Genomic DNA, 115,343 nt, shown 5'->3' on the forward strand with positions numbered 1-115,343 from the left:
AACAGGATGGACAGTCAGAACCGGTTCAACGGGAAGTGCCTTGGGGGCTACTGCCACTTTGGTTACTACCGCTACATCTTGGAGCACCTCTGCAGGCAATTTTAGAAATGGAGCGGCCGCGAGTGGGTTAACGTCAGCGTCTATTGCTGCTGATCAAAACAATTCGACAAATAGGGCACTTGCCGTTCGCCAGACGGGAGCATTTGGCGACCCAGGAGCTGCGTTCGTGCTGCAACTTGCAAACACCTCAGGCCTTACCAACTTTCAATTAAGTTTCAAGCTGCAATCCTTGGATGGAAGTGCAGACGGAAGAACTTCCACGTGGCGTGTGGACTATGGTTTTGGGGCAACACCCTCATCCTTTACTTCGGTAACTACCTCCCCAGCATCATTGACAACCGTACTGGCAGCTGGGGGTGCTAGTTGGGGAAGCACAGACGTGAGTGTCAATTTTGGGACTGCCTTGGACAACACTGCGAACGATGTTTGGATTCGTGTAACAACCATCACACCTTCTACCGGTAGTGGATCTAGACCCACTACCGCTATTGATGATGTTCAACTATCTTTCACAGCAGGCGATTTAATGCCCCCTTCCTTTAGCTCTACTTACCCAAAAATATCAACCTTATCTTCCTCAAGCTTTGATCTTGTCACGAGCCTAAGCGAACCTGGCAAAACCTTTTTTGTCGTGTTGCCAAATAATGCTTCAGCGCCTTCTTCCACACAAGTAAAAAATGGACAAGATGGAGCCGGGACACCCCTGGGTGCTGGATTATTTGGAACAATTAACATAACGAACGCTACCACCGACTATAGCGCTAGCGTTATTGGCTTAGCATCTGCCACAGACTATGATGTGTATGTAGTGGCCAAAGATCTGATACCTAATTTGCAAGCGACACCAGTAAAATTAGATGTGCTAACCAATACGGCTGGTGATATAACTCCTCCAACCTTTACCGCCACCTATCCAAACGTCAACACTGTTTCTGCTACTTCATTCACTGTTCGTACAAATTTGGATGAAGCGGGAAAAACTTATTTTGTAGTGTTGCCTGCTGGCGCCACGGCACCTTCATCTGTGCGTGTAAAAGCGGGGCAAAATGGAAATGGTGTAGCCGTTGCATTGAACTTGGCAGGAACTATCAACGTGATGTCAGCCGCTACTGAGTTTACTTCCGCGGTAAGCGGACTAAGCCCTTCCACTGGCTATGATGTTTACATTGTAGCGGAAGACAATGTGCCTAATCTTCAAATCATTCCAACCAAAATAAGCGTAGTTACCTCTGCACAATATTTGGAGGACTTTAATGCGTGTGACGGCACCGCATCTTTCTCACAATTCAGCAAAACAGGCGCGCAGGTTTGGGGTTGTACGGATTTCGGAAGAAATGCAACCAAAGGCATCCGCATGAACGGATTTTCAGGGACTGCACAATTAAATGAAGACTGGTTGATTTCGCCCGTTACGAGCCTAGGAGCCAACTCAACCCTTTCGTTCTATTCGCAATTCTCCTTTGCAGGCCCATCTCTTCAGCTAAAAATCTCCAATAATTTTTCTGGCACTGGGGATCCATCATCAGCTACATGGACTGATTTGAATGGAAACTTCCCAACCGCAGCCGTGCCATCAACTAGTACCTCGTTGGCTGATTGGACTTTGAGTACCGTTGATTTATCCGCTTATTCATCGCAAAATGTTTATGTAGCATTCGTTTATACTTCGTCCACAGGCACGAACACCGCTGCCCGCTGGACACTGGACGATATTAGCTTCAGCAATGCGGCAGCCAGCTATTTAGAGGCTTCACCCTCCTCATTATCATTTAATGCCGGAGCAACGGTGAAAAGTTATTCGCTACGAGGATTCAACCTATCGAACAACGTTACCGTCAACGCGCCCAGTAATTTTACTGTATCGAAAGACAACACTACTTTTTCAGGTTCCATTTCGTATACACCCGCAGAAATTGCTTCAGCCCAAAATGTTTTTGTCAAGTTTGATGCTCCCGCTGGCGCAAACACATTCACAGGAACAATTACAAACACTTCCACTGGAGTTTCTACCAAGAATATTTCTTGTCGAGGGACGGACAAGTCACAGACACTAGATATCACCACGTACAATTTAGAATTCTTTGGTACAGACGTGAAGGATACGGGTGGAGCGGAATTCGGGCCGATTGATGATGCCTTGCAGGTTTCCAATGTTATTACTGTGCTCCAGAATATCGGTGCAGATATTTTTGCTGTGCAAGAAGTAGCCGATGATGCAGCTTTCAATCAACTTGTGAGCAACATTTCTGGCTTTAGTGGAATGCTGGCTAACAGGTGGTCCTACTCTTTTGATCCGCCTGATGCCAATTTTCCTCCCCAAAAAATTGGGTTTATCTACAATAGTTCGACCGTTCAACTGGTGAGTTCCAGAGTCATGTTTACCCAACTTTACGATGCGGTTAGAGCAGGGAACACAGGTTTATTGCCTGGCTACCCAACTACCGCCTCCAGCTTTTGGTCGTCAGGAAGATTACCTTTTATGGCCACATTTGATGTTACTGTTGCAGGCGTCACAAAGAGAGTGAGGGTGGTTAATATTCATGCAAAATCTGGGTCGGCTACGGGAGATTATAACCGAAGAAAATACGATGTAAAAGTGTTGCACGATTCGCTGATCGCAAACTATGCGAATGACAACATTATTTTGTTAGGTGATTACAACGATGATGTAGATGTTTCTATTGGCGCGCCCACCAATCCTGAATCGACCTATAAAGTCTTTGTTGATAACACGACTAATTTCAATTCGCTTACGTTGCCCATTAGCCAGACAGGAGCTTCTAGCTTCCCCAGTTCGAGTAGCTTTTTGGATCATCTTACTACTTCCAATGAACTGACGAATTCATATGTAAGTAATTCCATCATTGTAGAAGATCCAAGGACCTACATTTCCAATTACGTGAATACTACATCTGATCACTTACCGGTGTCAGCAAGATTCGTGATCACGAAAGAAGATCAAACGATCACTTTCCCATTAATAGCGGACAAGAATGTGGGCGATGCTCCGTTTACCTTTGCTCTTCCTACGGCTACGTCTGGGCTAGCTGTGACAGTAACACCAAATTCAAAAATTACTATTAGCGGAAATCAAATCACTCTTGTTAGTGCTGGTAAAGCAAGCATTGTGGCCAGCCAGGTGGGCAATGGAAACTACAACGCGGCCACATCCGTGACCAGAGAATTTTGCATCAAACCCACTAAGCCAAGTGTGACGGTCGCATTTGCATCGGGTGCAGCCACGCTTACTTCCAACGCTGCAAATGGAAATCAGTGGTATTTTAATGGTGCCGCCATCACGGGCGCCACCAATAATTCCTATACAGCTACCAACGCAGGCACTTACAAAGTGCAAGTAACCATCGATAACTGCTTGAGCGATTTTTCAAATGATACTCCTGTTGTGATTACTGGCGATTTGACAAAGGGCAATGCCTCTATTTCACTTTACCCTAACCCAACTGCAGGCATTTTATTCATTGCAGGGTTAGAGCCCGAAACAAATGAATGTTCGATCGTTGATTTACTTGGACGACCGATAATGATGAACTTGGAAAAATCAGGTGACCTACATCGATTAACCACAGAAAGCCTGGCTGACGGAGTTTACATGCTGAATGTGAAACAAAGCAGCTCAGTACTTCAACTGAAATTTGTAAAAAAGAATTAGTGGAATTGGTTTCTCTGGAAAGGCACCGCTTTGAAAAGGCGGTGCTTTTTTATTTTTTAAGATTTGTCAAAGCCTTGTGTTAGGCGTCTGACCGCTTGAAGCGGTCTGACGCCTGCAATCACTTTGTCTCCAACATTTTTACCACGGTGACAGCTGCCTCTTCGCCTTTGTTGCCCAACTTTCCTCCGGCACGTTCCATGGCTTGCTTTTTGGTGAGCGTAGTCAGAACCCCAAAGGCAACCGGCTTATTGGTTTTCAAATTCACCTTCATTATTCCATAGGATACGCCTTGGCACACATAGTCGAAGTGTGGGGTGTCGCCTTGAATCACACAGCCGAGGCAGATCACCGCGACAATGTCTTTTTTCTCGGCCTCCCATTGCGCAGCCAAGGGCAACTCAAAACTGCCAGGCACATTTTTGCGGATGATGTTTGACTTCTTTGCGCCCATTTTGATAAGGGCATGATAGGCACCTTCGAATAAAGGTTCAGTAACGTCTTCATTCCAATCTGCCACAACAATGGCGAACTTTTTATTGGAAAGATTGAGTTTGCTTTTTCCTGAAACCGATTTTAGGATACCTGCCATAGAAAGTTAATGAGAGCCAAAATTAGCAAAAAATGGCATGTTATCGGAAGCCAAATAGCAAGCTGAGCGAATCGATTGCGCACAAAAAAAGCAAGCTCTGATCGAGCTTGCTTTTAGATGATTCTCTTTCCTTCAAATCTGGCTACTTCGTAAAGCTAAATACGTGCTGTCCACCTATTGATTCGACTCTTCCGGATCCCAGTGTGGTTTTGGTCCAAGACAATCCCAGTTTAAGGGATGCCGTGGTAGCTTCCTGAATTTGCACCTCTAAATTATCATTGCGCTTTATCGAGGTGGCGTTTGCATCGGTAAACGTAAATGTGCCACTGGAAGGCCAAATGACTCCACCATTGGTAGAAGTGAACGAAGCACTCGTAAATGTCAAACTCAGATCTTTGTAGGTGCTGGTTTTGTCAACGCCATCTACTGTTACTGTGTTTACTTTCCACGTGCCAGAGGTCAAGGCCGCAGTTACTTCTTCCTGACGGGAGATTTTCTTGTCGTCTGAGCATCCCGAAAAATTAATTGCTAGGCTGATGAGCGCAATCGGCAAACCGATCACTAGTATCAACCTTCTAAATTTTGATTTCATGATAGTATTTTTTTGGTTGGAATATTATTTTTTAACAAACTTCAACTGATACACCCCTGTTGCCCCATTCAAACGAAGCACATACATTCCGCTTGACAGATCTTGCACATTTGCTCTGTAACCGTCTAAATTCTTTTCAAGAATGATTTTTCTTTCCTTACCAGAGATGTCCATCAGGCGAGATTCTTGGATTTCAGAAATCCCTTGAATTTGCAGATAGTCTTCTACCGGGTTTGGATAGGCGGATATTGAGGATGAGCTCGTTGGTAGGTCTCCCGTCACAATAAGGGTAACTTCAGCTGAAAAATCACTGGTACAATCATCCACTTTTACATTTACTTTGTAAACCCCGGCTGCCGTAGCACTTAGCGTTGCATTAGTTGCACCTGAGATTGCATTTCCATTCAGGAACCATTGATTACCGGCCGTAGCACTGGAAGTTAAGGTGGGTGTTTCAGTATTGACATTAGTTACTTTAACAGTTGGCTTAACAGGCTTGATGCAGAAGCTACGTTCAACGGGTGTTGCCGCTGTAAAGGAGGCATTACCTGCCTGATTGGCGGTAACGATGGCGCGGCCCGCCTTTACCAAGGTTACCTGGCTTCCCGCGATGGTGATCTTATCTGAAGTGGTTGTAAATGAAGTTACTGCCAATCCTGACGAAGAAGTTGCAGATAGCGCAAAAGCAGGATCTCCTAACGTTTTGTCAGCGGGTGTGGTGAAAGTGATCGTTTGGGTTTGCTTGGTCGTGAGAGAGACTGCGCTAAATCCGGACACCCCAAAGTCGTTAAATGCAACGACTCTATAAAAATAGGTAGCATTTGCAACGACCGTATTGTCTGTGAATGTTAACACGTTTGCTGAAACCGTGCCTATCGCTGCAAAGCCACTCGTTTCATTTAATGACCTCAGAATTTGAAATCCTGTTTCATTGGTTGAATTGTCCGTCCAGTTAAGTGTAACCGGAAGCACACTTACAGGAGAAGAAGCCGTTAAAGCGGTAGGTGCTGCTGAAGGAACCATTCCTCCTCCGACCGAATAAACAGAGATCGTGCTACTCACTTCGTTGGATACAATTACTAGGGGAAGTCCCGTTGGACTCTCTTCTGCCTTGATAAAGAAAATACCTTCAGATCCAAGATCGCCAACTCCAGCGGTGGTAGTGCTGCGAGTATTCGCCCACTGCACAAAAACGGGATTAACAGGGTCCGTTATATTATAGACCATCACTCCACCAATCCGCTCTAACGCAATGAATGCATATATTTTTCCATTCAACGTTGAAATAGAAACGCCTTCAGGCTCTGGACCTTTGTTATCGCTACGGTTTTTTGGAGTGTTATTATCGTGGCTGGCATTGAAGATACTTCCAAAGGTTGCGTTGGCGAGTGTTATCCTTTCAAACTGGTCGCCACTATCAAAGACTTGCTCTAAACCCGTAGCGGTTGGCCGCCAAATAGAAAAAGAGCGCGCTCCCAAGGCATGAATCTCATCGAAGTCTCCATCGCCATCCGTGTCACCTGTTTTATTCGTTAGCTGAAGCCGACCGAGCACTGAATTATTTTTAAGAAGTGTAGCATCTGGAAACTTAGCCGGATCCAGAACATAAGCAGCGGCTCCAACCCGAACTTCTTCATTATAGATGCTTCCCTCTGCTCCTACAGTTGATCCAGCTCTTGGATAAACTCTTGAATCGCCTTCATTTGCCGTCACCAGGTAATTGATTCCCCCAACGCTAAATCCTGCAATTGCATCGGGTTGGTACATTCCTTTAACAGGCAAATTAGCAATATTGATATTCGCCAAGCCTCCAGGATTATCAGAAGCATCCAATCCATTTTTCAAAAGATTGTGATCCTTTAAACCCAATGGCCTAATAGCAGTAAATGCTTTCGTGGCTATATCCAGCACTGCAATCGCATTATTTTCCTGAAGCGTCACGTAAGCCGTATTTCCGTCTAAAGAAAACGTGATAAACTCCGGCTCTAAGTCTTTAGATACGGTAGCATTAGGCCCATAAATTCGCACACCTTGCGTTCGTAGCGCGGCCAACTGGGCATCATATGAGTTGAAGTTAACTTTGCTGACGTTTGATTGCGTAAGATTGGCAATGCCACCTGAAATATCAATGATGCTGACGGTTCCTTCCGGATCGATGGTGTATGCATCGTTAGGCTCGCCTTCATCGGCAGTAAGCACCAAGTTACCGTTAGGGCTAAACGTAAGCATGTCGGGCATAGAACCAACTGTAACTTGCTTCAACAAAGCACCATCTTTGTCGAAAAACAAGACACTCCCCGCGTCTATAAGATTGGTTGCTTCGATGGCAACTGCCACAATTCCGTTTCGAACAGCAACACTATTAATCCCTCCGAATGGCGCGATATCGATAGTCGCGATGTTCGACATCGCGGCAGGATTACTAAAGTCAACAATATTCATTTTTCTGCCCAAGGAATTGACAATGAACAGTCTTTTTGAAGTTGGATCATATGCAGAGATTTCAGCGGAATTTCCAGGGTTGGGGCCGACATTCAAATAACTAGATACCAAACTCAATTGAATCTCATTATTGGGAGCCGGAGCGGTTGGGAAGTCATTGTCGAAGACAAAGATATCTCTCTTCGGAGTCGCTCCGAGACCTATCGCAGCAGAATTGGCGCCCAGCGAAACCGAGAATGTTTCAGAACCTTCTAGGTTAGCGTCATTTTGTATCGTAAGCGTAGCGGTACCGGTTGTGGCACCGTTAAGGATCGTTATTGTAGGGCTGCTTAATGTATAATCCGAAGCTGTAACGCCAGCTCCAAATACATTCAATGCTAGAGTTTGGTCTCCAACCACAGGAGCTGATGCCGTGGCTGTCAATGTAATAGCTGTCGAGGCGGTTTCGCTTCCTATTGCTATTGCGGGAGTGGTAGTGAGGACAGCTGTGGGATTAACGACAATAGAGTAAACAGAAACTGTAGCACTTACCTCATTAGAAAGTACGACCAATGCATTACCAGTTGGACTATCGGCAGCTGAAATATAAATGATACCTTCCGAGCCTAAGTCATCAGTAGCGGGTACAGGAGGGTTGGATCGCTTGTTGTTGTAGGAAACAAAAATAGGGTTCGATGGATTTGTTACATCATAGGTAACTAAGCCACCGATACGCTCCAATGCTACAAAGGTATACTGTTTACCATTAATCTCTGCAATGGCTACACCCTCGGGCTCTGGGCCTTTATTATCGCTGCGGTTTTTCCTAGTCGGTGTGCCCGTGCTATTGTTGGCATTGAAAAAAGGACCCCATGTTGGGTCTTCAGCGGTAATACGTTCCAGTTGGTTTCCGCTATCGAATACAAGCGCACCGGTGTTGCCATTCCAAATGGTAAACGAGCGCGCACCAAATGCATATACTTCATCGAAATCGCCATCGCCATCGGTGTCACCAGTTTTATTGGTTACTGCAAGTCGTCCGAGTGCAGAATTATTTTTCAAAACTGATGCATCCGGAAAAGCTGTTGGATCTAAATTAAGTGAGCCAAAGGTCACCTCATCTGTAATGCCTGTGTACTCGCGGGCATCGCCTTCGTTCGCAGTAATCACATATGGCACTCCGGCTACTTCATAAGAAGCAATGGCATCCGGCATATACATGCCTTTTACTTTCCACGAACCAAAAAATATGTCACCCGACACATCTGACGCATCAAAAGAGTTTTCAGGTAAAGAGTGATCCTTGAAGCCCAGCGGCTTGATGTCCGTGACCGTTTTAGATACCAAGTCAATAATAGCAATGGCATTATTTTCTTGAAGCGTTACCCATGCTTTTTTGGAATCCGCAGAAACGGTAATGTACTCCGGCTCCAAATCTTGAGATACAGAAGATCCTGGGCCAAAGATGCGTACTCCCTGACTCTTGAGTGCTGCCATCTGACCGTCAAACGCATTGAAGTTGATCTGAGTAACATTTGCCTGCGTAATGTTGGCTACATCTGCCGGAACAGTTACACTAGATAAGTCCACTAATGTAATCGAACCTTCAGGGTCGCTCAGTGTGGGAGTATAAAAAATAGGTTGAGCTTCATTGGCTGTCAGTACAAATTTTCCATCTGGCGTAAAGGTCACCATATCAGGAAGATTCCCTGCATCTACAGATTTTAAATGAACACCATTGGTATCAAAGAAAGCTACTTTTCCATTAGTAGTAGCTGCATTTTCTATCGCCACCGCAACAATTCCATTCTTTACCGCGATGCTGTTAAGGCCCGCGCCATAAGGAGCCATGTCGATGGTGGAGATACGAGTAATTGCTGCAGGATTGGAGAAATTGAGAATCTCCATTTTGTTCAATAGCGAGTTCACCACAAAAAGCCGATCGCTTCCTGGATCGAAAGCAGATATTTCAGCTGAACTACCTGATTCAGGCACTTTAAAATTACCCGTGTAAGTTAGATTCAACGCATTGCTAGGTATGATTGGAGTTCTGTCATTGTCTTTGATGAAAACGATATGTTGCTTAATCGACCCTAAACTTCCATTGGTAACAGAACCTAATTGAAGTACCAAATACTTATCCTGGCTCGCAGTTGTATTGTCTAAGATTTGAAGAGAGATGTTTTGCGGAGTTGTTGAATTTGCAGGAAAAGTAACGGTCTGGTTCGTGAACGTGTAGTCCGTTCCTGCCACAGCGGTACCACCAACCACTGTCACTTGACTTGAAACCGCACTCGTGCTGCTGAAAGCAATATTAACTGGGATTGACAATGTTCCTCCGGTTTCTGTGGTGTTTGTCTTATCGGACGCAAATGCGATAGGAGTTGGCGTTGCCGTAAATGTTCCTGGTGTAGCAAAAATATCTACCCCGTTAAGCTTTTTGACAAGAGTAGATGGAACGCCCCAGTTTTGCCCAGCGTTGTTATCCAACATTAAGTTGAACAATTCAAGTGAGTATCCTCGCTCATCGGCATCCAAGGGCCAAGGTGCTATGTCATCGTAGTTTACTTCATCTACTACGGCATTTGCACTATTCAATAACTGAATCAACTCGCCACCATTACCCAACACATTTCCTATGACGGGTATATCAAGAAAAGTCTTGCCTATATAAAACGCTTCTGCGCCTACCTTATCGGTGGCCAAAAGAAGGAAGCCATTCGAAGGTATCGCAGTCTCGGGAAGAGTGAAGTTAAAATTGTTGGCATCTTTTATTCGCAAACCACCCGCCTGAACAACGTTTGCGCTATTGTTATAGATTTCTATAAACTCGAGGGCATCTGCTTCTGGTATGTTCAAGGCATTGTACATGATCTCGGTAATGATCAATGGAGGTGTGGTGTTGTTGAGGATCAATACCGAACTAGTAAAGGCTGCGCTCATCAAATTGGCAGCAAGGTCAGAAACGTTGCTCACGGTAATGATGTAGCCCACACCGTCTTTTAAGGTTGACGTAATCAATGTTACTTTTTTTGAAGCATCATTGTAAGAAATTGAATTGATGGTTGCGCTTCCACTAATGGTATAGTTCGCAGCGTTCTCGGCACTTGCTAAAGTAACCGACTCGCTAAAAGTTACTTCAATTGAGGTATTGCTGACTAAGGTGACGTTCGTCACGGTTGGCGGTGTCGTGTCGGCACCAGTCAACGAAAATGGAGTTGCACTAAATGGAACATCTGGCGCAGCGGCATCAATCGATTGATCGCCTCCTGCGTCTTGAGTAATCCAATTGCTGGGCGTATTTATAGGACTCAAATAAGCTGCAAAAGATGTTTGGTCATTGCGCGCTCCATTGTACGCAGCGATGTCAGTATCATCATCAGTTGATAGGAAGCTAATTGCATTAACACCCTCCGTAAGCCCGGTATTTGTAAGAAGTCCATTTGGAGCACTGAATCCTCCCGATGCAATCGCTGCAAGAAAAGTTGGGCTTGCAGATGAGCCCTGATAAGCATATATCGTTTCATCACCTCCGCCAATTCCTCGATTTGTTCCGCGCGATGGAGACAAAGTAGTTGCACTAATGGCAGTACCTGTGCTAGCGGTAATCGTACCCGTCCCAATATTGTCAATCAATACAATGGTACCAGGCGAAACGGCTGTTGTTGATGTCCAACTGAAGGCTCCCTCATTGGTGTCAATCCAAGCTGTGCCATTCCATTCGTTGTCTTCAAAAATTATAGTCTCCCCAGCATTAATAGTGGTCAATGCTACAAAGGCAATATTATCATTGCCATCAGCGTTAAAGCCGACAAAAGCGATACTCCCCTGTGTGAGTTGTCCATAACTCAGCGCCCAAGAAGTAAGGAAGAATAGAACTAGTAAAGTTTTTCTCATAAGTTTATTTTTAATTCAGCTGCAAAAGACGCCAAACAAAATTGTAGTAGTACTACTTTTATGTTAAGGCTTCATTACCGGATTATTTCCAGTTTCTTCCACGTAACCTAAAATTTCAAAAGAGTAGAAGCAAATACCCTATTCAGCAAGCCTTAGTAACAGTTTAATCGACACGAATAGATCATTTTATGCCACTCTGTCATTCTTTGGCAGAAAATCTCTAAATAAAGGCAATGGCATAATCATTGACATTTGCCCACGTACAAATAGAAAAGCATAAAATTTAACGATATGGGCAAAATAATTGGAATAGACTTAGGAACCACCAACAGTTGCGTGGCCGTAATGGAAGGCAACGAACCTGTGGTGATTGCCAATAGCGAAGGCAGAAGGACAACCCCTTCCATCGTGGGCTTTTTGGACAATGGTAAAGGCGAACGCAAAGTGGGCGACCCTGCCAAGCGTCAGGCTATTACCAATCCCAAAAATACCGTTTCGTCTATCAAACGCTTCATGGGTAAAAAATTCGGTGAAGTGACTGGCGAAAAGAAAATGGTTTCATACGAAGTGGAAAGCGGAAACAACGACACCGTGCGCGTGCGCATTGGTGACAGAATGTACACTCCGCAAGAAATCTCAGCAATGATTTTGCAGAAAATGAAAAGCACTGCAGAAGATTATCTTGGAACTACGGTAACGGAAGCAATTATTACAGTGCCTGCTTATTTCAACGATGCAGAACGCCAGGCGACAAAAGAAGCCGGGCAAATTGCTGGTTTGGACGTAAAGCGTATCATTAACGAGCCAACTGCTGCGGCATTGGCTTACGGATTAGATAAGAAGAACAAAGACATGAAAATTGCGGTGTACGACCTTGGCGGTGGTACATTCGATGTGTCGATATTGGAATTGGGCGATGGCGTGTTTGAAGTGAAATCGACCAATGGAGATGTACACTTGGGTGGTGATGACTTTGACATGCGCATTATGAATTGGTTGGCCGATGAGTTTAAGTCGGATAAAAACATTGACCTACGCAAAGACCCGATGGCGCTTCAACGCTTGAAAGAAGCTTCTGAAAAAGCGAAGATAGAATTGTCTAGCGGCAACGAAACAGAAATCAACTTACCTTATATCACTTCAGTGGATGGTGTGCCCGAACACTTGGTGAAAAAATTGAGCCGTGCCAAGTTTGAGCAACTGTGCGATGACTTGATCAAGCGCACGTTGGATCCTTGCAAAAAGGCAGTGGCCGATTCGGGTTATTCCGTTTCTCAAATCGATGAAGTGATTTTAGTAGGTGGTTCGACACGTATCCCTCGCATACAAGAAGAAGTAGAAAAGTTCTTCGGCAAGAAACCATCGAAGGGTGTAAACCCTGATGAAGTAGTAGCGGTGGGTGCTGCCATTCAAGGCGGTGTGTTGACTGGTGAGGTAAAAGATGTACTGTTGTTGGACGTTACACCACTTTCTTTGGGGATTGAAACCATGGGTGGTGTAATGACTAAATTGATTGAGTCAAATACTACGATTCCATCTAAGAAATCAGAAGTTTTCTCAACCGCTTCCGACAGTCAGCCTTCAGTAGAAATTCACGTGTTGCAAGGCGAGCGTCCGATGGCCCGTGACAACCGCACGATTGGACGTTTCCACTTAGATGGAATTCCACCTGCCCCGCGTGGCGTACCTCAAATCGAAGTAACTTTTGATATTGATGCCAACGGGATTTTGCATGTATCAGCCAAAGACAAAGGCACTGGTAAAGAACAAAAAATCCGTATCGAAGCTAGCAGCGGTTTAACGGATGCCGAAATCCAAAAGATGAAGCAAGAGGCTCAAGCCAATGCGGACAGCGATAAGAAAGAGAAAGAGAAGATTGAGAAAATCAACCAGGCAGATTCACTGATTTTCCAAACGGAAAAACAACTGAAAGAATTTGGAGACAAACTTTCAGAAGGAAACAAATCAGCGATCAACGGTGCACTGATAAAATTGAAAGAAGCGCATGCCAGCCAAGACTTAGCAGCGATTGATACTGCCATGAATGCACTCAACACAGCCTGGACGGCTGCTTCGCAAGAGATGTATGCCCAAGGTGGTGCACAACCCAATGCAGGTGCAAACCCAACCGATAACGGTAGCAATAATTCTGGTGCAGGCGCGAATGCCGGAAATGGCAATGCTACTGATGTGGAGTATGAAGAAGTGAAATAGTTTTCACTCTGTGAATTATTTTAAAATCCCCTTGGCGGAAGCTTAGGGGATTTTTGTTTTCGTGGATTAAGCTCAATCAAAAATAAAACACGACTCATTAGCACGTCAGTTTGAGCTACAATCGCTACCGTAATGAGCTTCAAAAAAGAAATACTACTGCAGAGTCTCCAAAAACTCCTCCGACTTCACAATTTTACCCAACTCGGCCATCCCTTTTCCATTGATTAAAACGCGCTGGTGTGTCTGCCTGATTTTTTCGAATTCTGTCTTCACCCCTTCATACCCTTTCTCATCTTTGTATTGAACCACTACCGCAAAATCCCAGCCAAGAGAAGCATCATTGTTTTCAAGCAAGTGATATTGTTTGAAAAGCCCTTGTTCGATTGCAAGTTTGTCCATCGCCAACCAGTTCTTTTTTAAAAAAAGTTTTAAGTCCGCTTTCTGGCCATCGCTGGACTTCAAATAAGTAAACGCCCAGAGTGATTTTTCTTGTAAGTCATTTTGGCCACGGCTTTTAAAACAAAATAAACAAAAGGCTATTGTCAACAAAATTACCTTCATAAGTTTTGTTTGGTGGCACTGAGTTTCACTTTCAAAATAATCTCATCGTTGATCAATTCATCTTTGATGGTTCCAATCACCCCTGAGTGATATACAATGCCCCATTTAGTGCGGTCTATTTTGAATGCAGAGCTCTCTGCCACTAAACTACCTTCAATTACTTCTGCTTTAGCCCTGAACGTAACAGGCAGTGTTACGTTTTTTAAGGTAAGATTACCTTCCACTTGTAATGAATAGCCGGCACTGTCGCTAACGCTGCTGGTGCGCAAAAACTGAAAAGAACCTTTTGGGAATTTCTCCACTTCAAAAAAGTCTTCGTTCATCAAATGGCCTTCTAAATTTGATTTGTCCTTACCCGTTTGGTCCAAAGCGGAAATCGATTTCATGTTGACGTTCAATTCACCGCTGGTGATGGATTTTTCAATAACGCCTAGCGTACCATTCGAAAATTTCAAAATGCCGTTGTGTTGGTAGTTGCCGGGGGCCGATCCAATCCATTCGATCACACTGTTGATGGTATCTAATTGGAATTTAACTCCTGTAAGAGCTGTCGCTTGTTCAACATCGGCTGTTGATTCGGCTGGCTTCTTGCCCACGCAATAGACGCATAGTACTGATACGATGATGCCGAGAATGATTGACCTTAGTTTCATAGGGAATTTAAATTTTTATCAAAGTAAATGGATCATTCTTACCTGATTTGTTAAAGAGGTGTTAATTCTTGCTATTAAATTGTTAAAATGGTTCAAGTTCCAAGATGGCCTTACAACTGTTACCACAAACCATTGCGGTCTTTAAAAGACCGTGACATTTACGGTTGGAGGTGTTTATTTATTGAAACTGCGTTTTATCTTTACGCCCCCTTAAAGATTTTGAACATGTTAATTGTAAAATTTGGAGGCACCTCAGTAGGCAAGCCCGAACGGATGAAAAAAATTGCTGAGTTGGTATTGGGCATGCCGGGGAAAAAGATTGTCGTGCTTTCTGCCCTAAGTGGCACTACCAATACCCTTGTCAGGATTGGTGACGCGTTGTTGGCGCATCAGCCCGCTACAGCACAAAAAGAAATTGCCGATTTAGAAAAGCATTATCTACAATTCATTCAAGAGCTGTTTGCCGCTGAAAGCCACAAAGCTGTAGGTGAAGAAATCGTGAGCCGCTATTTCAGTTTGTTTCGTTTGTTGGCGGCAGGGAAGTTTGACGACCGCAGCTATCGTGAATTACTCGCACAAGGCGAATTGATTTCTACCGAACTTTTCTATCATCATTTGCAAGAACGGAAAATCAACTCGCGGTTGTTGCCTGCGTTGCATTTTATGTCGATAGACGAAAACAACGAGCCTGAACTAGAGAAAATATCCGAGCGATTGGTTCCGATTCTGGAAACCATTCAAGCAGACATTATTGTTACGCAAGGGTACATCTGCCGAAACCATAAAAATGAAATCGATAACCTAAAACGTGGCGGTAGTGATTACACGGCTTCGCTGATGGGGGCTGCCATCCGAGCAGAAGAAATCCAAATCTGGACCGACATTGACGGCATGCACAACAATGACCCGCGCATCGTAAAAAAGACCAAGCCCATTGCTGAACTTACGTTTGACGAAGCAAGTGAACTGGCTTACTTTGGGGCGAAAATTTTACATCCATCCACGATCGTGCCGGCTCAGAAATATGGTGTACCCGTGCGATTGAAAAACACGATGGAAGAAAAAGCACCTGGCACCATCATCAGCACGAAGGGTTCGCGCGCGCAAGTAAAAGCCATTGCTGCCAAAGACGGCATAATCGCCATCAACATCAAATCATCTCGCATGTTGTTGGCGTATGGATTTTTGAGAAAGGTGTTTGAGGTATTTGAGAAACATAAAACACCTATTGATATGATTTCCACTTCGGAGGTGGCCGTATCGGTTACCATCGATGATGCCAGTCACTTAAATGAATTATTGGAAGAACTCAACAACTTCGGCACGATTGAAGTGGACAAAAACCAAACCATTATTTGCATGGTAGGCAACGCACTGGCCGAAAAAGAGGGCGTGTTGAAAGAAGTATTTACCGCTCTTGGCACTGTGCCTGTGCGCATGGTCTCTTTTGGCGGAAGCCATAACAACATTTCCATTTTGGTCGACACCGGTCATAAAGAGAAGGCACTGAATTTATTGAATGAGGGGTTGTTTAGTTTTTAGCTTATGAAATATAGATTTGTTTCTTTTTTGCTTTTGGTGTCACTTTTTTCCCAAGCCCAATCGCTTATTGTTGGAATACCATCGGCCGATGTAGCCGAAAAGCATCACTTAGAAATCACCCACGAGAGCCAATGGAATTTTTGGGAGGATGGCATGAAATGGAACAGCTTTAATTTTGCTTGCTACGGTATCGGCCACCACACCGAATTGACCGCTGCCCTCAATAATCTTAACAATGATGGAAGCACCAATTTGGCACTCGGCTTGGGCGCAAAAAAGGTTTTCCCCATCCTAAAAAATTTCACATCCCTACAAGAGATTAAACTTACCGCAGGAAGTAATTTTCTTTATTCAGTCAATAAAAAAGATCCGGGTATTTGGCTCTATTCACATGCAAGCTTCCGATTGCCAAACGTGCATACCCGGTTTACGGTTGGCGGTAGTTATGGGACCTATCAGGCATTTGGCTTTAGAAGGTTTTTGGTAAATGGTGAACAGCAATCTGAACCGCGTGACCCATTTGCGCTCATGTTGGGTTTTGAACAGCCCCTGACTAAACACATCAGCTTAATTGGCGATTGGTTTAGTGGCACACATGATTTGGCAGCGTTCATCCCTGCCATGCAAATCGATATAAAAAAGCATGTGCTCATATTTGGCTACAAGTTTCCCAATCCCAATACAGGAAGCCATGCTTTCATTTTAGAATTTATGGTTAGCATCCCGACTAAAAAGGTGCAATGATCTCATTTGTGCTGAGAGGCAACGCTTTCTAAATTCCCTAAAAAATTTAAACTAATAACCCTACCTTTGTGTTCACATTGGGACTTAGGTGTTGGGGCTTAGTCAAAAGACCAAACGCCTAAGTCCCAAGCCCCAAGTCCTAACTATATGAGCGATACCATCCTTCACGAGTGCGGAATTGCCCTCATCCGTTTGCGAAAGCCCCTTTCTTACTACATCGAAAAGTATGGCACCACCTACGCCATGAACAAGATGTACATTCTAATGGAAAAGCAGCACAACCGCGGCCAAGATGGTGCCGGCATAGCCAACATAAAGCTCGACCAAAAACCGGGCTTTCGTTTTTTTAGCCGGTATCGATCCATCAAACCACAACCCGTGGCTCACTTATTTAAAAAAATTGGAAAAAAATATAAGAAGGCACAAAAAGAAGGGAAGGAAAAATTTAGGAACGAAGATTGGCTGAAAGAAAATGTAGCGTTTTCGGGCGAGCTGTGGCTCGGCCACTTGCGCTATGGCACACACGGACTGAACAGCATCGAAAACGTGCATCCCTTTCTTCGTCAAAATAACTGGCGAAGCCGCAATTTGGTAATGGCTGGCAACTTCAACATGACCAATGTGGAGGAGCTATTCAACGTGCTCGTAGACTTAGGTCAGCACCCCAAAGACAAAGTGGACACGGTGACGGTGATGGAAAAGATCGGTCACTTTTTAGATGAAGAAGTGCAAAGTCTGTTTCAGAAATACAAAGATCAGTTTACCAACAAAGAAGTTTCGGATATCATCGAGAACGAACTCAATCTGCAAAATGTGTTGAGGCGTGCGTGCAAAGATTTCGATGGCGGCTATACCATGGCGGGTATGACGGGCTCCGGCTCAGCCTTTGTGGTGCGCGACCCTTCGGGCATTCGGCCAGCATTTTATTATACGGATGAAGAGATTGTGGTGGTGGCTTCTGAAAAGCAAGCCATCAAAACTGCATTCAACATCGACTACGATCAAATTCAGGAAGTAAAACCGGGGCATGCGTTGGTCATCAACAAAGACGGATCGTTCGCACAGCATCAGGTGATCACTCCATTAGAAAAAACATCGTGCAGCTTTGAGCGGATTTATTTTTCGCGCGGAACCGATCCAGAAATTTACCAAGAGCGCAAACGCTTGGGTAAGTTGCTGGTGCCGCAAATTTTAAAGTCCATCAACTTCGATCTAAAGAATACCATCTTCTCGTATATCCCCAACACAGCCGAGACAGCCTTCTTGGGCATGATGGCTGGCATTGAAGAATACCTCATCAGCAAACAGAAAGAAATTTTTATTGACGGCAAACCAACGGTCGATTCGTTGGAAGATATTTTATCGTTCCGCCCGCGGATGGAAAAAATCGTAATCAAAGACGTGAAGCTACGCACCTTCATTACCGATGACGACCATCGCGATGAAATGGTGGCCCATGTGTACGACACCACCTATGAAGTGGTGAACAAAGGCAAAGACACCTTGGTAGTAATCGATGACTCGATTGTGCGAGGCACTACGCTCGAAAAAAGTATTTTAAAAATGCTCGATCGGCTGGGCCCAAAAAAAATTGTGGTGGTTTCATCCGCTCCTCAAATCCGCTTCCCAGACTGCTACGGTATTGACATGAGCAAGATGGGGGACTTTGTTGCCTTCCGCGCGGTGATCAAATTATTGAAAGAACAGGGCAAAGATTATTTGTTAGGTGAGGTGTACGAGCAGTGCCAGCAAGCGAAGTTGGAAGAAAATCCGACAAACTATGTCAAGCGACTGTACAAAGAATTTTCACCTGAAGAAATCTCCAACAAAATTGCAGACATCGTTCGCCCCGAAGGCATGAAAGCAGAACTTGAAGTGGTGTATCAAACCATCGAAAATCTGCATAAAGCCATCCCCAATCATTCGGGCGATTGGTATTTTACAGGTAACTACCCAACCCTAGGCGGCATGAAAGTGGCCAATAAATCTTACTTGAACTATATGGATGGGAAGTTGGTGAGGGCGTATTAGAAATTTTTAAGATGTAGGATTTTAGATTTACGATTTAGGATGCTCTTATTCAAAGCGCTTAGAATCTAACATCACAAATCTAAAATCAAGAATTATTACTTCCATACGCTTCAATAATATCCCTCACCAATTTATGCCGCACCACATCGCGGCCACTCAACTCAACAAACCCAATTCCTTTTACTTGATTTAAAATCCGCACGGCTTCTTTCAGGCCTGAGCTTTGCTTCGAAGGCAAATCAATTTGTGAGGTATCGCCCGTTACAATCATTTTCGATTCTGGCCCCATGCGGGTGAGGAACATTTTCATCTGCATGGGCGTGGTGTTCTGCGCTTCGTCCAACAAAATAAATGCGTTGTTGAGTGTGCGTCCACGCATATAAGCAAGTGGGGCAATCTCAATGATCTCACGCTCCATATAAAATTTCAATTTCTCGTGCGGCACCATGTCGTTGAGCGCATCATAAATCGGCCGCAAATAAGGATCGATTTTTTCTTTTAAGTCGCCCGGCAAAAAGCCGAGGTTCTCTCCCGCTTCCACAGCCGGTCGGGTAATGATAATCCGCTTGACGGCTTTATTTTTTAAGGCACGCACTGCCAAGGCTACGCTGATAAATGTTTTGCCCGTTCCCGCTGGCCCCAACGCAAATACGAGATCATTGTCCTTCACCGACTGCACCAGCTTTTGCTGGTTTACTGTTTTCGGTTTGATGGGCGAGCCTTTCGTTCCATACAAAATCACGCCATCGGTAGAATCTTCAGGCAAATCTTCTGGCCGCTCTTGGGCAATGTAGCCACGTACATTTTCTTCCGTTACGCGGCCATACTGGTGAAAATGATCCTGCAGCGATTGAAGGATACTACTGATGAGGATGATTTCTGGCTCCTCGCCTTTCAGCAAGATTTCATTGCCGCGCGAAATGATGCGGCTCTTCGGAAATGCCTGCGACAAAGAAGCGATGTTCTTATTCTCAGCCCCTAAAAAATCCAGCAGCGGAATGTCTTCGATGGTAATAATTTTCTCGATCAATGAATATAAGTTGAAATGAAGTAATTTTACTGTGTACTACGGAGGTTAGCCGACATTAAAATCATTAAACACCTTTCATGTTTAGAGAAATCAATAGCCGTGCAAGCAATTACCGAAGTAGTAACCCTACAAATTTAATGAAAATCCAATGCGAGTTGCCGGACATTCGTGAAGTGTCCAGCAACCTTTGAATCATCTATACATGGCCATTGTTACCTTATTAACGGACAGCGGAGAGAGTGACCATTATGTGGCCGCCATCAAATCCAAAGTGCTTACGGTAAACCCCGGCCTTACCGTGGTGGACATCAGCCATAAAATTGCTGCGTGCGATATAGGCCATGGGGCATTCGTTTTAAAGTCGGTGTTCCGCGATTTTCCAGCCGGCACCGTTCATTTGGTTGGGGTAGATTCCATCGGCAATCGAGATGATTTTTTTATTGCCATTCAATTAGAAGATCATTTTTTTGTGGGTGTTGATAATGGCCTATTGGGATTGATCAGCGATAAAACTCCGCAACAGGTAGTTCAATTAAATTCCGTCAATCCCATTCGCACCACCTTTCCTGAAAAAGATATTTTTGCGCCAGCGGCTGCCAAGTTGGCGAGCAAGGTGGCCATCACCACACTGGGTAAACCACTTGGTACGTTCAAAAAGATGACCGATCGGCATGTAAAAGCTACTAAGCGGTTGATTGCCGGTCATGTCATTCGTGTAGATCATTTTGGAAATTTGATTACCAATATCCCCAAAGATGCCTTTGATGTATTGAGTGCGAATAAAACATTTACCATTCAGTTTGGTGGTGAAAAATTCAGGCGCATTCATAAAAATTACTTCGATGCCGAGCCGGGCGATTGTGTGTTGATTTTTAATTCGATGGGATTGTTGGAGATTGGTATGTACAAAGGCAACGCGAGTGAATTACTAGGATTGAAATACGATAGCCCGGTGAATATTTTGTTTGATGAATAGAATCCGAAACTGGATGCTAGATGCTGGCAGCTAGTATCCAGCATCCAGTACCAAGAACTAATGGATATGCTGATAAGAATTGTACTAATGCACTTTACCGAACAAGGGGGAAAAGAATTTTTAGAGATATTCAATGCCCACAAAAAAGCAATACGCCACTTTCCGGGGTGCTCTCATTTGCAATTGCTAAAAGACATTCGCGACCCCAACTGCTACACTACCTTAAGCTATTGGGAAAAACCAGAAAGCTTAGAAAATTACCGTAATTCTGAACTGTTCGAAAACGTGTGGAGCCGCGTGAAACCACTATTTGCAAGACGAACAGAGGCTTTTTCGCTCGAGAAATTTATTGAACTCTGATTTGGTTGAGTTTCAAACTTTGGGCATATTTGCACCCTCTTTTGCTAATCGGCTAGTTTTTGTCGCAATTTAGCAACTCAAGCCTGAGTGGCGGAACTGGTAGACGCGCACGACTCAAAATCGTGTGCCTTCGGGCGTGCCGGTTCGATTCCGGCCTTAGGTACAAAGCCACGCACATTGCGTGGCTTTTTTTATTGCGCCAAATGCTTACTTTGAAGCGCAATAAAAAAACCTTGATCCCTATACTTTCAAACCTCAGCACCGAAAACTTCTCAATTGTAATATCGGTCGCCTTGCTATTGGGCATGGCCAAAACAGGCGTCCATGGAGCGGGCATGTTGTCGGTCCCTCTGCTTGCCATCGCCTTTGGCGGCAAGGTCTCGAGCGGACTGATGCTGCCCATGCTGTTGATCGCTGACATTTTTGGCGTGTGGTACTATCATCGTCACGCCTCGTTCAACTATTTAAAAGTCTTATTTCCATGGGCAGCTGTAGGCGTGATAGCGGGAAGTTTAGCGGGGAACTTTATCGATGACGGAGTTTTTAAAATCATCATGGCCACCACTATTTTCATCAGCTTAATTGTGATGGTTTGGATGGAGCTGGGTGGTAAAGAAAAAGTACCCGACAATATTTATTTGGGAAGAGGCTCTGGATTTTTGGGTGGTTTTACTTCCATGATCGGCAATTTGGCTGGCACGGTAATGGCCGTTTATTTTTTAAGCATGCGGCTACCTAAAAATATTTTCATTGGCACTACCGCTTGGTTTTTTCTGGTGGTGAATTGGTTTAAGGTACCTTTTCACGTGTGGGTGTGGCATACTATCCAGTTGGACTCTTGTTTGTTTGCTTTGGCGCTCACTCCTGCTATTATTTTTGGTGCTTTCATAGGTATTTATTTAGTCAAGAAAATGAGTGACCTTTTTTATCGTTGGTTCATCATTGGCATGACAGCTGTTGCCGCGTTGATTATGATTTTAAAATAGCTTTTAAGCCAAAAAGAGAAAGAAAAAGATTTTCAAAACCTAAATTATTTTCAAAAAAAGGACAATTTGCAAAGTCATTTGAACATAAAATTCTTTACTTAAAATCAATTTTTCCAAAATCATATTTAAACAAAAAAGATTATGCAAATCACCAAGCACAAGGTGGCCTCTATCCACTATACATTAACCGATAACGATGGCAATGTGCTTGACAGCAGTGCAGGCCGCGAACCATTAACCTATATTCAAGGCATCGGCAACTTAATTGCAGGTATGGAAGAAGGACTGGAAGGAAAAACAAAGGGCGAAAAATTCAATCTGAAAGTTAGCCCCGAAAAAGGATATGGTGTAAAGGACGATGCTCTCACGCAAAAAGTACCGCGCAGCGCTTTTGGCACGCAAGAAGTAAAAGTGGGTATGCAATTTCAAACCAACCAAGGCGGTGTGGTCACCGTCACTCACGTAGGTTTAGCTGAAATTACCGTTGATGCCAATCACCCATTGGCGGGAGTAGAACTTAATTTTGCAGTAGAGGTTTTGGAAATACGCAATGCTACCGATGAAGAAATTTCTCATGGTCACGTGCACGGTCCAGGTGGGCATCATCATTGATCGGTAAACTATCAACGAGAAGATTATCCTTTAGAGGAAACAAGGATTGTAAGTAAAATAGATGTTTAGCTCTTGCTGAAAATATTATTTACGCTGCCAAAATAGCTCTTGCTTTTTCCAAATCCTCGGGCGTATCGATGCACATCGTTTCCACATCGGTGATGGCCACTTTTACCGTGAAACCATTTTCCATCCATCGTAATTGTTCAAGCGATTCTGCTTTTTCCAAGGCTGATAAGTTGAGTTTTGTGATTTCTTTCAACACATCGGAACGGTATCCGTACATGCCCACGTGTTTATAAAAGTCATACTGTTCAAGCCACTCCTTTTGCTCCACTTTGTGTAAAAACGGAATGACCGCACGGCTAAAGTAAAGTGCTTCTAAGTTTTTGTTGAACGTAACTTTTACTTCACCCATACTATAGAGTTGCTCTTCGGAATCAATCCTTTTTATAAGCGTAGCCAATTGTGTTTTACCATCCAATTGGGCGGCCAACAAATCAATTTGCGAAGCTTCAATAAAAGGTTCATCGCCTTGAATATTGATTACGTAGTCGTACCCTTCTGCTTCCTTTTCCAATGCCTCATAGCATCGATCGGTGCCACTGGGGTGCTGCTCATCCGTCATGCAGGCATTCCCACCAAAGGAAAGCACATGATCATAAATTGCAATATGGTCTGTTGCTACCACTACTTTTTTCAATGCTTTGGATTGTACTGCTTGTTTGAAAACACGTTCAATCATGGATTGCCCACCTAAGTCAACCAACGGTTTGCCGGGCAGTCGGCTAGAGGCAAAGCGTGCAGGAATGATTCCTATAATTCTTTTTGTGACACTCATTCTGAGTTTCAATTTTTGCTTAAACCCTTTTTACTCGCAGTGTAACTCCTTCCGTGCCAATAATCTCTACTTGCTCTCCCTTCTCAATGTACTCGCCACGCGTAAAGGCATCGTACACTTCCCCTTCTATTAAAATTTTTCCGCTAGGGCGAAGAACGGTATTGGCAACCCCCTTTTTGTTTAATAGCAATTGAGCGTTTGAGTTTACAGTAAACCCATCTGCACTTTTTTGAGATTCATTCAAAGATATTTTTTTGAATGCCTTGGTCTCTACAATTTTTGCCCCTCCAAAAATGAGCAGTAACATGCCGCCTGTTACCCCACCAACTGCCGCCACAGAAGCTTTCACGATATCCCCGAGTGGAACAAATTCAAAATTGAAAAAATCATTGTTGAGCATGATGAGCACCAATGATACCAAGGTCAAAATAATTCCGGCAATGCCAGCGATTCCAAAACCGGGGATCACAAACACTTCGGCCGCTAGTAACAATATGCCGATAAACAAGGCGATGATCTCCCAATACTCGGCCAATCCGTTGAGGTAATAAGGAACCAAATACAACACCAGTGAAGTGATAGCGGCAAACAAAGGAAAACCCACTCCCGGTGTTTGTAGTTCAAAATAGATTCCGCCCAAAATAACCAATATCAAAATGCCACTGATAAACGGATTGAGAAAGAAAGCAATGATTTTTTCGCTTGTACCTAGTTTAAAGCGATGCAATTCGTAGTTTTCAACTTTGTTGCGTTTCAGTATTTCTTCGATGGATTCTACCTTTGCTTCGCAATAACCGTTGGCAATGGCCTCTGCAGCGGTAAAAGTAATCACTTTGCCCGCTTGCTTGATGCTGTCAATCACCACACGCTCGTCTACCATCCCTTCGGCAATGCGTGGATCGCGATGATTTTCTTCGGCCGTAGAGCGCATGATCGAGCGCATGTACGATTGGTATTTATCAGGTGCAGCCGTGCCATCGCCTTCTACCACGGTGGCTGCGCCAATGCTTGCACCGGGCGACATGTAGATGCTATCGCATGCAATGGAAATCAATGCACCTGCAGAGGCCGCATCCGAGTTGATGTAGACCCACACCGGCTTTTTTGAATCCATCACCACATCTACAATCTCTTTGGCATCCGTCAACACGCCTCCGTAGGTATCCATATCAATGATGATATAGTCGGCTTTGATTTTTTCAGCATGTTCAAATGCTAGCTTTACATAGCGAAGCATTCGCGGATCAATCTCATCTTTGATTTCCATCACCATTACCTGAGGTACTGATTTTTGTGCCCAGCTACTCACCGCTATCAAAAGCAAAAAAAGAATTAACACCAACTTTTTCATATCACTTATTTCTACAAAAATACTATACTTCAATCAATATCAGCGTTGCAAACCTTCTATCTCCCAAACCGAAATACTTCGGTCATCACTAGCGCTAATGAGTTGATTGTTAAAAGAAGACCACCAAAGCTTGTTTACAGAGGTGCCGTGCCCGGCATGGCGCGCCTTATCGATCACTTTGAGCAATTGCATTTTTTCAGTATCCCAAATTTTAATCGACTTGTCCATGCTGGCGGTGGCAAAGTATTTTCCGTTTGGACTCAGAGCAATATCGTTGATGGCAAACAAATGGGCCGCTACCTCTAGTTCAAAGTCATACGTTTGGTCATTCCATTTTTTGAGCCTTGCATCGCGCGAGGCGCTTAGTAATCCACACGTGGGCAAATACTGCAAGGCAAATACCGAATTGAGGTGAGCCGCTACAGTATGTTTGAGTTGATAGGTGTTTGCCTCAAAAACCCGAATGATATGATCACTATAGCCAACGGCTATTTCATGGCTGTGCGGATGGATGGCCATGACACGAGCGCTTTTTTCAGATACTTTAATTTTTGTTTTGATCGTTAAGGATAGAAGATCTACCACGATCAGTGTACCATCACCGGTGGCCACCCACAAATCATTACCAAATGATTTGATATCAAAAATAGCAGCCGTGGTAAGTTGCAAAGAAGAAACTTCTTTCTTGGTTTGCCAATCGAGCAGATGAATGCCCTCGTAATTATGGCCTGCTACCAATAAATTACTTTTCAATAAATGAAGCGCGTAGATGGAATTGTTTAACCGCGCGATGAGTTCGCCCTCTTCGGGCTTATTCAAATCCCACAACACAATCAAGCCATCACCAGCCCCACTAAAAAACCGAGAGGCGTTTGGGGTGGGCTCCAAAGTATACACTGCATCGCGATGCCCCGAAAGAGTATGTATTTTTTTTACTTGAATGGGTGACATCAATAATTGCGTAATTTTGGTGATCGTTTGGGCATCCGCGCAAGCAGCAAAAATGTATGTTTAAACCCACCCAATCAAATGCCACTGCGAAAAACTGAATTGGACAAAGAGAAGGGCGGATGGGCTGTATGGGAGATTGATGAAATGGAGGCTAATTTGGCCTTTCAAGCCCAGGAGCAGTGCCCCGATGAGATAGTGCACGAATCAAAACGATTGGAATGGTTGGCCGGTCGAATAACAATCAAATGGCTGGTAGAAAAAATGGGGATGGATTATTCGGGCATTCGCAAAGATGAATTTGGGAAGCCTTACTTGAAAGATTTGCCTCTTTCGATTTCGCTCAGTCATTCCTACCCGTTTGTGGCGGCTCAAATTTCTTCTGCGGAAGAAGTGGGTATTGATTTGGAGCAGCCCAAAGAGAAATTGTTGCGGATAGCCAAGAGGATATTGGCAGAAAGTGAATTAGTGGATGCCGCGGAAAGCATCATCAAACATTGCGTGTATTGGTGTGCCAAAGAAGCGCTCTATAAAATTGATGGAAAAAAAGGCTTGCATTTTGCTAATCAGCTTAATGTGGAAGCATTTACACTTCTGCCGCGAGGAGATTTAACGGGAATCATTACCCGAAATGAAAAACGAATGATACCTTTAAGCTATCAACTCGAAAAAGAATTTGTGGTTGTTTACCGAAAACTATAGAACAATGAAAATTATCACGATTATTCTCTTCTGCTTTGTTTCCGTTTTTTTGAATGCTCAAACGATTGGTGATTTTTCGCTCACCAATGCCTACACGGGAGAAACAGTTTCACTTAGTCAATACAATTCCTCTTCTGCCATTGTGTTGGTTTTCACTAGCAACGAGTGCCCGTTCGATAACTACTACAAATCAAGACTGAAGGAAATGGTAACAGCCTACCAAGGCAAAGTACAGTTTCTGTTAATCAATTCGAATACAGATGCCCAAGAGTCATCCGAAAAAATGGCCATTCATAATACAGATTTAGGAATTCCGTATTTGGCTGATAAAGAACAAAAAGCAATGGAGTCGGTAGGCGCACGCAAATCGCCAGAAGTTTTTTTGCTTAAACCAGAAAGCGGAAAATATTCCGTTCAATACAGTGGCGCGATCGATGACAACCCACAAGTGGCCACGGATGTAAAACAATTTTACCTCAAGGAAGCTATTGAAAAATTATTGAACGGAGCCAAAATTGAAGTGATGAACAACCGTGCGGTAGGGTGTACGATTCGGAAAAAATAATGTTTCCTCTTCCTCTATACACCCAAATCTCCCCCTTCCGAAATTTCAATCAATAACAACTTCACTTCCTCCGCTTTGGCATGCTCGCCCATTTTTTCGAACGACATCACTAAATTCCGTAGCGCTCTTCTGACAATCTCCACCGAATCGCACGCCTCAAAAAAAGATTTTTGTGGAACGAGGTGTAGTTCGTTGATATAATTTTCAATGTCTTGCTTACTGAAGATCAAGCCACGATTAAAAGCATTGATATAAAATTGATGGTTGTCATCTTTGTAGGTAAGGATAAACAAGTTGGGTAAGTTGACACCTCTTACAGGCAATTTTAATTTCTGCGCCACCAACAGATAAATCACGCAAAGCGTAATCGGGTTTCCTTTTCGGGATTCCAACACCACATTGATCATCGAATTTCCCGGAGAGTGAAAATTTTTTGTGTTCGCCCCAAATTTTAGTTTATTGAACAACACACTGTTGATCACTTTTATTTGATCGAACGCATACAAATCGGGTCGAAATTCAAGCCAAGTATCGTAGTAGATTTGTTCCAACTCTTGGCGCAATTTTTCCAGTTCCAAATCTGGATATTGAAAAGTGGCAATAATCCACATACCTGTGAGCAAATCGTGATCTTTACTGACATACCAATCTCGCAACCGCTCTTTGAGCAATTCATATTGCAGGGTGTGAATCAATTCTTCAATTCTGCCTTGCACAGCGGGGTTGAGGTTGCTCTCCCATTCTTGCTCTAAAAAAGGAATGGCTTGCTTGCCCAACGACAATATCTTTTCTTCTACATGACTACTGATCTGTTTATCCTCGTCATCCAGCAATGAAACCAACGCTTTTAATTCACTCTCTTGCATCTACCTAATTTGAAGATTTGAAAATTCGGCAATTTGAAAATGACCGTCATCATAAAAATATGGTATTTACTAAATCATTCACTATCACAAATTAAAAAAAGGCCATCACACAAAAACATTTTCAAATTTTCAAATCGGCTCATTTTCAAATTGATTTAGGTTTGAATCACCCCTACATTAAATTTTTCTACCATCGCATGATTGGCCGCTTCAATGCCCATTGAAATAACAGTGCGTGTTTCTAAGGGATTGATTACACCATCTACCCACAAACGTGCAGCTGCATAATAGGGACTCAATTGTTCATTGTATCGGTCAGTGATTTCTTTCAGCAGTGCGTCTTCCTCTTCTTTGGTAATCGTCTTTCCTTGCGCCTTTAATGTGCTCACCCGAATCTGCAACAACGTTTTAGCAGCCGAACCTCCGCTCATGACAGCAATCTGTGCCGTTGGCCAAGCATAAATCAAACGAGGGTCATAGGCTTTGCCGCACATGGCATAGTTGCCCGCACCATACGAGTTGCCAATGATAAAAGTAAATTTAGGAACCGTAGAGTTGGCCATGGCGTTCACCATTTTCGCTCCGTCTTTGATGATGCCCCCATGCTCAGCCTTGCTGCCCACCATAAATCCGCTCACATCTTGCAAAAAAATCAAGGGCACTTTGCGTTGATTGCAGTTCATGATAAACCGAGCGGCTTTGTCAGCAGCATCCGAATAAATCACACCGCCCATCTGCATCTCACCTTTTTTGTTCTTCACCACTTTGCGCTGGTTGGCTACAATACCAACCGCCCATCCGTCCACTCGTGCAAAGCCACACACAATGGTTTTTCCATACAGTGCTTTGTATTCATCAAATTCCGAATTGTCTACCAATCGTTTAATAATCTCTACCATATCATACGGCTTGGTGCGATCGGCTGGCAAAATTCCGTAAATCTCTTCGGGCTTTTCTTTTGGCAATGCTGATTTCTCACGACTGAAACCGGCCTTTTCATAATCACCAATCTTATCGAATAAATCGCGTATGTGATCAAGACAGGCTTGATCATTTGGAAACTTGTTATCGGTTACTCCTGAAATCTCGCAATGCGTAGTTGCACCACCCAATGTTTCATTATCAATGTCTTCGCCTATGGCGGCTTTCACCAGGTAAGATCCTGCTAAAAAGATAGAACCCGTTTTATCCACGATCATCGCCTCATCACTCATGATGGGCAAATATGCACCGCCTGCCACGCAACTGCCCATAATAGCCGCCACTTGCACAATGCCCATGCTCGACATTTTGGCGTTGTTTCGGAATTGCCTTCCGAAATGTTCTTTGTCGGGAAAAATTTCGTCTTGCATGGGCAAAAAAACCCCTGCGCTGTCTACCAAATAGATGATCGGTAAATGATTTTCCATGGCAATCTCTTGTGCGCGTAAATTTTTCTTTGCGGTGATAGGGAACCACGCGCCTGCCTTTACGGTGGCATCGTTGGCCACTATCACGCACTGCCTTCCTTTTACGTATCCAACACCAGTGACTACTCCGCCAGAGGGGCATCCCCCCTGCTCTTTGTACATGCCATCACCGGTGAAAAGACCAACTTCTAAAAAAGAAGAATCTTTATCAATGAGGTAATGGATTCGCTCACGGGCTGTGAGTTTGCCCTTTTGATGTTGTTCATCAATTTTCTTTTCACCTCCACCCAACATCGTTTTCTTTGCCTTTTCCTTTAAGCGAAAGCAAAGTTGCTTGAGCTGATCTTCGTTTTTATTGAATTCTAAATCCATGAGGAGATTTAAGATGTGAGATTTTAGACTTATGTCTAATGTTATTCGTTTTTTAGAACTTCATTACTAAAAATTAAAAGTAGGTTGTGCAAAACTTGCCTTCTGCTGCCAATGCTGACGATCAATGTCAGCATCCTGACCCAAGGCGTCAGGACTACCTCCTTTTAACCACCTACTTCTTAAGGGCCTTCTTCAATTCTTCTTCTTTTCTGCGGTCGCGATCGATTTTCTTTTTGCTTTTACCCAAAGGCGCCAGAAAATGTTTGGGGTTGGTGTTGAGATGTACGGCCAAGCTATCAAGGGTTTTCAAAAGCTTATTGAGATTTACATAGAGCGTGTCTTCAGTCATCAACTTGCTCATGGTGTTATCCCCTTTGTTTAATCGCGCCAAGGTTTGATTAAGGTTTACAATAGCTTGCTGTGTTTTGGTCAGGGTCTGGTTCAACTTTAGTGTCTTGAGCGAATCGGACAATGTTTTAAAGTTGTTTAGAGTAGGCCTAAGGTCGGTGAGCGTGCCATCTAAATTTTCGGCCACTTTTTTAAAAGTGCTTGAAAGTTCAATAATCTTCCCATCTGCCGTCACTAATGTTTTGTTCAACAAATCGGGTGTCGCTTGAAGTTTATTAAAGATTACTTCGAGTTGCTGCGAGTTTTTGAGTAAGTTATCCACAATTACATTGAATTTGCGCAAAGTAGTTTGCAAGTCGGTGGCTACGGGCGTAGCTGTTTCTGACAATACATCAAACATACCTTTGGCCACTTCGCTTTTAAGCGTGTCTCCAGGCTTCAAAAATTCTTTAGACGAAGTTAGTTTCAACAAGATTGTTTTACCACCCAGTAATTCACTGTTTAAAATAGCTACAGTGCTTTTAGGCAGTTTGATGGTGGACTCAATATCAAATTCAACGAGCACTTGATGGTTACGCTCTTGCATGATCTGAATATTGCTCACGCGCCCAACAGGAAAGCCATTCACCAAAACAGGATTTGAGATGGCTAGTTGATTGCTATTTTCATACACCGCATAATACTTTTTGGTGGTTGAAAAAAAATCGATCCCCTTCAAATAGTTAAAACCAAAATAAAGCGCAGCAATTGCAATCGCTATCACCAACCCAACCTTAAATTCTTTTGTATTCACGAGTATTAGTTTATCGATTCAATCTCAGTTTTATATTCTTTAAATGCCCGATAGATTCCGGAGGCAATCAACTCTTGGCCTTCGTCTGATGCTAAAAAGCCTTCTTCTTTTGAGTTGGAAAGAAATCCTGTTTCAATCAATACGCTGGGCATAGATGTTCGCCACAATACCAAAAAACCCGCTTGCTTCACCCCGCGGCTGTAGCGCCCCGCTTTGGTTTTAAACTGTTGTTCCAATTTCTGTGCAAACTTCAAACTGCTTTCGTGGTAAACACTTTGACTTAAGGTAAACAAAATATACGATTCAGGGCTTTTCGGGTCAAAACCTTCGTAGCGCTGTTCATAATTTTCATCCATCATTATCACTGAGTTTTCGCGCTTGGCCACTTCAAAATTACCTTTGTCTTTGTGCAAGCCCATCACATAGGTTTCGGTGCCATAAGCGGGTGCACCGGGCAGCGAGTTGGCATGGATGCAAATAAATAACTGTGCCTTACTTTTGTTAGCCATCTCCGCACGCTCATCTAACGCCACATACCGATCATCCTTTCGGGTATAAATTACTTTTACGCTCGGAAAATTCTTTTCGATATAGTTGCCCAGCTTAAGGGAAATTTTTAAGGCAATATCTTTCTCTTTTGTTTTCTTGCCCGATGTGCCAGGGTCTCGGCCACCATGCCCAGGGTCAATCACAATAGTTTCTAACTTAAACTCAGGCGGCCTAACATATGCCGAAGAGTTTAGCAAGGTTATTGCTATCAAGAAAAGCTTTATTCGGATATTGGCCACGATACGGAGGTCAGTGCGATTGTATTAAGTTTGTGTAAAGTTGTGAATTTTTCGCTAAAAGCTAAACTATTCGATATTATTAGGCGGCACCCCCCCTATGCGCCATCCATTCCCGAAAGCGGATTCGGGAGGCTTTTCACTTTTACTCCTCGCAACCAGCGCACAAATCTTTGTGGGCTATCCCGCGAAACGGGGGACAATCCCTTGCCGAAGTTCTCGCTTACGAGTGTGGGTATTGCAATCATTCTGCTCAACCTGATTACTTCAACTGTAAACGGTCAAGAAAGAAAACCAACCCGCGGCCAGCCCATTGAAACTAAACCCAATTCACAAGTAAATTCTCTGGCTTCACCAGAAAGCCCATCCAAAATCGATTCGCTGCAAAAACCTATTAAACAAGACAGCCTTAAACAAGATTCTTTAAAACAAAAGAAGAAAGGCGAAATAGAATATACCATTGTTTACACGGCCAAAGACTCTATCAACTTTAGCCTTGATAAAAAAATTGTTAGGCTCTATGGCGATGCTGTTGTTACTTACGGAAACATTCAACTGGATGCTGAATTGATTGTGATCGATTACGAAAAATCTGAAATCACGGCCAACGGAAAGCCCGATTCCACAGGCCGATTGGTGGGCTTTCCGATTTTTAAAGAAGGGAATGAAACCTACGAAACGCGCGAGATGGTGTACAACTTCAAAAACCGAAGGGCAAAGATTTCGGAAGTAGTAACAAAGCAAGGGGAAGGCTTTATGCATGGGCAAACCGTTTACAAGAATGATAAAAATGAACTCTTCACGGTAAACAATGTGTACACCACTTGCGATTTAAAGGATCCCCATTTTCGGGTGATCTCAAGCAAAGCAAAAGCGATACCCGGGGATAAAATTGTGTCGGGCCCTTTTTATATGGAATTCAATCACGTGCCCACACCACTTGGTTTTGCGTTTGGCATGTTTCCCTCTCCGCGCAAAAGTTCTTCCGGTATTATCATTCCAGAATATGGCGAAGAGCGGACCCGCGGGTTTTTCTTGCGCAACATGGGCTATTTCTTTGACATCAACGATTATGTGAAAGTAACCTTGTTGGCCGACCTCTACTCAAAAGGATCTACCGCGCTGAAGTTAAACACCAACTACAACAATCGGTACAAGTACTCAGGTTCGTTTAACTTTAGCTATACCAACAACAAATTGGTAGACAAAGAAGAAGACCAAAGCCGCTCGCGCGATTTTAGTTTAACGTGGAGCCACAGTCCGCGCACCAAAGGCACGGGAAGGTTTTCGGCTTCGGTGAGTGCTGCCACCACTTCGTTTACACGCAACAATTTTTTGGGAGCACAAAATTTAGCCAACCCCACGGCTCTTAACAATACCAATCGCAAACTAACGTCAAACATTTCTTATTCCAAAACATTTGCCAACACACCATTTGCCCTCGGTATCAACCTACGGCACAGTCAAGATTTATTTACGGGTCAAGTAGATTTGCCCATGCCCGATGTAACCTTTAACGTCAATAATTTGTACCCATTCAAAAGCATAAGCCGCACGCCCATTTTAGAAAACATGAACATTCGCTACACCATGGCGGGCACCAACCAAATTACCAACAACTTGGGCAGAATAGGAAAAGACCCAACAAAGGATAGTATTGCTTCCTTTAATCTCGCTAACCTAGGCAAGTTTATTGATAACGGTAAAAACGGATTGCGACACAGTATTCCCGTTGCTACTTCTTTTAAAATATTAAAGTTCTTTACGGTTAGCCCGAGTATCTCCATCGATGCATTGACCTATACTGAAAAGTTGCAATGGAAAGCCGACTCTACAGGCAAAACACCCGTCTCAACAAGAGTAAAAGGGCTCAATCAAGTTTTCAATTACTCACTTAGTGTTGGCCTTACCACGCGCATTTACGGGACATGGTTATCAAAAAATCCAAATAGTGTTATTAAAGGAATCAGGCATCTAATAACACCCAGCATCAGCTATAGTTACACACCCGATTTCAGCGATCCATCGCAAGGGTATTTTCAAGATGTGCAAGTAACGGATGCCGCAGGTCAAAAAAGAATCATCCGGAAATCTGTGCACGAGGGTTTTGTGTATGGAACTTCCCGCCAAGGACTAAGCAATACACTTGGCATAGGGCTTGGTAACACCATTGAAATGAAAGTGAAAAGCAAGAAAGATTCCGTGGCGAAAAAGATATCACTGTTTAACAATCTTTCTATTTCCACGGGTTATAATTTTGCTGCTGATTCATTTAAGCTGGCACCGATTTCCATGAGCGCAAATACCAATGTGCTCAACAATAAAATCAACATCAACATCAACGCCACGCTTGATCCATACGACTACGAAGTTCAGCGTACAGCCGTGCGAGTGCCGTTAGAATCTGGCACTTTTACAGAGCGCAGACTCGATCGGTTGGTATGGGCAAACGGAAGTTTAGGCCGCATTACTTCGGCAGGCCTGGCGTTTAGCACCAACCTCAATCCAAAAGGTCAAAAAAGCGATACGGACACAAAAGATAAAATTGCGAAATCAAATGCTTCTCAAGCCGATAAGGATTACCTCTTACAAAATCCGCAAGTGTATGTTGACTTTAGCATTCCATGGAACTTGCGAATCAGTTACAATATAAATTACACACGCACGGCTAGTCCGGCCGCTATTCTTGCCGAGCGTGCAGTGTCAAGATCACAGCTAACACAAGCACTCAATTTTTCGGGCGACTTATCGCTGACCACCAAATGGAAAATCGGATTTAACTCAGGCTACGATTTTGTGTCGAATCAATTTACACAAACCAACCTTTCGATTAACCGAGATATCCATTGCTGGCAACTGAGTCTGAACTGGGTTCCGTTCGGGCAGTTTCAAAGCTACCTTTTCAACATCGGTGTAAAGTCCGCTTTACTCAGAGATTTAAAACTTAATCGAACCCGATCTTTCTTCGATGTTAGGTAACATCTAACTCGCTAGCCAACCTTCAATTTCTTGTAGTGTTGGGTTTTGCACACTCTCCAGTTTTAATTTTTTGCGCATGCCGGGAATATCGTTGAACAACTTGGTTGCTTTCGTGCCCTTCAGTTGAGCAAGTGATGTGATTCCCAACTTTGTTAAAATTGGAATCAACTCTGTTCGCACACCAATTGACTCAAATTCTTGTTGTGCATCCATTGGCTCCATCACTTTTTCAGGTTTCATCTGCGGAAAGAAAATTACATCTTGAATAGAGGGAGAATTGGTCATTACCATGGATAGGCGATCGATGCCAATGCCTAAACCAGCGGTGGGTGGCATTCCGTATTCTAAGGCCCTTAAAAAATCTTCATCCAATGTCATGGCTTCCTCATCGCCACGTTTGCCCAATTCAAGTTGTTCTTCAAAGCGCTTGCGCTGATCGATGGGGTCATTCAATTCAGAAAATGAATTACAGATTTCTTTACGATTGCAAATCGCTTCAAAGCGTTCCACCAATCCTGGTTTTGTTCTATGTTTTTTTGCTAGGGGCGACATTTCCAACGGATAATCCGTAATGAAAGTCGGCTGAATCAATTGGTGTTCGCACTTCTCCCCAAAAATTTGGTCAATCAATTTTCCTTTGCCCATGGTGCTATCGGCTGGCACCTGCAGTTGTTTGCACGTATCGCGCAAAGCCGCCTCGTCCATTTCAGAAATATCAATCCCCGTAAAATGGTGAATGGCCTCGTACATGGTAAATCGTTTCCAAGGGCGTTTGAAGTCAATGATATTTTCACCCACAGTTACTTGTGTGGTGCCGTGTAAATCAATCGCCACTTTTTCAATCATCTCCTCCACCAAATCCATCATCCAATTGTAATCTTTATACGCCACATACAATTCCACTTGCGTGAATTCAGGATTATGAAAGCGCGACATACCTTCGTTGCGAAAGTCTTTGGAGAATTCATACACGCCATTGAAGCCTCCCACAATCAAACGCTTTAGATACAGCTCGTTTGCAATGCGCAAGTAGAGCGTCATGTCCAACGTATTGTGATGCGTTTTGAAAGGCTTGGCGGCCGCTCCACCGTACAACGGCTGGAGTATAGGGGTTTCGACTTCTAAATATCCTTTGCCTGTCAAATACTCGCGCATGGAATTTACCAATTGTGTGCGTTTGATGAAGGCCTCGCGTACGTGTGGGTTCACGGTCAAATCTACATAGCGCATGCGGTAGCGTTGCTCGGGGTCGGTGAAGGCATCGTGCAAAACAACATTGCCTTGCTCGTCTTTTGTTTCTTTCACAATCGGCAATGGCCGAAGCGATTTTGACAACACCTTAAAGCTGGTAACATGAATGGAAATCTCTCCTGTTTGCGTGGTGAATACAAATCCTTTTACGCCAATAATATCACCAATGTCCAATAGTTTTTTGAAAACGATATTGTACAAAGTTTTGTCTTCGGTGGGGCAAATATCATCGCGCCTGAAATACACCTGGATACGGCCAGTCTCATCTTGCAATTCTGCAAACGAGGCATTGCCCATCACCCTGCGGCTCATGATGCGGCCAGCAATGGAGACATCTTTGAATTCTTTTTTATCGGGATAGTTATCGTGAATCTCTTTGGCAGAGACGTTTACTTCAAACAATTCGGGCGGGTATGGATTGATGCCGAGTTTTTGCAGCTCTTCCATACTTTGCCTACGGATGATTTCCTGTTCGCTTAGTTGCATAATTTTAAAATGGATTGCAAAATTAAGGATTTAGAAGTGCCTGACTAATAACTTCTAAGGAAATCTGATACAGTGATAATTGAAATACCCTTAAAAGGATGAAGTACCAATAAATCCGCATCTCTTGTAACAATCGTTTTGGCATCGGCACTAACGGCCAATTCTAAAAACATGTTGTCTTTTGAATCCCTTGACGCATAAACTTTTTCAGTAATTTCAACAGATTTTGAAAGGATTAAAAAGTTTGCCAAAAAATCAATTTTATCTTCTTCTTTTAGGAAGCGTTGTAATCGCGGTTTTTCTAAAGTAACAGCTAGTTCTGTAAATGTCTCACTTGATCTAATAAGGGCGTATTTTTTAGTAGCAATCTCAAATGCTTTTCTACAAAAACCGTCTCCAAGGGCAGCACTGATCAATACATTTGTATCGAAAACAAGTTGCATTATTCCCCTCTCAATAAATCATCTAGTTTGTTTACGTCAAGCCCTTGCTTTTTGGCATATCCCGTCATGCTGTCCATTACCTGCGGCATTGTTCTCTTAGGGCGGGCAACAAATGAATTAACAATAAGAGCCAATGTTTTCTTTTCGCTGTCAGATAGCTTTAAAAGCATTTGCTCTGTTTCAGGTGTAATCGGTAATGAAATCATAGTTTAAAGTTCAGGAAATACCTGTTGATTTCAAAGTGTGCTAGTTTACTGATTTGCGTCTCTTGAGTTCCTTTCTAATTAACGTCAACTCCCTACTGCTCTGCCCCGCTACAGATGTATTTTCTGATGCTCTTCTTAACAAATAGGGCATCACGGACTCCACAGGGCCGTAAGGAACATACTTGGCTACATTATAACCGGCCTTTGCCAAGTTGAAAGATATGTTATCACTCATGCCCAGCAATTGAGCAAAGCATACCCGCTTGTCGTCATTGCGCATGCCGTGTTTGTTCATCAGCACAGCCAAATACTGGTTGCTGTATTCATTGTGCGAACCGCAGACAATTGAAATTCGCTGCTTGTTGTCGATGCAAAAAGCCAATCCTTTGTTGAAAGCATCATCGGTGGCTTCCTTATTTGGATGGATGGGATTTGGATAATTCAACTTCCCGGCCCGCTCAGCTTCTTTTTCCATGTAAGCACCTCGCACCATCTTCACTCCTAAATAGTAATTGTGCATGGTGGCGTTATGGAAAGCATCTTTCAAATTGCCTAACATATCCGCTCGGTACATTTGAAAGGTGTTAAATACAATAGCATGCTCTTGATTGTATTTTTTCATCATCTCGTAGGCTATTTCATCAATAGGATTTTGAATCCAACTGTCTTCAGCATCAATCAACAAAGGAATATGAAACTCATGGGCCTTTGCACAAATCTTATCCACCCGATTTTTAATTCGTTCAAAGGCAGCCACTTCATCGGCCGAAAGGCTCACTTCGGTTTGCACTTTTTCCAATAAATCGAAACTGCCCAAGCCTGTTACTTTAAAAACACAAAACGGAATGGACGGATGGCCTTTGGCAACCTCAAAGGTTTTTAATATCTCTGCTGTCGTTTTATCAAAACTAGGCTCGTCATCTTCACCCTCTACAGAATAATCGAGAATAGCACCTACTTTAAACTGGGCAAGCTTGTCAATAGTCTTTACCGTTTCTTCGGCTGTCTCTCCACCACAAAAATGTTCAAATACTGTGTTGCGTATAATTCCTTTAATGGGTAGGTGCAATGCAAGACTCAGCTTGGCCAGACCAGTAGCAACAGCCGATATGCTGGGATGGTTGACCACCGAAAAAATAAAGTTTGCCTTTTTTAGCTCGCGATCGCTCTTATAAGAAAAGGCTACTTCGGTATCGGTGAATGCAACGGGCGGAAGAGTTTCCATACTCAAAAATTTCGATGCAAATATAAGGCTGCGATAACCAATTATTCACTTATTTTACGAATACAAGAAAGTTGCAGAGAAACACCAAAGCTCAACTTTGAAGGTTAAATTATGGCAGAAGGGCATGTTCAGTTGAGCGACAATGTAGCAGTGCTTGTTCAAGATTTTTTGGCAAAGCAAGAGTTTACGCAATTGGCCGTATTGGTAGATGTTCACACCCACATTCATTGTTATCCGATTATCCAACAGCAATTGCCCGCCCACACCTTAATAAAAATACCGGCAGGTGAAGGTTATAAAAACATCGATAGCTGTCTTTCGATTTGGAAAAATCTAACAGACCTTAACTTTGATCGTCATGCGCTTCTGCTTGTATTGGGCGGAGGGGTTTTGGGCGACATGGGTGGGTTTTGCGCAGCCACTTACAAGCGCGGCATCTCGTTTATTTTAATGCCCACCACTTTGTTGGCCCAAGTTGATGCCAGCATTGGCGGCAAACTGGGCATCGATTTCGAGCATTATAAAAATCATATCGGGGTTTTTCAACAGCCATTGGCAACCTTGATCAGCTCAGTTTTTTTGAATACCCTACCCGAGCGCGAACTCCGTTCAGGATTTGCCGAAGTAATCAAACATTGCTTGATTGGCGATAAAGCCATGTGGGAAATTATTCGAACCAAAACATTGGCAGATCAAGATTGGACAACACTCATACCCCACTCTATCAAAATCAAGGAAGACATTACCCAAAAAGACCCTCGTGAAAAAGGAATTCGCAAGTCTTTGAATTTTGGGCATACCCTAGGTCATGCACTGGAAACATACTTCCTCACAACATCAAAGCCCATTTTCCATGGGGAGGCGGTGGCCATGGGCATGATAATGGAATCTAAAATTGCACATTCAAAAGGTCATTTAACTTTTGATGAATTGGATCAAATAAAAGCCTACTTGCTTTCAATTTTTGGCAAAGTAACGGAGCCTTTCTCGAGTCAAGAGATTATACGATTAACTCTTCAGGACAAAAAGAATAAAGGAAATGAGGTGTTGATGGCTGTGCCAAAGGGAATTGGCAGTTGCGTGTGGGATGAGACCACTAGTGAAAAGGAGATGTTAGAGGCAATCGAGTATTATGAGCTTAGCTAAGCCGGCCGACTATAAATAATGTACATCTTGTTCATCTTCTTTACCGTTCTTCCCCGCAAAGGTATCTCTTACCTTATTGGCAGCTTTGGTGACAAACTCCTTCGTCTTTTGTTTGCGGCTGCCGGTCAGAAGCCAAGCTGCCAATAAGGCGCCACCTGCTACTCCCAGTCCGATGGCAATTTTTTTGTTCGTGCTCATATCTACATTAACTGATTTTTAAAATTATTTGTTTCAAACTCAATAAAAAAAGTACTTGCAAAAAATTTTTTTTCTTCAACTAAAACGTATCCGGCCATTGAATTCGTACCTCCTTATACCAAAATGTTCTCATCTGGTTGGCACCGCATCACAATTATCCTCTTCCAAAAGCATTAGTAACCGTGCTCAGATTTTAAAAGCACTCAGCGGCAATCAATCGGTTGTAAGCAATCTATCAGATGCACGTGATACCCAACTGATGATGGCCGCGCTTGAAAACGCAGAAAAGACAATCGATGTAAAAGATGCCGGCACCACCATGCGTTTTCTTACGGCCTTCTTTGCCCTTACGGGGAAAAACAAACTACTCACTGGCACAGCCAGAATGAAAGAACGCCCTATTGGCTTGCTGGTAGATGCTTTGCGAAAACTAGGTGCTAACATCGATTACATAGAGAATGAAGGATTTCCACCGATTGAAATAAAAGGGTTTGGCGAGCAACTAACCAACCAGATTGAAATGCCTGGAAACATTAGCAGCCAGTACATCTCTGCGTTGATGATGACTGCCCCAAAGTTGCCACAGGGATTAACCATTTCCCTTTCTGGGAAGGTAGGCAGCGTCCCTTACATTTTGATGACGGCTGCTTTGATGAAAGAGTTTGGTGTAGAATGCAAAGCTGATTGGGTTGCCAATCGAATTGAGATACCCCACCAAAGCTATTCCCCTACTCGCTACACCGTAGAAGCCGATTGGTCTTCTGCCAGCTATTGGTTTGGATTTACCGCCTTGGCCAAAGAAGCCGAAATCACATTGCCCAACATTTCAGAAAAATCACTTCAAGGCGATCGGGTGATCGTAGAGATTATGGACAAATTGGGTGTATTGACAACTTTCAAGGATGGATCCATGCAGCTTTCCAAAAAAGAAGCAGTCAAAAACTTGGCTTGGGATTTTAAAGATTGCCCCGACCTAGCCCAAACCGTTTTTCCTGTATGTGCCGCAAAAGGAATCAGCGGAGAATTTACTGGCTTGGAAAGCCTGCGCATCAAAGAAACCGACCGCATTGCTGCCCTTCAAAATGAACTAGCTAAAATAGGTGCAACGTTGACCGAACCGACCCTTGGGAGTTGGAGGCTAGAGGTTCGAGGTTCGAGGTTAGACAGGGTTTCATCCTTCCAACTTCCAACTTCCAGCATCGAAATAAACACCTACCATGACCACCGTATGGCGATGGGCTTTGCCCCGTGGGCAACTTTAATGAACTTAAAAATAGAAGCACCCGAAGTGGTGAACAAATCATATCCGGGCTTTTGGGAAGATATGAAAAGTGTGGGGTTTAATCTTTCTTCACCCGTTTAGCAAGCTGCTGGTGTGGCAACTCAACTGTTGGTTTCTTTCCTTCTTTCAATTTATTCTTTTGGGCAAGGCGTATGTTGTAGCGAATCACCTTCCAATAATCAGCGCCATAGCCGACCAAAATCTCCGCGCCCTTAGGTATGTCTTTGCTTGCTTCTATGTAGCAGTGTTTTTTTTCAGTCACGTACTCTGAATTGTTTCGCACGCCCTTTATGCGGGTGATGCCGAGTGCATCGTTGGCAAAATGGGCCACCGATTTATTTGTCTTCCACGCATCGATGCAATGCTTAGCAGTAAAATAGAATACATACCCATTTCGGTCATCCGCCATTTTCTCTACTTCCTTCCAAGTCACCTTTTGGCCTTTGTACTCAACTATACGAGTTCCTTTTTTAATATCAATTTTAGTGAACAAGCCCTTGCCCGCACCCGGCAGGGTGGATTTTTTTACGAGAAGAAATTTTTCTAATAATGCCATGGCAATGGGCAAAAAAAACATCCTGACCCATTACGATCAGGATGTTTGGTTCAAGTTTTAAACTAGAATTACTTAATAATTACGTCTACACCAGAAGGCAACTCCAACTTCATCAACGCATCGATGGTTTTTGTACTGCTAGAGTAAATATCAACCACGCGCTTGTAGGTGCAAAGTTGAAATTGCTCGCGAGCCTTTTTGTTTACGTGCGGAGAACGCAATACTGTGAATTTTTCTTTTTCAGTAGGCAAGGGAATAGGACCGCTTACCACTGCACCTGTTGCTTTTACAGCACGCACAATTTTCTCAGACGACTTATCAACTAAGTTGTGGTCGTACGATTTCAATTTGATTCTGATTTTCTGGCTCATATCTAAACGTCTTTTAGATGTTTTTTAAAATTTCCTTCTAAAATTATTTGGCGGCAACGGCACCTTTTACTTCTTCTATTACTTTCTCGGCTAGGTTTCTAGGCACAGGCGCATAGTGTGAGAAGGTCAGGTTTGCCGAAGCACGGCCTGAAGTCAACGTGCGTAAGTCGGTGATATAACCAAAGAGTTCTTTCAAAGGCACATCTGCCTTGATCACCTGGGCACCACCGCGCGTGTCCATACCTTTCATGATACCTCTTCTGCGGTTCAAATCGCCTGTTACCGAACCCGTGTATTCATCAGGAGAAATTACTTCTACGCCCATGATTGGCTCCAACAACTGAGGTCCACATTTGCTTGCTGCTTCTTTAAAGCCAATGCGAGCTGCCAATTCAAATGACAATGAATCAGAGTCAACATCGTGGTACGAACCATGGAACAAACGAACTGTCATCGAATCGATCGGGTAACCAGCCAACGGGCCGTTCACCATAGCTTGCTCAAAACCTTTTTGTACGGATGGAATAAATTCTCGAGGAATTACACCACCCACAATGTCATTCACAAACTCTAAACCTGGCTTGTCCTCTGGACCTAACTCGCGTGGCCCGATTTCGAATACGATATCGGCAAACTTACCACGACCACCGGTTTGTTTCTTGTAAACTTCTTTATGCTCAACATTCTTGGTCAATGCCTCTTTATATGCTACCTGAGGAGCACCTTGGTTAATCTCTACCTTAAACTCACGTTTCAAGCGGTCGATGATAATCTCCAAATGCAACTCACCCATCCCACGAAGGATTGTTTGACCTGTTTCGTGATCTGTATTTACGCGAAGGGTAGGATCTTCTTCCACTAATTTGGCAATGGCCATACCCAATTTATCTGCATCCGCTTGCTTTTTGGGCTCAATTGCATAACCAATTACCGGCTCAGGGAATATCATTGACTCTAATATCACCGGGCGTTTTTCATCGCACAGCGTATCACCTGTGCGAATATCTTTGAAACCAACTACTGCGCCAATATCACCAGCTGGCAATCGTTCAATTTGGTTTTGCTTGTTGGCGTGCATTTGGAATACACGAGAGATACGTTCTTTCGCATCGGAACGAGTATTTTTAATATACGAGCCTGATTCGAGCACACCTGAATAAGCACGCACAAAACACAAACGACCTACGAATGGATCGGTAGCGATTTTAAATGCCAAGCCTACAAACGGTTCTTTTTCGTCAGGGCGAATTTCCACTTCACTTCCATCATCAGGGTTTGTTCCGATAATTACATCTTTGTCAAGAGGTGAGGGCAACAACTCCATCACATAATCCAACATGGTTTGCACACCCTTATTTTTGAATGAAGAACCGCACACCATCGGCACGATTTTCATATCAATAACCGCTTTGCGCAAGGCCGTTAAAATTTCTGCCTCTGTGATTGAACTTGGGTCGTCAAAAAATTTCTCAATCAAGGTTTCGTCATACTCCGCTACCGCTTCCAATAATTTTTCGCGATACTCATGAGCTTCCGCCTTCATGTCTTCGGGAATTGGCACTTCTTGAAAGGTCATCCCCTTATCATTCTCATTCCAAATGATGCCGCGGTTGTTGATCAAGTCAACCACACCTTTAAAGTTATCTTCAGCACCGATCGGCAATTGCAAGGCAACTGCTTTGCTACCTAGTTTCTCTTTTACTTGGTTACACACTCCTAAAAAGTCTGCACCTGATCGGTCCATTTTATTGACGAAACCAATACGCGCAACTTTATAGTTGTCAGCTAAACGCCAATTTGTTTCAGATTGAGGCTCAACACCATCTACAGAGCTAAACAAGAACACCAACCCATCTAGCACACGCAACGACCGATTTACCTCCACGGTAAAATCTACGTGGCCAGGTGTATCGATAATGTTTACGTGGTAGTCGTTGTTTCTATATTTCCAATGTACGGTAGTCGCGGCTGATGTGATAGTGATACCGCGCTCTTGCTCTTGTGCCATCCAGTCCATGGTGGCAGCACCTTCGTGAACTTCACCAATTTTATGGTTTACACCAGCATAATAAAGAATCCGCTCCGTGGTAGTTGTTTTACCGGCATCAATATGCGCGGCAATACCGATATTTCTTGTGTACTTAAGGTCTCTTGCCATGGAAGGGGGTTAATTAAAATCTAAAATGTGAGAAGGCCTTATTGGCTTCGGCCATGCGATGTGTATCGTCTTTCTTTTTGATGGCAGCACCTTCGCCTTTAGAGGCTGCTAAGATTTCATTTGCCAATTTATCTTTCATGGTTTTTTCACCACGTGCACGAGAATAGTCGATCAACCATTTGATGCTCAAATTGATTTTGCGCTCGGGGCGGATCTCCACCGGCACCTGAAAGTTTGCACCACCTACCCTACGGCTTTTTACCTCTACGGCAGGCATTACATTGTTCATGGCGCGCTTCCAAACTTCCAATCCGTTTTCGCCACCCGCTTTCTTTTCTACTTGCTCAATGGCATCATAAAAAATAGAGTAAGCAACGCTCTTCTTACCATCTGTCATCATGTAGTTAACAAATTTGGTAACGAGTGTATCTTTAAATTTTGGATCAGGAAGAAGATATCTTTTCTTGGGTTTCGACTTTCTCATGGCTTAGCTGATTTGAATAACTGTCTGGTTGCTTATTTTTTTCCTTTTGCTGCTGGTGCACCTTTCGCAGCAGGAGCGGCTGCCCCAGCTTTCGGACGTTTTGCACCATACTTCGAGCGGCTTTGCTTGCGGCCGTTTACTCCGGCTGTATCCAACGCACCTCTGATAATATGGTAACGCACACCAGGTAAATCTTTTACACGACCACCACGCACCAATACGATGGAGTGCTCTTGCAAATTGTGACCTTCGCCCATAATATAGGCGTTTACCTCTTTCTGGTTAGTCAGTCGCACACGGGCAACTTTACGCATGGCAGAATTTGGCTTTTTAGGGGTTGTGGTGTACACGCGGGTACAAACTCCCCTGCGCTGAGGGGACGAATCTAAGGCTGGAGACTTTGACTTGAAGGTCAATTTTTCCCTTCCTTTTCTCACAAGTTGCTGAATGGTTGGCATTTACGTTTTATTTTTTAACCTTTTTAAAATAAGGACTGCAAAGGTATTATAAAACAGCAAACCTGCAAAAGCTGAGTGTAATCAATTTTTGAAGGTTTCTGCTAAAAATACCTGGATAAACTATAGTCTAATATGCTATTTCAGGGTAGAATCCATAGCCATAGGCACAAAAGACATTGCGCGATTGAACTTTATGGTAAATACCCCCCTGGGTGGCAGTAGATTTTTCATATCTCAAGAAAACAATAACAATCACATATTCTTCACCACCTCTTGCCCAAACTCTGAGCACTTCAAAAGGGTAGCACCCTCCATTTGGCGGTGGAAATCGTACGTGACACGCTTGGAAGAAATGGCTCCTTCCAAACCTTTCACAATCAAGTCGGCAGCCTCTTGCCACCCCATGTACTCCAACATCATCACGCCTGAAAGGATTACTGAGCCAGGGTTTACTTTATCTTGACCGGCATACTTGGGTGCTGTGCCGTGGGTTGCCTCAAAAATAGCATGCCCGGTGATGTAGTTTACGTTACCACCCGGAGCGATTCCAATACCACCCACAATCGCGGCCAACGCATCTGAAATATAATCACCGTTTAGGTTCAACGTGGCTACTACCGAGTATTCATCAGGGCGTAAAAGTATTTGCTGAAGGAAGGCATCGGCAATGGCATCCTTCACCACTATCTTATGACCATTCTTTTCAATCACCATCCAAGGGCCACCGTCTAGCTCGGTCGCTCCAAATTCATTTTTGGCCAAGGCATAACCCCAATCACGGAAGCCGCCCTCGGTAAACTTCATAATGTTGCCTTTGTGCACCAACGTTACACTTGGCTTTTTCTGCTCAATAGCATATTGAATGGCCGAGCGCACCAAACGCTCTGTTCCTTCTTTCGATACGGGCTTGATGCCGATACCCGAAGTTTCAGGAAAACGGATTTTCTTGTATTGTTTCGAAAAATTTTCTTTGAAGAAGGTCATGAATTTCTTGTTGTCGTCACTGCCTTGTTGAAATTCAATACCCGCGTAAATGTCTTCGGTGTTTTCGCGGAAGATGCACATATCGGTTTTGTGGGGTTCTTTTACTGGAGATGGCACTCCTCTAAACCAACGCACGGGACGCACGCACGAATACAAATCCAACTCTTGGCGCAAGGCCACATTGAGCGAGCGAATGCCACCGCCCACAGGTGTGGTAAGCGGTCCTTTAATGCCTACCAAATATTCGCGGAAGATGGTAAGCGTTTCTTCGGGCATCCAATTGCCCGTTTGGTTAAAAGCTTTTTCTCCAGCCAATACTTCCTTCCAAGAGATTTTGCGTTTGCCTTGGTAAGCTTTTTCTACGGCCTTGTCAAACACATATTGAGAAGCAGGCCATATATCTACGCCTGTGCCATCACCTTCAATGAATGGGATGGTGGGGTTATTGGGGACAGTTAATTTTCCGTTGCTGATGGTGATTTTTTGGTCGCTCATTTTATTACTGAATTTAAGTGTTGAAGTTAAGAATGGTTAGAGTCTTTGGATTCGAAAAGTAGGAAATTAATTTTACTTCGAATTTAGTTTCAACTAACGACTGAGACCAATGAAATATTGATTGAGTAAATTAAAAATTGACGGAAATGAAAAGCTGCTATTTTCTGACTGTCGAGAATATACCACTTACCATCAGTTTTTATCACTAAAATAAATACCCGAATGAAATTTTTCTAAATACTGTAAGTGCTCGATCAACACTATCTTTTCATGGGGTGGTAGGTTTCCAGCTTTTAACTTCAAATCAGATTCAGAATCTCGAAAAAAGCCGTCTTTTGCCTTCTTTCCTTTTGGGGTAATTTGTACCCTTCTTACGCGCTTATCTACACTATCTATGTTTTCTTTTACCATTCCGGCCATTCGTAGCCGGTTCAACATTTGAGTGCCTGTATTTATTTCGCTGATGGTGCTGGAGTACACCTCTGTCTTAGATGGGTTTCCAAGTTTTTCAATGGCAATCAAAATAAAATACTCATCCATGGAAACCAGACCATGCTTGCTTAGCGTGTTTTTTGCATACCATTTAAAAAACTTGGCTAACCTATGAATGAGCCATACAAGCGTTCTGTTTATATCCCCATCGGCTTTTACAGCGTCCGAATTGAGTGTTTTATTGAGCCAAACACTAAAGTCGACTAGGTTATTGTTTTTTGTTTCCTTTTGAAAGGTTTCAAAATGACGGATTAAATCAATTAAGGGGCTCGCTTTGTAAATCGCCTAAAATTTCTTCAAAGTTAAAGCTAACGATCATTTTATTAGTATAATAAAAAATAAAATTACAATAAATTACTTTTTTTTAAAAAGTAATTATTATTTTGATACATAGTGGAACTTTTCCAATACCTTGTTTGGATTGCTAAACTCAAAAACAACCATCTTAAATCCTTACAAACTCAAAAATGAGTTTGTAAGGATTTACTAGGTAGCACTTATCTTTTTAGGCTTTTTAAATCTTCGGGTGTATCGATATCGATTTCACCTCCTTCAAATTCTACGGATTCAACTTCACCGCTAAGGTGTTGAATTAGTTTTTTGGCACCTTCGCCATCCTCAATTTGTTTCAAGTTTTCAAAAAGTTCTTTTTTGAAAAGCACAGGCACACCCCAATTTTTTTTATAAGAAGAGTAGACTATTTTTTTTGACGATATCCGAGCCATTTCAATTAATCGATTCAAGTGATTTGTAGTTAAAAAAGGTTGATCGCAAACCAATATCAATATTTGATCGGTACGGGGCCATTTTTCTATAATGGAATTAAATCCAGTTTTTAGTGAACGCCCCATCCCATTTTTCCACGCATGGTTTTGTACGATCAGTGCTGGAAAATGCTCAATTTCCGATTTGTGTTGCTCAAATGCATGACCCAATACAACGGCAACTTGTGAACAGACTTCTAGGGAAATAGTAGTTGTACGAAGCAGAAGCGATTTTCCCTCTAACCTAATCAATTGCTTCGATTGGCCTAATCGCGAGGACGAGCCGGCAGCGAGGAGGAGTAGGCTCAGGGACTCACCTCCGTCCGAGGTAAGCTCGGACATCCCCTCTCTAGGTTGTAGAAAGGGGCGGATTGGGTTGGCGTCAACTTTCGGTTCATTGGGAAGCACCTTCCCCTCATTGCTAGGCAGAGAGGGTGCAGGGGGGTGAATATTTTCTAAAGGCTGTTTTGTTTCATTTTCTTCCACAGACTCACCCCCGTCCGAGGCAAGCTCGGACACCCCCTCTCTACAACGTAGAGAGGGGGGGATCGGGTTGGCGCCAACTTTCGGTTCATTGTGAAGCACCTCCCCCTCTTTGCGAAGCAGAGGGGGGGCTGGGGGGTGAGTTGCAGGTAACGATTTCAACTTCTCCTTTATTTTATTCAAAACAGCATGCACATCCATCAATTCCTTATTTGCAATCCTTAATGTTGTAATGCCCAGTTCGAATAAAATTAAATCGCGGTTGATGTCTGCCTCTTTCTGAAAGTGGTGATATTCTCCATCTACTTCAATCACTAACTTTTTCTCTGCACAATAAAAATCAGCCACATAAAATTGTTCTTGTTGTCCGCTGTAGTTAAAGGGTATCGGATGTTGCCGAAGAAATTTGTAGCCGCTTAGTTTACGGTTTCTAAGATTTGCCCATAGCAGTTTTTCTGATGGCGTTTGAGCCTTTCGAAGCCCACGAGCAATATGAATAATTTTACTTCTAATAATTATTGAAATGAAATTTTCTTCTCACCATTCTCAATCAAATACACCTGTTTAAATACTTGATCGCTGTTCGGATCGCGTTGATGGATGGGGCCAGGGTTATATTTGAGAAAACGACCCGAGCGGTTTGCAAATTTGCTTTGAATTTCGGCTACAATCGAAATGGCAATTTCATCTGCGGCCTCGGCACCTATGTCCAGCCCAATAGGTGAATGGATGCGATGAAGCTGTTCAGTTGTTAAATCAAGTCCATCTTTTTTGAATTCCAACAGCATTTTCTCAAATCGCTTGCGTGGTCCCAAAATCCCGATGTAAGGCGTTGATGTGCAAATCAATTTTTTTAGAACATCCCGATCGTATTCATAATTGTGCGACATCAAAATACAGGCGGTGTAGGCCGTAACGTTGAAATCTCGTTCAATATATTCACGTTGGCACAACGACAACTTGTCGGCATTCGGAAAAAAAATCGGGGCAATGTGCGCCACACATTCATCGGTCACCTGCACTTCCCAACCCAGTGATTTGGCCAATTGACTGACTGGTCGCGCATCAAATCCTCCACCAAAAATGATGACGGATAATGAGGGTTGAATGAATTCAAGAAACACTTCACATTCATTTTCATTATTATAAAATATTTTTGTTTCTGATTTCTTTGAATTAAAAATTTCCGTAAGCAGAGGCAGAACACATTCGCTCCGTTTTTTATCTTGAAATGATTGGATCGCAGATTGTTGGCCAACAACCATTTTCTCACCCACTCCTTCTCCACGAATTACTGTAGCCATGGCCACCGGTTCGTTGGCCTGAATACATTTTTCAAATAGGGGCATCGGATTATGTTCTGGAGTAATAGGCTCAATCAACACATCGATTACCCCGTTGCACCCCAAGCTAATTCCTAAATTTTGATTGCTTTCTTCCCGCGTATCGTACGTAACGGTTAAAGGTTTTTTATCGGCCATCACCTTTCGCGCTTTGCGCAGTGCGTCTCCCTCTAGGCAACCGCCACTGATAGAGCCTACCCATTTGCCATCATCCGTAATGAGCATACGGGCTCCCGGGCTACGGTAAGAGGAGCCTTTCACCTTTACCACTGTTGCTAGAGCTGCTTTTGTTTGATGGGGTTTGAGTTCTTTATAGGCAGCTAATATGGCTTTAAATTCTTTCATTGTTGCTTAGACATACTTAAACACTTTAAAGCTATCACTAATTGACGAAATTTAGAAGGTATTTTTGATAACAAAACCAATTCGATGGCAGGTATTGTTTTACCTTTGTAGTCATTTAGCAAGATGAACAAACCCTTTACTATTGGCATAACGGGGGGCAGTGGCTCTGGCAAAACATTTTTTTTGCAAGGTTTGAGTTCGCTCTTTGATCCGGAGGATATTTGCCTGATTTCGCAAGACAATTATTACAAGCCCCGCGATCAGCAACCCATCGATGAAAATGGGATTAAGAATTTTGATTTACCAATTTCAATAGACCGAGAGGCTTTTTTGATGGATCTACTGAAGATAAAGTCCGGTCAAAATGTGATCAAAAAAGAATACACCTTTAACAATCCCGCGGCAGAGCCCACGTTGTTGGAGTTTAAGACAGCCCCCATCATTATTGTGGAAGGTTTGTTTGTACAGTATTTTGAAGAGATAGAAAAAGAATTGGATTTACGCATTTTTATTGAGGCCAAAGACCATGTAAAGTTGGGCAGGCGCATCAAGCGCGACCAAGTGGAAAGAGGATATGATTTAGATGATGTGTTATATCGCTACCAATATCATGTCATGCCAATCTATGAAAGTCAAATAGAACCGTTAAAACATGAAGCAGATTTGGTGATTCCGAACAACAGCAATTTTGCAAAGGCATTGGATGTGCTTTCTATTTTTTTGAAAACTAAGTTATCAAGGTGACAATACCTTTTTTTTCACTCCAAAGGCTTCATCAATCTATACAAGGTGAATTAGACGAGGCTATTTCCAAAGTAATTAGGAAAGGCACGTTTGTATTGGGTGAAGAGGTAGAATCATTTGAACACCAATACGCTGCCTACACCGGCACCAAATATTGCGTTTCGGTTGCCAGTGGATTGGATGCACTCATTGTTTCATTAAGAGCAGTTGGTATTGGCAAGGGCGATGAAGTACTTGTTCCGTCTCACACTTGTCAGGCAACTTGGTTGGCGGTAACCTTAGTTGGTGCTACACCCATTCCGGTTGAAGTAACCGATTTATTAATAGACCCTTCAAAAATTTTAAGTCACCTCACCAAAAAAGCAAAAGCAATCCTGCCTGTTCATCTATACGGTCAGCCTTGTAATATGGATTTAATTGGTGAATTGGCTAAGAAAAATAATTTATTGATTGTTGAAGATAACGCTCAAGCGCATGGCGCTACTTGGAAATCAATGCGTACTGGTAGTTTTGGAATCATTAATGCAACTAGCTTTTACCCAACCAAAAATCTTGGTGCGCTCGGAGATGGAGGGGCTATCACTACCAACGATAAAGAGCTGGCAACTTTTGTAAAAAAGTATCGAAATTATGGGTCAGAGGAGAAGGGCTGCCACACTATTGTAGGTATCAATTCAAGATTGGATGAAATGCAGGCTGCTTTGTTACGGGTGAAGTTAAATCACTTGTCGAAATGGAATTTAATGAGAACGCAAACCGCTGAATTGTACTATAAAAATTTACAAGGAGTAGGGGATGTTATTTTGCCTCCCCAAAAATCAACTGAGCAGGACTGGACTCACGTGTATCATCAGTTTGTGATCAGAACAAAGCACAGAGATTCCTTAAAGAAATTTCTGAATGATAAAGGCGTTGAAACGGCTATCCACTACCCCACACCAATACACCTACAGCAGGCTTATCAATTTTTGAATCTAAAGAAAGAAAGTTTGCCGAGGGCCGAGAGATTAAGTGAAACTGTTTTAAGCCTACCGATATGGCCAGGTTTGTTGCCAGAAGAAACCGAATTCATAAGTCAGAAGGTTACAGATTTTTTTTATCATTTGTAAACGATCACATAAAAGAGCAACCACAAAAGGAAGATCAAGATATACGAAGTGGCCACAATCCACCACGTAGAGCTGTTTTGCTTGTGGGCGCGAAAGGCAAAATAGTTTACCCCTTTTACCATCACTAACACATACAATACCTCGAATAAACTGATGGCCCGAAGCGGATAGTGGTATTGTGGTGGCACGGTGAGGTAGTTAAAAAAGTTCATGATCGAAAAAGGGTAGAAGGCCCTTATCTCCAACAGTTTTGGGTCGGTTTCAATAAAAACAAACCAAAAGATTTTTAGCAACTCAGGCAGGATAAAAACATACTCGGCAATCATGGCCACGCTCCAGCATTGAGTGTAGGTAATCCGATATCCAAACGTAAAGCAACCCACCCACAGCATAAACCCGATGACGGTAAATTTCCAGAGGTATATAAAGGGTATGGAAAAGAACTGAAGAGCGCTTATAAGTTTGAGAACCATCCCTTCTGGCCTGTCTTGCAAAAACTCAAAAGCGGCAGTATCATACTCGATAAAGGCCTTTTTAATGAACAATAAGACTACCGACAACAGGCAAAGTATGATGAAGGCCAGCTTTTTGTCGGTGTCGAAAACCGAAGTTCTTTCTATTTCGTTTTGCATGGTGACAAAAGTAATGGATTAGTTGTTCACCTATTTTTTTAATGGCAATTTTGCAATCACATGAAAGAGGCCGGCTTGAAATTTCTGATGTTATTCTTTTGTTTAGTGAGTGTACATGCTTTTTGCCAAACCAAGCAACTGAAGAAAGACACCACCATCATCCTCATCTCAGATGTTTCCGTACAACTGGAGGCAGTGCAAGCATTAAATGATCTCTACGATTTTAAATTTGAGCGAGCCGAAAGGCAAATGCGGTGGTTCAAACAAAAATATACATGGCACCCTTTGCCGTACTTTATGATGGGCCTCAGCGAGTGGTGGAAGATAATGCCCAACACAAAAGAGACCAAGTATGATGATCGGTTTTTGGCCTATATGGATAGCTCGATTTTGGTGGCCGAAAACTTGTATAAAAAACATCCCGAGTATAAATTGGAGGCCGCTTTCTTTTTGGCGGCAGCCCACGGCTTCAAAGGAAGGTTGTATTCCGATGAAGAACGTAAGAATTGGCGCAAGGCGGCTGTGCAAGGAAAAATTGCTTTAAATTACTTGGAAGATTGCCGTGGCAAAGAATACTTAAGTCCTGAGTTGCAGTTTGGCGATGCACTTTACAATTACTTTTCGGTGTGGGTACCCGAAAATTACCCTTCATTAAAGCCGATTCTGTGGTTTTTCAGAAAGGGAGACAAACAACTTGGGCTAAAGCAACTACGCGAAGTTTCTTACAATGCTTTTTACACACGCACCGAGGCCATGGTGTGGTACATGCGTATCATGAACAATTACGAAAACGATCAGCCCAAGGCCTATCAAGTGGCTGAGTATCTCTTTCAAACATACCCCAATAATCCTTACTTCCACCGCTACTATGCACGTATGTTGTACGCACGTGGCATGTATCCCGAATTGGAGAAACAATCGAAGCGGATATTGAACTTGATTGACAGTGCCAAGTTTGGTTACGAAGCTACTAGTGGGCGCTACGCTGCTTTCTTTCTGGGGCAGATGTATGATTTTCAGCGCAAGTGGGACGAAGCCAAGAAGTATTATGAGCTGAGTGCTAAATATGCAGTGCAAATAGACGCCACCGAATCGGGTTATTACTTATATTCGTTGATAGCATTGGGCGAAATCAACGAACGGCAAGGAAACAAAGCAGAAGCCAAAAGGTATTTCGGCATGGTGAAGAAAAAAGCCAAGCGTAAAGACGAAGCCTATAAAGATGCGAAGCGAAGGTTGAAGAAATTAGAGAAAGGGGATTGAATTTTCACTTATTCAAAATGGTGGGAGCTTTTGATAGATATGGGGCGTGCTTGCTCTGTGGGTCGACTAAGCTGGTTCTCAATATAACTCCTATCCTAGAGATTCAGCCATTTCAGCAGATCACATTGAAGATATAGGAGGAAAGGCAATGTTTCAAAAACAATAATTTGAAATGGATCTCAGAGATTTAATTGTTACACCTATCTTACTTGTCTTAATTTTTGGTGGTACATATTTGATTAGGGATTATGTAACTGACCCAGTTACTAGGAGGTATTTCTTTCCAGCTATAACAGTAAAGTTATTCGGTTCGATTGCGCTGGGTTGTATTTATCAATTTTATTATTCGGGTGGCGATACATTTATGTACCATTCTTATGGAAGTCGGTTAGTTTGGGAATCAATTTTTGATTCCCCCATCCAAGGGCTTTCGTTGATTTTTAAAGATGCGGGTGATTATTCCAATGTGTACAAATATGCATCTCAAATTTATTTTTTTAAGGATCCACCCTCCTACTTTGTTATTAGAATGGCTAGTGTTTTTGATTTGCTCACATTTTCTACTTATTCTGGTACTGCTCTACTTTTCGCAGTATTTAGTTTTTGCGGTACATGGGCTTTGTATTTGACATTTTATAAACAATACCCCAATAGCCACCGCTCTTTAGCCTTTGGCATCTGCTTTATTCCGACAGTTTTTTTCTGGGGTTCTGGCATTCTTAAAGAAACGATTGTTATGGCTTCCATTGGTATTTCAACGTATTGCTTTTATACACTTTTTATTGAAAAAAAGACCAAGTGGACTAAAATTTTGCTTTTGTTGGTTTCTCTTTACTTTATTTTTAGTGTCAAAAAATTTGTGTTACAAGCTTTCATTCCAGCAGTATTGATTTGGATACTAGCATCGAATTTCAAAAAAATTCAATCGCTTGCAGTGAGGATACTATTGATACCGATTGTAATTGCCATTGCGATTGCTTCCTCCTATTTCTCCATCGTAAAGGTGGGGGAAGGTGATGCTAAATATGATGTAACAAAGATTGCTCAAACCGCTAAGGTAACGGCTTATGACATCCGTTATTGGTCAGGGCGGGCTGCTGGATCCGGATATGAACTGGGTGAATTGGATGGCACTTTTAACTCCATGTTGAAGCTCGCGCCCCAGGCAATCAATGTCACCTTGTTTAGACCTTATATATGGGAGGTAAAAAACCCTCTGATGCTGATGTCCGCTTTGGAAGGCACCGTGTTTTTTTTAATTGTAGCAGTTATCTTGGTTAAAAAGAAGAGATTTTTGTTTGCTTCCTTCTCGGATCCGAATTTCCTTTTCTGTTTAGTTTTCTCGATCTCATTTGCGTTCGCTGTCGGGGTTTCAACTTTTAATTTTGGAACTCTTGCCCGGTACAAAATACCCATGATGCAATTTTTTGCTACGGGCTTGGCTATTGTGCTAGCTCAAGAAAAGAGCCAAAGAAAGTTAGACGCATTGGAAAGTAAAGAATAGCTTTCTACCACCTTCGTGCGCCCCATTTTTCCTAATTGATTTCTTAATTCCTCATTGTTAATAAGTAAGGATAACTTTGTTAACCATTCTTCATACGATGCACACAAGTATCCATTCACACCATTTTCAATGATGATTTTATTGACACCAACCGGAGAGGCTACCGTGGCGATACCAAGACTCATATATTGTAAAGCTTTAAACCCACATTTCCCGTTGGACCAAGTATCATCTGTCAAAGGCATAATGCCGATATCAAATTTTACCAAATCGTCAATCTCAGTTGATTTTGACCATTCAATGAATTGTAACGAACTGATTTCGATTGACGGTTTTTTATTGGAGATAATCAAGAACTTAATTTTTCCTGAAAATTGTTTGTTAAGTATTTCCAAAACTGGCTTAATGCCTTCTAAGTATTTTAAAGTAGAGTGAGTGCCCGTCCAACCGATCGTAATAAGGTCTTCTATTATATCTCTTTTGACAATAAATGGATTGTGTAGATTCTCAGTATCGATAGTGGTTGGGTTTAGGACAACATTTTGGTTGTATTCCTTCGCAAAGTCACACAGATATTGATTGCCGCAACTTACTTTGTAACTCCATTTGCAAATCCACTTTACTTTTGAATGCCACTTTAGCCAAGCGGACAACTTGTTCTCTTCGCTCGTATTGGCAAGCCAAATAGCATCATCAAAATCGTAGATTATCTTCTTGTTGAAAACTTTTACGGACATCCACTCAAACCAAGGTGGGCCGAGTGGTGTTGCCTCGCGATGAATAAAAACATAGTCTGCCGTTGGCACATACCATAAGAGTTGAAAAAGCCTTTTTGAATACCCCGCTAGTAGGCCTATTGTCTTTCTTAAGTAATTTCCATTTGAATATAGTATTGCCCAATTTTTCTTTGACCAGAATGAATACTGATTGAATTCGAAGTTATTTTTTCTCAATACGTGAAAGTATTGCTCAAACCTAAATCGCTGCGAAGGTGCTTCGCCTGCTGGATATGGGCAAATGAATAGTATTTTATTCCTCATTTAAAGTTCTTACTAACCTGCCTATTGCTCCTTGCCTTTCTTAAGCGAGCGATACAAAATCACTGCTGACTCTTGTTCAGAGTGGCCCTCCAGCTGAAAATAATGAGGAATTGAAAAACAGGGGTCATCATAAGGCTTATATTGATTAGATTTTAAGGCTACCTGCATTCTTTCAGCATTCAGCTTATTCCGGTAGGAAAAAGCTCTTTTACCTTTAAAGTCTGCAACTATAAGTAACCCAATCATAACCACGGCTATCAATTTAAATGCAATTTTTTTAAAAGAGACATAGTAATGAACAAGGATAGATAGTAGCATAAATAGATAAGGAAAATGCAAGGCCGAATAGTAATAATGTACTTCTGGTTGGTTGAAGCGAGTCATTGTCAATAGGATAGATGAAAAGAACATACCCATGAGGCTAAGAAAAATTAATTCTTTGATGCCTATATCAACGATCTTTTTATAAGCAATGGCAATAAAAAAACCGCATGCAATCAGCGGTGCTACTGTTACTAAAAAAGAGTGATTGGGGCTAAAATTTGGGATAAACACTCGCCAAATAGAAATAGAAATGATTTTAAAAAAGTATAAAATCTTAATTTTAACATGGCTAGTAAGCGCACCACCCTCCAAGACAAGCCTCGATTGAATGTAAAGTGCATGAGCCAAATGGGTGGCTAGAATTAATACGACTAGCACCAAAAACTTGAAATCAACAGACTTTTTGCTTTTTAGGCCGAAATATGCAATTAGGAACAAAACAGGGTAGAAAAGCCCATTAGGAAAAAAGTAGTTTTGAAAAAAAAGGCAACAGCCGAACCGGACTAGTGAAGAAGTAGTAGATGTTTCCATGTACTGTTTAAAATACAAGATACTCGCGATCAGAAGCAAAAGATGTATGAGTTCACACTGTTGAAATATCCATAGAGCATTTACAAATTGTACCGGGTGTATAAGAAATAAAAAGGCTGAAAAGAGGGCTGCATTTTTATGAATCGAGAAGGATAATAAAACCCGATAGAGATAAATGGAACAACCAACAAGAAGTAATGAGTTAATGATTTGATACCCCATCATGAAGGATTTCATCACCAGAAACTCAAGGAAAAAAAAGTATTGAAACAAAGGCTTTATTTCAAAAGCCAAGTGGTTATTAAATAAAGCAAATTGTTTCTGGTAGTAAAATGATAGATAGAGCCAATCATCGCGCCAAAAAAAGGTATCCGGATTTAACCAAACAATTAGCCCAAATACAACAAGTACCAGATAAGGTTGCTTTTTAATGTACGGAAGTATTGTAAACATCTTAATTGGTACTCTTGAATAGTAAAATTAGTGTATAATAAATGAATAAAGTTGAGCTATTTTTGTGCACCCAAACATAGGCAATTTAAATATTCATTAAATCTAGTGGAAAGCAACGATTACTTTTTTGAGATAAAACCAAAAGATAGAGTAGGCCTCAATGTTAAAGAGTTGGTTGAATACAGGGAACTATTTTATTTTTTCACTTGGCGAGATGTTAAGGTGAAATATAAACAAACTGTTTTAGGTTTTCTGTGGGCAGTTATTCAGCCGCTGTTGCTGATGATTATATTCACTTTCTTTTTTGCAAAGCCAATGAAAGTGCCATCTGATAACATGGAATATCCGGTATTTGCCTTTTCAGGATTAATCTTATGGACGATTTTCTCTTCGGGTATAACCAATGCCGGTAACAGCATGGTGAGCAATGCACAAATCATCAAGAAGATATATTTTCCCAGACTGATTATCCCTATCTCAACGATATTGGCCTCGGTAATTGATTTTGCCATAACTTTTGGGATGTTTTTAGTACTTATAGTTTTGTTTCATCAGCCTGTAAACCTCACATATGCAATAGTCTTTTGGCCAATGGGGCTTCTGATTGCTGTTATAGCTACTTTTGGGCCAGGTTGTTGGTTGGCTGCTCTCAACATAAAGTACAGGGATTTTCGTTACGTGATTCCGTTTTTGGTGCAGTCACTTCTTTTTTTGACACCGGTTATATACCCGATTTCCATCGTCTCCGATTCGTGGGTGAAGTACCTGCTGGCTATCAACCCAATGTATGCAGCCATCACCATTTTTAGACTTCCACTAAGCCAAAGCATGCCTGAGCTTTTATTGGTAACCATTAGTTTGCTCTCTGGTTTGGTACTTTTCGTTGGTGGCTTATATTACTTTCGAAGAACTGAAATGTATTTTGCTGACTTGGCATAAAATGAAACCTATCTTAGAAGTTCACGCTGTTTCAAAGAAATTTAATATTCTGCATCAAGGTCAGTCGTATTTAAGTTTAAGAGATCGGATTGTCGGATTGACCAAATTAAAATTTTCGAACACTAACAAGGAAATTTTTTGGGCATTGCGAGATGTTAGCTTTAACGTTATGCCAGGCGAATCCATTGGCATTGTGGGCAAAAACGGTGCAGGAAAATCTACATTGCTTAAAATCCTGTCAAAGATTACACCGCCAACTCAAGGAAAAGTCATTTGCCGAGGAAGGATAGCAAGCCTACTCGAGGTGGGTACTGGCTTTCACCCCGAGTTGACAGGCAGAGAGAATGTATATCTGAACGGGTCAATCCTAGGAATGCGTAAAAAAGAAATTGATGCTCATTTTGATGAGATCATTGACTTTGCAGGAACCGAACTTTTTTTAGATACTCCCCTAAAGCATTACTCAAGTGGGATGCAGCTGAGACTAGCGTTTGCCGTAGCCGCCTTTTTAGAACCAGAGATACTGGTTATTGATGAAGTCCTCGCTGTTGGCGATGCGCAATTCCAAAAGAAATGCCTAGGCAAAATGGAAGACGTAGCCAGAAGAGGGAGAACAATTCTGTTTGTAAGTCACAATATGGCGGCCGTGCAAAGCCTTTGTAGAAAAAGTATTCTTTTAAATAAAGGATCATTAGAGTTTATTGGAAACAGCAATGAAGTCGTAAACAAATATCTTGATCTGGCATTCTTAAGTACCGAATTTAAAAATGGATCAGTTGAGTTCAATAGTTCAGCAGATATGAATCGGATTATCAAGAAAGTAGAATTGTATTGCAATGGAAGTTTATCGGACTTTCCCCACATGGGTTGCCAGCTGGAGATAAAAGTTCATTTCTGTTCTCCAAAACCGATACCCTATCCGGTGTTGGGCGTTATTTTCAGAGACAGTCTGGGCACTCCCGTTTTAGGCATTAACAATAATCACTATGTGGGCAATGTTGCTTCACGACCGCTTCAAGAAGGTGATTTTTCTTTTATTGTTGATTCCCTTCCGCTAATCAACGGGTCATATTCTGTTGACATTCACTTTGGGGATAACATTACTGATCTTGACGTCAGACGAGATTGCATGAATTTTGTGGTGGAGAAAATGCCATTCTCTAAAACGGGAGTTCTGCCCGATGAACAGATCAACAAATTCTTTGTTCAGGATGTTACATGGCGCGTTCAATGATGAAATATGAATTACTCTTCTCTAGCGATAACAAAAGTCATTCTTTCATCCCTCTCGATGCTTCGTCTGCAAAGGGGATTAAAATATATTTTTGTCTTTCACGATGTATCTCCTGCTAATGCTCATCAGCATTACTCTGTCTATTCCACTGAGGTCACGGTTTTTCAAAATCAAATCAATTGGCTGAAGAAGCATTTTTATATTGTATCACTTGATGAACTTGTAGAAAACAATTCCATTAAAGAAAACTGTGCCTCAATCGTTTTTGATGACGGATTTAAAAGTATTCGCGACTACGCATTTCCAATCCTTCATAAAACTTCCATCCCTTTTACCGTGTTTGTTAACAAACATGCCGTTATCAACAATTGGCTCTGGTGCAGTAATCTTTTCATGGCGCATAAAAATGCTGATGCCGCTTACCTCAAACGAATCTACGATCACTTTTCTTTTACTAGGTTGAGTTTTGAAGATTTTAATCGAGCACCGGGCGAAGCGTTAATCACATCAAAAAAATTAGAGAGCAACTACGATATTTTCTTTGATGAAAAATATTCTGCTCTACCTACCTACCTTACCGAAACGGATATCAAGTTCCTTATTGATAACCAATGCGTAATAGGTAGTCACACTACAAATCATAAATTACTTTCAAACTGTACCGATCAGGATATTGAAGAGGAGATCGTAATCAATAATGAATTCTTAAAAGAGCTAACCGGGAAGACCATTGACCATTTTGCAATCCCTTTCGGTTTTGAAGGAACCTTCGATGCTCGAACTGTGTCTCTGGCAAAAAAATATCACGCTCATCTTTACTCTACCGAGCGAACTTGTTTCAACAATCATCACAATCAGTCCGCTGTTTTTCCAAGATTAGGGCTTCGAAATGAAAATTTGACTAATCTTGTCTACGCTATAAATCTGCCTCTGGCGGTTAACCTTCGAAATAGATTCTTTAAGTGATGGAGCCACAACTTCAATACGAACGCATCACTCGCGAGAGTAACCTGGCATCGCTTACTGAGTTGATGAAGACCTGTTTCAACATGAAAGTGGGTCAGGATTATTTTAAATGGAAATATTTCGACAATCCTGCTGGTGAGATCGTTGCTTATAGCGCTTCGAGTGAAGGAAAAATCATTTCATATTCCGGAGTAATTCCGGAACTGTATTGGGAGAACGGAAAAGTGATAAAGATATACCAGGCTGTAGATACCTTAACCCATCCGGATTTTAGAAGGCATGGTCTTTTTAAAAAGCTTGCGAATATGTGTTATGCCGATATTGCCCAAAGTGAAAAGGCTTACATTATTTTAGCGTTTCCCGTCCCTGTTTCCTATGATGGATTTGTGAATAAGTTAGGATGGGAAAAAGTTTTCTTTTGGCAATTTCGGTTTTGCTATTCCTTTGTCTTTAAAGCATTCTCGCTGTTTCCTGAGTTTAAAAGCACCTCCCTTCACTTTCGTTCTATTCAAAATATCGATTCGCAAATCACAACATATTTTAGTGTACGGAAATCATATTTTAATCTCGAGAAATTTTTTGACGCTAAAACATTTCAGTGGAAAGTGTTGTTGAACAAACACAAAAAATATGAAGCGTTGGGTATTTATGAAGCCAATAATCTGATCGGAATAGCTGTATTTCATTTAGACAGTCCTAAATCTTGCCATTTGGTTTGGATTGATTTCATTGATCAGGCCCATTTTAATTTTGCCTCGTTCAAAAAAACAGTGCATCACCTTTTCGCTCTTACGAAAAGACGATGCATTTACACCTGGTCGCCAACCTCTAATTTTCAAAAGCGAATTTTTAACCGCATCGGATTTTTGCAGAACCCTTTTAATAAAGGTCCCTTCAAAGAAAAAATGCCTTTTATAGTATTGAATAGTAATGGCAATAGCGAAACTTCCCTTTGGAAAGACGAATCGAATTATAATTTTCAAGGAATAATACTCGACTAATCAAATAAATTTACCTCCGATGATCGGCAGAATAAATCGCAAACTAAAATTCTTCATGCTTCAGTTTCGTGTGAAGAATTATAATGCATTCAAAAAAGAGCTTTCGTTAAATCAACTTAGCGCATCCAACATAGAAGAGAACACAAAGAAATTAAAACCATACTATTCCGAATATGTGAATCATGTTTCGTCTCCTGAAATGGCAGCTTCGATGGAATTGGCTGGGTTTATGTACACGCTATGTAAAGCCAATCAGTACAAGAAGGTGTTGGATTTGGGTTCTGGCCTAAGCTCTTTTATATTTCGATTATATGCTAAAGAAACCCTGGGAGTAGAGGTTTATTCTGTTGATGACGATGCTGCATGGTTGACGAAAACAAGGGGCTACCTCGAGCAACATCATCTCGATACAAACAATATGTTCACACTTCAACAATTTGTCGACTTAAAAGAATCTGGCTTTGATTGCATTTTACATGATTTGAATTTTGTAGAGGTTAGAATTCAATATGTAGACTTTGTTTTTAGGTCGGCAAAGAAAAATGGGCTCATTATCATGGATGACGTTCACAAGATGGATTACCGTTTTGCTCTTTTAAAGAAGTTAAAGTCTTTAGAGGCTAGTTGTTTTACCTTGCGCGATATGACGAAAGACAATTTTGGCAGATTTGCGTATGCAGTATTGAAGAAATAGTCATGTATCTTAGCATTATAATACCCACCAAAGAAAGGGAAGAAATATTCAAGAAAACATTAGCGGCTGCCATTGATGCTATTGAGGATTGCCCTGCTGAGATAATTGTTGTAAACGATTCACAAACCTCTTGCCCTACTATACCAGACTATCTTCCAAATGTTAAGCTTATAAACAACCCAAAATCGGGTGTTGCCTCAGCTCGAAATGAAGGGGTAAAGCACTCAACAGGAGATTTGCTTTTGTTTTTAGACAATGACATCATTATTTCAAAGCAATCCGTAATGCATATCATGGCGCTTCATGCTCAGTATCCAAAGGGCTGCTTTAACCTCGATTGGCAATATCCACAGGTATTGCAAGAATTACTAACAAAGAGTAATTTGGGAAGATTTATCTTGAAACATGGAATGGCGTCATTCAAAGGATGGTATGCTGATGGATCTTGGAGGGACAATGCGTTATTTGAATCTTTGTCGGTCGCCAGTTTTCATTTATCCATTTCAAAAAGCAATTTTGATTTGACGGGCGGGTATAACGAACAATTTCCGTATGCTGGATTTGAAGATTATGATTTTCCGACCAAGCTAAAGAAGGCTGGACTTCAATTTTATATAGACAGCCGCGTGATGGTTAGTCATAATGAATCGGATAGATTAAGCTTGGACAATTGGTTAGCCAATCAGCAGCGGAGAGCAGCAACGAGAAAAGTAGCTGTAAATTTGGGTTATCACGAGCTCCAATTGGAGTATGGGTGGATAAAGAGTATAGTACTTGCGACAATTGGCTATCTACATCCATTGATTAATTTTTTATTGAAAAGCTTCCCCAACCAAATTTTTTTTGACCCTCTCTATTTTAAAATTGTAGCCATCAACCAAGCAGCTGTGATTTATAAAGGATACACTTTGCAATCAACAACATGAATATTTCTGTTAAAGTTAGAGTGCTCAACCTATTTCGATGTGTCTTTAAGCTCCCAATATTAGAGCAATGGCTAGCTGCGAATACACTCAACAAATCACCCAATCATATTATTTGCAAGTTAGTGCCCAATCCGTATCAATACGCTCCAGCTACGTACCGAACTATACAACGTGACCATCTTACCTTAGAAGTAGATATAAGCGACTACATAGGTCATCTTTTATTCTTTGGATTTTTAGATTCAGCTATAACCAAATTGTTTTCGTTGTGCAAACCAACTGACAATGTAATTGATATAGGCACCAACATCGGTTGGACTGCATTAAATTTTGCAAAGCGCAGCCATTCAGGTAGCGTAATTGGCTTTGAACCAGACCCGTTTAACTATCGGGCGTGCCAATTAAACATAGCGCGTAATACGTTTCCAAATCTTACGGTGTATCCTTTTGGTTTGGGAGAAGCAACACATCAGGTAATGATGGAACTACGTACCCCAGAGAATAGAGGGGGAAATAGAGTTGCCCCCTCAGGTAATCCAGGTTCTGTGCCCGTTCAAATAAGAAGGTTGGACGAAGTAGAAGAGGTTGTTTCACTATCAAAAATCCATTTGATGAAACTCGATGTGGAGGGATATGAATTAAAAGTATTGCGGGGCGCAAAAGCAATCTTACAAAAGCATAAACCAATATTGTTCATTGAGGTAGATGATGACAACCTGAAGGACCAAAACGATTCTGCAATGGAGTTGTTACAGTTTTTAGCACAATGTGGTTACCGTTCCTTTGAACATAGCGAAACGGGTGTAGAAATTACTCCTGATTATGATTTTTCGCACTGCCATTTTGATATGATTGCTAGATAGGCGATGGCACAGAGGAACCTTGTTTATATACTTTCGCACGTGCATAAATCACTTGGTTTTGAGTGGGTAACGATGGGATTGATGAGGGACTATCGCCTTACTTTTATTTTATTAAATGAATCCACTTCTTCGCTTGAAGATTTTCTAGTGAAGCAAGGAGTAGAAGTGAAGCGTGTTTACTATAGAGGTAAGCAAGACTTTTTTAATGCCTTTCTCAAGACTCTTCTTTACTTACTGCGAAAAAGACCGGACATTGTTCATGCTCATTTATTGGACGCTCAATTGATAGGGCTTACAGCGGCTTTTTTTTCTGGTGTAAAGAAAAGGATCTATACGCGGCACAATAGCAATTATCATCATGTTTATCATCCACGAGGAGTATGGCTCGATAAATGGAGCAACCTGCTTTCAACCAACATTATTTCAATCAGCCAGTCAACCGATAAGACATTGCTTCAATTGGAGCGTGTTTCACAAAGTAAAATCGTAAAGATACCGCATGGTTTCGACCTATCTGCCTTTGATACTATTGCGCCTGATCGGATCGAAAAAATACGTTTGAAATGGAAAATTCCTAACCAACAACCAGTAGTGGGTGTTGTTGCTCGTCATATTGAATGGAAGGGAATTCAATACATTATTCCGGCCTTTCGGAAATTTCTAAATGAAAACCCCAGCGCTTGCCTGGTTTTGGCAAACGCGATTGGACCCTATCATGAGCAATTAATGGAATTGGCACAATCCATTCCAACTAATCAATTGGTGATTGTCCCTTTTGAGGAGGACATCGCAGCGCTTTATGCTGTTTTTGATTTGTATGTACATACACCTATCGACCCTTTGTGCGAGGCATTTGGTCAAACATATATAGAGGCATTGGCTTGTGGTGTTCCTTCAATATTCACTTTATCTGGCATCGCTTCTGAATTTATAATAAATAGGGAAAACGCACTGGTGGTTGAATTCAAGAACACAGAAGCTATATTTGAAGCAATGTTGCAACTATGGCCTGATAATCAATTGAATCATAAAATTGTGGAAAAAGGTAGGCATGATGTAGTTTTGCGATTTGGAATTAATCCAATGGTTGCTTCATTGAAAGCATTGTATGACAAATAATCCCTTCTTTAGCATTGTAATTCCAACTTATAATCGTGCAAACTTTATCTCGAAAGCAATAGAATCCGTGTTGGCTCAATCGTTTAAAGATTTTGAGATTGTGGTAGTGGATGATGGCAGCACTGATGAGACAGAACAGGTTGTGATGAGTATTAAAAATGAAAAGGTACGTTACTTCAGAAAGGAAAATGAAGAGCGTGCGGCTGCCAGAAATTTTGGTGCAAGAAGTGCTAAAGGAAAGTACATTAATTTTTTGGATTCAGATGATACTATCTACCCTCACCATTTGCAAACGGCAAAACAGTTTAGTGATCAATTTTTAGAAGTTAAGGTCTTTCATTTGGGATATGACATAAAAGATGTGCGAGGAGTCTTACTCCATTCGGTATCGAACATCAAATCCATCAATCATCAAATTCTTTCTGGCAATGTTTTGAGCTGCAATGGCGTTTTTCTAAAGAGAGAGGTAATGAAAGAGTTTCAATTTAATGAAGATCGGTTATTATCTTCTCTTGAAGATTGGGAGTTTTGGATTAGGTTAAGCGCTCGATTCCAGTTCTTAAATAGCAATACTATTACCTCCACGGTTATACAACATGATCAAAGAAGTGTGATGATGCCCGATGCAAATAGAATTAAGCTGAAGGTGGACAGATTTGTTAAATATGTTCTGGCAGACGAGATTAACAAAGCGACATTTGGTTTAGGTTTGAATAAGGCAAAAGCTAGCGCATTGACGTATGCGGCACTACACCTTGCGATGGCAAAAGCAGGTAAAAGAGTAATTATTCATTACTTATGGAGCGGTATATCCATTCACCTAGGTGAAATGTTTAAGAAACGATTTTTGGTAATCGTTAAAGAACTTATTAAGGTTTGATAGCATGACCAAAAATATTCTTATCCTAACCTATTGGGGTTATTCTGATGCATTGATTCAAACATATACATTGCCGTATGTACGCATTATAAAAAAGAATTTACCGATAAGTAGTACAATATTTTTGGTTACGCTTGAAAAGGATAGAAATGCTTTGAAGGAATTGAATCGTTTAGAGACTTCAAAAATATTAGAAACTCAAGGAATCCGGTGGCTACCTTTTCCATACAAACCTTTCGGACTGTTGGCTATTTTATTATGGGCTAAAGTTTTCCCTTATTTAGGGTATCTCATTATAAAAAACAGAATCTCGTATATCCACAGCTGGTGCACACCGCCAGGTGCAATAGCGTATTTTCTTTCTGTATGCTTCAATCGGCAATTGGTTTTAGACAGCTATGAGGCACATGCCGAGGCTATGGTTGAAAATGGAACATGGAAAAAGAATAGCATCGCTTTTCGTCTTTTGTTTTGGCTTGAGAAAAAGCAAACACAGCGCGCTGCGTACGTTATTGCCACCACTGAAGGAATGAAAGATTACGCGAAAGTAAAATTCGGTATTCAACTGAATAATTTTTTTGTAAAACCAGCTTGTGTTGACTTGAATCTTTTTTCGGAAGAGAAAATCAAAAATTCGGAACTATTAACCCAGCTTGGCTTTGTAAATAAAATTGTTTGCGTCTATGCTGGTAAATTTGGAGGTATTTATCTTGATAAGGAAGTTTTTCAATTTTTACGGATAGCTTATGATTACTGGGGTGAGGCGTTTCGAATACTTTTGCTATCCAACATAGATACCAGTGAAATTAAGAAACATTGTGTTGAAGCAGGCCTTCCTTTTCATGTTGTAACAAAATTATTTGTTCCGCATGCCGAAATTCCTAAGTACATTGGCTTGGCCGATTTCGCATTGTGCCCGGTAAAACCTCTTCCATCAAAGCGGTACTGTACCCCAATTAAGAATGGAGAGTACTGGGCACTTGGGTTGCCAGTGGTGATTCCGCATGGGGTTTCGGATGATGCTGCCATTATTGAGGATAACAAGATAGGCGCGGTACTTCATCAATTAAATAATGAGGCCTATATGACAGGAGTTAAACAAATTGAAAAACTGATTTTATCATCTAAAAAAGAACGAGTTCAATCAATTAGAGAAATAGCAAAGCGGTATCGAGGTTTTGAAATTGCAGAGGTTGTTTACAGAAAAATCTATTATCAACATACTGAGCACCACATCGAATGACCGTAAATAATAACATATTGAACCTGGTTTACTTTGATTTAATTGCCCTAGTCGCTCTTTTCTTTTTTTACTTTGTCGGCACTCTATTTTTTAAAGCATTTGGCCATAGTGCATCATTCAATTTTAGGGACGTCTTTTTGAAATTATTGACTGGGCTTACTCTCGTAGTTGCAACCTTCAGTTGTTATACTACCGGGTTTAAATCCCTTTCAATTGTATTCGTATTGGTTGCGTTGTTTTTTTGGATGGACAGGCCACTGATTTCGATGGGTGAGAGCAAAGCCACCTACACAAAAAAAACTATATTATTTTTTCTTTTCTCAATAGTCGTTTTATCGTCCGGTATTATCGCTTATCGAGCTTGGGGTTCAACTAATTTTGAACTAAAATCAAATATTGGGTATGTAGACCAAGTATTCTATTCTAAGGTTTCCAACTACATGGTGGAGATGGGAGTTGAGACCGCTTCCTTAGAGTATCTAGAATCCAATGAAAGCCCTTTTCCTTATCATTATTTTGACTTATGGTTAAACTCGTTTTTTATCAAACTCACTGGTTGCAACCCAGTGAAGCTAATGATTTTATGTACCTATACGGTAGGTATTGTGGTGGTTTGGATTGGTTTATTGGCAATTGCCGAGCGATTTAAAGTTATAACAATTACAACTTTACTTCTGACCCTACCAATAATATTCTATGCCAATTTATACCTTCCAATTTATAAGCAAAGTGACTTAATGATTCACTCAATCAATCTATCAAGAAATTTGGTAGACCTAACAAAATTATTTCCAATTTATCTATTCTTAATAGCCTCTTATTTACTCTATAAAGAGGATAGATATGAATGGTCTTACAATGTCTTGCTTACTCTTTGTGTGTTTTTTCTATCATGTGCACCGGGTGTTTTTATTTTTTTAACAACTATCAGCCTGATTGGAATCATGACTAAAAGAATAACCGCTAGAGTATTTATGTACCGGGTGTGTAAAGTGATTTTTGTTTTCTGTTCTATAGCTGTTTTTTATAAGCTTCTAGGGAAGCCTACCCAAGAAGAGCATGACATTTTTTTTGGTTTAATTCATTCGATCGATTCAAATGAAATATTGACTTCAATCAACATAATAGGCGGTACCTCCATTCAGTGTGCGGTGGTTTTTATTCCGGTAATATCAGTAATGATTATGGTATGGATAAAAAAGAAGACAAGCCTTATCAATAAGGAGGAAGCAATGATGTTTATAATTTTTTCTTTTAGTGGATTGATGGGCTGGATTATATATCAAAAAGATATGAATGGTGCTCAGTTATTTACTAATTTATTTATTCCACTTAGCCTAGTATTCACTTTAACTTTCTTTTTCTCGTTGATTCAATCTGGAGCGCGGTTGGTTTGGATGGTAGTCATAACTCAAAGCATTTTTGTTTTTTATCAAGATATTCAGACACGAAAATCATCAAAAAGCGCCCTTGCCGCTTCTCCATTAATTCCATATTTTGAAAGCGTTAGGAACCCTACGGGAGCCTGTATTTTGAATCGATTCCCGAACACTTTTTATTGGATTCCCGAATTTGCCTCATTGGATATTCAATTTCAGGAGTTTGTCAATCGCGATGGCTTTCATACCATTTCATTAGTAGGCAAAGATGTTCCAGTAGATTCCAGTAGTTTTTATTTCAATAAAGTCGAAGAATCTATTCGTAACTCAACTTTTTTTAGCTATGCAATAGCTCATCCTCAAGGCAACTATGATAGTGTGCGTTTGAGTTTTATCAATAAATACAAGATTGATTATTTATTGACAAATTCAGACTACCAATTGAGCACTGTTCTTTCCAGCAATTTTGAAAGACCTATCATAGATTCTTTTAATCAAATCAAACTTTATAAGAGAAAATCCCTTTAAGTAATTTGGTAGAAAATAGGAAAAAAACGGATAAAAATTCTCAAGGTTTTGTACTTTTACCTTATTAAAACCTAACTGAAATTGATTAAAATCCTTATTACTGGTGGGGCAGGCTTTATAGGAAGCTCTTTATCCACTAGGCTGCTGCAAAACTCATCATATTTCGTGGTATTAGTAGATAATTTACTAACGGGTGAACTCGCCAAAGTGCCGCTTCATGAACGATGTAAGTTTATAAAATGTGATGTGAATAATTATAACGACATCTCTACTATCATGACAGCCTATAAGTTTGATTATGTTTTTCATTATGCTGCAGTGGTTGGCGTGAAGCGCACCATAGAAAACCCTATTATGGTTCTTGAAGATCTACAGGGAATAAAGAATATTTTAAGCCTAAGTAAAAATACTGGTGTTAAGCGCGTTTTCTTCTCCAGTTCATCAGAAGTGTATGGTGAGCCAGTAGAACTCCCGCAACATGAAGAGACTACTCCGCTTAATTCCAGATTACCCTATGCTGTAGTAAAAAATGTTGGAGAAGCTTTTTGTAGATCTTATGAAAAGGAGTATGGCTTGCCCTTCACCATTTTCCGCTTCTTCAATACGTATGGACCCAAGCAAAGCACCGATTTCGTTATTTCTAAGTTTGTAAATGCCGCCCTTAGAAATGAACCTATTACCATTTACGGTGCAGGTAAACAAACCCGGACTTTTTGCCACATTGACGATAACACCAATTGTATACTTTCTATTCTCGAAAATAACCTATTGATCAATGATGTTATCAATATTGGAAACGAAAAAGATGTTACTATTCTTCAGCTAGCTGAATTAATCATCCGATTAACTAAATCAAAGTCTAAAATAGAATTTTTACCACCACTCAAGGAAGGTGATATGACTAGAAGACAGCCTGATAATAGTAAAATGAAATCCATTCTTGAACGCGAACTCATACCACTTGAGGCGGGCCTTCGTAAAATTCTGGAGCACGGGTACTTATTCTGAAGTCAGGTTCTCAAATGAAGGTTCGCTTACTTCTATTTTTCCTTTTCATTATCGGTGGCCAAATCCATAGTTTTGCTCAATGTGCTGCAATAGATTTTTCAATAAGCCCAGCAGTATGCCTGAATGAACGCACTGTGGTGGAGGATACAGGCTTGGCTAGCTTGAGAGATTGGGATTTTTGTTCGGGTGATTTCAGTCAGACTCCATCAGCTCAGTTGGACTATACATTATCGGCCGCGTTAGGCAGGCCTGGAATTGAATTTGCGAAGGATGGTAACCTGTGGTATGCCTTTGTAACCGGAACATGGGCAAGCACACTATACCGCGTCCGATTTGCTAATGGCGTAAACAGTGCTCCGACTTCGGTGGATAACCTGGGCGATTTAGGCGGAAAGCTTATTGGCCCGGGGCAAGTACGAATAATGAAAGAAGGCAATGAGTGGTTTGGCCTCATTCATAATGCGGGATCTCCCGGTGGCGAGTTACTTAAACTTTCTTTTGGCGATAAGCTATCAAATTCAATTTCGGTTACTACACTGGCTTCTGGATTGACTAACTTAAACTCTGGTTTAGCGGTTGGACGCGATGAAAGTGATGGTTGGGTTTGCATTTTAACCAGTTCCATCAATCAGTTTACAATAGTAAAACTTGGCTTCAATCTAAGCGCTCCACTACCTACCGATATACTTAATTCAGTAACTGTACCCGACCAGAATAATTTAGGCGATGTTGATCTGATCAAAGTATGTGGCCAATGGTATGGATTTGCCACAAACTACGGGAATGGTAATCTCTATCGATTGAAATTTGGAACGCAACTTTTCACTGCTCCTACAATTGAGCAACTTTTGGGTACTGATTTGGTAAATGGAGGCCGACTGCGTATTGTGAAAGAAGGTACCGATTTTTTCCTGCTAAGTACTTCACTCACTGGAGGATTTTACAAAACAAGCTTTGGTAGTGATCTAAATAACCCAGCTCCTGTTATAATCAATGAGGGAAGTTTTGGTACTACTTTACAGAATTCTTATGGACTTGGTGTGGCAAAGGAAAATTCAGTTTGGAATATTTCAGTAATTGACCAAGGAACAGGTAAGATTTCTAAAGTCAATTACTCTCCTTTCTGCCCAGTGGTGGTTGATGATCCAGACATTTCGAGGCCGATCATTCATTATTCGTTACCAGGCACTTATGCAGTAACCTTGACAAAATCACTTGCTGACATTTCAGTTTCGAAGTCAAAAAGCATTTCCGTTTCAAATTCAATCGCTCCAGAAGTAGTTTTTACCACACAAAATATTTGCGCCCAGCGCGATGTTCTATTTAATGCACAAGTCAAAGTTGCTACTATTGTGAGTTATGATTGGAGTTTCGGAGACACCAACACCTCTACCCAACCCCACCCTTCTCACATCTACTCTTCTGCGGGAATCTACCCAGTCACGCTGCAAGTAACGGCTTCAAATGGCTGTAACAACATTGCCAAATCAGATGTGGCCATTTACAACCAACCGGTTGCTGATTTTTCATTCCCTACCGCTAGTCCGCTTTGTACCAATCAAAATTATGTGTTTACCAACCAATCCGTTTTTGATGCCCCTTCCAGCCCTACGTGGGAGTGGCGGTTGAATGGTACCTTGGTTTCTAGCACCCAAGATTTGACACAAGTATTTATATCTACCACCTCTCAGGAGATTCGTTTCAAAGCAAGAATACCCGGTTGTGAAAATGAAGTCATTAAAAATGTTAGTACCGTAATCCCTGGCCCCCTTGTAAACTTTACAGCACCAGCCACTGCATGCCAATCCGCACCTGTTTCTTTCACCAATACTACAACAGGGTCGGTCACGGGTTATCAATGGTCTTTTGGAGATGGCAACACTTCCTCCTCTGCAAATGCAACAAACACGTTTACCAACAGAGGCCAATACAATGTCACCTTGCAAGCCAATAACGCTGCGGGCTGCCAAAATACTACAACCAAAAGCATCATCGTTTATACCAAACCCCAACCTGATTTTTCGGTTGGCCTTCCACCGTTTTCATGTGCAGGCACAGCTTCACAATTTACTGATACAACACCCATACCCACAGACAGCAACATCATAGGTTGGCAATGGGCGTTTGGTGATGCAACCAAGGGAACATCCACCTTTCGCAATCCAACTTTTACGTATCCACTAGCTGGAACATACAATGTATCACTTTTAACATCCACTAATTTTGGCTGCACCAACAGCCTAACAAAGTCGATTACTATTGCGCCTTCACCCATAGCAAATTTCACCAACGCGATTGCCTGTGCCAACCAGCCCACGCAGTTTACCGATGCCTCTACAGGCAGCATCCGGTCTCGGTTGTGGAACATTCAAAGCAATTCATTTTCGTCACCCAGCGTTCAGTTTTCTTTTGCAAGCGCTGGCTCATTCCCTGTATCACTTACCGTAACAGAAAACAACAATTGCGTGAGCCAATTTTCAAAAACCATAAATGTTCCAGTTCAACCTTTGCTCGATTTTTCCATTCAAGCACCCTGCTCCACCAACCCAACCATATTTACCGAGGTTACTTCTGGTGCGGATGTTGCTGTTTCACAGCTATGGACTTTTGGTGGGCTTGGCAACGGCACGGGTGCCACCGCCCAATTTGTTTTCAGTACCCCCAATAATTATTCCATTCAGTTGCGTAGCGAGCGGCAATCAGGTTGCACGTACAGCATCACCAAAAATGTTTCCATCACACAAGGACCAGTAGCAGACTTCATTCCTTCTGCAGACATTGGTGCCCCCCCCTTAGCCGTTTCATTTGCCAATACTTCCACCAATGCAAATTCGTTTTTATGGAAATTTGGAGATGCGAATAATAGTACCTCAACGCAAACCAATCCAAACTTTACCTTTACTGATTTAGGTATGTATGCAGTTAAGCTTACTGCTTTCAATGAATCCGGTTGTTCGTTTATCATTTCTAAACCAATAACTATTTTGGTTCCCTCTGTAAACGTAGTGCTAAGTGATTTAAGCCTTGTGCCAGATCAGCAAACAGGTGCTCTTCAACCGATGTTAAACATTTTGAACAAAAGCAATGTGCCCATCACCAATCCTGATGTTTTGGTGGATGTAGAATCCAGCAGGTTGATCAAGAAAAAAGTGATCGGCAAGATTCAACCGAACCAATCGCTTTCTGTACTAGTAGATTTACAAATTGTGCCACACAGTGCTAACTACATTTGTGCCGAAGTTGACATTGCCAATAACACTGCCGATTTTGACAAGCGAAAGTGCTTGCCACTTTCTTCTACCGAAATTTTATTTTCGCCTTATCCAAATCCCGTTAAGGATAACTTGAATTTTGATTGGATCAGTAAGGAACCGCTTCCAGTCAATGTGATTATTTTTACTTCATTGGGAAGCATGGTGTTCGAGCAAAAGTTTACCTCCGTTGCCACAGGCCTTAACCGACTTGAGTTAAATACGTCTACCTTGCCAAACGGATTGTACTACATCAATTATTCAGATAGTAAAACTACTAAGTCATTCAGCTTTACAATTGCAAAATGATTGATTTTACCAAATTAACTTTGGTGTATTCTCAATATTTAGCAATTAAATTCTAATATTTGCACTTAGAATCTATTAACATCCAAACCTTAAATGAAAGTTAAATTAGACCCCACCGACAGAAAAATATTGGAATTGCTCCAAAGCGATTCTAACATCACCAATGCACAATTGGCGCAAGAAATTGGTCTTTCGCCTGCCCCCACACTAGAGCGTGTAAAAAAAATGGAGACCACAGGTGTAATTAAAAGTTACCATGCCGTGGTTGACATGGCCAAAGTGGGATTGGGCGTATGCACTCTGGTGACGGTTTCGTTAAAAGGTCATAACAAAGAAAACATCAACGCCTTTATGAAGGCGGTGAATGATGTGCCCGAAGTAGTGGAATGTCACCACGTAACTGGGCAAGCTGATTTTATCCTTAAAATTGTTTCTGCCGATATTCCATCGTATCAAAACTTAATGTTAGAGAAATTATCGAACATTGATGTGGTGGACAATATGCAAACCACCATCATTTTGTCCACGCTAAAAGACAGCAAAGTAGTTCCCTTGCCATGAATGAAGTAGTTGAAAAAACATTGGTATTAAATACCGTTCAAATCCAACAAAAGATTAGGCGAATGGCCTTTGAGGTATATGAAAATAATGCAAAAGAAAAACTCTTAATCTTGGCAGGAATAGAGGGGCAAGGCCATGCGTTTGCTAAAATATTGGCCAAAGAAATTAAAGCAATTGCGGGTATAGAGGTGCACGTAGTAAAGGTATCGGTTGATAAATTGGCCGAAACCCAATCAGAGGTTGCCATCGATGCTACTTCATCTTTTAAAAAGAAAGTAGTGATTTTGGTAGACGATGTTTTGAACAGTGGACGTACTCTTGCCTATGCTATGAAACCATTTTTGGAAACAGGGGTAAAGAAAATGGAGGTAGCGGTACTCGTCAATCGAAGCCATACACTATTCCCCATCACGCCAACGTATACGGGTTACGAACTGAGCACCACCCTTACCGACCATGTGGAGGTAAAGCTGGGCAAAGATGCTTCCGTACATTTGTTGTGATTTGCTTTTCAAATCTTAAATCATACATCGTAAATCATCCATCAAGATAATGTCTGTCCACAAAAAAAGCGAGATTAAAAAAATCACCACGCACCAGTTGCAGGAGATGAAAAAGCGAGGTGAAAAAATAGCCATGCTTACGGCCTATGATTACAGCATGGCCAAAATCATTGATGGCGCAGGCATTGATGTGATTTTGGTAGGTGATTCGGCCAGTAACGTAATGGCAGGTAATGAAACAACGTTGCCCATCACGTTAGATCAAATGATATACCATGCTTCATCCGTAGTGAAGGCGGTGAAGCGCGCCTTGGTGGTGGTTGATATTCCGTTCGGTTATTACCAAGGAAGTTCGGGCGAAGCACTGCGTTCTTCCATTCGCATCATGAAAGAGTCAGGGGGGCATGCGGTAAAAATTGAAGGGGGCATGGAAGTAAAAGATTCGGTGTTGCGCATTCTCAGTGCTGGTGTGCCCGTGATGGGCCATTTGGGTTTAACGCCCCAATCGATTTATAAATTTGGTACTTATGGCGTGCGTGCCAAAGAAGAAGCCGAAGCCAATAAATTATTAGACGATGCCGAACTATTGCAAGAGTGCGGCTGCTTTGGGCTGGTCTTAGAAAAAATACCTGCCGAGTTGGCCAAGAAGGTAGCCAGTAGATTGACAATACCTGTGATTGGAATAGGAGCGGGGCCAGAGGTGGATGGCCAAGTGCTGGTAATGCAAGATATGCTGGGCATTACCCAAGAGTTTAAGCCACGCTTTTTGCGCAGGTATGCCGATTTAAATGCAATAATCACCAATGCCGTTGGCCAATATGTAGATGACGTTAAAGCAAAGCAATTCCCGAATCAGGATGAGAAGTATTAAGTTAACTAAGTTCCAAAGCCTAACTCCGAAACACCCAACTAAACCTCAACACCTTCCGTGTCCATTTCTAATCCCGCATTCACCATTGCTGCAAAGCCTCCGTATACATTTGTAAGATTGGTAAAGCCTTCATTCTTCATGATAGAAATAGCGGTCATCGAACGATAGCCGCCTCCGCAATGAACGATATACGGTTTATGCCTGTCAAGTTCTTTTAAGTTTTTGGGAAAGCTTGCCAGTGGAACAAATTGTGCGTCTTTTAAGTGGCTGGTATTCCACTCGCCTTGTTTACGCACATCCAAAATCGTTACATCCTGTTGCTGCATCTCTTTTTGAAGTTCATCTGCGGATATCGAGTGCACGGTTTCCAATTTTTCATCCCATGCTTCAATTCCATTCTTTAAATACCCCACTACGTTTTCAAATCCGATACGCGCCAATCGCAAAACGGATTCATGCTCAGTACCTTCTTGCGCTACCAGCACGATTGGTTGGTGAATATTGATCAAGGTGCCGACCCAAACGGCATACTGCCCGTTCAGCCCTATGTTAACAGAGCCTTTGATAAATCCTTTTTCAAAATCATCTGCCTTGCGTGTATCCAATAGCAATGCGCCTCCTTTCACAGCCGTTTTAAATTCCCGCACCGAAAGTGGTTGGTTACTTTTTTTCAGCACATGATCTACTGAACTGTAGCCTTGCTTGTTGATACGCGCGTCTTCAAAGAAATATTTCGGGGGAGGCGAAATGCCATCCGTTACTTGAGCAATAAAATCTTCGCGTGATTGATCTTTTAAGGCGTAGTTAAATTTTTTCTGTTCGCCAATGGTGGAGAATGTTTCTTTACCAATGTTTTTACCACAAGCAGAGCCGGGGCCATGGGCCGGATACACAATGGTTGCATCGGGTAAAGTTTTTATTTTGGTATTGAGCGAGTCGTACAACATGCTCGCCATCTCCTGGCTGGTCATGATTCCATCCAACAAATCAGGGCGACCAACATCTCCAACAAACAAAGTGTCTCCGGTAAAAACTGCATGCGGTCGTTTAGCTTCATCGAAAAGCAAAAAGCAAGTGGACTCTGGGGTGTGTCCCGGAGTGTGCAACACCTTCAATGAAATTTTGCCCAACGTAAACTCTTCGCCATCTACCGCCCGATGTACCTCGTAATCCGGATTTGCTTTTGGCCCATAAATGATAGGCGCATTTACTTTTTTCGCCAAGTCAATATGACCTGATACAAAATCGGCATGAAAGTGAGTTTCAAAAATATATTTGATGGATGCATTTCGCTTTTTGGCTAACGCAATGTACGGCTCCGTTTCGCGGATAGGGTCAATAATGGCAGCCTCTCCTTCCGATTCAATGTAGTAAGCTGCTTCTGCCAAACAGTTGGTGTATAATTGCTCAATGTACATGGTCAATATTTTTATACCTCTTGATCGTCTCTTTCCGAAGAAAAACAAACAACCACACAAAGGTCAAAAAAATTCCCGTATAAATTAACTCTACTTTGTCAAATATCGGATTTTAGATAATGCGGTTTTGTTTTTGGTTTGGATTTGATGGATCACCTTCTCAATTTTTTTGACGGGCAAGATCAGTAATCTGATAACGGTAACGATGTCTTGCGTTGTGACGGCAACTTGTTTTGGACTAATGCAAACGTGATTCCAAAAAGAGATTTTAAGAATAATGAGTTTAAAGCGTTTGCAGAAATTGTAAAAACACATCAAAGCATCAAAAATTGATTAAAGAACACATAAACTTGACTTTATGCGAGACCGAAGTTGTCTTGACGCCTGTACGCTGTACCCGGTTCAACTAACCGGTTAAATGAAACTTTAATAGACCCATTTTAGTTAAATAGTACGCCTCACTTTATGGTGGGGTTTTTATTTGCAGATTTTTTGCACTCCGTTGTTAAATTGTACTAAGATTCCCTAACATTGAGCTATAAACCGAGATTGATTCTCAGTAAAAAAGTTATCAACAAATTCCATTGCATAATCTCGATAAACGTAACAATAAAATAAATCAGTATTTCGACTTCATTAATAAACAAAAACTATGTCAAACAACGAATTTAGAAACTACGCGGTGCACCACCTTGGCATGAGCGGCAATGCTTTAGACAGTTACACAAAATTTATCAACACAAATGCCTACACCGTTACGGGTATGACACCCAACGTGGTGGAGGAGCGCCAGATGAGGGCCACTGTGATTGACGTATTTTCTCGGCTGATGGCCGATCGCATTATTTTCTTTGGCACTGCTGTGGATGATTATGTTGCCAACGTAATTACCGCACAATTGCTTTTCTTAGAATCATCTGACCCCAAAAAAGATGTGATTATGTACATCAACAGTCCGGGCGGTTCGGTACATGCGGGTTTGGGCATTTATGATACCATGCAATACATCAACCCCGATGTGGCCACTATCTGCACAGGCTTGGCTGCTTCCATGGGTGCGGTATTGTTGGCAGCGGGTACCGCCAAAAAGCGTTCTGGCTTACCCCATGCGCGTGTCATGATTCATCAACCATCGGCTGGTATGCAGGGTACCTCTTCCGACATGGAAATTTCGATGCGCCAAACACTTGAGTTGAAAAAAGATTTGTACAACATTCTCTCTAAGCACAGTGGCCAAACGTATGAGAAAATAGAAAAAGACAGCGACCGCGACTATTGGATGCGCGCTGCTGAGGCGAAGGAATACGGTTTGATTGATGAGGTGTTGGAGAAGCGGAAGAAATAATTCGATGATTCGGTAATGTGCTAATTTCGCTAATAGTTAATATCTTTACCGTTTGGGTGAAAGAGTGCATTACCGAATTAAACAATTTTCCAAATCAACAAATTAACCAAAATGGCAGACGTTACTTGTTCCTTTTGCGGTAGAAGCAAAAAAGATGTCGACCTGATGATTTCGGGCATACACGCCCACATCTGCGACAAATGCGTTACGCAAGCCAATCAAATTTTATTGGAAGAAAAAAAGAACAAGGTAGAGTCCGGTAACCTGCCCAATTTTAAATTGATAAAGCCACGCGAAATCAAAAAGTTTTTGGACGAATACGTCATCGGGCAAGACGAAGCCAAGCGCGTAATGTCAGTGGCCGTTTATAATCACTACAAACGATTAACCCAGCGCAAACTTGATACGGATGTAACGATTGAAAAATCAAACATCATTATGGTGGGCGAAACGGGAACGGGTAAAACCTACTTGGCTAGAACCCTTGCCAAAATTTTACAAGTGCCTTTTTGCATTGCCGATGCAACGGTATTGACAGAAGCTGGCTATGTAGGGGAAGATGTGGAAAGCATTCTTACTCGCCTGTTGCAAGCCGCAGATTATAACACCGAAGCGGCTGAGCGCGGCATTGTGTACATTGATGAGATTGATAAAATCGCACGCAAATCAGATAATCCTTCTATCACCCGCGATGTAAGTGGTGAGGGCGTGCAACAAGCGTTGCTAAAATTATTAGAAGGAACCGCAGTGAATGTGCCTCCACAAGGCGGCCGCAAGCACCCCGACCAAAAAATGATTACTGTTAATACGGAGAACATTTTGTTTGTTTGTGGAGGTGCCTTCGAAGGGATTTCAAAAGTAATTGGCCGCAGGTTAAATACTCGGCCACTTGGATTTGCGGCAAGTGTGGATACCGGTTCGCCAGCAGATTTTGATAAAGACAATTTACTACAGTTCGTATCAGCACAAGATTTAAAGACTTTCGGATTAATCCCTGAGTTAATTGGTCGATTGCCTGTATTGTCTTTCCTTAATCCACTTGACAGTACTACCCTTCGTCAAATTTTGACGGAGCCCAAAAATGCTTTGGTAAAACAATACAAAAAATTGTTTGAGATGGAGCAGATTGACTTGGAGTTCAAAGAAGGCGCACTCGATTTTATTGTTGAAAAAGCTATTGACTTTAAATTAGGTGCGCGAGGTCTACGCTCTATCTGCGAAGCCATCATCAACGATGCCATGTTTGAATTACCTTCCGATAAAACAACCGACCGGTTAGTAATCAATCGTGCTTACGCAGAAGAGAAATTTAACAAGTCGCATTACAGTAAGTTGAAAGTAGCTTAATTAAGAAGTAGGCAGGAAGCAGTCGGCAGTTGGCAATAAATCGAGTAAAAATAACTGGCTATTGCTCGTTCAAAACAGAGTTCAATTTTTTTGTTGATTTAGGAATTCAACCATAGACTTGGCTGTGTTGGCTGATGCGGAACCCGTGTCCAGCGCTTTATAAATTTCGCCATACCCAGCCATTACCTGTTTTCGTTTTTCAGTTTCTTCAGCAAGCTGCAACAGTTCATTTTGAACGAATACTGGCGAAGCCTCGTCTTGTATCAACTCTTTAACCACTTCCCGGTTGGCAATCAGATTTACCAATGAGATAAATTTCACTTGTACAATTCGTTTGGCAATGGAATATTCAAGTCCACCGGCTTTGTACACCACCACTTGGGGTACTTTTAACAAGGCAGTTTCTAATGTAGCAGTGCCAGACGTAACAATGGCAGCTCGCGCGTGCTTCAATAAATCGTAGGTTTGATTGTAAACGAATTTTACTGAATTCAACTCTTTCAATGGTTGATAAAGTTCTGACGGCAAATTGTCTACTGCGGCCACCACAAATTGATAGTTTGGATTTTGCTTCACCACTTCGGCCATCAACGGCACGATTCGCTTTAATTCCAATGTTCTACTACCCGGTAAAAGTGCAATTATTTTTTTATCGAGGGATAGTTGATGCTCAGAAAGAAAGTTATGGCTAGGCGTGAAGGATTTGATGGCATCTAACACTGGGTTGCCTACATACTCCACCTGAAAATTATATTGTTTGTAAAACTCTTTTTCGAAAGGAAGAATCACAAACATTTTATCAACCGATGCCTTTAAACTTTTTGCACGGTCTCTGCGCCAGGCCCACACTTTAGGCGGAATGTAATAAAGCACCTTGATTCCATTTTTCTTTCCAAACTTGGCAATCCTTCGGTTAAAACCACCATAGTCAATCAATATCAACGCATCAGGTTTGTATACTAAAATATCGGCCTCGCACTGTTTCATATAGCGGGCAATCTTAAAAAAATTGGTTACCGCTTCAAAGCCCATGAATGCCAATTCGCGATAATGCACAAACAAGTTCACACCAACGCTTTGCATTTCATCTCCACCTAATCCACGAAAGCTGGCTTGCTTATCAAGTTTTTTCAACTCTTTGATGAGGTTGCTTCCATGCAAATCTCCCGAACGCTCTCCGGCAATGATGTAGTATTTCAATTCAGTTTTTTTTGATTTGCTTTCAATTATTCACCAAAATACTCCACATAATTACGTGGCGTTTCGTATAGTTTGATGGAATGAAGTTTCCCAAACTTGCTAATAGTAGAAATTTCGGGTTGAAGTATTCTCCAGATTTCCATGGCCAGGTTTTCGGTACTGGCCATTTTGTCTATCATGAAATCCACATCGAGGTTTAAATTCTTGTGATCCAACTTTTTTGTTACCTCGCTGCGGATTAAGTCGCTTAGTTTTTTAAGGTCAATGACAAAACCTGTCTCGGGGTCTGGGGTTCCCTTTATGGTTACAATCAGATCATAATTATGGCCATGCCAATTTTCGTTGGCACATGGCCCAAAGACTTCTACATTTTTCTCCTTCGACCAACTGGCATTGTACAGTTTATGCGCAGCGTTAAAGTGCTCTTGGCGGCTTACGTAAATCATATGATGAGCAAATATACCGCTTCTTACTAAAATCAATTAATTATGGTTTTATCTTAAATTGCCAAAAAATAGATCTATGATTATTGTCACCGGAGCGGCTGGCTTTATTGGCAGCTATTTGATTAAAAGACTAAACGAAGATAACTTCAATGCCATTATCGCTGTCGACCTATTCGATAATGTAGAGAAGAATAAAAACCTTGTAGGCCTAAAAATTCAAGAGCGGGTCAACCGTGATGAATTTTTATCATGGCTAGATCAAAACAATGAACTGGTAGAGTTTGTCTTTCACATCGGTGCTAGAACAGATACTACTGAATTTGACAGCGCATTGTTAAATCGGCTAAATACTCAATACACAAAAGATTTGTGGCAAAAATGCTGCCGCTATCAGTTGCCATTGGTTTACGCCTCTTCGGCTGCCACCTACGGGCTTGGCGAAATGGGTTATGATGACGATGAATCAAAAATCGAATTGCTCAAGCCATTGAACCCCTACGGGCAATCAAAACAAGACTTTGATGTGTGGGCATTAAAACAAAAAGAGAAACCGTTCTTTTGGGCGGGGCTTAAGTTTTTTAACGTGTATGGTCCTAACGAGTATCACAAAGGCAGAATGGCTTCTGTGGTCTGGCATGCCTACAACCAAATTTTGAAAACCGGTAAGATGAAGCTTTTCCGTTCGCACAACCCAGCTTATAAAGATGGAGAACAGATGCGTGATTTTATTTTTGTGAAAGATGTAGCTGAGGTATGTCTGTTTTTGATGCACCATCGAAAAAATTCAGGCATTTACAACTTAGGGTCCGGCAGATCTCGAACTTTTTTGGATTTAGTGAAGGCGGTATTTGCATCCGTGGGGAAGCCTGAGCAGATTGAGTTTATTGATACTCCAGTGGACATACGCAACAAGTATCAATACTTCACCGAAGCGAATATGGGTAAGCTAAAAGGTATTGGGTATGATAAAAAGTTTTATGAGTTGGAGGAGGGAGTAAAGGAGTATGTTCAAAAACATGTTGTGGGTTTGAACTGATCCGATTTCAAAAAAACAGGCTAGCTTTAAGTGGGGGTAGGAGTGGTCAAGTTCTGAAATAGATCCATTCTAATTTTCAACACTCTCGTCACCTTCTCGGTAGTCAACGTAATAGATAATAAGGTTGCACATTTCATCTATCGTGTTCCAGCCGTAGGTTACATCTTTTGGAGGGTGATTTGGATTGGTTTTATTTTTCGAGGTGTTATCGTAATTGGCTGCCACATGGATTGTTGACCCAGCTGGTATCTTGAGCAGATTTTTAAAAATATAGGTACTCTGCCAATTGAAATCCCAATTCTCGATTCTGATTAACGGAATAGTTTCGCCTGAAGGAGTTGAAGCCAACGCCACAAATGACTTCCCCAAAAAATGCATGTGGGGCATTACTGAAATCAATGAAATATCATTCTCTACCAAATAGTTGATATAAAAACTGGGCTCCGACTGAGCGGGAATGAAAAAAGGTTGATTGGCGATGTCGCTTTCGCGAAGCGTTAACGTTTTAACCTCTCTTTGAACAGCACTTTTAGCAAAAAACAACCGTACACTAGATTGATCATGCTGCACCTTAGACGAAGGCGAATAATGGATATTTAATACAAGATCAGTGCCTTTGTAAAGTTTTTTGCCTGTTCCGGCCGGAAAAAAGATCCCCTCATTGCCAGGAATCCATCCATACAAAAATTCGTCTGTAAGTGCAATATTTTGAAAAGACTTGATGGCCGGATCCAATTCCGACATGCCATTAATTCCCCGAATCTTTTGAGTTGAGTCGGTCATTATTCTGCTATGATGCACTTGCCTTTTGTTGCCAGGAACAAAGTCTATCCCTGACAAATAAACATCGCTTGGCAGGTTTGTCGGAATGGAAAAAAACCTGAACTCCTCAACTGAAGTACTTGGTATCGTAAAAGTCGTGTTCATCGAAAGGGTCAAGTCTGGACGCAGGCGCACGTCAATTATCTCTTTAGTCGAGCGAGATTTTTTGTTTTTCCCCTTTGGCATTCCTGAGGCCACCCACTGTTGTATCAGGTCAATCTCCTCCTGTTTTAAAAATCGTTGGTTCTTATAAGACTGAAAGTTCAAATCAGCTTTCCAAGGAGGCATGTATCTAATCTTAGTAACATGGCCAATAAATTTACCTCTCCTTGAAACGTCTTCATAAGAGCCTAGGCTAAATGGCCCCATCCCACCTGGTCGATGACACGGAATGCAATTATTGTTAATTATCGGCTCTACGTGCTCAAAATAGGTCGGTGCTTGTGAATACAAAGCGAGGCTTTGATGAAGTGTAAGGATGATTAGCCACTTTCTCATAAATCGGAATGTTTTCTACACATCATCAAATTATTGAATAGGGCATCCGATAGGGGGTGTCCTTTTTACTTCCGGCTCCTTATTCTTCAAAATGGATTCAAGTGCGTTTACCAAATAGTCTTCTGTTGTTTGTTGTCTATACTTTCCTAATTCGTAAAACCAATTATCAATAGCGCCACTGTATACAATCTTGCCATTCTTTTGAACAAAAACTTCGGGCGTTACTGTCGCTCCAAAATAATCTGTAAGGGCTGGTTTACTTTTATCCGCAGCTAATGTGAAAAGTGTCCGATATTCTTTCGCGAATCTCTTCAAGTCTCTTTTCTTGACTTTTCCAGGAACAATAAAAGTCCAATCTATTCCAGATTGGCTGTAGGTCTCAAAAATAGCGTTTAACTTGGTAATATATTTCTGAGATATCGGACAATCTAAGCTCAAAAAGACAGTAACAGTAACGATTTCCGTTTTAGAATTTCGACTTACTCCACTTTGTGAAAGGGAGTTTGGTGTAAACGCCAAGAATGCAGCAAAAGTTAACAAAAGACGCACCATTTCTCTTCGCCCTATTGTATTCGAAAGCACAATATTAAATCTTTCAAAGGTTCTTTTTCAACAGAAGAGGCTGCCTAAAAAAAGGCAGCCTCTCCACTTGTTTTATTAATTTGAGTACTATTCTTCTATTACTTCACCCTCCATTGACCAAAACAAGTCGCTCCTACTACCGAAGAGCAAACCCCTGGGCTCCAAGTACCATAAGCAGACCCATCATCAGCAATTAATCGCCAAGTTATTCTGAACACATCAGCCGCCAGTGTAACATTACCTGCAGGAAGTGTATAAGTGCGTGATTTCTTAAAGCGTGCGTTTGCATTTGAACGATCAAAAGAGTACCCGTTGCTGCTTTGAATAAAGCTATTGTAAGGATGGTTAGAGAAAATATTAACTGCGGGTGAACTACTGCTATACTTAAAAGTGTTGTTCTTGAACACTTCATATATGTCGTTTGCCGAGATGTCTAACCTTTGGGAAACCCTGGCCTCACCTGCTGGAACTGATTTCCAGAACTTACCGGCAGGGTAAGTAGGGTTAACAGCCGGATTTGGTCCCCCATGGCGTGCCGTCTGAGGATTTCTATCTGCATCCGTATAAGTCTCATCGTATTCTAAATAAAGTTCAATAGTTGTAATTTTCACTCTATTATCAATGGATTGCCACTGCAATTGAAAATTCACCTTCTGACTAGGGGTAGCTAATAGATCATCGAAAAAAACAGCATTATTCACAGCAGTCTGATCATAGAATTGATTGTTACCAAACTCAGGCAAGAGGGTCTTATTGTCCAGCTGCGATATGAACTGTCCAAATCCATGGGCGTTCCCAAGGGGAGCAACATACGGGTTTAACTTTTCATCCTTACACCCAACGGCTATTGCCAACAGAAATATGGCAATTAGGGATATATGTTTTATACTTTTCATGTATCTATTCTTTTTAGGATTACACATTATTATTTAGCCCAGAAAACTTTGTCAACATCAAACGCAATATTGCGTTGGGCGTCTGTCACGCTACTATTCAGATTGAGGTCGTCCAACGAGTATGGCAATCGATTTGGGAAATTGCGAACGGTAGGCTGGATAGCGGGCCTAATATCTGTAGGGAAACCGGTTCGTCTAAACGTATTGTATATTTCAAACCCATTACCAAAATTACAAAACCACGCAATTTTCATAGCTCTGTCCAATCTTTGACTGTCGCTAGTTGCACCATCATAATAAGACATTTGTTTGGCCACAAAAGCATCAATAGAAGCCGAAGTGGGAGCAATTGAACTGGCATCCAAAGAAGCACCAAAAGCAGCCACTTTTTCAATATGTGCTCTAATAGCTTGATCCACCAAAGGTCTCGCAGCACCCGCACCCCCAGGCGCTAAACCCGTTAATAGCGCCTCGATTCTGTAAAATAGAACGTTGTAGGAAGTAATCATAGGAAAGACACCAGCACCGAACGCATTGTTGCCTCGTACTGAACGAGAAGCTGCCCCAGAAGCTAGAAATACCCCGTCATCATAAAAACCACCTGCTGGATATACACCAGGCGCAGTGCGATAAGATCCATCTAATGGAACACCAGATCGGTCTCCCCGATCGCGGCCAAAAATACCTGCTAACAACGCTCTATCAGCTGCTGTCTCAGGAGTTGAAATGACACCAGCATTTTGAAGTTCAGTCTTGGCATTCCCATTAACTGGAAAATAACCGTAGTAACAAGGTGCAGTTGTGCAAGTGGCCGTGTTTCGCTGTGTAGGATCATTGAAATCCAGAACTGTATTGCGTTGCCTCTTGAAATAAAAGGGGAAACGAGGATCTCTGTCTCTTAACATTTCAAACATAATCTGGTGACCAAAATAAGTAAACCCATTTTCTGCACCTGTGTAAGCAGATTGATACCAAGGATGACGATTATCTGGATTTAATAAACGGCCAAATTGAAATTGGAAATCATTTGCCGTGGAGGTAATGAGCGGTTTGGTGAGCACATCTTGAATAGCAGCTGAATTATCCTTAGTCAAACGCGTCTGAATGAGTAATCGTAATTTTAATGAATTGGCTGTCGCAATCCATTGGTTTCGTTGGACTGTTGTACTGCTCGAATTAGGTCCGAAAATGGGATCACCAGTACGTGTGTCAATAGGATCAACAGCACCTAGGTTTACTACCGCCTTGTCAATCAAAAGCAGCAAGTCAGCATAAATATCTTCACCTTTGTCATATTTCGGGTTTTGAACTGGGCCAGAGGCGTTATTACCTTTTAAGGCATCAAAATAGGGTACATCGCCCCATAAATCTACCATCAGCGAGAAATAATATGCCTTTAGAACTTGAGCTATGCCTAAGTAACCTGGCTGATTGCCAACTTTCTCGCAAAACTTGATCATTTCATCTAAATCTTTTAGAGGTCCGCGGTACAAAGCTTGCCACGTATTGACATATGAGCTTTGAGTAAGATCATAAGAATCTGCAGAGGAAATCATACCCCCAACAAATCCAGCAGCATTGTCGTTTACACCACCAGCAAAAGTACTCGAAGCCGAGTATACTACTGTTGGCAAGAGCAAATCTGGCGTGACCGTTTGCGGATTATTAGGATCTTTATTGATATCCAAATCAAACAGATTACAACTTGATACTGAAAGGATCATCAAAAATATCAAGGAACTCTTTATCCTAGTTTTATTTAGTGTTTTCATCTTATTAGGTCTGAGTTAGGTTTCTAAAAAGTCAATGAGATATTCACTCCGTAACGTCTGGTGGTAGGAGTAGCTCCTGCTTCAAACCCCTGAATATTTGTATCTGCAGTAGTTGCCAATACCTCGGGATCAAGGTTTAGCCCTTGCAATACATTGGGTGCTTTCCACCAAAGGTTTCTCCCTGATATGGAAATTCGTGCTGACCCGAAGGGAGTCTTTGAAAGCAAATTCTTAGGGATGCTGTAGCCTAATGAGATCTCTCTAAGGCGAATAACTGTGCCGTCATAAACATTGGTTTCGTCTGCGCCATAGGCTCCAAATCCATTGGTAAAGTGGTAGTCAAATGCGTTGACGCCAGTTGTGTTTCTAATCTTATTTCCATTGTCGTCTAAAAGTGCCGTTGCCACCTGCTTAGTCGGATCTCCATATACACCTGGCACTACACGATTACCTTCCCTGTCTTCCTGAATCTGCAATTGGCCACGTAGGAACAAGGATGCTGCCGTCACTGAATAGAATTGCCCTCCTTGTTTCCAATCCAATAGTGCAGTCAAAGTAATGCCTTTCCAGCTAAATGTATTTGTTAATCCAAGTGTGAAATCCGGAATAGGATTACCAATGATTGTGGCGACATTATCTGGGTAAGGCAAACCAGTAGATCCATTAATCAGCAAATTGCCTTCTTCATCTCTAGCGTTACGCGTCCCATAGATTTGGCCAAAAGGAGAACCTTTTTTATGGATATTTCCCAACACACCACTATTACCTCCACCAACTCCACCAAGAAGAATCTGTCCCTGTGGCCCAGCGTTAATAACCTCTGTACGCAAGCGGGTAAAGGCACCATAAATATTCCATGTAAAGCCATTAGACATTTTCAAGGGGGTGACATCCAATCCAATTTCCCATCCACGATTTTCTATCTCCCCAGCATTTACAATTGCTTCACTAAATCCACTAGACGAAGAAGTCCTAACAGGAATAATTTGGTCAATAGAGTTGCGTTTAAAATAAGTAATATCTAAACTAACCCGACCACTCTTGTGCGTAAACTCGGCACCAAACTCCACCTCACGCGTCTTCTCGTTCACTAGCGTCAGGTTACCCACTTGATTTCCTAAGGATGCCCTCCTGTAGACGGTTCCAGCTGCTCCTGTAAATGGAGTAGAAACTTGATACACGGTGTTGGTAAGATACGGATCGGCTTCCCGACCCACATTTGTGTAGGCCGCTCTTATTTTAGCAAAACTCAAAACATTGTTTAACACATCTGTTGCATCAGTTAATACAAAAGAAACGCTCGCTCCAGGATAGAAAAAGCTTCTGTTTTCCACAGGCAACGTAGAGGCCCAATCATTTCGGGCTACTAAGTTTACATTTAAAAATTTATTGTAGGTAAACTGCAAATCAGTATAGACACCAAAAAGTCTCCGTTGTCTCCTATTATCGTAAAAGTTGATTTGAGAAGACGTGTTTCTTAGTGTGTATAAATCAGGAACAATAAAATCAGCTCCGCCAGTAGCGGCATCAGTAAAGTCTCTCTGATTTGCGTTACCACCGAAAATACCTCTAAAACTGAGCTTTGGTGCAATGTCTTTTGTGGCTGTAAAGATCAAGTTATAATCCTGCTCGGTATTAACCAAGTCATTTAAAAAGATCTGCCCCGCTGGAAGCGCAACACCGCCTTTACGAGTAACACTTCTTCTTGCTTCTGAATAAGTGTTCATACCTCCTTTGAAAGTTACTTGCAACCAATCTTTTATGTCGTATTGGAAAGTCATATTTCCGAATACGCGATGAACATTACTATTGTACAGGTTGTATTTGGCAATCCACCGCGGATTATCCAAGGCACGGTAAAATACATTATTGCCATTTACTGGATTCTCAAATGGTAGGCCATTTAAATCAAAGTTTCTTGGCAGATAAAATATCCTGGAAAATATGGAGCCTTCTGCGCCTCCTGAATAATCGGTAAATATTGAAGGTCCCACTTGAGGTGTTTGCTGAGTTGTATTAACATAGTTCACACTACCGGAGATAAACAAGCCGTTGTCCAACGTACCCGAACCGCCAAAATTTATAGATGTGCGACCGGTTTCCTGATTTGGTGTAATACCCACATTTGACATCCTGGAAAAACCCGCATTAATAGAGTGTTTCTCACCACCACTGTTGATTGTGATTCCGTTTTCAACTAAAGAACCCCTTTGAAAGAACCCACCAATTATATCATAAGGCCTTGCGGGTTCCGCAACAGCATCATCTAAAATGCCGTTGCCGTTGTAATCTACATCAGCAATATACTGTGGGAACAACGCGCCATATCCCTGACCTATACCAAAGCCTACGCCAGTTAATTGGTTAGGAATAGTGCCCTCGGGATAACCCGTTGCATAAACCCTTGAATAGCGAGGTAGTCCTCCGAAATATGTCTGATTGATTTGATCTACATACTGTGGGAAAGGAGCTCCCCAGTTACCAATAAAACCTCCATTGTAGTTTTGGTTAGAGCCCTGCATGTACTTATTTTGAAAATCAGGTATCCCCGAAATCTCTTCAAAATTGACAGATCCATTATAAGCGATTTCAAGTCCTTTCTTGGAATTCTTTTTACCAGCTTTTGTAGTAACAACCACTACTCCATTGGTTGCACGTGAACCATAAAGTGCTGCTGCAGCTGCACCTTTTAACACTGTAATGGCCTCTATATTGTTTGGATCAAGGTCAAACGCACGGTTGGAATATTGAGTGCCTTGAGCCGCATTGTTTGATTGGCTCCCGGAATTAGCTCCTTGATAAGCGTTTACACCATTATCAAAGGGAATACCATCAACTACAAACAAAGGCTGTGTATTTCCTGTTAATGAAGAGAACCCTCTAATATTTATTCTGGTGGACTGTCCTGGGGCACCACCAGCTCCACTAATGTTTACTCCCGGCATCTTTCCTTGCAATGCACGTAATGGATCTGGCTCTGAGCGTTGTTGCATCGATGCGCCAGAAACACTTGCCACTGAGTAACCTAACGCTTTTTTCTCACGCTCTATACCAGCAGCAGTTACAACTACTTCTGATAGCTGCTGAACATCCGATGCAAGTGAAACATCGATGGTAGATCTATCACCAATGGCAACCTCAGAAGTCTTTAGTCCAATGAATGAAAATACCAGACTACCCCCGTTTGCAGGAGCATTTAAATTGTAGTTACCCTCCGCATCAGTAACTGTACCGTTTGTAGTCCCTTTGACTACCACGTTTACGCCAGGCAATCCAGATCCATCCTCTGCAGATGTCACCTTGCCTTTGACTGTTCGCTCTTGCGCTAAAGCCATTGTGGAAATGACTAAAAAACACAAAACGAAAATCCTTGACAGTAGATTTTCTCTCATAGTTTAAGTTTTAGTTATTAAATAATTAGGTTTTCAAACCTAAAAAAAAAAGTATTACTACCAAAATAAAAAAAGCTGAAATATTGAAAAAGCAAAAATAATATTTGAAAACTGCGATTTTAAGCGAATTTTTTAGCCTCGAGTTAGTATAAAAAGGCCTTTACTAAAGGTATGTGGGCTAAAATTTAACAACATTTTGGCCTTTTTTACAATAAACCCCGTTCTCGGAGGCCTTTTGGCAGCTTGGGTAAACTTAGAAGAATCGGTTTCTTTGATTAACGATTTATCAAGTAAAAAAAAATCGGCTGTGGCGATGGCTATATCATAAGGTGTCATTATTTCTTCGCCTGAAATGTTGAAAATTCCTGTAGCTTTTTTGGTTGCAGCCAGGTAGCAACCCATCGCTAGGTCTTCGGCCAAGGTGGGTGTGCGCCATTGGTCGTTTACCACATTAATGGTCTTTCCTTCTTCTAAACTCTTTTTTACCCAAAGCACAATATTAGAGCGGCTCATGTCTTTCGTAACCCCGTATACCAACACGGTTCGGGTAATTGTCCAGGGTATAGTGCTACTTTGAACAACTTTTTCTGCAGCCCACTTACTTTCACCATAATAACTTATTGGATTGGGAATAGCTTCCTCATCCAGCGGGCCATGGGTGCCATCAAAAATAAAATCTGTAGATAGATGAATTAAGTGAGTGTTTGAAAGGGCACAGGCAGCCACTAGATTTTCTACGGAAGTAACATTGCTGGCCCAACATTTTTCGCGTTCAGATTCGCATAAGTCAACATTGGTCATGGCTGCGGTATTGATGACCACATCTGGCTTGGCTTTTGAGATTACCTCCAGCACTTGGTCTTTATTCGTAATGTCCAATTGGTAGTACTCCCCTTTTGTAAGATGCAAAACCAATTTTGATTTTGCTGTGGCAATGAGGTAATCCTCTTTGGTTAAAATGAGTTCAACCAATTTCTGGCCAAGCAGGCCGTTGGCACCTGTAACTAGTATTCTCATTTCGGGTACTATTATTTATTAGGTGCTTCAGTAAACACGTATCCGTATAGTTTGGTGATCTTACTTTTTGGCATTTCTTCAACCATTACTACCATACGAATGTCTTCCAATGGCCTTTCTCCATTTGTTTGAACCGAGGCAATTTTATCAATTATCTCAAGACCTTTGATCACTTTACCAAACACGGTGTAGCCGCCATCTAGATGTGGAGCACCGCCAACTGTAGTATATGCTTTTATTTTTTCGGGAGAAACAAATTTCGCAAGTGTCATTCCAGTCTCTTTTTCTATTCGCGGCACTAAACTGAAAATCTTCTTTTTGTAGGCCTGCATATCGCCTGTTAGATATATCTTGTTGAGTGTATCAATCAATGGCTGATTGGCTGGGTTTTGCATGACTTGACGGAAGGCGGTATTAAATTTCATCTGATCGATACGCAAATCTTCTAAATCAGAAGAGAGGATAACCGTTCCTTGCACGATATAAAATTGACTTCCACTCGATGCCTTGGTTGGGTTTTGTTCATCGCCCAAACGTGCCGCAGATAACGCACCCTTCTCATGAAAAAGATTTGGATTAAATTCTGCATCCACCGTATACCCAGGACCTCCTTGACCCAACAGCTGGCCGGGTTGTGCACGCTTCGAATCTGGATCGCCACCTTGGATCATAAATTCAGCAATTACTCGATGAAACAATAGACTGTCGAAATAATGTTCTTTGGCAAGCTTTATAAAATTCGCTTTGTGCTTGGGCGTTTCGTCATACAATATTGCCACCATGTCGCCATACGATGTTTTGATGGTAACCACATAATCTGATTTCCCCGATTTCTGAGCACAGCTCGATACAAGACTTAACACCAGCAAACTAAAAGCAATCAATGATTTGTTCATACGTAAAATTTTGGCTCGCAAAATAAAACAAATTCGGCAATGGATGTAAGTCGCCTCTGTTAAGGATTAATAATCTGTGCGAGCTGCAACGATGTATCCAAAAAAATCATTTTAGGACTGCCATTGCGCTCAAGGTGATAGGCTGCTTGCGTTAGTAAACCCGATGCCCTTTCTACTTTTTCCACATTCATCACTTTGCCAAAATTTTTCAGGAAATCGGTCTCGGCAGCCGTAGCACGACTGATCGATTTCGCACCCACGGAATGCAGCAATGTTTCACGTAGCAATCCACTGCTATAGTGTATGAAATTCCGTTGACCCAATTTATCTAATTCATGAAACTCTTCGGCCATGCCCACAAGCCCGGCATAATCGCGTTTATGGCATGTGCGCATCCAGCCTACGAATCGATCTTGGAAATGATCTTCTTCTGTATCCATCCACTTCAAGGCGGCATTTAAATTCCCCTCCGCCAATCGCACTACTTCTTTGCGCTTTGCTTCATCGGTGTCACCTTTTGAAATTAAAAACTCTTCCAACTCTTGATCGGAAAGCATCGGTACTTGCACCAACTGTGTGCGCGAAATAATGGTGGGCAGTAACCGCTCAACTGCGTTGGTCACCAATATAAAAAAGGTATTGGTGGGAGGTTCCTCTAAAATTTTTAATATACCGTTAGCTGCTGAGGGATGCATCAATTCAGGCTGCCAAATAAGCATCACTTTGTAGGGGCTCTCAAAAGGTTTTAGCGTAAGTGTTTTAATGATTTCTCTACTTTCTTCTCGGGAGATCAGCGCCTGTTTGTCCTCACCTCCATAATAGTTGATCCAATCTGTTAAATCACCAAAGGGTTGCTCAATCAAAAAGCTTCGCCACGATTTTAATATCTCTGATTTAAAGCGTTCCTCATCTTTATCGTTTTTGATATTGCCCAACGGAAAAACAAAGCTGGTATCGGGATGGACATATTTTAAACTTTTGCTACATGCCGGGCACACACCACAAGCACCTTCACTGGATTTATTTTGACAATGCAAATAGGTAGCATACGCCAATGCCAATGGCAAATTGAGCGACCCTTGCTTACCGGCAAACAATTGGGCATGAGCGATGTGGTTTGATTGAGCAGCACGTATAAGTGTGCTTTTTATTTCTGACAAACCAGGGATGGAGGTGAAGTTCATAGATCAGTAGGCAGTAAGCAATTGACTATAGAAAGTAGGCAGTAAGCAGTAGCCAGTAGGCAGGGATCAAACCTAAATTGGAACAGATGGCGAAGTAAATCCTTCTTCATTTCTAAGATACTATAAAATGTTGACTAGTCCATTTGCCTACTGCGCTTGCCTACTGCTTAACTAATTCATGAGTTTGAGATTTTCTCCCACACTCTTTCTTTCGCGGTTGATTCAAAAACAATTTTATAAATTTCCTTATCGAGTTCTGTTAACGGGATGCCCCTGCGCTCCATTGCTTTTTGTGCCGTGTGAATCGCTTTTTCAAATTGATAGGTAGTAAAACCTGCTGCCCCCCCCCACGAATACGAAGGGATGATATTTCGCGGAAAGCCATCGCCAAAAATATTTGAGCTCACGCCCGTAACCGTGCCTGTATTGAACATGGTGTTGATGCCGCACTTGCTGTGGTCGGCCATCATCAAACCACAAAACACCAACCCTGTGTCGGTGAACCCGTTTTTCGCATAGCTCCACAACTTCACGTTTTCATAATTGTTTTTCAAATTTGAAGTGTTACTATCGGCACCGAAGTTACACCACTCCCCTATCACCGAGCAACCCAAAAAACCATCGTGGGCTTTGTTGCTATTTGCGAAAAAAACAGAAGCGCTCACTTCGCCACCAACCTTACAACCCGGGCCAATCGAAACATCGCCCCGCATTTTTCCGCCCATGTTCACGACAGAGCCCTCCCCTAGTGCAAAAGGCCCACGAATCATTGCTCCTTCTTGCACTTGCGAATTTTTTCCCAAGTAGATCGGACCATTTTCTGCATTTAGAATAGCTGACCAAATTTTTACTCCTGGCTCAATAAAAATATTTTGTTCGTTATAGGTTCGGGTATGTTTATCCAAAATGGCTTCGGATTTTCTTCCCTTGGTGATGAGTTGAAAATCTGCTCCTAATTGATTGCCATTGTGTTGAAAAATCTTCCACATCTGGTCGATCAATATAATTTCACGTTGGTATTCATTCACTTTGCCTGCAATCACTTCTGGCACTTCATCGTCAGGGGTGCGCACGGCCAGTATCATATTGTTTTTGGTGAGTGCATCGCCATTATTTAATTTCAACACGGCATCGACCAAATCTGCATCCGGACAAAGTGCCCCGTTGATCCAAAGATTATCGTTTTCATGCCGAAGTGGGAATTTTTTGGTGAGATACGACTCTGTCGAAAATGAGGGAGTAAGATTCAATCGCTTCTCCCATTTTTCAGCAATCGTTAAAATGCCTGTTCGGATAGTGGCCACCGGTCGGGTAAACGTAAAAGGCAATAAATTTTGACGGATGGTGGGGTGATCGAAAAGAATAAGGTTCATTGGGCGAAGGTAACATCTTGGATATTTAAACTTTCAATTTTAAGTCAATAAAAAAAGCCTCTTCGAGAGAGGCTTTCAATATTGTTAATAGTCAATAAAATTATTGAGCCGTTTCTTTCTTTCCGTATTTCTTTTGGAATTTTTCGACACGGCCAGCCGTATCCAAAAACATTTTCTTTCCTGTGAAGAAAGGGTGCGATGCAGAGCTCACCTCCACTTTAATTACAGGGTACTCTTTACCATCCGTCCACTTAATCGTTTCTTTAGGCACGTTGGTTGAGCGTGACAAGAATTTGAAATCACTGGAAGTATCCCAAAAAATGACTTCTTTATAGTTAGGGTGAATCTCTTTTTTCATTGTTTTAAACTTTTTAATGGTTTTTGCATGATTTTGACCATGCGTTATATTTAAAGGACTGCAAAAGTAGGGATTTTGGGCATATTGGCAAGGATTGAATTGGGGATATTTTGAGTTGCAACCAAAATGGTTGTATTTTGCATTTAAAATCCATTTTCTATGGCATCCATCACTATAAAAAATATGCCCGACAGCATCTACAAAAAGTTGAAGAATCGGGCTAAATCTAATAACCGAAGTATCAATGGAGAGGTAGTTAACCTTTTAAAAAAAGAGCTAGAAATGGATTTTGACTCCCAAAAAATAATGGAACAGGCTAAATTGACTAGAAGTTGGGCCATTGGCCCGATGATAACAGACAAAGAAATTAATGAGTTTAAAAATGCTGGCAGGGAATGATTGTGGTGGATGTAAATGTTATGGCCTACCTATGGCTGCCATCACAACATAACGCAGTGATAAACGAATTGCTGGTCAATGATAAAGATTGGAATTCATCCTTTCTGTGGAGAAGTGAATTTAGAAACATTTTAACTGGCTATGTTCGAAGAAAGCAATACACGCTAGCACAGGCAATTGAAATTCAAGAAAAGGCAGAGAACCAGATGAAGGGAAGAGAATTTGTTGTTCAATCATCAAATGTGCTTGGGCTGACAGAACGCTCAACCTGCTCAGCTTACGATTGTGAATACGTTGCCTTAGCATCTCAATTGAATGTTAACCTCATCACCTACGACAAACAAGTGATTCACGCATTTCCAGAAATCGCCATGACCGCAGAGCAATATCTAACTAACTTGAAGAAATGAAATACAGTTCGGCCATTCTCTTTTACTTGTTAACAATGTCGGGTCTCGCCCAAAGCACCAACGCCCCTTTGAATGAGGACTACTACCATTGGCTAAGTCGATACGAAATCAAGGCTGGTCGCATTGCCCCAGAGTGGTTTTCATCCGTAAAGCCTGCGAAAAGAAACATGTTGGTCGCCTTTGTCGATTCGTTGCAGTCAAAAGATAACGTGTTCACTTCTCGCTCAGACCAATTCAACTACGAATACTTGCGCAACGACAACTGGGAATGGAGTCGAGCGGCAACCAGCGATAGCAAAAAACCTTTTCGAAAAATCTATCAGAAAAAATCTGATTTTGCTTTTGTGGATAAACCCGAATTTGATTTACACGTAAACCCCGTTTTGTATGTAGGCGTTGCCAATGACTCGCGCACCAATACAATGGCCACCGTCAATACGCGTGGTGTAGAAATCCGCGGCATGATCGATAAGAAAATCGGGTTCTATACCTACCTCACCGATAATCAGATGATTTTGCCATCGTATGTAAGCGATCAGTTATCCACCTATCCAGTAATACCACACGAGGGCTTTTGGAAAACATATAAAACCAATGGGGTTGATTTTTTTCAAGCACGTGCCTATATCGATTTTAATGTGACCAAACACATTTACATGCAAGTGGGTCATGACCAAACCTTTATTGGAAATGGCTATCGCTCGTTGATTTTTTCTGATTACTCACCACCCAATTTCTTTTTGCGCGCCAATGCCAAAGTGTGGAAAATCAATTACCTCTTTCAGCTCAATCGATTGACAGGAAATGAGCGCGGAAGCGTGGGTGGCTCTTCCGCTGGCAAGCGTTATCCCGAAAAATACATGGCCTTTCACCACGCGAGCGTTAACATTGGTAAAAAATTTAACCTTGGTTTTTTTGAGTCGGTTGTATTCACGCCCACGGATTCTATTAACGGAGGGAAGTTTGACGTGGGTTATTTGAATCCTGTCATTTTTTACCGCGCCATCGAGCAACAGTTTGGCAGTACTGATAATGCCCTTCTTGGAATTGACTTTAAATGGAATGCCCTGAAAGGAGTTTCGCTTTATGGCCAAGCCGTGCTAGATGAATTTGTAGCACGCGAAGCTTTTTCGAGCAAAGGCTGGTGGGGAAACAAGTATGCCTTGCAAGCTGGGCTCAAGTACATTGATGTGGGCGGAATCAATAACTTAGATCTTCAATTGGAGGCAAATGTGGTGCGGCCTTTTACCTACTCGCACGATACGCAAAGCAATTACAGTAATTATAGCCAAGCGTTGGCTCATCCCTTGGGCGCCAACTTCAACGAGCTGGTGGCCATTGTTCGCTATCAGCCGATTCCAAAACTAAACTTAAGCGCTAAACTCTTTTATGCCAAAACGGGGCGCGATAGTGTGAACCAAAATTATGGAGGCGATATTTTGAAAGACAACCGCACACGGCAGCAAGACTATGGCAACCAAATTGGGCAAGGTTTTGCCAATAAAATCACGTTCATGGATTTTACGGCATCGTATATGTTTAAGCACAATTTGTTTATTGATGTAAAGCATGTTATCCGCAAGAGTGAAAGTGAATTGGCTTTTTACAATAACAACACATCGTTTACGTCCTTATCGATACGGTGGAATATTCCTCAGCGCACGTACGAGTTCTAATTTTTTTTGAATGAAAATATTCTTTCGGATTCTTTCTTATGCCAATAGCATCAAGTCTAGGCTTGCATTCTTTTTTTTCTATTCGATACTCGGAATTATTTTTGGGGCAGTCAATATTGTACTGGCCATTCCTATGTTCAATATTCTATTTAAACAGGGAGAGGGTGACGTGATTGTTCCTGATTTACCACCTTTCAGTTTTTCTAAAGATTTCGTAATTGGTTCATTCGATCATTACTATATAGCCATCATCAGAGATCATGGAACTATCAATGCTCTATTATTCATTTGCGCATTGATTGTAGTTTTTAGGATTCTAGCAAACTTGTTTGTGTACCTCGAAAGAGTAATGGCAACAAAAATTCGTGTGGATCTTGTTAAAAACATACGAATGGATATTTTCTCCAAAGTGACCACCATGCACATTGGTTTTTTTAATGACAGCAGAAGAGGCGATTTAATTTCCAGATTTACTAACGATGTAAATGAAGTGGAAAACGGAGTCATGAATAGTCTAAAGGCTGTGTTGAAAGAGCCCATCACTATTGTTGTTTATTTCGCATTTCTATTCACTATCTCTGCGAAGCTTACCTTATTCACCCTTTTGATCTTACCGCTCACAGGCGGTGCACTTGCGGAAATTATTAAAAGACTAAAAAAGCAAGCCGTTTCAAGTCAACAATCTTTGGGAAGAATTGTAAATATCCTAGATGAAACATTTGGAGGAATGCGCGTGATTAAGGCTTTCAACGCTCGCAACTTTATCATCAATAAAATTCAAAAGGAAAGTGATTTTTATAGAAAGACTACCAAATCAATGTCTTATAAAAACGAGTTGGCATCGCCCATTTCAGAAATTCTAGGAGTCTTGATTGTTGCTGTAATCATGTTTTATGGAGGCAATATGGTATTGTCTGGTGAACTAAATGCAGGTGTTTTTATAGGATTTATTGCACTATTTGCAATGATCATCCAACCTGCCAAAAACTTTTCTAATGGACTCACTTCCTTGCAAAGAGGAACTGCATCCGCAAAACGAATCTTCGATTTGATTGATATGCAACCGATGATTCAAAACAAACCAGGGGCTGTCTCTTTAACTGCTTTTACTAGTATCATCGAATTCAAAAACGTTTCCTTTGCTTACGATACCGATCATGTTTTAAAAAACATTAATCTAAAAATTGAAAAAGGGAAAACAATTGCACTCATCGGGCCATCGGGCGGAGGCAAATCTACCTTGGCGGATTTAGTGCCGCGGTTTTATGACCCCACCCAAGGCGAGGTTTGCATTGATGGGATTTCAATCGCAGATTATGATTTGGAATCGATGCGTCAGCACTTGGGCATTGTTACGCAAGAATCGATTTTATTCAACGACACCATTTTCAACAACATCGCTTTTGGAAAACCCAATGTGAGCGAAGAAGAAGTAATACAAGCCGCTAAAATCGCCAATGCCCACGACTTCATCATGCAAACCGAAAACGGTTACGAAACAAAAATCGGTGAGCGGGGCTCCAAACTTTCGGGCGGACAACGCCAACGGTTGAGTATTGCGCGTGCTGTTTTAAAAAATCCGCCTATACTAATCTTAGACGAAGCAACCTCCGCCCTCGACTCGGAATCAGAAAAACTGGTTCAAGAGGCGTTGTTCAATCTCATGAAAAACAGAACATCCATTGTGATTGCTCATCGGCTGAGCACCATTCAGCATGCCGATGAAATTGTGGTGATTCAAGATGGCACGATTGCCGAGCGTGGCACACATGAAGAGTTGAATCAAAAAAATGGTATTTATAAAAAGCTATCCGACATTCAAAAAACCGCCTAGCAGGTAAGGTTTTAATAGTTATTTCACTTTTGCATGAATTGAAAAACCCTAAGTTTGTAATCTTAAACACCCTTTCATGAACAAGCGCAGGTTAATTTTTCTTTCCGTTTTTACAGCATATCATTTAGCATCTGTTATTGTTACCATTTTTGTAGAAGCAAACAAAGAGGATTTATCACTCCTGTATAGCATGTTTGGCAAGATAACATGGTTTAAATACGGAACCCTGCTCGGCTTAGGTTTGGTGATGGCCGAAGCGATTTGGACATGGCTAGACAATAAAAATTTCGAGAAAGAAAAAGAGGCGATGCGCCACGAAAACAACGTGCTGAAGGCGAAGGTGTACGATCTACAAAACGGATCCAAACAATCAACTTCTATCACCAAGTAAAGAATCATGGAACTCAAATCCGTTATTACTGCTGAGCTGAATCAGGCCGCTGACGTTTTATCAAAATTTATTCAAGACGAAAAAAACATTGCCGCCATTGAATTGGCCGCCAGCGCCATTGCCCAATCGCTGAAGGCAGGTGGCAAAATCATCTCGTGTGGCAATGGTGGCTCGCACTGCGATGCCATGCACTTTGCCGAAGAACTTACGGGCAAATATCGCGAACCACGCAAAGCTATTCCTGCCATTTGTATTTCAGACCCTTCGCACATTTCGTGCGTGAGTAACGACTACGGTTATGAGTTTGTGTTTTCTCGCTACCTCGAGGCACTCGGCAACAAAGGAGATGTGTTGTTGGGTATTAGTACCAGCGGCAACTCTGCCAATATCATCCGTGCAGCCGAAACAGCAAAAGCCAAAGGAATGACGGTGATTATCCTTTCGGGAAAAGATGGAGGTAAGCTCGCACCCTTAGCCGATATTGAATTACGCGTTCCTCATTTTGGTTATGCCGACCGCATCCAAGAAATCCACATCAAGATCATCCATATTTTGATGCTGTTGATTGAAAAGCAGGTTGCTTGATTTAGTCAATTAGGCACTAGGCATTGGACAGAAAGTCCGCACATTTAGTTTTGCCTCTTACTTTTTCTAATACAAAGATTTTGCCTACTGCTTACTGCCAACTGCCTACTTCTTTTTACATATATTTACTTTACAATTTAGATACATGGTTTCAAAAACATTTGGGAGCGCGGTGCATGGGGTAGATGCGAAGACCATCACAGTGGAAGTGGATGTAACACAAGGGCAAAAATTTTTTCTCACTGGCCTGCCAGATAATGCCATCAAAGAAAGTCAGCACCGAATAGAGTCAGCTATCAAAAGTTTGGGATACTTTTTTCCACGCAATAAAGTGGTTGTCAACTTGGCTCCGGCTGATATTCGGAAAGAGGGATCTGCCTACGACCTTCCCATCGCTCTTTGTATTCTAGCTGCTTCCGGTCAAATCACTACCGACCTTTTAGAAAAGTATGTGATCATGGGTGAGCTTTCGCTCGATGGCGATCTTCGCCCCATCAAAGGTGTGTTGCCCATCTCCATTCAATCGCGGAAAGAAAAACATCAAGGATTTATTTTGCCGAAGAAAAATGCAAAGGAAGCGGCCATCGTCAACAGCTTGGATGTAATTGGTGTGGAAACATTGCAACAAGCCATTGATTTTGTAGAAGGCAAATTAAAAATCGAACCACTGGTAGTGGACACACGCGATGTGTTTCAAAGTAAAGTCAACAACTACGATGCTGACTTCAAAGATGTGCAAGGGCAAGAGAATATTAAAAGAGCATTAGAGATTGCTGCAGCCGGAGGGCACAACGCCATTATGATCGGGCCACCAGGGGCAGGCAAAACCATGTTGGCAAAACGGTTGCCTTCCATTTTACCTCCACTTACGCTGAACGAAGCATTGGAAACCACCAAAATACATTCCGTGGCGGGCAAGGTTGGTGCCGATGGAACACTGCTCACTACACGGCCTTTTAGATCGCCCCATCATACCATATCGGATGTTGCATTGGTAGGTGGCGGTGGCAATCCACAGCCGGGAGAAATTTCTCTTTCGCACAACGGAGTTCTGTTTTTAGATGAGTTGCCAGAATTTAAACGAACCGTTTTGGAAGTAATGCGCCAGCCGATGGAAGAAAGGCGCGTCACCATCTCGCGTGCAAAAGTTTCCATTGATTATCCTGCCAATTTTATGTTGGTGGCCAGCATGAACCCCTGCCCATGTGGTTACTACAATCATCCAGAAAAAGAATGTGTGTGCGGCCCAGGTGTAGTGCAGCGCTATTTAAGTAAAGTGAGTGGGCCCTTGCTCGACCGTATTGATTTGCATGTGGAAGTGGTGCCGGTAAGTTTTGACCAGATGACTACGCAGCGAAAAAATGAAACAAGTGAAGTGATCCGCGAGCGTGTGGTGAAGGCGCGTGAACTGCAAAGCGAGCGTTTCAAAAATCAAAAAGAAATTTATTGCAATGCCATGATGCCCGCCAACATGGTAAAAGAAATCTGCGTTATCAACGATGCGGGTCGCACCTTGTTAAAAACCGCTATGGAGCGATTGGGTCTTTCGGCACGCGCTTATGATCGAATTCTAAAAGTCTCGCGTACCATTGCCGACTTGGCCGGCTCACCTGAAATTAAAATCGAGCATTTGGCTGAGGCTATTCAATACAGAAGTTTGGATAGAGAAGGATGGGCGGGGTGATTAATCACCTGCTTTCATATTATTGAAAATACGCTGATGCGTCAAGTTTTGTAAAACAGATGGTAAGACCCTCTGCGGATCAGCCTGCCTAGAGCGGACAGCCTTTCACTTGGTCTCTGCTTATGCCACCCAAAACAGGTTTTGCCTGGCCCAACAAATGTGTGGGCGAGAAGAGCAATGAGGATCACGACCATCCCTGCTCTAATGGACATGCTTGCCATTGAAAGCTGTGTGGTCACGATAGACGCAATGGGCTGCCAACAGGATATTGCCTAGAAAATCCTCGACAAAAAGGCCGATTATATTTTGATGGTGAAGGACCGCTGCACTAGATGATGGGTACAGAAGTTTGGTGCTGAAATGTTAAACCCAGATTTTGCAGTAGAACTATCCAGTCAGACTTAGTGGCAGGTTTATTTTTTGGACATTTGAGAATAATCCATCATACCATTGCCTTCTTTTGAGTGGGACGGACATTTTCAGTACCCATTTTTGGGCTTCCTGCTCCACCCAACTTCCAACTGCAAAGCAGTTGAACCTTAATGTGGAAAGCTTGGGCTGTGGCTGTTTTTGATGGGTTATTTGGCGGAACAGGCTCATCAAATTATAGGCTACCATCACAAAGCGCATAGCTGTTTCAGTAGCACAAAAACTATCCATGCAAAAGCCTTCTGTACCGAAATCTTCTTTCAACTCCTTGATCCTGTTTTCGGCATCACCCCTGCGCTTATATTGTTCCCATATTTCTGTTGCCGGCAGGGCTTGGTTAGTGACAAAGGCATGGTACCTTTTGCGGTACACTTTTTCGTCCGCTATGCCCATGCTGCTGAATAATGTCTTGAGCTTCTTACCCGTTGCCCTGGCCCTGATTTCTTCACTTTGTTTGATGACCACAATCCTACGGGCTTTGCCCCAGCCGCCTTGCTGGTAGTTTATTTCCGATACCCATAAGCCTTCGCCTATCGCATTCCATTGGGTGATACCATAAATGCTGGCTTGTAAATTGGCATACAGCTTACAGGCAATGACGTAGGGGATATTTCTCTGCTCAATGAAATCCAAGACTGTACCGGTACAAAACCCACTATCGGCCCTGAACAACCCTACTGTTTTGTTTTTGAGGATGGCAAAGGTCTCTTCTAAAAAATGGATGCAGTTGCTGTTGCTCCCTGTATTGCCGCTGCGGTTCCAGCAATTGGCCACCATGCGTATGTCATTGACAAAAGCAAACAAGGGATGATGGCTGCCACGGCCAGGCTTCTTGGGGTTGTACCCTTTTTTGCTGCCTTCCTGTTCCCCGTAACGGGTGATCACACTGCTGTCCATATCCAACGTATAATTGTCGAATTGGATCTGCTCAAAAAACCACGTGTACAGTTCAATGAAAATTTGGTGGTTCATTGAGGGCGTAAACTTTTTAAAGAACCGCCCGAAGGTGGTCCCCGAAGCAACCCGCTTCCATCCAAATATCTGGCGCAACACTTCATCAACCCGCACCACCGCTGTGTGACTAAAACGAAAGCAACCAATCCAGATGCCCACCCAAAAACTCTCTATTATACCCACGGCATCTATCCGGTTGTTACTCTTGCTCTCAGGCAAACCAAGCTCGGCCAACTTCTTGCTGATCCCAGTTTGGTCAATCAATATTTTCATCTCTTTCATCCCGCCCCACGCTGTTACTAATTTATCGGTATAGTGGTGTTCCATATTCAAATATAAGACACCTTGTCACTATTTCATTCTACTGCAAAATCTGGGTTAAAAGAGATTTGCCTGCAAAATTGCACAAATAGTCCTCTGTTTTTCTGCCATTCTATTATATTTGCAGCCCTTAAGTGCTCTGGAGAGGTGGGTGAGAGGCTTAAACCAACAGTTTGCTAAACTGTCGTAGGGGTTAAACCTTACCGGGGGTTCGAATCCCCCCCTCTCCGCTTACGTTACTGGTCTCGTAGCTCAGCTGGATAGAGCAACTGCCTTCTAAGCAGTAGGTCGCTGGTTCGAATCCAGCCGGGATCACAAAAAAATTGGCTCATAAAGATGTTTTCATATCTTTGCAGCCCATTAAAAATGTTCGGGGTGTAGCGTAGCCCGGTATCGCGCTTGGTTTGGGACCAAGAGGTCGTCAGTTCGAATCTGGCCACCCCGACAAAAGCCTCTCAATAATTGGGAGGCTTTTTCAATTTTATGGCGTTCATAGTTTATATACTCTTCAGCGAGTCCTGCCAAAAATTCTACAGCGGCCAGACGCATGATTTTGAGAATAGGCTAATTGAACATAACAGTGGCGAAACAAAATCCATTAGGTCTTGTGCACCATGGAGGCCCGTTTGGACAAAAGTGGTCTACACACGGTTAGAGGCTGTCGCGCTGGAAAAGAAAATAAAATCGAGGGGAGCGGCAAGGTTCCTGGCTGACATAGGTGCCTCTATTTAGCCGAATCGCGTGGCGCGCTTCGCGCCAAGGTCGTCAGTTCGAATCTGGCCACCCCGACAAAAGCCTCTCAATGATAGGGAGGCTTTTTCAATTTTATGGCGTTCATAGTTTATATACTCTTCAGCGAGTCCTGCCAAAAATTCTACAGCGGCCAGACGCATGATTTTGAGAATAGGCTAATTGAACATAACAGTAGCGAAACAAAATCCATTAGGTCTTGTGCGCCATGGAGGCCCGTTTGGACAAAAGTGGTCTGCACACGGTTAGAGGCTGTCGCGCTGGAAAAGAAAATAAAATCGAGGGGAGCGGCAAGGTTCCTGGCTGACATAGGTGCCTCTATTTAGCCGAATCGCGTGGCGCGCTTCGCGCCAAGGTCGTCAGTTCGAATCTGGCCACCCCGACAAAAAGCCTCTCAATGATAGGAGGCTTTTTTATTTTTGAAGTACTTGCTACTTTTAGCCGCTCTTATAAATGATCTTTTAACGTGATTTTCTTTCGCTCGCTCGGTTGGTTTGAGGTGGTTCTGGCAATTTTATTTGTAGGGTTCTACCTTCTTTACATCCTAAAACTTTGGCGAATAAGTCGAATATTAAAAACCCCGTTCTATACAATCATCCTAAAATTAGGTATCCGAATAACCTTATTCGCCCTGCTCATTATTGCCTATTTGGGACCATCGTTTGGCTCCTCCAAACGCGAAATCAAATCGGTTGGCAAAGACATTATGATTTGTGTGGATCTCTCCAAATCTATGGATGCCTTTGACGTTCCACCTACGCGATTGGAGAAAATCAAATACGAGATGAAAAAGATTGTGGCTGCTTTTAATTCCGATCGAGTTGGCGTGATCATCTTTTCATCAGAAGCGTTTATGCAATGCCCCCTTACCTTTGATCAGAATGCGCTCAACCTTTTTATTGAAACCATGAATACCAGCTTGGTGCCCTCCTCCGGCACTGATTTTGCGCCAGCTTTAAAAATGGCTTTAAAAAAACTGGATGAAGAAACCACTAGTTCTGCCCAACAAAAATCAAAAGTGATAATCTTAATTAGCGATGGCGAAGACTTTGGTGAAGAAACAAGCGAAATTGCACGCGAAGTGGAAGACCAAGAAATAAAGCTGTTCACTCTTGGCGTTGGCACCGAAAAAGGAAGCCAGATTCAAACCGGGCGGGGATACAAAACAGACAATAGCGGAAATGTAGTTGTATCAAAATTGAATGCAACTTCGTTAAAGTCGTTGGCCAGCAAAACGAATGGTCAATATTTTGAAATTAATGAGAGCAGAAACGATGTAAACCGATTGATTAGCACCATCGGCAAGATTGAAGGCGAGCTGCGCGATGCGCGCACCGTAGACGTTTCGGCCAATCGCTATTTTTACTTTTTGTTGGCTGCCTTAATTTTGTTGGTGTTGGATTTATTGGTAAGCATAAAAACCGTAACGATATGAAGTGGGGATTTCTTTTGTTGTTTGCCTTGCTCATCACAGATTTAGACAAGATCGGTAAAATCAATACGGCCAAAACCGAAGCCAAAAAAGCCTTTCTGGCTGGCGACTTCAAGACAGCCGCTGCTAAATACAAGTATTTGGTTGATTCGTTAGGCGTTACCGAAGATGAAGTGCGCGCCAACTTAGCGGCTTCTTATTTTCAATTGAAAGACACCGCCAATGCGCTCAATACCTATTCTCAACTAACCCAAAGTACCAACAAAAGAATCAACTCCGTAGCCAACCAGCAATTGGGCGTGATGGCAGACACGAATGGAAAGTCGGAAGAAGCACTGAACTATTTTAAGCAAGCGCTAAAAGCCGCTCCTGAAAATCAAGAAGCGCGCTACAATTATGAAGTGGTAAAGAAGAAAATTGAAGAGCAGAAAAAGCAGGAAAAGCAAAAGCAAGATCAAAAACAGGATAAAAAAGAAGATCAAAAAAACGATCCTAATCAGGACAAAAAAGACCAGCAAAAAAAAGACCAAGACAAAAAAGATCAGGAAAAGAAAGAGCAGGAGAAAAAAGACCAAGAAAAGAAAGATCAAAAAGATCAGCAGAAGAAAGACCAAGACAAAAACGATCAACAGAAAAAAGAAGAGCAAAAAGATAAAGACCAGCAGAAAAAGGAACAAGAAAAGAAAGAGCAGGAACAAAAAGAGCAAGAGCAGAAGGAAAAAGAAAAAAAGGGGATTCCTCCCTCAGTAGCGGACAAATTAAAGGAAATGCAAATCACCGAAGAGAAGGCCAAAATGATTTTGGAAGCTATGAAAAATCAAGAAGTACAATACCTTCAGCAAAACAAGAGGAAGGCAACTAAGCCAAAGGAGAAGGGTAAGCCAGATTGGTAAGCTATGGTCAAAAAAATCACCCGTATTTTTGGGTATTCACTTGGCTCAATTCTGTTGATTATTCTTTTACTCAGCATTGCGTGGAACCAATCTGATATTCCGGTTGCAGAATTAGAAAAAAAGTATTTTGTACCCGGTAGTTCTTACCTCGCAATTGGGCCCGACAAAATTCATGTACGCCAACAAGGTGCGGGGCATCCTGTTTTTTTATTGCACGGAAGTTTTGCATCGCTTCACACTTGGCATGCGTGGGAAAAAGAACTCAGCCAACATTATCACACCATCTCATTGGATTTTCCCGGTCACGGATTGACAGGGCCTTCTGCATCGGCCAGGTATTCAACTGATGATTATGAAAAACTTGTATTCGAAATTGCCGATCAACTAAACATCGATTCGTTTTATGTTGCTGGCAACTCCATGGGTGGTTTAGTTGCGTGGAAGATGGCATTGCATAACCCGGGTCGCGTAAAGAAATTAATTCTGGTGGATGCTGCAGGTTTCTGGAAGATTTCAACCGACAGCGTTTCCAAAGCGCAAAGCCGGCCATTTATTTTTAAGTTGCTCCAAAATGATTGGGTTGCCAATGCAGTCGTAAAAATCACTCCTAAATTTTTGTTTCGTTATAACTTAAAACAAGTGTATGGCGATCCTGCCAAGGTAAAAGAAGAGGACGTAGATCGATTCTATGATCTGATGATGCGAGCGGGCAACCGACTGGCAACTACGCAGCGGCTGCGTCAGCCTGGCAAAAATTTACAAGACAGCATCCGTTCTATTAAAGTACCAACATTGATTATGTGGGGAGAGAAAGACGCCTGGATTCCCGTTATCAATGCCTATCAATTTAAGGATGCTATATCCAATTCAAAGCTATTGATTTTTGATGGTGCTGGCCACGTGCCTATGGAAGAAATCCCGGAGCAATCGGTGAGAGAAGCCCTAAGTTTTTTACAGCAGAAACCATGGTAAAATTGCCAAAAGCAAACACACTAACAGCCACAGGTAAAATCGCTTTCCCACATTTTTAATCATAGGTTCCAATCGTTAAACCATACGTCTTAACGAAGGCAAGATGGCTAGGTTACTTCATTAACATCTGCTTAACATTATTTTCTCACAAGGGAGGAAGTACGGCAAGGTTTTTCTAAACTTGCATTCGAAAGAATCGCTATGACCAAATATACTTTTACTGAAAAGAAAGACACACGGTCTGGCTTTGGTGCCGGCCTTCAAGAACTAGGAAAATCTAACCCAGATGTGGTGGCACTTTGTGCCGACCTTACAGGTTCCCTTAAAATGGATGCTTTTAAGAAAGACTTTCCTGATCGGTTCTTTCAAGTAGGCATAGCCGAAGCCAATATGATGGGCCTGGCAGCAGGCATGACCATTGGTGGGAAGATCCCTTTTACGGGTACCTTTGCCAACTTTTCTACAGGTCGAGTGTATGATCAGATTCGGCAATCAATCGCTTACTCAGGTAAAAATGTTAAGATTTGCGCCTCTCATGCAGGGCTTACATTAGGAGAAGATGGTGCGACCCACCAAATACTAGAAGACATTGGTATGATGAAAATGTTGCCAGGCATGACGGTGATCGTGCCTTGTGACTACAATCAGACCAAAGCCGCTACCCTTGCCTTGGGCAGCCATGTGGGGCCTGCCTACTTACGTTTTGGAAGACCCAGTTGGCCGATTTTTACTGCCCCTGATAGACCCTTTACCATTGGAAAGGCAGATAAGATGATTGATGGTAAAGATGTGACCATCTTTGCAACGGGGCATTTGGTGTGGCATGCTATTGAGGCGGAAAGCAAATTGGAAGAAGCTGGAATAAGTGCCGAAGTAATAAACATCCATACCATTAAGCCGTTGGATATTGAAGCCGTGCTGGCATCCGTTCAAAAGACAAAGTGTGTGGTTACCTGCGAAGAACATCAGATGAATGGAGGCTTAGGCGATAGCATTGCACAAGTACTGGGTCGCCTCTACCCTGCCCCAGTAGAAATGGTGGCCGTTCATGATAGCTTTGGCGAGAGCGGAACGCCTACGCAGTTGTTGAAGAAATACGGATTGTCGCCCGAAGATATTGTAAAGGCTGTAGAGAAAGTACTTAAAAGAAAGTAGCCATTGTTCGTGGCAAACTATTTGCCGATTATCTCTTTTTGAATTAAAATAGATGTGAGTCATTGAGTTGGAATTAATCAACTTATGCTCGTGTAAATAGTAAATGCTGTTGAGAAAGCCATTAAAATTCTTTTCGTACACACTAGCAGTGATTGCACTGTTAGCGATTTCCTTAATTGCACCAATCGATCGCACACCCCTTGAAGAACAAAGTTTCTACCAAGAAATGATGAAGGAGTTGGATACGCTTCGGCTAAAAAAGTACCCGGCCACTAAAAAATTAATAATTGGATGGAGCGAATTCAATATCACCCCACATTATTCCATGCCCATGGCGGGCTATACGCCAAAAGATAAATTCGATAGCGTACACGATTCGTTGTTCTGTCGGGTTTTGTATATAAACAATGGAGGTATTCAATCGTTTATCATCTCCATGGATTTGATGCTCTTCCCCCCGATCCTCAAACAAAAACTAGATGAGTACGTAGCGCAATACAAAAAAAATTACTTTTTGTATTTATCTGCCACCCACACGCACAGTGCCATTGGTGGATGGGATAAAAGTTTGGTAGGTAAATTTACCATTGGCAACTATCACGAAAAATGGGTGGAATCAACCACTCAAGAAATTATCAAGCAACTGGAAATTGCCAAACACTCTTCCCTTCCATCCTCTTTATACTACTGGGAAACTGATGCGAGCGAGTTAGTACAAAATCGATTGGATAGAAATGGCAAAACCGATGGCTGGCTGCGCGGAATTAAAATGCTACGGCAAGATAGCAGCCGCGCCATCGTTGCAACATTTAGCGGCCACCCCACTACCCTTGATTTGCTGGGTACAACCTTGTCGGGCGACTACCCAGCAGAATTGGTGAAGCAATTCAAACAGGGGGGTTATCAATTCGGCATGTTCATGGCGGGCATGGTGGGCAGTCACCGGATTGTTGGCTTTGAGGGAGATCAGTTTCACAAAACCGATTCCATCGCCAAAATATTGGCCACCAAAATAAACCATTCAAAACAGTTTACCATGAACTCAGATTCTGTTAGCATCATTACCAGACACATCCCGATTCAGTTTGGTCCATCACAATTACACTTTGCCAAAAACTGGAAGGCGCGCAATTGGGCTTTCTGTTCACTCCTTGAACCGTTGAAAGGTGAGTTTACCTATTTACAAATCGGCAATATCATCTTCATGGGCACACCGTGCGATTTTTCGGGAGAGCTTTATGCCGATGCTGATTTTAATAAATGGTGCGAGCAAAACAACAAGCACCTTATTATCACCAGTTTCAATGGCAATTACATTGGCTATGTTACCGCTGATCAGCATTACGATAAAAACGAAGAAGAGGTGATGGCACTCAATTGGGTGGGGCCCTCTTTCGGAAGGTATTTTACAACGTGCATTCAAAAAATGGTATTGAAGAATGAATGACTTATCGCTGGTAAAGCCATCAAAAATCAGTATAATTGAAGCTTAATTTTACAGGTTAAATGTCATCACCTACACTTGCCAATCAATCCAAATCGCTTCGACTAAATCTTTTAGAAGAAACCCGCTTCGAAAAACTTCCGGTAACGGTTTACAAAGATCAACACGTTGCCTCCAAAGTAGTGGCGCAGCGCATCGCCAGCCTCATCCGACAAAAGCAAAAAGCTGGAACCTTTGCCATACTTGGGTTGGCAACAGGCGCCACCCCGGTGGGCGTGTATGCAGAATTGGTACGCATGCACAAAGAAGAAAACCTCAGCTTCCAAAACGTGATCACGTTTAATTTGGATGAATACTTCCCTATGCAACCCGAGGCAGCACAAAGTTATGTGAGCTTTATGGGCGAGCACCTGTTCAATCATGTAGACATTCAACGCGAAAACATTCACATACCCGATGGCACGGTATCGAAAGAGCAAATTGCCACCTTCTGCTTAGAGTACGAGCGAAAGATTGAATCTCTCGGTGGATTGGATATACAAATACTCGGTATCGGACGAACAGGCCATATTGGTTTTAACGAACCAGGCTCTGCACCCAACTCAGGCACGCGCTTGGTAACATTAGATGACCTTACCCGCAGAGATGCTGCCCGCGACTTTGGCGGTAAAGCAAACGTGCCAACGAAGGCGATTACCATGGGCATTGGCACCATCTTCAAAGCCAAAGAAATCATTTTGATGGCTTGGAGCAAGAAAAAAGCGTCCATCATCAAGAAAGCAGTGGAAGGCGAAATCTCTGGTGAAGTGCCAGCTACCTACTTGCAGCTTTCCCAAAATATAGAATTTGTATTGGACGAAGATGCGGCCTCTGACCTCACCCGTTTCAATATCCCCTGGTTGGTGAAAGATTGCGTGTGGGATGAAGCTCTCATCAAAAAAGCGGTGATATGGCTTTCTGGGGTGGTAAAAAAGCCCGTGCTGAAACTCACCGAAGAAGATTACAACAACCACGGCATGGCGCAGTTGGTGGTAGAGCGTGGCTCTGCGTATAACATCAACATCCATATCTTCAACAAGCTGCAGCATACCATCACTGGTTGGCCAGGAGGGAAAGCGGGCGCGGATGACTCGCAGCGACCCGAGCGTGCCAACCCTCCACAGAAGAGAGCCATCGTCTTCTCTCCGCACCCCGATGACGATGTAATCTCCATGGGAGGTACGTTTATTCGGTTGGTAGATCAAGGCCATGATGTTCACGTAGCATATCAAACATCTGGCAATACTGCGGTATGGGATGATGACGTGCTTCGCTATATGGAGTTTGCTATTGACTACTCTGACAGTTTGGGTACAGACAGTAAAAAACTGAAGGCCGTGTATGCGGATGCCCGTAGCTTTATTGAGAAAAAGCAGCCCAACCAAACTGACTCGCAAGAGATACGAAATGTAAAGGCCTTCATCCGCAAGAGCGAAGCGATTGCAGGCGCACGATACGCAGGGTTGAAAGACTCCAACATTCACTTTATGGCGTTGCCATTTTACGAAACGGGCAAAACAAAAAAGAACCCCGTTTCGCAAGTAGATGTTGACCTGACGATGGAACTGTTACAAAAAATTAAGCCGCATCAAATTTTTGCCGCAGGCGATTTTGCCGATCCCAACGGAACGCACATTGTATGCTTCAAAATCATTACGGAAGCCTTGGCGAAACTGAAAAACGAAAGCTGGACAAAAGACTGCTGGCTGTGGATATACCGTGGCGCGTGGCACGAGTTTGAAACACATGAAATTGAAATGGCCGTTCCGTTATCACCACAAGAAGTGGAGCGCAAGCGTTACGCCATTTTCAAACACCAATCACAAAAAGACCGGCCTGTGTTCCCTGGCGATGACGCACGCGAATTTTGGCTACGTGCCGAAGAGCGCAACCGCGAGACCGCACAAAACTATGACAAACTTGGACTGGCGAACTACGAAGCAATGGAAGCGTTTGTGAGGTGGAGGTTTTGAAGCGAATTTATGACTTTGCTATAATGATTTTTTGAATAGGTTTTCTGTTCTATTCATTGCCAACTATAAATGAGTGGTAATATCCGTATGATTAGATATGAATTTTATGTGGCAATATGCACTGTAGTTATATTTCAGTTTGCGCGCGGTTTCAACAATAAATGGGCGAATAGACAATTCGAAAAAATCAAGGATGATAAGTTAACTTGGACTTGGCTTAAAATCTTTAAAGTACCCGAGACTAAAGAGAACTTCTTCAAATTTGCGAGAATCATAAGTGCGATGGTTATTATGGCTATGATTTTTAATATTGTTTTGTTGATTATTAAGAACTGATGAAACAATGAACAACTCACATTCTTATCTATGATCTGCTCCTGTACAAATATCTTCCACCAACGGCTTGCTAAAGCACTATTTCATCCCTATTTTTAATCACTTTAAATTTGACTATTTCTAGGGATGCCCGATTTACAAATCAAAAAAAATCCTAAGACCTACGATGTATGCATTGTAGGCTCAGGTGCTGGTGGAGGCATGGCCGCCTATGTATTGGCCAAAGCTGGGGTAAAGGTTGCCTTGCTAGAGGCCGGCCCGCTATACGACCCCGCCAAAAATGTAACTCAACTAAAATTTCCGTATGAATCTCCTCGCAGGGGTGCGAGCACATCATTTCGCCCTTTCGGGGATTTTGATGCAGCCTATGGCGGATGGGAAATTGACGGTGAGCCTTATACCCAAAAAAATGGAACCAAGTTCGATTGGTTTCGCTCACGTATGTTGGGAGGGCGCACTAACCACTGGGGAAGAATTTCTTTGCGCTTTGGCCCCAATGATTTCAAACATAAAAGCATTGATGGATTAGGTGAAGATTGGCCGATTGGCTATGACGATGTTGCACCTTACTATGATAAAATAGATAAACTGATCGGTGTGTTTGGCACGAAAGAGGGAATCTACAACGAGCCAGACGGAATATTTTTGCCCCCACCAAAGCCTCGCTTGCACGAGTTGTTTGTGAAAGATGCCGCTACCTCACTTGGTGTAAAAGTCATTCCCTCTCGCCTATCGATTCTTACACAAAAAATAAACGATGAGCGGGGTGCTTGTTTCTATTGCTCACAGTGTAACCGTGGTTGCACCGTGTACGGTGATTTCTCGTCATCCTCAGTGCTCGTAAAACCTGCTATTAACACGGGCAATGTAGATGTGATCGCCAATGCCATGGCGCGCGAAGTGTTGACAAACGAAAAAGGAGATGCTACAGGCGTATCGTATGTAAGCAAAGACGATATGCAAGAGTATCAAATCAGCGCAAGAATTGTAATCTTGGCTGCCAGTGCGGGAGAGTCGGCCCGGTTGCTGCTGAACTCAAAATCGGCTGCACATCCCAACGGATTAGCCAACGCCAGTAATGTAGTGGGTAAATATTTGCACGACAGCACAGGTGTGGCCATGGGCGGTGTGCTACCAAAGTTGTTCAATCGAAAGCGCTACAATGAAGATGGTGTGGGTGGTTTGCATTTGTATTCTCCTTGGTGGCTCGATAACAAGAAATTAAATTTTCCCCGCGGTTATCATATTGAATATTGGGGAGGTATGGGTATGCCGAGCTATGGATTTGGCGGTGGCATTCAAAATTTAAATGGAAAATACCCGGGCGCAGATGGAAGAATGAAACCAGCCGGAGGGTACGGTGCATCGCTGAAGTCAGATTACAGATTTTATTACGGTGCAAGTTTTGGAATGGCCGGTCGTGGTGAAGCGATTGCGCGAGAAGATAATTATTGCGAGATCGATCCGAATGTGGTGGACAAGTACGGCATTCCTGTTTTACGTTTTCACTACAAGTGGAGCGACTACGAAATTCAGCAAGCCAAGCACATGCAGGAAACCTTTCAAGAAATCATCCACAAAATGGGTGGTGATATTACGTGGGGAATCAAAGGTGCGGAAGACAATTATGGACTGGAAACACCGGGAAGGATCATTCACGAAGTAGGCACCGTGCGCATGGGCAACGACAAAAAGAAATCGGCCTTGAATGCGTTTAACCAAGCACATGATTGTAAAAATTTGTTTGTGGTAGATGGCGGCCCCTTTGTATCGCAAGCTGATAAAAATCCCACATGGACGATCCTCGCCCTTTCCATGAGAGCCAGCGAGTATATTATTGAAGAGATGAAGAAACAGAATCTCTGATTTAAGAATTATGATTTAAGATGTAAGATTTAAAAACAAGGCAGAAGCGCAAAACAAAAATCGTACATCTTAAATCTAACATTAAAAAATATGGACAGAAGAAAATATTTAAAAACCCTCGCAGTTGGCACGCTTTCAACGGGTGTGTTGCTGCAATCGTGCGATACACCCAAAAAGGAGGAAGCACCAGATTTGAGTAAAGTCACAGGTGGTTTTGATCGACAACCAGATGAGATCTCGCACTTCAAAAAAATCTCGGCAGAGAAATTCTTTGAC

General features: G+C 42.1%; 97 protein-coding genes, 4 tRNA genes and 1 pseudogene (2 of these 102 cut by a window edge). 58 read left to right on the plus strand and 44 right to left on the minus strand.

Annotated features, from left to right (window positions below; translation table 11 throughout):
- A protein-coding gene (locus tag KA713_10840; protein ID UXE65000.1) for a choice-of-anchor J domain-containing protein crosses the window boundary here: on the plus strand, positions 1-3,730 show its 3' portion. The gene continues 134 nt to the left of window position 1, outside the view; the window shows 3,730 of its 3,864 coding nt (coding positions 135-3,864); its start codon lies off the left edge, out of view; it ends in the stop codon at positions 3,728-3,730.
- Between the two features lie 118 nt (positions 3,731-3,848).
- Here the strand turns inward: KA713_10840 and KA713_10845 are convergent, their stop codons facing one another.
- The 3 genes from KA713_10845 to KA713_10855 all read right to left on the minus strand — a co-directional run bounded on the left by KA713_10845 (position 3,849) and on the right by KA713_10855 (position 11,229).
- Positions 3,849-4,319 carry a 6,7-dimethyl-8-ribityllumazine synthase gene (locus KA713_10845; GenBank protein UXE65001.1) on the minus strand — a complete coding sequence of 157 codons (471 nt, stop codon included), beginning with the start codon at positions 4,317-4,319 and terminating at the stop codon, positions 3,849-3,851.
- A gap of 142 nt (positions 4,320-4,461) precedes the next feature.
- A complete protein-coding gene (locus KA713_10850; GenBank protein ID UXE65002.1) occupies positions 4,462-4,911 on the minus strand; it encodes a hypothetical protein in 450 nt (149 codons plus the stop codon).
- Between the two features lie 24 nt (positions 4,912-4,935).
- Positions 4,936-11,229, minus strand: a complete 6,294-nt coding sequence (locus KA713_10855; GenBank protein ID UXE65003.1) for a choice-of-anchor I family protein — start codon at positions 11,227-11,229, stop codon at positions 4,936-4,938.
- Between the two features lie 291 nt (positions 11,230-11,520).
- On the opposite strand from KA713_10855, the gene dnaK reads away from it, so the two are divergent.
- Positions 11,521-13,443: a molecular chaperone DnaK gene (gene dnaK / locus KA713_10860; protein ID UXE65004.1), complete on the plus strand. Its 1,923-nt coding sequence runs from the start codon at positions 11,521-11,523 to the stop codon at positions 13,441-13,443.
- A gap of 153 nt (positions 13,444-13,596) precedes the next feature.
- Here dnaK and KA713_10865 read toward each other — a convergent pair whose 3' ends face one another.
- Complete coding sequence (locus KA713_10865; protein UXE65005.1) at positions 13,597-14,004, minus strand: hypothetical protein; 408 nt, start codon at positions 14,002-14,004, stop codon at positions 13,597-13,599.
- The gene (locus KA713_10870; GenBank protein UXE65006.1) at positions 14,001-14,657 is read right to left on the minus strand and encodes a YceI family protein; all 657 of its coding nucleotides are present in this window, start codon (positions 14,655-14,657) and stop codon (positions 14,001-14,003) included. The genes KA713_10865 and KA713_10870 overlap by 4 nt, the downstream gene beginning before the upstream one ends.
- A 225-nt stretch (positions 14,658-14,882) precedes the next feature.
- On the opposite strand from KA713_10870, the gene KA713_10875 reads away from it, so the two are divergent.
- From KA713_10875 to KA713_10885, 3 genes are all read left to right on the plus strand, one after another.
- Positions 14,883-16,199 (plus strand): aspartate kinase, encoded by a 1,317-nt coding sequence (locus KA713_10875; GenBank protein ID UXE65007.1) that lies wholly within the window; start codon positions 14,883-14,885, stop codon positions 16,197-16,199.
- 3 nt (positions 16,200-16,202) lie between these two features.
- Positions 16,203-16,943: a hypothetical protein gene (locus tag KA713_10880; GenBank protein UXE65008.1), complete on the plus strand. Its 741-nt coding sequence runs from the start codon at positions 16,203-16,205 to the stop codon at positions 16,941-16,943.
- Between the two features lie 147 nt (positions 16,944-17,090).
- On the plus strand, positions 17,091-18,974 hold the full coding sequence (locus KA713_10885) for an amidophosphoribosyltransferase (GenBank protein ID UXE65009.1): 1,884 nt from the start codon (positions 17,091-17,093) through the stop codon (positions 18,972-18,974).
- Positions 18,975-19,059: 85 nt separating this feature from the next.
- On the opposite strand, the gene KA713_10890 is transcribed toward KA713_10885, so the two are convergent.
- On the minus strand, positions 19,060-20,004 hold the full coding sequence (locus KA713_10890; GenBank protein ID UXE65010.1) for a PhoH family protein: 945 nt from the start codon (positions 20,002-20,004) through the stop codon (positions 19,060-19,062).
- Between the two features lie 202 nt (positions 20,005-20,206).
- Here KA713_10890 and KA713_10895 point away from each other — a divergent pair, with 202 nt between their 5' ends.
- The 5 genes from KA713_10895 (at position 20,207) to KA713_10915 (ending at position 22,938) form a co-directional block, all read left to right on the plus strand.
- Complete coding sequence (locus KA713_10895; protein UXE65011.1) at positions 20,207-20,980, plus strand: SAM-dependent chlorinase/fluorinase; 774 nt, start codon at positions 20,207-20,209, stop codon at positions 20,978-20,980.
- A gap of 66 nt (positions 20,981-21,046) precedes the next feature.
- Positions 21,047-21,340, plus strand: coding sequence for an antibiotic biosynthesis monooxygenase (locus KA713_10900; protein UXE65012.1), 294 nt, complete (start codon positions 21,047-21,049; stop codon positions 21,338-21,340).
- An 81-nt stretch (positions 21,341-21,421) separates the two neighbouring features.
- Positions 21,422-21,503 (plus strand) — tRNA-Leu (locus tag KA713_10905).
- A gap of 40 nt (positions 21,504-21,543) precedes the next feature.
- Entirely contained in the window at positions 21,544-22,326 is a 783-nt protein-coding gene (locus KA713_10910) for a sulfite exporter TauE/SafE family protein (protein ID UXE65013.1), read from the plus strand.
- 141 nt (positions 22,327-22,467) lie between these two features.
- Positions 22,468-22,938, plus strand: a complete 471-nt coding sequence (locus KA713_10915; GenBank protein ID UXE65014.1) for a peptidylprolyl isomerase — start codon at positions 22,468-22,470, stop codon at positions 22,936-22,938.
- Positions 22,939-23,026: 88 nt separating this feature from the next.
- On the opposite strand, the gene kdsB is transcribed toward KA713_10915, so the two are convergent.
- Genes kdsB through KA713_10930 form a run of 3 tightly spaced genes read right to left on the minus strand, consistent with a single transcriptional unit; the run spans position 23,027 to position 26,081 of the window.
- The gene (kdsB, locus tag KA713_10920) at positions 23,027-23,779 is read right to left on the minus strand and encodes a 3-deoxy-manno-octulosonate cytidylyltransferase (protein ID UXE65015.1); all 753 of its coding nucleotides are present in this window, start codon (positions 23,777-23,779) and stop codon (positions 23,027-23,029) included.
- A 19-nt stretch (positions 23,780-23,798) separates the two neighbouring features.
- On the minus strand, positions 23,799-25,130 hold the full coding sequence (locus KA713_10925) for a nodulation protein NfeD (GenBank protein ID UXE65016.1): 1,332 nt from the start codon (positions 25,128-25,130) through the stop codon (positions 23,799-23,801).
- 39 nt (positions 25,131-25,169) lie between these two features.
- Complete coding sequence (locus KA713_10930; protein ID UXE65017.1) at positions 25,170-26,081, minus strand: WD40 repeat domain-containing protein; 912 nt, start codon at positions 26,079-26,081, stop codon at positions 25,170-25,172.
- A gap of 78 nt (positions 26,082-26,159) precedes the next feature.
- On the opposite strand from KA713_10930, the gene KA713_10935 reads away from it, so the two are divergent.
- A complete protein-coding gene (locus KA713_10935) occupies positions 26,160-26,780 on the plus strand; it encodes a 4'-phosphopantetheinyl transferase superfamily protein (protein ID UXE65018.1) in 621 nt (206 codons plus the stop codon).
- A gap of 4 nt (positions 26,781-26,784) precedes the next feature.
- Positions 26,785-27,345 carry a redoxin domain-containing protein gene (locus tag KA713_10940; protein UXE65019.1) on the plus strand — a complete coding sequence of 187 codons (561 nt, stop codon included), beginning with the start codon at positions 26,785-26,787 and terminating at the stop codon, positions 27,343-27,345.
- Between the two features lie 14 nt (positions 27,346-27,359).
- Here the strand turns inward: KA713_10940 and KA713_10945 are convergent, their stop codons facing one another.
- The 4 genes from KA713_10945 to KA713_10960 all read right to left on the minus strand — a co-directional run bounded on the left by KA713_10945 (position 27,360) and on the right by KA713_10960 (position 31,924).
- The gene (locus KA713_10945; GenBank protein UXE65020.1) at positions 27,360-28,211 is read right to left on the minus strand and encodes a transglutaminase family protein; all 852 of its coding nucleotides are present in this window, start codon (positions 28,209-28,211) and stop codon (positions 27,360-27,362) included.
- Positions 28,212-28,366: 155 nt separating this feature from the next.
- Complete coding sequence (locus KA713_10950; protein UXE65021.1) at positions 28,367-29,992, minus strand: acyl-CoA carboxylase subunit beta; 1,626 nt, start codon at positions 29,990-29,992, stop codon at positions 28,367-28,369.
- Between the two features lie 172 nt (positions 29,993-30,164).
- Positions 30,165-31,133, minus strand: a complete 969-nt coding sequence (locus KA713_10955; protein ID UXE65022.1) for an MCE family protein — start codon at positions 31,131-31,133, stop codon at positions 30,165-30,167.
- Between the two features lie 5 nt (positions 31,134-31,138).
- Positions 31,139-31,924 (minus strand): N-acetylmuramoyl-L-alanine amidase, encoded by a 786-nt coding sequence (locus tag KA713_10960; GenBank protein UXE69104.1) that lies wholly within the window; start codon positions 31,922-31,924, stop codon positions 31,139-31,141.
- Positions 31,925-32,149: 225 nt separating this feature from the next.
- Between KA713_10960 and KA713_10965 the strand changes: the two genes are divergently transcribed.
- A complete protein-coding gene (locus tag KA713_10965) occupies positions 32,150-34,897 on the plus strand; it encodes an LPS-assembly protein LptD (protein UXE65023.1) in 2,748 nt (915 codons plus the stop codon).
- 3 nt (positions 34,898-34,900) lie between these two features.
- Here the strand turns inward: KA713_10965 and lysS are convergent, their stop codons facing one another.
- The 4 genes from lysS to KA713_10985 are packed head-to-tail and all read right to left on the minus strand — an operon-like array spanning position 34,901 to position 38,508.
- The gene (gene lysS, locus KA713_10970; GenBank protein UXE65024.1) at positions 34,901-36,634 is read right to left on the minus strand and encodes a lysine--tRNA ligase; all 1,734 of its coding nucleotides are present in this window, start codon (positions 36,632-36,634) and stop codon (positions 34,901-34,903) included.
- A gap of 44 nt (positions 36,635-36,678) precedes the next feature.
- Positions 36,679-37,077, minus strand: a complete 399-nt coding sequence (locus KA713_10975; GenBank protein ID UXE65025.1) for a putative toxin-antitoxin system toxin component, PIN family — start codon at positions 37,075-37,077, stop codon at positions 36,679-36,681.
- Positions 37,077-37,283 carry a hypothetical protein gene (locus KA713_10980; GenBank protein UXE65026.1) on the minus strand — a complete coding sequence of 69 codons (207 nt, stop codon included), beginning with the start codon at positions 37,281-37,283 and terminating at the stop codon, positions 37,077-37,079. The genes KA713_10975 and KA713_10980 overlap by 1 nt, the downstream gene beginning before the upstream one ends.
- Positions 37,284-37,323: 40 nt before the next feature.
- Positions 37,324-38,508 carry a proline dehydrogenase family protein gene (locus KA713_10985; GenBank protein ID UXE65027.1) on the minus strand — a complete coding sequence of 395 codons (1,185 nt, stop codon included), beginning with the start codon at positions 38,506-38,508 and terminating at the stop codon, positions 37,324-37,326.
- Positions 38,509-38,619: 111 nt separating this feature from the next.
- On the opposite strand from KA713_10985, the gene aroB reads away from it, so the two are divergent.
- Complete coding sequence (gene aroB / locus KA713_10990; protein UXE65028.1) at positions 38,620-39,654, plus strand: 3-dehydroquinate synthase; 1,035 nt, start codon at positions 38,620-38,622, stop codon at positions 39,652-39,654.
- Between the two features lie 9 nt (positions 39,655-39,663).
- Here aroB and KA713_10995 read toward each other — a convergent pair whose 3' ends face one another.
- On the minus strand, positions 39,664-39,852 hold the full coding sequence (locus KA713_10995) for a hypothetical protein (GenBank protein ID UXE65029.1): 189 nt from the start codon (positions 39,850-39,852) through the stop codon (positions 39,664-39,666).
- Between the two features lie 133 nt (positions 39,853-39,985).
- Here KA713_10995 and KA713_11000 point away from each other — a divergent pair, with 133 nt between their 5' ends.
- A complete protein-coding gene (locus KA713_11000; protein ID UXE69105.1) occupies positions 39,986-41,215 on the plus strand; it encodes a 3-phosphoshikimate 1-carboxyvinyltransferase in 1,230 nt (409 codons plus the stop codon).
- On the opposite strand, the gene KA713_11005 is transcribed toward KA713_11000, so the two are convergent.
- The 9 genes and pseudogenes from KA713_11005 to KA713_11045 form a co-directional block, all read right to left on the minus strand.
- Positions 41,193-41,690 (minus strand): SET domain-containing protein, encoded by a 498-nt coding sequence (locus KA713_11005; GenBank protein UXE65030.1) that lies wholly within the window; start codon positions 41,688-41,690, stop codon positions 41,193-41,195. The genes KA713_11000 and KA713_11005 overlap by 23 nt on opposite strands.
- 68 nt (positions 41,691-41,758) lie before the next feature.
- Positions 41,759-42,061 carry a 30S ribosomal protein S10 gene (gene rpsJ, locus KA713_11010; GenBank protein UXE65031.1) on the minus strand — a complete coding sequence of 101 codons (303 nt, stop codon included), beginning with the start codon at positions 42,059-42,061 and terminating at the stop codon, positions 41,759-41,761.
- A 43-nt stretch (positions 42,062-42,104) separates the two neighbouring features.
- Positions 42,105-44,219, minus strand: coding sequence for an elongation factor G (fusA, locus tag KA713_11015; GenBank protein ID UXE65032.1), 2,115 nt, complete (start codon positions 44,217-44,219; stop codon positions 42,105-42,107).
- A gap of 13 nt (positions 44,220-44,232) precedes the next feature.
- Positions 44,233-44,703, minus strand: a complete 471-nt coding sequence (rpsG, locus tag KA713_11020) for a 30S ribosomal protein S7 (protein ID UXE65033.1) — start codon at positions 44,701-44,703, stop codon at positions 44,233-44,235.
- Positions 44,704-44,735: 32 nt separating this feature from the next.
- The gene (gene rpsL / locus KA713_11025; protein ID UXE65034.1) at positions 44,736-45,161 is read right to left on the minus strand and encodes a 30S ribosomal protein S12; all 426 of its coding nucleotides are present in this window, start codon (positions 45,159-45,161) and stop codon (positions 44,736-44,738) included.
- A 252-nt stretch (positions 45,162-45,413) separates the two neighbouring features.
- Positions 45,414-46,640: an NADP-dependent isocitrate dehydrogenase gene (gene icd / locus KA713_11030; GenBank protein UXE65035.1), complete on the minus strand. Its 1,227-nt coding sequence runs from the start codon at positions 46,638-46,640 to the stop codon at positions 45,414-45,416.
- Positions 46,641-46,832: 192 nt separating this feature from the next.
- Entirely contained in the window at positions 46,833-47,180 is a 348-nt protein-coding gene (locus KA713_11035) for a winged helix-turn-helix transcriptional regulator (GenBank protein ID UXE65036.1), read from the minus strand.
- Between the two features lie 1,370 nt (positions 47,181-48,550).
- Positions 48,551-48,904: pseudogene (locus KA713_11040) on the minus strand (endonuclease domain-containing protein).
- Complete coding sequence (locus KA713_11045) at positions 48,895-50,067, minus strand: XdhC family protein (protein ID UXE65037.1); 1,173 nt, start codon at positions 50,065-50,067, stop codon at positions 48,895-48,897. Before KA713_11045 ends, KA713_11040 begins: the two are co-directional and overlap by 10 nt.
- A 123-nt stretch (positions 50,068-50,190) precedes the next feature.
- Between KA713_11045 and KA713_11050 the strand changes: the two genes are divergently transcribed.
- A complete protein-coding gene (locus KA713_11050) occupies positions 50,191-50,811 on the plus strand; it encodes a uridine kinase (protein ID UXE65038.1) in 621 nt (206 codons plus the stop codon).
- Positions 50,808-51,920 carry a DegT/DnrJ/EryC1/StrS family aminotransferase gene (locus tag KA713_11055; GenBank protein ID UXE65039.1) on the plus strand — a complete coding sequence of 371 codons (1,113 nt, stop codon included), beginning with the start codon at positions 50,808-50,810 and terminating at the stop codon, positions 51,918-51,920. The genes KA713_11050 and KA713_11055 overlap by 4 nt, the downstream gene beginning before the upstream one ends.
- Here KA713_11055 and KA713_11060 read toward each other — a convergent pair.
- Positions 51,911-52,552, minus strand: coding sequence for a hypothetical protein (locus KA713_11060; GenBank protein UXE65040.1), 642 nt, complete (start codon positions 52,550-52,552; stop codon positions 51,911-51,913). The genes KA713_11055 and KA713_11060 overlap by 10 nt on opposite strands.
- Before the next feature lie 60 nt (positions 52,553-52,612).
- Between KA713_11060 and KA713_11065 the strand changes: the two genes are divergently transcribed.
- Positions 52,613-53,815: a tol-pal system protein YbgF gene (locus KA713_11065; protein ID UXE65041.1), complete on the plus strand. Its 1,203-nt coding sequence runs from the start codon at positions 52,613-52,615 to the stop codon at positions 53,813-53,815.
- A gap of 172 nt (positions 53,816-53,987) precedes the next feature.
- Complete coding sequence (locus KA713_11070; GenBank protein ID UXE65042.1) at positions 53,988-55,319, plus strand: hypothetical protein; 1,332 nt, start codon at positions 53,988-53,990, stop codon at positions 55,317-55,319.
- On the opposite strand, the gene KA713_11075 is transcribed toward KA713_11070, so the two are convergent.
- A complete protein-coding gene (locus KA713_11075; protein ID UXE65043.1) occupies positions 55,271-56,359 on the minus strand; it encodes a glycosyltransferase family 4 protein in 1,089 nt (362 codons plus the stop codon). The genes KA713_11070 and KA713_11075 overlap by 49 nt on opposite strands.
- 21 nt (positions 56,360-56,380) lie before the next feature.
- A complete protein-coding gene (locus KA713_11080; protein ID UXE65044.1) occupies positions 56,381-57,667 on the minus strand; it encodes a hypothetical protein in 1,287 nt (428 codons plus the stop codon).
- 105 nt (positions 57,668-57,772) lie between these two features.
- Between KA713_11080 and KA713_11085 the strand changes: the two genes are divergently transcribed.
- From KA713_11085 to panB, 16 genes are all read left to right on the plus strand, one after another.
- Positions 57,773-58,606 (plus strand): ABC transporter permease, encoded by an 834-nt coding sequence (locus tag KA713_11085; GenBank protein UXE65045.1) that lies wholly within the window; start codon positions 57,773-57,775, stop codon positions 58,604-58,606.
- Between the two features lie 10 nt (positions 58,607-58,616).
- Complete coding sequence (locus KA713_11090) at positions 58,617-59,840, plus strand: ABC transporter ATP-binding protein (GenBank protein ID UXE69106.1); 1,224 nt, start codon at positions 58,617-58,619, stop codon at positions 59,838-59,840.
- A 6-nt stretch (positions 59,841-59,846) separates the two neighbouring features.
- Positions 59,847-60,806 carry a polysaccharide deacetylase family protein gene (locus tag KA713_11095; protein ID UXE65046.1) on the plus strand — a complete coding sequence of 320 codons (960 nt, stop codon included), beginning with the start codon at positions 59,847-59,849 and terminating at the stop codon, positions 60,804-60,806.
- Positions 60,806-61,807, plus strand: coding sequence for a GNAT family N-acetyltransferase (locus tag KA713_11100; protein ID UXE65047.1), 1,002 nt, complete (start codon positions 60,806-60,808; stop codon positions 61,805-61,807). The genes KA713_11095 and KA713_11100 overlap by 1 nt, the downstream gene beginning before the upstream one ends.
- A gap of 19 nt (positions 61,808-61,826) precedes the next feature.
- Entirely contained in the window at positions 61,827-62,501 is a 675-nt protein-coding gene (locus KA713_11105; protein ID UXE65048.1) for a methyltransferase domain-containing protein, read from the plus strand.
- Positions 62,502-62,503: 2 nt separating this feature from the next.
- Positions 62,504-63,427, plus strand: a complete 924-nt coding sequence (locus KA713_11110; GenBank protein ID UXE65049.1) for a glycosyltransferase — start codon at positions 62,504-62,506, stop codon at positions 63,425-63,427.
- Complete coding sequence (locus KA713_11115; GenBank protein UXE65050.1) at positions 63,424-64,290, plus strand: FkbM family methyltransferase; 867 nt, start codon at positions 63,424-63,426, stop codon at positions 64,288-64,290. Before KA713_11110 ends, KA713_11115 begins: the two co-directional genes overlap by 4 nt.
- A gap of 3 nt (positions 64,291-64,293) precedes the next feature.
- Complete coding sequence (locus tag KA713_11120; GenBank protein ID UXE65051.1) at positions 64,294-65,409, plus strand: glycosyltransferase family 4 protein; 1,116 nt, start codon at positions 64,294-64,296, stop codon at positions 65,407-65,409.
- Positions 65,399-66,289, plus strand: a complete 891-nt coding sequence (locus KA713_11125; GenBank protein ID UXE65052.1) for a glycosyltransferase family 2 protein — start codon at positions 65,399-65,401, stop codon at positions 66,287-66,289. Before KA713_11120 ends, KA713_11125 begins: the two co-directional genes overlap by 11 nt.
- A 4-nt stretch (positions 66,290-66,293) precedes the next feature.
- Positions 66,294-67,532, plus strand: coding sequence for a hypothetical protein (locus KA713_11130; GenBank protein ID UXE65053.1), 1,239 nt, complete (start codon positions 66,294-66,296; stop codon positions 67,530-67,532).
- The gene (locus KA713_11135; GenBank protein UXE65054.1) at positions 67,529-69,439 is read left to right on the plus strand and encodes a hypothetical protein; all 1,911 of its coding nucleotides are present in this window, start codon (positions 67,529-67,531) and stop codon (positions 69,437-69,439) included. The genes KA713_11130 and KA713_11135 overlap by 4 nt, the downstream gene beginning before the upstream one ends.
- 81 nt (positions 69,440-69,520) lie before the next feature.
- Positions 69,521-70,447, plus strand: coding sequence for an NAD-dependent epimerase/dehydratase family protein (locus KA713_11140; GenBank protein ID UXE65055.1), 927 nt, complete (start codon positions 69,521-69,523; stop codon positions 70,445-70,447).
- Positions 70,448-70,461: 14 nt separating this feature from the next.
- On the plus strand, positions 70,462-74,007 hold the full coding sequence (locus tag KA713_11145) for a PKD domain-containing protein (protein ID UXE65056.1): 3,546 nt from the start codon (positions 70,462-70,464) through the stop codon (positions 74,005-74,007).
- A 93-nt stretch (positions 74,008-74,100) separates the two neighbouring features.
- A complete protein-coding gene (locus tag KA713_11150) occupies positions 74,101-74,568 on the plus strand; it encodes an Lrp/AsnC family transcriptional regulator (GenBank protein UXE65057.1) in 468 nt (155 codons plus the stop codon).
- On the plus strand, positions 74,565-75,071 hold the full coding sequence (locus KA713_11155) for a phosphoribosyltransferase (protein UXE65058.1): 507 nt from the start codon (positions 74,565-74,567) through the stop codon (positions 75,069-75,071). The genes KA713_11150 and KA713_11155 overlap by 4 nt, the downstream gene beginning before the upstream one ends.
- 49 nt (positions 75,072-75,120) lie before the next feature.
- Positions 75,121-75,942 (plus strand): 3-methyl-2-oxobutanoate hydroxymethyltransferase, encoded by an 822-nt coding sequence (gene panB / locus KA713_11160; protein UXE65059.1) that lies wholly within the window; start codon positions 75,121-75,123, stop codon positions 75,940-75,942.
- A gap of 38 nt (positions 75,943-75,980) precedes the next feature.
- On the opposite strand, the gene KA713_11165 is transcribed toward panB, so the two are convergent.
- Entirely contained in the window at positions 75,981-77,360 is a 1,380-nt protein-coding gene (locus KA713_11165; GenBank protein ID UXE65060.1) for an MBL fold metallo-hydrolase, read from the minus strand.
- 652 nt (positions 77,361-78,012) lie between these two features.
- On the opposite strand from KA713_11165, the gene KA713_11170 reads away from it, so the two are divergent.
- Positions 78,013-78,705 carry an ATP-dependent Clp protease proteolytic subunit gene (locus KA713_11170; protein ID UXE65061.1) on the plus strand — a complete coding sequence of 231 codons (693 nt, stop codon included), beginning with the start codon at positions 78,013-78,015 and terminating at the stop codon, positions 78,703-78,705.
- Between the two features lie 111 nt (positions 78,706-78,816).
- Complete coding sequence (gene clpX, locus KA713_11175) at positions 78,817-80,052, plus strand: ATP-dependent Clp protease ATP-binding subunit ClpX (protein ID UXE65062.1); 1,236 nt, start codon at positions 78,817-78,819, stop codon at positions 80,050-80,052.
- An 81-nt stretch (positions 80,053-80,133) separates the two neighbouring features.
- Here clpX and lpxB read toward each other — a convergent pair whose 3' ends face one another.
- Together lpxB and KA713_11185 are read right to left on the minus strand one after the other, a co-directional pair.
- Positions 80,134-81,252: a lipid-A-disaccharide synthase gene (lpxB, locus tag KA713_11180; GenBank protein UXE65063.1), complete on the minus strand. Its 1,119-nt coding sequence runs from the start codon at positions 81,250-81,252 to the stop codon at positions 80,134-80,136.
- A 26-nt stretch (positions 81,253-81,278) separates the two neighbouring features.
- The gene (locus KA713_11185) at positions 81,279-81,698 is read right to left on the minus strand and encodes a 6-carboxytetrahydropterin synthase (GenBank protein ID UXE65064.1); all 420 of its coding nucleotides are present in this window, start codon (positions 81,696-81,698) and stop codon (positions 81,279-81,281) included.
- A gap of 76 nt (positions 81,699-81,774) precedes the next feature.
- On the opposite strand from KA713_11185, the gene rfaD reads away from it, so the two are divergent.
- Entirely contained in the window at positions 81,775-82,734 is a 960-nt protein-coding gene (gene rfaD, locus KA713_11190) for an ADP-glyceromanno-heptose 6-epimerase (GenBank protein UXE65065.1), read from the plus strand.
- 69 nt (positions 82,735-82,803) lie between these two features.
- Here the strand turns inward: rfaD and KA713_11195 are convergent, their stop codons facing one another.
- From KA713_11195 to KA713_11240, 10 genes are all read right to left on the minus strand, one after another.
- Positions 82,804-84,054 carry a hypothetical protein gene (locus KA713_11195; GenBank protein UXE65066.1) on the minus strand — a complete coding sequence of 417 codons (1,251 nt, stop codon included), beginning with the start codon at positions 84,052-84,054 and terminating at the stop codon, positions 82,804-82,806.
- A 30-nt stretch (positions 84,055-84,084) separates the two neighbouring features.
- A complete protein-coding gene (locus KA713_11200; GenBank protein ID UXE65067.1) occupies positions 84,085-84,636 on the minus strand; it encodes a redoxin domain-containing protein in 552 nt (183 codons plus the stop codon).
- A 98-nt stretch (positions 84,637-84,734) separates the two neighbouring features.
- Positions 84,735-85,532, minus strand: a complete 798-nt coding sequence (locus KA713_11205; GenBank protein UXE65068.1) for a hypothetical protein — start codon at positions 85,530-85,532, stop codon at positions 84,735-84,737.
- Positions 85,533-85,561: 29 nt separating this feature from the next.
- On the minus strand, positions 85,562-87,304 hold the full coding sequence (locus tag KA713_11210) for a SusD/RagB family nutrient-binding outer membrane lipoprotein (protein ID UXE65069.1): 1,743 nt from the start codon (positions 87,302-87,304) through the stop codon (positions 85,562-85,564).
- Positions 87,305-87,327: 23 nt separating this feature from the next.
- Positions 87,328-90,696, minus strand: a complete 3,369-nt coding sequence (locus KA713_11215; GenBank protein ID UXE65070.1) for a SusC/RagA family TonB-linked outer membrane protein — start codon at positions 90,694-90,696, stop codon at positions 87,328-87,330.
- Positions 90,697-90,828: 132 nt separating this feature from the next.
- Positions 90,829-91,713, minus strand: coding sequence for an NAD(P)-dependent oxidoreductase (locus KA713_11220; protein UXE65071.1), 885 nt, complete (start codon positions 91,711-91,713; stop codon positions 90,829-90,831).
- Between the two features lie 11 nt (positions 91,714-91,724).
- Positions 91,725-92,609 (minus strand): peptidylprolyl isomerase, encoded by an 885-nt coding sequence (locus tag KA713_11225; GenBank protein ID UXE65072.1) that lies wholly within the window; start codon positions 92,607-92,609, stop codon positions 91,725-91,727.
- Positions 92,610-92,668: 59 nt separating this feature from the next.
- A complete protein-coding gene (locus KA713_11230; protein UXE65073.1) occupies positions 92,669-93,793 on the minus strand; it encodes a DNA polymerase III subunit delta in 1,125 nt (374 codons plus the stop codon).
- A 176-nt stretch (positions 93,794-93,969) separates the two neighbouring features.
- Positions 93,970-95,166, minus strand: a complete 1,197-nt coding sequence (locus KA713_11235) for a GlmU family protein (GenBank protein ID UXE65074.1) — start codon at positions 95,164-95,166, stop codon at positions 93,970-93,972.
- Positions 95,167-95,266: 100 nt separating this feature from the next.
- Positions 95,267-95,524: a type B 50S ribosomal protein L31 gene (locus KA713_11240; GenBank protein ID UXE65075.1), complete on the minus strand. Its 258-nt coding sequence runs from the start codon at positions 95,522-95,524 to the stop codon at positions 95,267-95,269.
- A gap of 159 nt (positions 95,525-95,683) precedes the next feature.
- On the opposite strand from KA713_11240, the gene KA713_11245 reads away from it, so the two are divergent.
- From KA713_11245 to KA713_11275, 7 genes are all read left to right on the plus strand, one after another.
- Positions 95,684-95,923: an Arc family DNA-binding protein gene (locus KA713_11245; GenBank protein UXE65076.1), complete on the plus strand. Its 240-nt coding sequence runs from the start codon at positions 95,684-95,686 to the stop codon at positions 95,921-95,923.
- A 20-nt stretch (positions 95,924-95,943) separates the two neighbouring features.
- The gene (locus KA713_11250) at positions 95,944-96,333 is read left to right on the plus strand and encodes a type II toxin-antitoxin system VapC family toxin (protein UXE65077.1); all 390 of its coding nucleotides are present in this window, start codon (positions 95,944-95,946) and stop codon (positions 96,331-96,333) included.
- Positions 96,330-98,009 carry a hypothetical protein gene (locus KA713_11255; protein ID UXE65078.1) on the plus strand — a complete coding sequence of 560 codons (1,680 nt, stop codon included), beginning with the start codon at positions 96,330-96,332 and terminating at the stop codon, positions 98,007-98,009. Before KA713_11250 ends, KA713_11255 begins: the two co-directional genes overlap by 4 nt.
- A gap of 10 nt (positions 98,010-98,019) precedes the next feature.
- Complete coding sequence (locus KA713_11260; GenBank protein ID UXE65079.1) at positions 98,020-99,843, plus strand: ABC transporter ATP-binding protein; 1,824 nt, start codon at positions 98,020-98,022, stop codon at positions 99,841-99,843.
- Between the two features lie 76 nt (positions 99,844-99,919).
- Positions 99,920-100,234 carry a hypothetical protein gene (locus KA713_11265; protein UXE65080.1) on the plus strand — a complete coding sequence of 105 codons (315 nt, stop codon included), beginning with the start codon at positions 99,920-99,922 and terminating at the stop codon, positions 100,232-100,234.
- Between the two features lie 6 nt (positions 100,235-100,240).
- Positions 100,241-100,819 carry a D-sedoheptulose 7-phosphate isomerase gene (lpcA, locus tag KA713_11270; GenBank protein UXE65081.1) on the plus strand — a complete coding sequence of 193 codons (579 nt, stop codon included), beginning with the start codon at positions 100,241-100,243 and terminating at the stop codon, positions 100,817-100,819.
- Positions 100,820-100,964: 145 nt separating this feature from the next.
- Positions 100,965-102,503 (plus strand): YifB family Mg chelatase-like AAA ATPase, encoded by a 1,539-nt coding sequence (locus KA713_11275; GenBank protein ID UXE65082.1) that lies wholly within the window; start codon positions 100,965-100,967, stop codon positions 102,501-102,503.
- A gap of 387 nt (positions 102,504-102,890) precedes the next feature.
- Here the strand turns inward: KA713_11275 and KA713_11280 are convergent, their stop codons facing one another.
- Complete coding sequence (locus KA713_11280; GenBank protein ID UXE65083.1) at positions 102,891-104,213, minus strand: IS1380 family transposase; 1,323 nt, start codon at positions 104,211-104,213, stop codon at positions 102,891-102,893.
- A 135-nt stretch (positions 104,214-104,348) separates the two neighbouring features.
- Between KA713_11280 and KA713_11285 the strand changes: the two genes are divergently transcribed.
- From KA713_11285 to KA713_11345, 13 genes are all read left to right on the plus strand, one after another.
- Positions 104,349-104,437 (plus strand) — tRNA-Ser (locus tag KA713_11285).
- Between the two features lie 11 nt (positions 104,438-104,448).
- A tRNA-Arg gene (locus tag KA713_11290) sits at positions 104,449-104,522 on the plus strand.
- 56 nt (positions 104,523-104,578) lie between these two features.
- Positions 104,579-104,652, plus strand: a tRNA-Pro gene (locus KA713_11295).
- 38 nt (positions 104,653-104,690) lie between these two features.
- On the plus strand, positions 104,691-104,939 hold the full coding sequence (locus KA713_11300; protein ID UXE65084.1) for a GIY-YIG nuclease family protein: 249 nt from the start codon (positions 104,691-104,693) through the stop codon (positions 104,937-104,939).
- 95 nt (positions 104,940-105,034) lie between these two features.
- Entirely contained in the window at positions 105,035-105,283 is a 249-nt protein-coding gene (locus KA713_11305) for a GIY-YIG nuclease family protein (protein UXE65085.1), read from the plus strand.
- Positions 105,284-105,423: 140 nt separating this feature from the next.
- Entirely contained in the window at positions 105,424-106,392 is a 969-nt protein-coding gene (locus KA713_11310) for a VWA domain-containing protein (protein ID UXE65086.1), read from the plus strand.
- Positions 106,389-107,282, plus strand: coding sequence for a hypothetical protein (locus KA713_11315; GenBank protein ID UXE65087.1), 894 nt, complete (start codon positions 106,389-106,391; stop codon positions 107,280-107,282). The genes KA713_11310 and KA713_11315 overlap by 4 nt, the downstream gene beginning before the upstream one ends.
- A gap of 3 nt (positions 107,283-107,285) precedes the next feature.
- Positions 107,286-108,254 (plus strand): alpha/beta hydrolase, encoded by a 969-nt coding sequence (locus KA713_11320; protein ID UXE65088.1) that lies wholly within the window; start codon positions 107,286-107,288, stop codon positions 108,252-108,254.
- 201 nt (positions 108,255-108,455) lie between these two features.
- Complete coding sequence (locus KA713_11325; protein ID UXE65089.1) at positions 108,456-109,409, plus strand: transketolase family protein; 954 nt, start codon at positions 108,456-108,458, stop codon at positions 109,407-109,409.
- 109 nt (positions 109,410-109,518) lie between these two features.
- On the plus strand, positions 109,519-110,856 hold the full coding sequence (locus KA713_11330) for a neutral/alkaline non-lysosomal ceramidase N-terminal domain-containing protein (GenBank protein ID UXE65090.1): 1,338 nt from the start codon (positions 109,519-109,521) through the stop codon (positions 110,854-110,856).
- A 59-nt stretch (positions 110,857-110,915) separates the two neighbouring features.
- A complete protein-coding gene (gene nagB, locus KA713_11335; protein ID UXE65091.1) occupies positions 110,916-112,865 on the plus strand; it encodes a glucosamine-6-phosphate deaminase in 1,950 nt (649 codons plus the stop codon).
- Between the two features lie 462 nt (positions 112,866-113,327).
- Positions 113,328-115,067, plus strand: coding sequence for a GMC family oxidoreductase (locus tag KA713_11340; GenBank protein ID UXE65092.1), 1,740 nt, complete (start codon positions 113,328-113,330; stop codon positions 115,065-115,067).
- A gap of 90 nt (positions 115,068-115,157) precedes the next feature.
- Positions 115,158-115,343, plus strand: the 5' portion of a protein-coding gene (locus KA713_11345) for a gluconate 2-dehydrogenase subunit 3 family protein (GenBank protein UXE65093.1). The gene runs 471 nt beyond the window's last position; the window shows 186 of its 657 coding nt (coding positions 1-186); the start codon lies at positions 115,158-115,160; its stop codon lies off the right edge, out of view.

Origin of the sequence: Chryseotalea sp. WA131a, from assembly GCA_025370075.1 — a bacterium.
Taxonomy (GTDB): Bacteria; Bacteroidota; Bacteroidia; order Cytophagales; family Cyclobacteriaceae; genus ELB16-189.

Bases quoted from the DNA above. Each gene is read 5' to 3' on its own strand.
- KA713_11240 (UXE65075.1), bottom strand. From the start codon at position 95,524: ATGAAAAAAGAGATTCACCCTAACTATAAAGAAGTCATTTTTTGGGAT.
- clpX (UXE65062.1), top strand. From the start codon at position 78,817: ATGGCAGACGTTACTTGTTCCTTTTGCGGTAGAAGCAAAAAAGATGTC.
- panB (UXE65059.1), top strand. From the start codon at position 75,121: ATGTCTGTCCACAAAAAAAGCGAGATTAAAAAAATCACCACGCACCAG.
- KA713_11150 (UXE65057.1), top strand. From the start codon at position 74,101: ATGAAAGTTAAATTAGACCCCACCGACAGAAAAATATTGGAATTGCTC.
- rfaD (UXE65065.1), top strand. From the start codon at position 81,775: ATGATTATTGTCACCGGAGCGGCTGGCTTTATTGGCAGCTATTTGATT.
- rpsJ (UXE65031.1), bottom strand. From the start codon at position 42,061: ATGAGCCAGAAAATCAGAATCAAATTGAAATCGTACGACCACAACTTA.
- KA713_10995 (UXE65029.1), bottom strand. From the start codon at position 39,852: ATGAGCACGAACAAAAAAATTGCCATCGGACTGGGAGTAGCAGGTGGC.
- kdsB (UXE65015.1), bottom strand. From the start codon at position 23,779: ATGAGTGTCACAAAAAGAATTATAGGAATCATTCCTGCACGCTTTGCC.
- KA713_10930 (UXE65017.1), bottom strand. From the start codon at position 26,081: ATGTCACCCATTCAAGTAAAAAAAATACATACTCTTTCGGGGCATCGC.
- KA713_11210 (UXE65069.1), bottom strand. From the start codon at position 87,304: ATGAAAACACTAAATAAAACTAGGATAAAGAGTTCCTTGATATTTTTG.
- KA713_11265 (UXE65080.1), top strand. From the start codon at position 99,920: ATGAACAAGCGCAGGTTAATTTTTCTTTCCGTTTTTACAGCATATCAT.
- rpsL (UXE65034.1), bottom strand. From the start codon at position 45,161: ATGCCAACCATTCAGCAACTTGTGAGAAAAGGAAGGGAAAAATTGACC.
- icd (UXE65035.1), bottom strand. From the start codon at position 46,640: ATGAGCGACCAAAAAATCACCATCAGCAACGGAAAATTAACTGTCCCC.
- KA713_10940 (UXE65019.1), top strand. From the start codon at position 26,785: ATGAAAATTATCACGATTATTCTCTTCTGCTTTGTTTCCGTTTTTTTG.
- KA713_11155 (UXE65058.1), top strand. From the start codon at position 74,565: ATGAATGAAGTAGTTGAAAAAACATTGGTATTAAATACCGTTCAAATC.
- KA713_11305 (UXE65085.1), top strand. From the start codon at position 105,035: ATGGCGTTCATAGTTTATATACTCTTCAGCGAGTCCTGCCAAAAATTC.
- KA713_11035 (UXE65036.1), bottom strand. From the start codon at position 47,180: ATGGATGAGTATTTTATTTTGATTGCCATTGAAAAACTTGGAAACCCA.
- KA713_11095 (UXE65046.1), top strand. From the start codon at position 59,847: ATGAATTACTCTTCTCTAGCGATAACAAAAGTCATTCTTTCATCCCTC.
- KA713_11145 (UXE65056.1), top strand. From the start codon at position 70,462: ATGAAGGTTCGCTTACTTCTATTTTTCCTTTTCATTATCGGTGGCCAA.
- KA713_10895 (UXE65011.1), top strand. From the start codon at position 20,207: ATGGCCATTGTTACCTTATTAACGGACAGCGGAGAGAGTGACCATTAT.
- KA713_11105 (UXE65048.1), top strand. From the start codon at position 61,827: ATGATCGGCAGAATAAATCGCAAACTAAAATTCTTCATGCTTCAGTTT.
- KA713_11070 (UXE65042.1), top strand. From the start codon at position 53,988: ATGGATCTCAGAGATTTAATTGTTACACCTATCTTACTTGTCTTAATT.
- KA713_10865 (UXE65005.1), bottom strand. From the start codon at position 14,004: ATGAAGGTAATTTTGTTGACAATAGCCTTTTGTTTATTTTGTTTTAAA.
- KA713_10880 (UXE65008.1), top strand. From the start codon at position 16,203: ATGAAATATAGATTTGTTTCTTTTTTGCTTTTGGTGTCACTTTTTTCC.
- KA713_10980 (UXE65026.1), bottom strand. From the start codon at position 37,283: ATGATTTCATTACCGATTACACCTGAAACAGAGCAAATGCTTTTAAAG.
- KA713_11170 (UXE65061.1), top strand. From the start codon at position 78,013: ATGTCAAACAACGAATTTAGAAACTACGCGGTGCACCACCTTGGCATG.
- KA713_11315 (UXE65087.1), top strand. From the start codon at position 106,389: ATGAAGTGGGGATTTCTTTTGTTGTTTGCCTTGCTCATCACAGATTTA.
- KA713_11185 (UXE65064.1), bottom strand. From the start codon at position 81,698: ATGATTTACGTAAGCCGCCAAGAGCACTTTAACGCTGCGCATAAACTG.
- KA713_11065 (UXE65041.1), top strand. From the start codon at position 52,613: ATGAAAGAGGCCGGCTTGAAATTTCTGATGTTATTCTTTTGTTTAGTG.
- KA713_11005 (UXE65030.1), bottom strand. From the start codon at position 41,690: ATGGCATTATTAGAAAAATTTCTTCTCGTAAAAAAATCCACCCTGCCG.
- KA713_10855 (UXE65003.1), bottom strand. From the start codon at position 11,229: ATGAGAAAAACTTTACTAGTTCTATTCTTCCTTACTTCTTGGGCGCTG.
- KA713_11260 (UXE65079.1), top strand. From the start codon at position 98,020: ATGAAAATATTCTTTCGGATTCTTTCTTATGCCAATAGCATCAAGTCT.
- KA713_11100 (UXE65047.1), top strand. From the start codon at position 60,806: ATGGAGCCACAACTTCAATACGAACGCATCACTCGCGAGAGTAACCTG.
- nagB (UXE65091.1), top strand. From the start codon at position 110,916: ATGTCATCACCTACACTTGCCAATCAATCCAAATCGCTTCGACTAAAT.
- KA713_10900 (UXE65012.1), top strand. From the start codon at position 21,047: ATGCTGATAAGAATTGTACTAATGCACTTTACCGAACAAGGGGGAAAA.
- KA713_11220 (UXE65071.1), bottom strand. From the start codon at position 91,713: ATGAGAATACTAGTTACAGGTGCCAACGGCCTGCTTGGCCAGAAATTG.
- KA713_11080 (UXE65044.1), bottom strand. From the start codon at position 57,667: ATGTTTACAATACTTCCGTACATTAAAAAGCAACCTTATCTGGTACTT.
- KA713_11250 (UXE65077.1), top strand. From the start codon at position 95,944: ATGGCCTACCTATGGCTGCCATCACAACATAACGCAGTGATAAACGAA.
- KA713_11165 (UXE65060.1), bottom strand. From the start codon at position 77,360: ATGTACATTGAGCAATTATACACCAACTGTTTGGCAGAAGCAGCTTAC.
- KA713_10850 (UXE65002.1), bottom strand. From the start codon at position 4,911: ATGAAATCAAAATTTAGAAGGTTGATACTAGTGATCGGTTTGCCGATT.
- KA713_10975 (UXE65025.1), bottom strand. From the start codon at position 37,077: ATGCAACTTGTTTTCGATACAAATGTATTGATCAGTGCTGCCCTTGGA.
- dnaK (UXE65004.1), top strand. From the start codon at position 11,521: ATGGGCAAAATAATTGGAATAGACTTAGGAACCACCAACAGTTGCGTG.
- KA713_11280 (UXE65083.1), bottom strand. From the start codon at position 104,213: ATGGAACACCACTATACCGATAAATTAGTAACAGCGTGGGGCGGGATG.
- KA713_11115 (UXE65050.1), top strand. From the start codon at position 63,424: ATGAATATTTCTGTTAAAGTTAGAGTGCTCAACCTATTTCGATGTGTC.
- KA713_11245 (UXE65076.1), top strand. From the start codon at position 95,684: ATGGCATCCATCACTATAAAAAATATGCCCGACAGCATCTACAAAAAG.
- aroB (UXE65028.1), top strand. From the start codon at position 38,620: ATGGCAGAAGGGCATGTTCAGTTGAGCGACAATGTAGCAGTGCTTGTT.
- KA713_10935 (UXE65018.1), top strand. From the start codon at position 26,160: ATGCCACTGCGAAAAACTGAATTGGACAAAGAGAAGGGCGGATGGGCT.
- KA713_11120 (UXE65051.1), top strand. From the start codon at position 64,294: ATGGCACAGAGGAACCTTGTTTATATACTTTCGCACGTGCATAAATCA.
- KA713_10950 (UXE65021.1), bottom strand. From the start codon at position 29,992: ATGGATTTAGAATTCAATAAAAACGAAGATCAGCTCAAGCAACTTTGC.
- KA713_11050 (UXE65038.1), top strand. From the start codon at position 50,191: ATGAACAAACCCTTTACTATTGGCATAACGGGGGGCAGTGGCTCTGGC.
- KA713_11135 (UXE65054.1), top strand. From the start codon at position 67,529: ATGACCGTAAATAATAACATATTGAACCTGGTTTACTTTGATTTAATT.
- KA713_11125 (UXE65052.1), top strand. From the start codon at position 65,399: ATGACAAATAATCCCTTCTTTAGCATTGTAATTCCAACTTATAATCGT.
- KA713_10915 (UXE65014.1), top strand. From the start codon at position 22,468: ATGCAAATCACCAAGCACAAGGTGGCCTCTATCCACTATACATTAACC.
- fusA (UXE65032.1), bottom strand. From the start codon at position 44,219: ATGGCAAGAGACCTTAAGTACACAAGAAATATCGGTATTGCCGCGCAT.
- KA713_11340 (UXE65092.1), top strand. From the start codon at position 113,328: ATGCCCGATTTACAAATCAAAAAAAATCCTAAGACCTACGATGTATGC.
- KA713_10985 (UXE65027.1), bottom strand. From the start codon at position 38,508: ATGGAAACTCTTCCGCCCGTTGCATTCACCGATACCGAAGTAGCCTTT.
- KA713_11195 (UXE65066.1), bottom strand. From the start codon at position 84,054: ATGAGAAAGTGGCTAATCATCCTTACACTTCATCAAAGCCTCGCTTTG.
- KA713_11215 (UXE65070.1), bottom strand. From the start codon at position 90,696: ATGAGAGAAAATCTACTGTCAAGGATTTTCGTTTTGTGTTTTTTAGTC.
- KA713_11275 (UXE65082.1), top strand. From the start codon at position 100,965: ATGGTTTCAAAAACATTTGGGAGCGCGGTGCATGGGGTAGATGCGAAG.
- KA713_11205 (UXE65068.1), bottom strand. From the start codon at position 85,532: ATGAAAAGTATAAAACATATATCCCTAATTGCCATATTTCTGTTGGCA.
- KA713_11235 (UXE65074.1), bottom strand. From the start codon at position 95,166: ATGAACCTTATTCTTTTCGATCACCCCACCATCCGTCAAAATTTATTG.
- KA713_11060 (UXE65040.1), bottom strand. From the start codon at position 52,552: ATGCAAAACGAAATAGAAAGAACTTCGGTTTTCGACACCGACAAAAAG.
- KA713_11320 (UXE65088.1), top strand. From the start codon at position 107,286: ATGGTCAAAAAAATCACCCGTATTTTTGGGTATTCACTTGGCTCAATT.
- KA713_11230 (UXE65073.1), bottom strand. From the start codon at position 93,793: ATGAACTTCACCTCCATCCCTGGTTTGTCAGAAATAAAAAGCACACTT.
- rpsG (UXE65033.1), bottom strand. From the start codon at position 44,703: ATGAGAAAGTCGAAACCCAAGAAAAGATATCTTCTTCCTGATCCAAAA.
- KA713_10845 (UXE65001.1), bottom strand. From the start codon at position 4,319: ATGGCAGGTATCCTAAAATCGGTTTCAGGAAAAAGCAAACTCAATCTT.
- KA713_10885 (UXE65009.1), top strand. From the start codon at position 17,091: ATGAGCGATACCATCCTTCACGAGTGCGGAATTGCCCTCATCCGTTTG.
- lysS (UXE65024.1), bottom strand. From the start codon at position 36,634: ATGCAACTAAGCGAACAGGAAATCATCCGTAGGCAAAGTATGGAAGAG.
- KA713_11045 (UXE65037.1), bottom strand. From the start codon at position 50,067: ATGAAAGAATTTAAAGCCATATTAGCTGCCTATAAAGAACTCAAACCC.
- KA713_10910 (UXE65013.1), top strand. From the start codon at position 21,544: ATGCTTACTTTGAAGCGCAATAAAAAAACCTTGATCCCTATACTTTCA.
- KA713_11300 (UXE65084.1), top strand. From the start codon at position 104,691: ATGGCGTTCATAGTTTATATACTCTTCAGCGAGTCCTGCCAAAAATTC.
- KA713_11130 (UXE65053.1), top strand. From the start codon at position 66,294: ATGACCAAAAATATTCTTATCCTAACCTATTGGGGTTATTCTGATGCA.
- KA713_11110 (UXE65049.1), top strand. From the start codon at position 62,504: ATGTATCTTAGCATTATAATACCCACCAAAGAAAGGGAAGAAATATTC.
- KA713_11325 (UXE65089.1), top strand. From the start codon at position 108,456: ATGACCAAATATACTTTTACTGAAAAGAAAGACACACGGTCTGGCTTT.
- KA713_10875 (UXE65007.1), top strand. From the start codon at position 14,883: ATGTTAATTGTAAAATTTGGAGGCACCTCAGTAGGCAAGCCCGAACGG.
- KA713_11255 (UXE65078.1), top strand. From the start codon at position 96,330: ATGAAATACAGTTCGGCCATTCTCTTTTACTTGTTAACAATGTCGGGT.
- KA713_11075 (UXE65043.1), bottom strand. From the start codon at position 56,359: ATGAGGAATAAAATACTATTCATTTGCCCATATCCAGCAGGCGAAGCA.
- KA713_10870 (UXE65006.1), bottom strand. From the start codon at position 14,657: ATGAAACTAAGGTCAATCATTCTCGGCATCATCGTATCAGTACTATGC.
- KA713_10925 (UXE65016.1), bottom strand. From the start codon at position 25,130: ATGAAAAAGTTGGTGTTAATTCTTTTTTTGCTTTTGATAGCGGTGAGT.
- KA713_10945 (UXE65020.1), bottom strand. From the start codon at position 28,211: ATGCAAGAGAGTGAATTAAAAGCGTTGGTTTCATTGCTGGATGACGAG.
- lpcA (UXE65081.1), top strand. From the start codon at position 100,241: ATGGAACTCAAATCCGTTATTACTGCTGAGCTGAATCAGGCCGCTGAC.
- KA713_11225 (UXE65072.1), bottom strand. From the start codon at position 92,609: ATGAACAAATCATTGATTGCTTTTAGTTTGCTGGTGTTAAGTCTTGTA.